The sequence below is a fragment of the Aestuariirhabdus litorea genome, from assembly GCF_003864255.1.
Classification (GTDB): domain Bacteria; phylum Pseudomonadota; class Gammaproteobacteria; order Pseudomonadales; family Aestuariirhabdaceae; genus Aestuariirhabdus; species Aestuariirhabdus litorea.
Window position 1 is genome coordinate 1,075,772 of sequence record NZ_QWEZ01000002.1, and the last position, 114,036, is coordinate 1,189,807.

A 114,036-nucleotide genomic window follows, 5' to 3' on the forward strand; every position below is an offset into this window, starting at 1 on the left:
GGCTACACCGCTTACGCCTATATGTGGGCGCTCATGGCGACCAAGGCCCAGCAGAAGCTGGATGAAGGCACCCAGGAGCCGGACTTCTATCAGGCCAAGCTGGTGACGGCGCGCTACTTCTACCAGCGCCTGTTGCCCCGCAACCTGAGCCTGGAAGCGAGTATCCAGTCGGGTGCGGCACCGCTGTACGCACTGGCGGACGAGCTGTTCTAAGTCTGTCTCGGTGCGTGGGCTTGGCCTGCGCCAGCAAAAAGGGGATGCCCGCTCTGCGGGCATCCCCTTTTTTATGTCTCTAGAGGAGTGGGTAGCCGGTTAGAATTTATAACCGATACCGACCATATACACCCAGGGGTTGATATCCACATCCTTGGCTTTGACCCGTGTACCGGTGGTTTTGCCCTTGAACTCGGCTTCGGTCTGGATATTGAGCTTCCAGACGGAAGCGTTAACCGCGAGGTTGTCGGTGATAAAGTAATCGGCCCCGGCATGGAAGGCCATACCCCAGGAGTCATCCAGGTCCAGGTCATACTTTTCATTGACCGTCGTGACGGCTGCTAAGCCGTTTTCCAGCTGGCTGCTGGCTTCTTCGTCAAAGAAGGTGGTGTAGTTGATGCCCGCCCCCAGATAGGGCTGGAACTTGGAGTCGGTGCCGCCCAAAGGGTGGTAGAGCGCGGTTAGGGTCGGTGGAAGGTGCTTGGTGCTACCCGCTTTGTTAATCCCCAAAGCCGCCATCGTGGGCCCTTCAACCTTAATGTCATGCTCAAAGGGGGTGGCGGCCAGCAGGCCCAGTCCCACCTGATCGGTCACCATCCAGGTGAGGGTCAGTCCCAGCTGGGTATTGCTATCGATGCTGCTAACCTGGTTTCCTGCTAGAGGGCTACCGTTGAGCAAAAGGTCATCGCTGTCCTCACCGCTTGGGTTTACGCTGGCGGCGCCGGCACGAACAATAATATCCCCCGCCTCCAGAGCCATCGCCTGTCCCGACAGGGTCGCGCTGGCCGCAAGAATCGCCGTAAGAAGAGTCAGTTTTTTCATAGTTCAGATCCCTGTGTTGATTTCAGTGTGTCCAAAAACAGTCCTGTGGTGGATTCTATACTCCCCTAAAAAACGCTCGTATTGATATAACTCAACAAACGCTCTTTGTTGCGGGTGGCTATGGGGGGGTACTTGAATGGATTCGGTGATATATCTCATGCAGTGTTCGGCAAAGGCCATAAATGAATTTCATGATAGACCATTTTTATGCGGATCCAAGGGATCAAGCCTCTTTTGCTGATACACTTTCGAACCCATTCTCGCCGTTGACACAGGAGTCCCCGTGATTACCGACGCGTTTAGCCGTCTGCCTGTTGCGGCGCTGCTGCCAGAGGTGTTGCAGGAGTTAGAGCAGCGCCACAACCTTGTGTTACAGGCCCCCCCCGGCGCGGGTAAAACCACGGCCGTCCCCCTGGCGCTTTTGGATGCGCCCTGGTTGCAGGGGCGTAAAATCCTCCTGCTCGAGCCCCGGCGCCTTGCCGCTCGTGCCGCAGCGCAGCGGATGGCGTCCCTGCTGGGCGAGCAGGTGGGGGAGCGGGTTGGCTACCGGGTCTCGCTGGAGCGCCGGGTGGGACCCACTACCCGTATCGAGGTGGTGACCGAAGGGGTCTTGATTCGCCAGCTACAGAGCGATGCGGAGCTGGCGGACTATGGTGTCGTCCTCTTTGATGAATTTCATGAGCGCTCCCTGAATGCCGACCTCGGTTTGGCGCTGTGCCGACAGGTCCAGCAGTTCTACCGGGACCAGGACCCGCTCAAGTTGGTGGTGATGTCCGCCACCCTCGATGGTGCTCGGATCAGCCAGAGCCTGGACGACGCCCGCTTGCTGACCAGCAGTGGAAGGGCGTTTCCGGTGGCGGTGCACTATCGGGATATTGGCTCACTGGCGCGGGAGGCGGCGCAGTGGTACCCGGCCCTGGTCAACCTGTTACGCCAGCTGCTGAATGAGGAACGGGGGGATATTTTGCTGTTCCTGCCCGGTAGTGGTGAGATCCAGCGCCTGTCAAAGCTGCTGCAGGAAAATCCCGATTTTTCCGGCCTCTCACTCTGCCCCCTCTACGGGGAGCTGACCCCTGAGGAACAGCAGCGGGCCATCGCCCCCTCGGTGCCGGGCCAGCGCAAACTGGTGTTGGCCACGCCGATCGCAGAGACCAGCCTGACCATCGAAGGGGTGCGTATTGTGGTCGACAGCGGCCTGGTGCGACGCCCCTGCTTCGATCCGGTGTCGGGTATGACCCGCCTCGATACCCAGCGAATCTCTGCGGCCTCTGCCAGCCAGCGTGCGGGCAGGGCAGGTCGGGTGGAGGACGGCCTCTGCTACCGCTTATGGAGCGAGGGGGTGCGGCTGGAGAACCACTCCAAGCCGGAGATGCTGGAGGCCGATCTGGCCTCACTGGCCCTCGAACTGGCAACCTGGGGCGAGTTGGAGCCCGATGATTACCTGTGGTTGGATAGCCCGCCACCGGTCCACTACCGGGCTGCCTGTGAACTGCTGGAGGGGCTGCAGGCCCTCCAGCGGGATGCGCGAGGACAGTGGCAGGTCAGTGCCCACGGGAGGGCGATGGCGGAGCTGGGTATGCATCCGCGACTGGCGCATATGGTGATCCGTGCCAAGCGAGAGGGAATAGGTTACGCAGCCTGCCAACTGGCGGGCTTATTGAGTGAGCGGGACCTGCTGATCGCTCACTCCGGCTACCCCGATGCCGACATTATGCTTCGACTTTCCGTGATGGAGGGGGAGGCGGCACCTATGAAAATGAGTGTTCGTCATGGTGCGTTGCAGCGAGCGAGGCAGCTTTCCCGGCAGTGGCAACGCCAGTTCAGGGTTAAGTCTTCCCGTTATGATCGTTCACAGGTTGCCTGCCTGCTGGGGTGGGCCTATCCCGACCGGATCGCGCAGCGCCGTGGTGCCGAACCGGGTCGCTACCGGCTAGCTAATGGTAAAGGTGCCTCGCTGCCGGTCGATGATGCCATGGCCCATCACTCCTGGCTTGTCGTGGCCGAGCTGGGAGGAATGAAAAACAGGATTGATGCTCGTATTTTTCTGGCCTGCGAGCTGGACCCCGCGTTGTTACGTGAGCAGTTTGTTGACCAGATTATCAGCGTCAGGGAGGTGTGCTGGGACCCGCGCCAGCAACAGGTAGTCGCTCAGAAGCGAGAAACCCTGGGTGCTTTGACGGTTCAGCAGCGCCGCTTGCAGGAGCCCTCGGCAGCAGAGATACAAAGGGCGTTGTTGCAGGGGGTGAGGGAGCGGGGTATCGAGGCGCTGCCCTGGAGCGATGAAAGCCTTGCCCTGCGCCAGCGTTTTGCCTTTGCCGCCCGTTTTGACACGTCGATTCCCATCCTTGACGATAACTGGTTGCAGGCGAACCTGGAGCAGTGGTTGCTCCCTTACCTGGAGCGGCAGACCCGACTGGAGCAGCTAAAGGGGCTCGATTTCAGTCGCATGCTAATGGCTCTGCTGGATTGGGAGGGCCAACAGCGGCTGCAACAGCTGGCCCCCGAGCGCTGGACCGTTGCCTCGGGGTCTCGCCTGCGGATCGATTACAGTGACCCTGAGGCACCGGTGCTTAATGTCCGCCTGCAGGAGCTGTTCGGTTGCGCTACACACCCCTCTCTAGCCGGGGGGCAGCAGCCTTTGACCCTCAGTTTGCTTTCGCCTGCCCAGCGCCCCGTCCAGGTCACCCAGGATCTTGAGAGGTTCTGGCGTGGCAGCTATGCCGAGATAAAGAAGGAGATGAAGGGGCGTTACCCCAAGCATTACTGGCCCGATGACCCCCTGCAGGCAGAGCCCACCACGCGCACCAAGAAGCATATCAAGGGCGCCGGAGGGAACGCCGGCGCAGATTAAGCTTGCCCCGGCAGGAGCAGTGCTGGAAAGCAATCGCCGGCTGGGTAATACTTGATCGCAGGTCACCTCTATTGATGACGTAGAACGGAGCTCCATGAAAACGCGTTTCAGGAACAGGGTAGTGGTTGTAACCGGTGCAGCCGCGGGCATCGGTCGCCAGCTGTGCCTGCGCTTCGCCCAGGCCGGCGCCTGGATTGTGATGCTCGACCTGAAGCAGGAGCCCCTCGACGCGCTGGGTAACCAGCTGATGGTCAAACACAACACCAAAGCCCTGGGGCTGGTGTGCGATATCAGCGATCCCGACGCCGTGGCCCAGGCCTTTGATCGAATTCTCGACCAGTTTGGCGGTATCGACCTGCTGATCAATAACGCCGGTATTGTTCACCGCAGTGCCTTTGTGGACACCGAGCTTGAGGTGTTTCGACGGGTCATGGAGGTGAACTACTTCGGCTCTCTCTACTGCACCAAGTCGGCACTGCCGTCGCTGCTGGAGCGTAAGGGGATGATCATCGCCATGAGCAGTATGTCCGGGTTTGCCCCCCTCTGGCATCGCAGTGGCTACAGTGCCAGCAAGCATGCCCTGCACGGTCTGTTCGATTGCCTGCGTGTGGAGCTGGCGGAATCGGGTGTTCAGGTGATGATGGTTTGCCCCGGTTTCACCGCCACCGATATTCGCAAGAACGCCCTGCGCGCGGATGGCTCCATCCGTGGTGAGCCCTTCCCCTGGATCGGCGATGTGGCTTCGGCGGTGGATGTCGCCGAGGACGTTTTCCAGGGGGCCTTGAAAGGCAAGCGACTGCTGGTGCTCTCCAATGTGGGGCGCGGTTCGCGTTTACTCTATCGCTTCTTTCCCCAGCTGTTTGAGCGCCTGGTCTCAGCCCGTCTCAGCGGTGTGGGGGATCAAAAATCCTGAAGAGCCTGCTCAAAAGCTTTCGCTAACAATTCCCCGTCAGCCCCCTATAGTGTAAACACGGAATGACAGAGGAGGTTGGATTGTGGGATTACTGGTAGATGGCAAGTGGCAGGATCAGTGGTACGACACCGGTGAAAGCAATGGCGCCTTTGTGCGAGAGGGCGCCCAGTTTCGTAACTGGATCACAGCCGATGGCGCTCCCGGCCCCTCCGGAGAGGGGGGGTTCAAGGCGGAGGAGGGACGTTATCACCTCTATGTTTCCCTGGCCTGCCCCTGGGCCCACCGCACCTTGATCTTTCGTCAGCTGAAGGGGCTGGAATCACTCATTAGTATCAGCGTTGTGCATCCCGACATGCTTGAAAACGGCTGGGCGTTTGGCCGTGATATGGCAGGCACGACCGGCGATACCCTGTTTGGTCACGATTACCTGCATCAGCTCTATACCCGGGATACCCCGCAGTACAGTGGTCGTGTAACCGTCCCGCTACTCTGGGACAAGGAGCGCGAACGCATCGTCAGCAACGAGTCCTCGGAGATCATCCGTATGCTCAACAGTGCGTTTGACGATCTCACTGGCAATCGACTCGACCTCTACCCGACCGACCTGCGAGAGACCATCGACCGCCTTAACCGGCGCATCTATGAAGAGGTCAACAACGGTGTCTACCGGGCGGGGTTTGCGACCACCCAGCGGGCCTATGAGGAGGCGGTGGTTGCCCTGTTTGGTGCGCTGGACTGGCTGGAGCTGCATCTGGCCGATCACCGCTATCTGGCGGGGGAGCGGATCACCGAAGCGGATTGGCGTCTATTTACCACCCTGGTGCGGTTTGATGCGGTCTATGTCGGTCACTTCAAGTGCAACCTGCGGCGTATTGCCGACTATACTCACCTGAGTCACTACCTGAGGGAGCTTTACCAGTGGCCCGGGGTCTCCGTTACGGTGGATATGCAACATATAAAAAGGCACTACTACTACAGTCACGGCCAGATCAACCCCACCCGAGTGATACCGGTCGGTCCTTTGTTTGACCTGAGTGCCCCTCATGATCGCGGTCGGCTTGAGAGCCTGTAGCTAAAGAAAAACGCACTGTTGCCGATCTTGTAGCATGGCGCGCCGTTTCCTGCTGGCCAGGGTGATGGCGGCTTATTCACGTCTTTGTTATGAGGAAGGTGCTATGGGCTCCTGGTCAATTCAATGGAAGATAACGATTGCCACCGGGCTTTGCCTGCTGGTGACCACCGCAGCGGTGATGGGGTACTCCATTCATGCGGCGAACCAGTCCCGCGAGTTTGTCTATCAGGAGTCCAGGGCTGTCAGCGATGAGATGGTGCAGTCCCAGTTACGCGCCACCCTCAGCAACCAGGCCCGGGCGGTCAAGGAGAGCTTCGAAGAGGCCTATTACCGCGCCGATATGCTGGCCTCGAACCTCCTCTCCTTCCGCAAGACCGCCGAAGATACCTTCATGGACAGCACCGACCTGCGCGAAGGGATCAACCTGGTGTTGCAAAGGGCCCTCACCCAGTACACCAACTTCCTGGGCATCTACCTGGTGTTTGAGAAGGATGCCCTCGATGGACAGGACAGCAGTTTTATCGAAGATGCTGAGCGGGGGGCCAACGAAACAGGGCGGATCTCGGTCTACTGGGCTCGGGATCCGGAAAAAGGGGTTATCTCCGAGGCGATGGACGAGGAGATGCTGGCGGATAACTCCATTGATGACCAGGGCAATGCCCAGAATGAGTGGTACGAATGCTCCCGTCGCACCCAGACGGTTTGTGTGATGGAGCCTTATGAGGACGAGGTGGACGGCAAATCGCTCTTTATGACCTCCCTCTCCGTTCCCCTTCTGCAGGATGGGAAACTGTTGGGGGTGCTGGGTATCGATATTGCGTTGACCGAGGTGGCGCAGCTGGTCAAGGCGCTGGACCAGGAGCTGTTTGATGGCCAGGGTCGCATCATTATTGTGGGCAGTCGCGGCATTCTGGCGGGTTATGATGAGCAACCGGAGTTGGCAGGGATAAAGATCGAAAACGCCCTCGAGCCCGCCCTCGCTGCGCGAATCTCCGGCTTGCAGTCTGCCGGCAGGGTGGAGATCCGCCTGTCGGAGGATGGTACTTCGGTGGAGGCCTTCAGCCCGGTTTCGGTGGGGCATACCGACAAGAATTGGGGGGTCTTTATTGAGGTGCCCCAGACGGCGGTCTATGCCAGTGCCAATGCCCTGGAGACCAAACTGGTGGAGCGGGGCAAGAACAGCACTTTGGTGGGCGTGCTGGTGGCGTTGGTGATCGCAGCACTGGCTCTGCTGCTGATCTGGCTGGCCGCCCGTCAGCTGGTTCGCCCCCTGCAGGGGGTCGCGCGGCGACTGCAAGATATCGCCAGTGGGGAGGGGGATCTCACCCGCCGCCTCGACGTGGCCAGCCAGGACGAGGTGGGGGAGCTGTCGCGCAACTTCAACCTCTTTATGGATAAGCTCCAGGGTATCATTGGTGATGTGGTGACGTCGGTGGAGCAGGTTCGCGGGACCGCGGACCGGGCGGCGAGGGTGTCGGATCACACCAGCCAGGGGGTTATGGGGCAACTTGGAGAGGTGGACCTGGTCGCCACCGCCTCGGAGGAGATGACCGCCACCGCCCATGATGTGGCGGAAAACGCGGCCCGTGGAGCAGAATCGGCGCGCGAAGCGGATGAAGCCGCGGCCGAGGGTAAGCACGTGGTGGCCCAGACCACCGAGACCATCGAGAAGCTGGCGCAGGAGCTGGAACAGTCGATGGCGGTGGTCGAGCGACTCGCCGCGGATAGCGACAATATCAACAAGATTTTGGGGGTGATCCAGGGGATTGCTGAACAGACCAACCTGTTGGCCCTCAACGCGGCCATCGAAGCGGCCCGGGCGGGCGAACAGGGGCGAGGTTTTGCGGTGGTGGCCGATGAGGTTCGCAGCCTCGCCCGGCGCACCCATGACTCCACAGAAGAGATTCAGGCGTTGATCAGCCAGCTGCAGGCCGGCACCCGCGAGGTGGTGGAGGCCATCACTGCGGGTAACGCCAGTGCCGGCGTCAGCGTCAAGCAGGTTCAGCAGGCGGTTTCATCGCTGGAACGGATCACCCAGTCGGTCTCCATCATCAACGACATGAACCTGCAGATTGCCAGCGCCGCCGAGCAGCAGAGTGCGGTCGCGGAGGAGATCAATCGCAACATGGCCTCGATTCGCATGGCTTCCCAGGATGTGAGTGAGCAGGCGAGCGAGTCGGCGCGCATCAGCGGTGAACTCACCGGGCTGGCGGACCAGCAGCAGGCCCTGGTGGGGCAGTTTCGTATCTAGTGGCGTTTAGCCCTCTGGGTTTCCGCTTATAAAGCCACGGATGGCGTTGTCTTTGCGTAGAGCACGAATAAACCATTTGAGGGCGCGGCCTTCGCTGCCGCTGCGCCAGGCGGCGACGGTTTCTATCTGGCTGGGACGTTGGGCATCCCGGGTGTTGAGTTCGACCAGTGCTCCACTGGCCAGCTCCTTGCGGATCGCGGCCCGGGGCAGGTAGCCCACCCCCAGCCCCTCCTTCTGGGCCAGTATCTTGCTGCGGATATCGGGAACTGTCAGTCGCTGTTGGCGGTCGAGGATGCCGTGGGTGCGCGGTGGCAGGTGTCGGGAGCTGTCGCGAACCACCACCGATGTGTACTCCCGGATGGTCTCCGGTGCCAGGGGTTGCGAGGCCTCGGTCAGGGGGTGGTCGGGATGGGTCACAAAGATAAACTCATGGGTGCCCAGTGGAAGGGTGTTGAAGCTCTTGCCGGGACGCGCGCTGGCGCTGGCTCCGATCGCCAGGTCGGCACGCTTGCAGGTGAGCGCATCCCAGCACCCCATCAGCACTTCGTGGTGCAGCTGTATCTCGACCCCGCTCTGGTGCTGGTTAAAGGCTTGAATTAAAGGGAATACCCGATCAAGGGGAATAATGGAGTCTACCGCGATGGAGAGCCGGGTTTCCCAGCCAGTGGCGGCCTGGCGAGTGGCATCTGCCAGCTCGGCGGTGGCCTCCAGAATCTGCCGGCCACGCTCCAGCAGCAGCTCGCCGGCCGGCGTCAGGACGGCACGGTGACCCGCTCGGTTGAAGAGGGTGACATCCAGATCCTGCTCCAGCTTCTGTACGGTGTAGGAGATGGCGGAGGGAACCTTGAACAACTCGTCGGCCGCGGCGGCGAAAGAACCACGACGATTAATGGCGTCGATCACCTGCAAGGCTTCAATGGTAATGGGGTTGGCCATGACCGGCTCCTAGCGGGGTGAGGTCTGGTTAGCCTGGATTCTGAGGGGTAGCCAGCGCCGCAGCAGGGGCTCAAGCTCGCCGTTGCCCTGAATCTGCTCGAGAAAGCCGTTGAGCTTTGCCAGCAGCGGCCGGGATGCGGGGGAGACTGCCCAGGCGATCGCCTCCTTGGTCAGTGGCTGGTTGAGGCTGATCAGTTCATTGAAGGCGCTGTCCTGGGTAATCATCCAACTGGTCTGGGCATCGTGGATCACATAATCAATCTCGCCGGCGGCCAGCACCGCCAGCGCCTGATCAATGGTATCGAAGGAGAGCATAATGGCCGATGGGTATTCGTTGGTGACCAGCTGCTCGCCGGTGGTTCCGCGCTTGACGCCAATCCGGCGCCCGCTGCGGGTCAGCTGCCAAGGCTCCCCCAGCAGCGCGATATTGCGCTGGTGGATAATGGCCATCTGTCCCGTGTGGGTGACCGGAGCGCTGAAGAGAACGCGCGCAGAGCGTTCGGGGGTAATGCTGATACCGGACATGGCCAGGTCGATGCTGCCACTTTCCAGTGCGGGTATCAGGTCGGGGAAGGGCATCACCCGGAACTCAACCGGCTGTCCGAGGAAGTGACCCAGTTGGTGGGCCAGGTCGATCTCGAGTCCGCTCAGCTTCCCCTCCTGCTGGAGACTGAAGGGGGGGTATTGGCCCGAGGTGCCCACCCTCAAGCCGGCCGCCTGAAGGGTGATCGGAAGCAGGAAAGTCAGCAGCAGCAGGTAACGGAGGTAGGGGCGTCTCAAAAGGGGGACTCCATGGGATGATCATTGATTAGATAATACCTATCCTTCAACCAGTTACCAGCGCCTGGCGTGGAATTCGGCGGATGTGAGTCGTACAATGGCGCCCCTGTATCCGGGTGGTGTTCGGTCGACTGAGCGGGAAGGGCCTATACTTGACGAGCCCTCTGCGGTAGTTATGTGGGTCCCCGAAACGACCGGTGCCCGGATGCGCCGCAGCTTGCTGCGGTAGCCATCCATGGGGGAGGTGCGAGCAGCGGCCGCCAGAGCCGCCCCGTGCACACATGCCTAGAGCGGAGAGATTGATGAGCCAGCAGCTGAATGAATTGCTTGAACTTCTCAAGCTGGAAAAGATAGAGGAAAACCTGTTTCGGGGACAAAGCCAGGATCTTGGGTTCCCCAATGTGTTTGGCGGGCAGGTAATGGGGCAGGCCTTGTCGGCTGCCAAGCAGACGGTGGACGAAAGCCGTTCGGTCCACTCCTTCCACAGTTATTTTCTGCGCCCGGGTAATACCCATAAGCCGATTGTGTATGAGGTGGACTGCATCCGCGATGGTAAGAGCTTTACGACCCGGCGGGTGGTGGCGATCCAGAACGGGAACCCCATCTTTTTCATGTCGGCTTCCTTTCAGGTGGATGAGCCGGGCTTCGACCACCAGGCGGCGATGCCCGATGTGGAGGGTCCCGACAACCTGCAGACCAAAACCGACCTGTACCGGCAGTATGAGCACCTGATTCCGGAACCGGTGCGTGAAAAGCTGGTGTGCGAGCGGCCCATTGAGGCTCGCCCCCTGAACCCGCAAAATATGGTGGACCCCAAGGTAATGGAGGCCAAGAGCTTTATCTGGTGTCGAGCCGTGGGGGCGATGCCCGATGACCTGCGTATTCACAAATACCTGCTGGCCTACGCCTCGGATTTCGATTTTCTCCCGGTTGCGCTCAACCCCCACGGTGAGAGCTTCTGGCGACCCCATATGCAGGTGGCCACCATCGACCATGCCATGTGGTTCCATCGCCCTTTCCGCTTCGACGACTGGCTGCTCTACGTGGTCGATAGTCCCAGCGCCTGTGGTGCCCGAGGGTTGGTGCGTGGCCAGTATTTCAACCAGCAGGGAGAGCTGGTCGCCTCGACCATCCAGGAGGGGCTGATTCGGAACCGAAAGGGGTAGCCATGTCCCCAGACCACCTCTCCCGCAAGCGCCTGTGGGTGTTTGACCTCGACGGTACCCTGACTCGCCCTGTCCATGATTTTGCGGCGATCCGACGGGTATTGGGGGTGCCCCCCCAGGAGGATATCATCGCTTACCTCGACCAGCTGCCGGCGGAGGAGTCCCGCCGGCGCCACCGCCAGCTGCAGCAGATTGAGTACGAGCTGGCCTGTCAGAGCGAGGCTGCGCCCGGTGTTGTGGAGTGCCTTCGGTGGCTGGCGCGTAACGCCGAGCTGGGGGTCCTGACCCGCAACACCCGCGACCATGCCCTTCTCTCACTTGAGGCGATCGGTGTGGGTGAGCTGTTTGCCGCAGACGCGGTACTGGGTCGGGAGTGTGCTCCCCCCAAGCCCGCTCCCGATGGAATCTGTCAACTGATGGCGCGGGTGGGAGCGACCCCGGTGCAGTCGGTCATGGTGGGGGATTTTGTGCATGACCTGAGGGCCGGGCGCTCAGCGGGGGTCACCACTGTACACGTCGATTTCAGGGGGCTGTTTGAGTGGGCGGAGCTGGCGGACCACCGCTTTGATGACTTCTCGCAGCTGCATGCATTCCTGCTGGGTGGGGTCCCTGAGCCCTGAGGCGCGTGCCTATCAAATTATTTGAATAAGTTGCTCGTTTCTTTCCGCTATCGCTTTTTCTGTGTGCTCTTAGAATAGCGCCATGATCCATTCCACCGGATAACAGAGAGGGTGATATGTCCAACCTATTGGTAATCAACAGCAGCCTGCGCAGTCAGGGTGCCAACTCAACCGCACTGACCGAAAACTTCCTGCAGCAGTGGCGCCTGCAACATCCCCGGGACCAGATTGTCCAGCGCGATATGGCCACCGACCCCATCCCCCATCTGGATGAGGCGATGGTGGGTGCCTTCTTCACTCCCGCCGACCAGCGCACCGATGCCCAGCAGGCACTGGTCAAGCGCTCCGACGACCTGGTGCGGGAGCTGCAGGAGGCGGATGTGCTGGTGTTGGGGGTACCGATGTACAACTTCGGGATTCCCTCCACCCTCAAGGCCTGGATCGACCACGTGGCCCGCGCCGGTTTGACATTTACCTACACCGAACAGGGTCCCAAAGGGTTGCTGGAAGGTAAAACCGCCTACATCCTGGCGGCCCGCGGTGGACGCTACCAGGGCACCCCTATGGATACCCAGAGCGCTTATCTGCGGGATGTGTTGGGCTTTATCGGCATAACCGATGTGCACTTTGTCTACGCCGAAGGACTCAATATGGGGGAGGAGAGCTTCTCGGAGGGGGTCTCTGGAGCCGATTCCCAGATCAACGCGCTGCTGGCCTGATTCAAGCGGTGCCCGCCGTTAAAAGGCCACCTCCGGGTGGCCTTTTTTTGTGATGGATTACTGGCTGGCTGTGTTTGGCTAGCCAGCCGCGGGAGGACCCCTTTCAGGGTTGCGTAGGCTCCTTGCCGTGCAGGATTTTGGGCCAGTAGGTGGAGAAGTTAAACTCCGGGCTGTGGGAGGCGTTGTGGCACTGGCGGCAGGTGGACTCATCCGGTTTGGGGGTGGCCAGCGCCACTTTGCCGGCGGATTCGGCGTGCTCGCGCCCGGCACCGTGGCAGTTCTCGCACTGCACATTGGCCAGCTGCGGGGTAGTGAACTGGTCGAGGTAGCCCCCCTCAACCCCCAACCCGACCGTATGGCACTGCAGGCACTCCGGGTCGTAGGATTTTCCCACCGCCTGCAGGTCGGCGATTGCCTTGGCGTGTTCGCTGCCCTGCCAGGTCTTGCCGCTTTGGGGGTGACAGAGAGCGCACTGCTGATTGCCAACGAAGGGGCTGGTGCCCTCCATGCGCGCTTTCCGCTGTTCGACCCGCTGCTGGTAGAACTGCTTGATCTCTTCGTTGTAGTCGCTGTACCACTGGGCCAGCTCGGGGGCGTCGGGGACGCTGGGCGGCAGGGTGATCACCTGGTGCTGCCACTGCTGAATGCGCCCCTCGGGGCTGATCTCCAGACTCAGCCTGCCGAGGCGCATACCTCGCGAGCCCGGTTGGACCACCAGGGTCTGCCCCAGCTGCTGGGGCTCACCCACCTGTTCGTAGAGGGGTTCGATCAGCAGCAGGTCGATCAGCGCCAGGGGAAGGGTCTGCTGCGCTTGCTGCCTGCTCAGGGTGGTGCCCACCACTGTGGTTTCGCCCCGCTCGCGGGCCGCCTTCAGTGCCTCGGCCAGTGCAGTGGGGACGGTCTCGACCTTGCGGTTGGTTTCGCCCATCTGGCGGTAGGGAGAGGTGAGGGGGTCGAGCCACTGGAAATAGCGAAAGCGGGCCTGGGATCGCTGGATGAGCACTGAGGGGGCAAACTCATCCCCTTCCCAGTTACTGGCCACCCAGGGGAGTTGGGCACTTTTGAGGGCATCGAAGCCATAGGCCAGGTCGGTCCACTGTAACCCCACTGCATCGTACTTGAGCTGTTCGATGGCGGCGAGAATATAGCGGTTCTTGATCTTGTTGCTGGTCATCTGTGCCGACAGCAGGCCGCCGGCCGTAATAGCGACCAGCTCGCTGTCCTGTTGGCGCAGTTCGCCCAGGGCGGTGGCCCGGCGTTTTAATCCACCCATATCGCCCGCCTCGGAACAGCCGCAGGGCTCCAGCTCGCCGTCCATATTGCCGGAGTAAACCAGCGTGATCGATGCTGCCAGGCTGCTGCTTGCGATCAAGGTGAGGAGCAGGGTAAGGGCAAGGCGAAGTGTCTGCGTCATGGGGGGATCGATCCGTCATCTGTATTGCGCGCAGTGTAGTCCTGGCCTTAGGGGTTGTCATCCGTTGATAGGGGCATCAGCCGGGAGGCTGTGGTAGATTTAGGTGACAATGATCGAATCAGAGGTGATAAATGGAGTGGATCACCCGCTGGGCCATGACAGTGGTGGTGGGGCTGGTGGCGTCGGCTGTTGCGGCCGCACAGGAGCCCGTGCACGGGGTGGTGCTGCAGTATCACCACGTCGACGACAACACCCCCTATGTGACCTCGACGCGACTCAAGGATTTCCGCGCACAACTCGATTACATCGACCGGCACGGTTTTAGTGTCTGGTCGTTGCCACGGCTGGTGGCGGCCCTGCAGCAAGGGGACGCTGTTCCCGACCGGGTGGTGGCGATCACCTTTGATGATGCTTACCTGTCGATCTACGAGAATGCTTTTCCGCTGCTGAAGCAGCGTAATTGGCCCTTCACGGTGTTCGTCAGCACCGATTTTGTCGATGCCGGAGCGCGTCTCAGCCTCTCCTGGCCACAGCTGCGCGAGATGGTGGCGGCGGGCGCCACGGTGGGCAACCATACCCGCACTCATCTCCACATTCCCAGGCTGGAGGCGGGGGAGAGCGACCCGCAAAGACTGCAGCGGGTGCGTGACGAGGTGGTGGGTGCCCAGCAGCGTATCGATCAGGAGTTGGGGGAGCAGCCCAGGCTGCTGGCTTACCCCTACGGAGAGGTCGATAGCGCGGCCAGAGAACTGGTTGAGGCGTTGGGCTACGTCGCTTTTGGCCAGCAGTCGGGTGCCATGGGGACGCAGTCGGATTTTGCCTTCCTGCCACGCTTTCCCGCCTCGGGTGCCTACGCCGGGGTGGATGACCTGGCGGTCAAACTCTGGTCTCTGCCTCTGCCTGTGGTGGCGGAAACCCCGGCCTCCATGGTGTTGCCGGAGGCGGAACTGCGCCCCCGGCTGGAACTGCAGCTGGCCCCGGGCGCCTACCGTGACCACCAGCTTGCCTGTTTTGCCAGTGGCCAGGGGCGCATGCCGGTTCAGGTGGATCGGATCAGTGTCGGGGGCGAGGAACGTATACGGGTCACTGTGCGGGCAGAGCAAGGCCTGGAGCCCGGGCGCAGTCGCTATAACTGTACCGCCCCGGATCTGCGCGGCCAGCGCTACTACTGGTACTCCAAGCCCTGGCTGCGTACCGGGTACTGGGATTAGGCCGGATCTCTCCTCCACTTTCGGCTAAGGGAGGGTTGCTCGTGTTCCGTGGTTGTGTGAGTCTGTTTCTTTTCTAATCGGATTCGGCTGGGTTTCTCCTATGGTTTTTGAGCGTGTACTGCTAACGGTTGCGCCGCTGGTCATTATTGTCGCGGCGGGCTATCTCTACGGGCGTTTCCAGAAGCCCGATATCAGTGCTGCCAACAAAATGAACATGGATCTCTTTTGCCCGGCGCTGATCCTGTCGGTGATGTCGGCCAAAAGCTTTGAGCCGGCGGCCTATGGCAACCTGATGCTCGGTTGTGTGATTGTGGTGCTGGGGTCCGGTTTGCTGTTGTGGCCGATTGCTCGTCTGGCCGGCTTCAACCCCCGCGCCTTTCTCCCCCCCATGATGTTCAACAACTCAGGCAACATGGGAATCCCACTGATTGTGCTGGCCTTTGGCGAAGAGGCGATGGCAGTAGGGGTGGTGCTGTTTATCGTGGAGATGGTGCTGCACTTTACGGTCGGGCTCTATGTGATCGATCACCGTACCCGGCTGATCAATATTCTGCGCATTCCCATGATTCTGGCGACCATTGCGGGCCTGGCCCTCAGCCTGTTGGATCTCAGTATCCCTCAGTGGTTCTCGGTGCCGGTCGATATGCTGGGGCAGATCTGTATCCCCCTGATGATGTTTTCCCTGGGGGTGCGACTGTGCTCGGTGGACCTCACCGATTGGCGGATTGGTCTGGCCGGAGCCATCGCTTGCCCCCTGAGTGGCGTCATCTGCGCGGCCTTCGCGCTGGTCTGGTTGCCCCTGAGCCCGCTGGAAAGTGCCGCCTTGATGGTGTTCGGGGCGCTGCCGCCGGCGGTGCTCAACTACATGGTGGCTGAGCAGTACAAGCTGGAGCCGGCGCGGGTGGCCTCAATCGTCATGCTGGGTAACCTGGCCAGCCTGGTCACCATTCCATTGGTGCTGACCTACGTGCTGAGTTGACGCCCCCCATGGGCTGGACGCTGGAGCGAATATTGATCTGTATCGATCTTTTATGCTCTATTGGCTGCTATGCTCAGTGACTGGTGAGTCATACCCGCTGTCAGTTCAGGACACTAAGCGCCCCAGCCCCACATCGCAGGGGCCGAGGCCGTAACAGGAGAATGGAATATGTTGCCCGAAGTCAAAACCATCATCTACGCCACCTCGCTGGGTAAGCACACTCGTCCGGTGTTTCGCCAGGCGATCAAAATGGCGCAGGCCTATAACGCCCGTATCATCATGATCCATGCCCTGGAGCCGGTGAGTGACTTTGTGCACGCCATGGTGAGCTCCTACCTGCCGGAAGGTAAGGCCGCTGAGCTGCGCAAAGAGGGTGAGGAGCGCATTCTCCAGCAGATGAAGCAGCGGGTTGAGAAGTTTTATGAGGAGGAGATGAGTGACCTGCCCGACGTCGGTAACCTGGTCTCCCACCGGGTGGTGGCGGAAAGTAACCTGGTGGACCTCGTGATGCGTACCATCGAGAAGTTTGATGGCGATATGGTGGTGTTGGGTTGCCAGAACAGTTTTGGCCACCACAGCCAGACGGCAGCCCAGCTGGTTCGCCACAGCCCGGTGCCGGTATTGGTGGTGCCCAATAACCCCACCTGATCACTGTCGCTACAATAGACAGTGAATAACACGCCAGCGTCCTCCGGGTCGCTGGCGTTCTGTTTTAAGCGCCGGCGAACAGAATGCCGGGCGGCTCCCTCCCCTTGGCTGGCTTGGCGCTGATCGCCTTGAATCGAGCCCATAAATCAGGCTATATAGGCTCAGGTTATAGATGCGCCGCCTACCCTTTTTAAAATCTATTAAAAAGATGGGGCAGCGGACTGCTATTGGGTGCTAAATCCCTTACTATACAGTCCGTTATGCATTGACCTCGAACAAAACCAATTAGATCGATAACGAGAACGAAGACAATGATCAAAACACTAAGCAAAACTCTGTTAGGAGTGGCTGTTAGCGCGGCCGTTATGGGGGCCTCTGTCGCACAGGCGGAAATCAAGGTGGCTCTGGCGGGTCCTGTTACCGGACCCGTTGCCCAGTACGGTGACATGCAGTTCACCGGAGCCAAGATGGCGATCGAGATGATCAACAAGGCCGGCGGCGTGAACGGCGAGATGCTTGAAGCGGTTGTCTATGATGACGCCTGCGACCCCAAGCAAGCGGTGGCGGTAGCCAACAAGATCGTCAATGACGGTGTCCAGTTTGTAGTGGGCCACCTCTGCTCCAGCTCCACCCAGCCGGCTTCCGATATCTACGAGGATGAAGGCATCCTGATGATCACCGCTGCCTCCACCAACCCCGATATCACCACCCGTGGTTACCAGCTGGTGTTCCGCACCATCGGTCTGGACAGTGACCAGGGCCCGACTGCGGCCAAGTACATCGCCGGTCAGGTGAAGCCCTCCCGCGTTGCCGTTATCCATGACAAGCAGCAGTACGGTGAAGGTATCGCAACCAGCGTCAAGAACGGCCTGGAGCAAGCGGGCGTTGCCGTTGTCGCCTTCGAGGGTGTGACTCCCGGTGACAAGGACTTCTCCGCCCTGATCGCCAAGCTGAAGAAAGAGAACGTCGATTTCGTCTACTACGGTGGTTACCACCCCGAGCTGGGCCTGATTCTGCGCCAGTCTGCCGAGAAGGGCCTGAACGCCAAGTTCATGGGGCCTGAGGGCGTGGGCAACAAGGACATCAGCGCCATCGCCGGTGCGGCCTCTGAAGGCCTGCTGGTGACCCTGCCCAAGAAGTACGACCTGGATCCGGCCAACAAGCCGATCGTGGATGCGATCAACGCCAAGGGTGAAGATCCCACCGGTCCCTTCGTATGGACGGCCTATGCTGCGGTTCAGGCAATGGTCCAGGGTATGGGCAGCGCCTCTGATGCTACTGGCGTAGCCGACTACCTGCGTAGCAACAAGGTTGATACGGTAATGGGTCCCCTGGAGTGGGACACCAAGGGTGATTTGAAAGGATTCGACTTTGGTGTCTTCGAGTGGCATGCCGATGGCACTTCCAGCTCGCTCTAAGCCTTAGCAAGTAAGGAAAGCGCCCTTTACCAACCGGTGGGGCGCTTTTTTGATATTCGAGAGTATATATGTCTGAGTCCTTTCTCTATTTTGTGCAGCAGCTGCTTAATGGCCTCACCATTGGCAGTACCTATGCACTGATCGCCATCGGCTACACCATGGTCTATGGCATCATCGGTATGATCAACTTCGCCCACGGCGAGGTGTATATGATCGGCAGTTACGTCGCTTTCATTGTCTTGGCTGCCCTGGCCATGTTGGGTATCGAAAGCCTGCCCCTGTTGCTCTGTGCTGCGTTCCTGATCAGCATGATCGTGACCAGTAGCTATGGCTACAGTATCGAGCGTATCGCCTACCGTCCCCTGCGCGGCGGTAATCGCTTGATCCCCCTGATTTCGGCCATCGGTATGTCGATCTTCCTGCAGAACCTGGTGCGTATGGCGCAGGGCTCCCGCGATGTGGCCATGCCCAGCCTGATCACCGGCGGCTGGGAGATTGGTTCTGCGGAGGGCTTCCAGGCCACCCTCTCCTATATGCAGGTGGTTATTTTTGCCGTTACCTTCGTCAGTATGACGGCCCTCACCCTGTTTATCTCCCGCTCCCGCATGGGGCGTGCCTGTCGGGCCTGTGCCGAAGATCTCGGCATGGCCAACCTGCTGGGTATCGACACCAACCGCATCATCGCCCTCACCTTCGTGATCGGCGCCGCGCTGGCCGCTGTCGCCGGTGTATTGCTGGGCACCTACTACGGCGTGATTAACCCCTATCTGGGCTTCATGGCGGGGCTGAAGGCCTTTACCGCCGCGGTACTCGGTGGCATCGGCAGCATCCCGGGTGCGGTGCTGGGTGGGCTCCTGCTGGGTCTCTCTGAGGCCTTTACTGCGGGCTATTTCAGCACCGAGTACAAGGATGTGGTCTCCTTCCTGTTGCTGGTCTTTGTGCTGTTGTTCCTCCCCTCGGGCATTCTCGGTAAGCCGGAGGTAGAAAAGGTATGATCCAGAAACATAACCTCTTTAATGCCGTTGTCGCGACGGTTGTCCTGCTGATCCTCTCCGGCTTCCTGATGGGGCTGAACCTGGTCAACGAAGGCACCGGCCTGGTGGTCAAGGTTGCTAACCCTGACACCCTGTGGGCGGTGGTCAGCGCGGCCATCATCGTGTTCCTGTTCCAGCTGTTCCGCCAGCCCATCATGGCGGGTGCCAAGGTCGCCACCGGCTCTCTGCCGAGCCTGCCCGCGATGCCGGACCTGCGTTCCAACCCCAAGCTGAAGAACCTGCTGATGGCCTTTGGCCTGGCAGCGCTGATGATCTGGCCCTTCTACGCCAGCCGGGGCTCCATCGACCTGGCCACCCTGACCCTCATCTACGTGATGCTGGGGCTGGGGTTGAATATCGTTGTGGGGCTGGCAGGGCTGCTCGACCTGGGCTATGTCGGCTTCTACGCGGTCGGTGCCTACACCTACGCACTGCTCTCCACCTATTTCGGCCTCTCCTTTTGGGTTTGCCTGCCGATCGCGGGGCTGATGGCCGCCTTTTTCGGCTTTATTCTCGGCTTCCCGGTGCTGCGTTTGCGGGGTGACTATCTGGCGATCGTGACATTGGGCTTCGGCGAGATCATCCGTATCCTGCTCAACAACATGACCGACCTGACCGGTGGCCCTAACGGCATCAGCCAGATTCCCAAACCCACCCTGTTCGGGCTCGAGTTCAACCGCACCCTCAAAGATGGCGGTAGCGGTCTCTTTCATGACTTCTTCGGGCTCAGCTACAACGGCAGCTACAAGGTAATCTTCCTCTACCTGCTGGCGGTGGTGTTGGTATTGATCACCCTGTTTGTGATCAACCGCCTGTTGCGGATGCCGATCGGTCGTGCCTGGGAGGCGCTGCGCGAAGATGAGATCGCCTGTCGTTCGCTGGGGCTTAACCCCACCGTGATCAAGCTGACCGCCTTTACCATTGGTGCGGCCTTTGCCGGGTTTGCAGGCTCCTTCTTTGCCGCACGCCAGGGCTTTATCAGCCCCGAGTCCTTTATCTTTATCGAGTCAGCGATCATTCTCGCCATCGTTGTACTGGGTGGAATGGGCTCCCAGATGGGGGTGATTCTGGCGGCGATTGTAATGACCGTGTTGCCCGAGCTGGCGCGCGAGTTCCAGGAGTACCGGATGCTGATGTTCGGTCTCATGATGGTGTTTATGATGGTGTGGCGTCCCCAGGGGCTGCTGCCGATGAAACGACCCCACTTGGAGCTGCGTAGCCGATGAGTAATGTATTGTTGAAAGCCACCGGCCTGAGTATGCGCTTCGGTGGCCTGCTGGCGGTTGATGGTGTTGGCTTGACCGTCAATGAACGTGAGATAGTGTCGGTGATTGGCCCCAACGGGGCTGGTAAGACCACCGTTTTCAACTGCCTGACCGGGTTTTACAAGCCAACCGCTGGAGAGATCCTCTACAAGGGCAACCCGATTCAGGGATTGCCTGGCCACAAGATCTCCCAGCTGGGGGTGATTCGAACCTTCCAGCATGTACGCCTGTTCAAGGAGATGACGGTGATCGAAAACCTGCTGGTCGCCCAGCATCGTCACCTGAAAACGGGGTTGCTCGCCGGACTCTTCAAGACCCCGGCTTTCCGGCGTTCCGAATCGGAAGCGATGGATCGTGCGGCCCATTGGCTGGATCGGGTCAAACTCACCGAGTTTGCTAACCGTGAAGCGGGTAACCTGGCGTACGGACAGCAGCGTCGGCTGGAGATTGCTCGTTGCATGGTGGCCTCTCCTGATTTGCTCATGCTGGATGAGCCGGCCGCTGGCCTCAACCCCAATGAAACCAAGGAACTGGATGAGCTGATCGTTAGCCTGCGTGATGACGATGGCATCTCCATTTTGCTGATTGAACACGATATGAAGCTGGTGATGGGTATCTCCGACAATATCGTGGTGGTCAACCAGGGACGCCCCCTGGCGACTGGCACTCCGCAGGAGATCCTGCAGAATCCTGATGTGATCAAAGCGTACCTGGGCGAGGAGTAAGCTGATGTTGACGCTAAAGAATGTATCGACCCATTACGGCAAGATTCAGGCGCTGCACGATGTCTCGGTTCAGGTTAATGAAGGTGAGATCGTTTCTCTTATCGGTGCAAACGGCGCTGGCAAGAGCACGCTTTTGATGACGGTATGCGGTGATCCGCGCCTTAGCTCTGGTTCTGTGGAGTTTATGGGGCAGGATATTTCGCAGAAAAAAACCTCCGATATTATGCGCAGCGGGATTGCTGTTGTGCCCGAAGGGCGTCGGGTGTTTTCCCGCCTGACGGTGGAAGAGAACCTGCACATGGGAGGTTTTTTTACCGACAAGGGTGAGTTCGACAGCACACTAGAGCATGTCTATCAGCTCTTTCCCCGCCTCAAGGAGCGCCAGAACCAGCGTAGCGGCACCATGTCCGGTGGTGAGCAGCAGATGCTGGCGATAGGCCGCGCCATGATGAGCCGTCCCAAACTACTGTTTCTCGATGAGCCCTCCCTCGGGCTGGCGCCGCTGATTATTCAGCAGATTTTCGACATCATCGAGCAGCTGCGCAGCGAGGGAATGACCATCTTCCTGGTGGAGCAGAACGCGAACCAGGCCCTGCGCCTGGCCGATCGGGGCTACGTGCTGGAGAACGGTCGTATCGTGCTGGAAGACAGTGGCGATGCCCTGTTGACTAACGAGGAGGTTCGTAAGGCCTATCTGGGGGGCTGATCCGGCTCCCCTGTCAGTCCGCCTCCCCAAGGGGGCGGATGACCGGCCCTTTTTCCTCCCCCGGCCCTGTGCACGCGAGGCTTTGACCCGCTGGACTTCTTACTGGTAGATGTTTCTATACTGCTCTAGGATCAATCCATGACTCCCGGTAGCTTTTTCTCGACCCTTTCGCTGCGCACCCGCCTGTTGCTGATCATCAGCCTTGCGCTCGCTATCCTGCTGCCTCTCTCCTATATACTGGCCTACCAGCTTATCTTTCCCCGCTTTGTCGACCTGGAGACGCAGCGCCTGGATTCCGACCGCAGTGCGCTGGAAACAGCGCTGATGCTGCGGGTCAAGAGCGTCAGGTCGGTGGCCCGGGACTGGGCACAGTGGGATGACAGCTATGAGTTCGTTGCCGGCAATAACAGTGAGTACGTCGCTGATAACCTGGACATTGAGTCGATCGTTAACCTGGATGTTAATCTGCTGGTTTTTTTCGACCTCAGCGGGCGAGTAGTGCGCAGTGTTAATGTCGACCTGGACCGCTTGACCCGGCGGCCGATACCGGCAGGCCTGACCCAGCTCCTGCTGCAGCCTGAGCGCATTTTGGATCAAGCCCCCCCCCGCCCCCGCAGTGGCTTGCTGGCCGTTGACGGGCTTTTGGTGGCACTGGCGATCGAACCGATCACCGACTCCAACCGCGAGCAGGCGAGTAACGGGTGGTTGATGGCGGTGCGATACCTGGATGGCTCGCTGGAACAGGATACTGAGCACCTGGTGGGAACCTCGTTCGACCTGCGTTGGGCCACTCACCCGGCATTCAATGATGCTGATCGGGCGGTACTGGCAAGCCTGGCCGCAGGCGAGCAGACACTGAGCCTGGATGGAGAGCAGCAGGGTACGCTGGAGTATCGAGTAGACGATATCCTCGGCCAGCCGATTCTGGTACGGATCCAAAGTGCGCTCTCCATTATGGAGGAGGGGAGGGTGGCGCTGGCCCGCTACCAGTGGATCTTGCTGCTGGTGCTTTCGGTGGTGATGCTGATGCTGACCTGGGCCATCAATTGGGGCGTACTGTCGCGCCTGCGTCGGTTGCAGGAGAGTGTCCATAATGTCGGGATAGACGCCGCTGCTGAAGTGGTGGAGTTGTCGGGACGAGATGAGCTGGCGCAGCTTTCCAGTGATATTGCATGGACCCTAGAGCGTTTGCGTACCGGAAAAGAGCGCCAGAAACTGCTGATGGACCAGCTGCTTGATGGCTTTATCGAGTTTGACCTGCTTGGCTATGTGAGGGTGGCTAACCTTTCGATGGCGCGTATGCTGGGGGTAGAGCGTAACGATCTTCTTAATAGCCATTACAACCGCCTGGTTCCGCCCGAAGCGGCGGCGTCGATCGGTGAATTTTTACAGTGGGTGACCCAAGAGCCGGCCACCACCAGCCGGGAGGTTCTGGAGGTCACTCGCCCGAGTGGTGAATCTCTGTTTGTGGAGGTCAGTGCCTCGGCGATCCTCTCAATCAAAGGGGAGGTCAAGGGGGTTCGCAGCCTGGTGCGGGATGTCACCCACCGTCAGCAGGAGCACCTCGAGCTCTCCCACCGGGCTTATCACGACCCCCTGACCGGGCTCTATAACCGGGCAGCGCTAACCAACGAAATTGATGAGCTGCTGCGCCAGCGTCACTACCGGAAACTCACCATGGGGGTGCTCTATCTCGATATCGACCATTTCAAGCGGGTCAACGATACGCTGGGGCACCAGTGTGGCGACCTGTTGCTGAAGCAGATTGCCAGCCGCCTGCGGGACTGTTTGCGAGAGAGCGATATTGTGGCCCGCATTGGAGGGGACGAGTTCGTGGTGCTGTTGCAGCACGGAGACAGTCAACACTTCGAAGTGGTCGCCGACAAGTTGATCCGCTCCATCCGTGAGCCTTTTATGGTACAGGGACATCGAATCGATTATCTCGGGGTCAGCGTGGGGATCAGCCTGTGCCCCCAACACAGCGAGCTGCCCGATGAGCTGATCCACCTGGCTGATCGAGCCATGTACATGGCCAAACAGCGTGGTTCCAGCTACGCCTTCTATCGTCATAGCCTGGGCTAGCGGCAAAGGGAGCGCTGGTGCGTGGGGCAGGCACCCTTGCAGATAAAAGCGTATTTGGTTTTCATCTTACCCGTCATCAGTTTACAGGAGTCCGTCAAAATGAGCCCAGCGTTACAAGCCGCCTTCTACGATAATCCCATGGCGAAAAGCCTTGAGTCCCGCGTCCTGGCTGTGGAAGGAGACCGGGTGATGCTTGAACGCACCCTGTTTTATCCGGAAGGGGGCGGCCAGCCCGGTGACCAGGGTAGCTGGCTTACGGCCACGGGCACCTCGCTTAAGGTGACTGATACTCGCAAGGGAGAACTGCCGGGGGAGATCTGGCACCAGCTTGAAACCGATGCCCACGGGCTGGCGGTGGGAGACCTGCTGCAGCAGACGCTGGACTGGGAGCGGCGCTATCGCCTGATGCGGATGCACAGCGCGTTGCACCTGCTCTGTTCGTTGGTTCCACGGGGGGTAACCGGCGGCTCGGTGGGGCTCGAGCGCAGCCGCCTGGACTTTGACCTGGGGGATGCCGCAGTGGATAAACTGGAGCTGACCGAACGTCTTAATCGACTGGTCGAGGCGGGGCTGGAGGTTACCAGCGAATGGATTAGCGACACCGAGCTCGATGCCAATCCGGAGCTGGTGCGGACCATGTCGGTGCAACCGCCGCGGGGATCTGGAAGCGTCCGCATGGTGCGCATGGGCGGAGTGGATTACCAGCCCTGTGGCGGAACCCACGTACTCAACACGTCAGAGATCGGAGCGGTCACCATCAGCAAGATCGAAAATAAGGGTAAGCTCAACCGCCGCATACACCTGCAACTCAACGACTGAAGACTCAGGCCTCAGCCGTCTCCAGCTGCCCGGCTACTTGTTGCAGGGTGGTGCGCAGCCACTGCTGTGCCGGGTGATGTTCCATGCGCGCGGTCCACACCAGGTGCACGCGCACCGGGTCGGCGATAAAGGGCAGCGGCAGGACCTGTAACCCGAAGCTCTCCTGATACTGCCTGGCCATGGCCACGGAGGTGACGCCGATGGCGTTGCTGCGCCCTACGGTCGCCAGCATGCCAATCAGGGAACCGTGTTCGCAGTAGATGCGGCGGGGTCTTAACCGTTCGCGGATAAGCAGGTCGGCCAGGGTGATGTTCTGGCGCCTGAGGTTAAAGATCACATGCTCCTCCCGGTAGTACCCCTCGCGGTCCAGTGTGCCCTCTATGCGCGGGTGGCCACGCCGGGCGATACAGCAGATCGGTTGCTGTTGCAGGGCAAGGCTGCGCAACGAGGCCTGCTGGGGCTCGATGAAGTCGATCAGCAGGTCCACCTTGCCGCCAATCAGGTGGTCGTAGATCAGTGACTCCTGACTGGGCATGTCGCGGAAGACGATGCGGGAGGCTGCCCCCTTGAGCCGCTGGTCCAGCAGTGGCTGCAGCTGGTGAATCGCCGGCTCCATGGCATAGACCTGAAAGGTGCGTGCACTCTGGAGGGGGTCAAAGCGCTCAAAGCTGTGCAACGCACTCTCGATCTGCAACAACGGTGACTCCAGCTGCTCATGCAGCTGATGGGCGGCGCTGGTGGGTTGGATGCCGCGCCCGGAACGCACAAACAGCTCCTCACCGATCGCCTGCCTGAGGCGGGCAATGGCGTTGCTGACCGACGACTGGGTCAGGTCGAGCTCGGCGGCGGCCTGGGTAAAGGAGCCGGTGCGGTAGACCACGCTGAAACAGCGCAGCAGGTTGAGGTCGAAGTGGCGCTGCTGAGGCATAATCTATTTATATTATGAATAATTAAAATAAATATAGCCTAGGTTATCTTTGGGTGACAGCCCCTTACCCTGCGGTGAGATCCATAACAACATCACCCACCAGAATGGGTGCAGGAGACCACCATGAACCTTAGCAGGACACTGTGCGCTGCCGCGCTGGCGGCGCTGGTCAGCGGCCCCACCGGCGCCCATACCGATATCGCCCTGGATTACCGCGGCAAGCCGGCCTCCCAGGCCACCCGCGCCGCTAACCAGTCGTTGGCAGAGCGCCTCAACTGGAACGATACCCAGGCCTTTGCCGATGCCCAACGAGGGCTGGTGGCCCCCTTTGATGCGGCCACCGAAGCGGTGTTGCGCAAGCAGTTTGAGTTTATCGGCGATGCCATTCCCGCTACGGTGAATCCCTCCCTCTACCGCCAGGCTCAGCTCAACCAGACAGCGGGCGGACTTTACCGCGTCAGCGAGGGGATCTACCAGGTGCGGGGAACGGACCTGGCCAATATGACCCTGATCCGTGGCGAGAGCGGCTGGATTCTCTATGATGTGCTGCTGACCCGGGAGGCGGCGGACCAGTCCCTGCAGTTTGCCCTGGCTAACCTGCCCGAGGGGGGAGAATTGCCGGTGGTGGCTCTGATCATCTCCCACTCCCACGCCGACCATTTCGGTGGGGCGGGGGCGATTGTCGACCGTTATCCCGGGATTCCGGTCTATGGCCCCAACCAGATCACCCGCGAGGTGCTGGATGAGAATGTGCTGGCGGGCAATGCCATGTCGCGCCGGGCCGCCTACCAGTACGGTGCCACCCTCGGGGCGAGCGAGCGCGGAATCGTGGATGCGGCCCTCGGCAAGGGGCTGTCCAAAGGGGAGATCAGCTACGTTGCCCCTACCTACGAGCTCAACCGGGCCGGACGCCTGGAACGGCTGATGCTCGACGGCGTGGAGATGCTGTTTCTCGATGTGCCTGGCGCCGAGGCGCCCGCGGAGGTGGTGACCTACCTGCCGGCGCAGAAGGTGCTGTGGGGGGCGGAGCTGGTCTACCACGGCATGCACAATATCTACACCCTGCGCGGGGCCAAGGTGCGCGATGCCCTGGCCTGGTCAAAGTACATCAACGAGATGCTGGTGTATTGGGGGGATGAGGTGGAGGTGCTGCTGGCGGCCCACTCGGCGCCGGTGTGGGGCAACGAATCGATCAGGGCGTTCCTGCGTTTGCAGCGGGACAACTACGGTTTGGTCCACAACCAGACCCTGCGCCTGGCCAACAACGGGGTGCCCCTGCAGGATATTGGCGAAGCGCTGGAGGCGGCGATTCCGGAGTCGGTCTCCAGGGCCTGGCACACCAAGGGGTACCACGGTACCTACAGTCACAACGCCAAGGCGGTCTATAACCGCTACCTAGGTTACTTCGATATGAACCCCGCCAACCTCAACCCGCTGCCGGTGGTGGCCGAAGCGAAAAAATACCTGCTCTACCTGGGGGGCGCCGACCGGGTGGTGGAGCGGGCCCGTGGCGACTTCGAGCGCGGTGAGTACCGCTTCGTGGCGACGGTACTGAACAAGGTGGTGACCGCCGAGCCGGGGCACCGGGGGGCGCGCGAGCTGTTGGCGGATACCTACGAGCAGCTGGGCTACCAGGCGGAGGGGGCCGGCTGGCGTAATATCTACCTGACCGGTGCGCAGGAGTTGCGGGTGGGTATCTTGCCCGGCGCGCCCAAGGCCGCCTCCCAGGATGTGGTCAGGCAGATGAGCCTGGCGCAACTGTTCGATTACCTGGCGGTGCGGGTGGACAGCCTCAAGGCCGATTCGCTGGGCTCCCTTAGTCTTAATGTGGTGAATGCCGACACCCGGGAGGTGCTGTTCGTGGAGCTCGACCATGGCAACCTCAATAATCTTGCGGTGGAGAGCCCGCGCCCGGCCGATACCAGCCTCACCATTGCGCCCGGCGACCTGATGGGCGTGCTCATGGGGCAGGTCCAGCTGGGGGCACTGCTGAAAGCAGGGCGCGCACAGCTGGAGGGTGATGCCGGCACCCTGGGGAAACTCTTCTCCACCCTGGTCAGTTTCGATCCCGGCTTCGAGATCGTGCCCCTGCCGCCGACCCCCTAGGCGACAGCCGGGGCCTGGCTGGGGTAGGCTGTGATCCCGGAGTGATCCACACAGGAGCGTTACGAATGAAGCGGTTAGGCATCATTGGCGGCATGAGCTGGGAGTCAACCCAGAGCTATTACCGGCTACTCAACGAGGGAGTCAAGGCCCGCCTCGGGGGGCTGCATTCGGCGGACCTTCTACTCCACAGCCTCGACTTTGCCCCCATCGCCGCGCTCCAGGCCGAAGGCGACTGGGACCGGCTCGGTGACCAGCTGGTGGACAGTGCTCGCAGGCTGGAGGGGGCCGGCGCCGAGGCGGTGCTGATCGCCACTAACACCATGCACCGGGTGGCGGAGGCGGTGGAGCAGGCGCTTGCGGTGCCCCTGCTGCACATCGCCGACGCCACCGGTGAGGCGCTGGCTGGGGCCGGGATCGAACGGGCCGGCCTGTTGGGGACCGCCTTTACCATGGAGCAGTCTTTCTATCGGGGACGCCTCGAGGAGCGCTTCGGGCTCGAGGTGGTGACCCCCGTTCCCGAGGATCGGGCGCGGGTACACCGCATCATCTACGAGGAGCTGTGCCGGGGTCAGGTGCTGGAGCCGTCGCGGGATCTGTTCGCGCAGATCAGCGAGCGCTTGCGGGCACAGGGCGCTGAAGCAGTGATTCTGGGCTGTACCGAGATCGGCCTGCTGCTGACGCCGGGGTCGGTAACGCTGCCGCTCTACGATACCACCGCCCTGCATTGTGAGCAGGCCCTGGCCTATATGCTGGACGATTGAGCGCGTTAAAAACAACAGAGGCCGGCAATGGCCGGCCTCTGTTGTCGGGCGTTGCAGGTATCAGATACCGGCCACGATATCCTTGCTGAAACTTTTCTCGCAGTACTTGCACTTCATCTGCACGTCGTTGGCTTTCTGCTTGACGGTGAAGTAGCTGTTCACCGGCTCGGTGTGGGAGATGCAGTTGGAGTTGGGGCAGTCGAACACCGCCTCTACCACCTCGGGGATCGACATGTTGAATTTGCTCTTCACCACGTAGTTCTCGATCACGTTGATGGTGGCGCTGGGGGCGAACAGCGACAACTGGTTGGCTTCCGCCTCGGTGAACAGGCGATTTTCCACCTTGATCAGGTCCTTTAGCTCAAGGTCCTTGCTGGGCAGGTTAAAGCCCACGGTGATCTTCTCCTTCAGGTCCACGAGGTGCAGCTGCTTGAGAATCTTGATGCCCTGGCCGGCGGGAATGTGGTCGATTACGGTGCCGGTCTTGATCGCTTCTACCTGTAATTTATTTGCCATGATGCCTTTCCCCTAGATCTCTTCGTTCAGTACCAGTGCCAGCAGTGCTTCGCGGGCATAAACCCCATTTTCCGCCTGTTCGAAATAGTAGGCGTAGGGGGTGCGATCCACCTCCACGGCGATCTCATCGACACGGGGCAGGGGGTGAAGGATCTTGAGGTTATCCTTGGCGCCCTTGAGCGTGTCGAGGGTGAGGATGTACTTGGCCGCCATGTGCTTGAATTCGGTCTCGTCGAATCGCTCTTTTTGCACGCGGGTCATGTAGATAATATCGGCGCTGTCCACCACCTCTTCAATGCTGTCGCAACAACGATAACTGATCCCCTTTTCGTCCAGCTCGTCGGTCAGGTACTCGGGCATGCCGAGGGCCTCGGGGGAGATGAAGGAGAAGGTGGAGCCAAACTCTGACAGCGCCTGGGTAAGGGAGTGTACGGTGCGGCCATATTTGAGGTCACCGACAAAAGCGATGTGCAGGTTATCCAGGGTCCCCTGGCACTCGTAGATACTGAACAGGTCGAGCAGGGTCTGGGTCGGGTGCTGGTTGGAGCCGTCACCGCCGTTGATCACCGGTACCGACGAGAACTCGGACGCCAGGCGGGCGGCTCCCTCCTGCGGGTGGCGCATCACCAGGGCGTCGGCGTAGGAGGTGATCACCTTGACGGAGTCGGCCAGGGTTTCCCCTTTTTTGGCCAGGGAGGTGTTACCGCCGTTATCGAAGCCGATAAAGGAGCCTCCCAGGCGCTGGATCGCGGTCTCGAAAGAGAGCCTTGTGCGGGTGGAGGCTTCGAAGAAGCAGCTGGCAATAACGCGATTGCGCAGCAGGCTGGTATCGGGTTCGCGCTTCAGTTTGGAGGCGGTCTCGACAATCAGCTCCATCTCCCCACGGCTGAGATCGGGGATGGAGATGATGTGTTTCTGGTAGAGGGGGTTGGCCATGGTTCTAACTCACTCTCGCGGGTGGTGACTAAAAAGCAAAAAAAAGCCCCTGGGTAAGGGGCTTTACAGAATAGGCTTACTACGGAAAACAGTGACAGTGTGCGCGAGGGTGTCGCGTTGACGGCATCGGGTGTTGTGATGTCGAGTCATTGAGTTCCTGTTTACTTAGGGGTGTGCGCTGGGGTAAGTACACAAAATTTGGCGCATTGTACCCAGCTACCGGCAAACTTCAAGTCAAATTGTGAACCAGCATAGTGCATGGCGGGGGTATCAGCCAGCGATTCCCCCGCCGTCACTCAGGAAACCAGTACGTAGATTCCCATGGCGGCAAAGAGGCTGGCGGCGACCACACGAATCAGCCCCAGGGGCAGGCGATCGGCGGCGAAATGGCCCAGTACCACCACCGGCACGTTGGCCAGCAGCATGCCGATGGTGGTGCCGATCACTACCATCAGGGTGTCGCTGTACTGGGCAGCCAGGGCCACCGTGGCGACCTGGGTCTTGTCGCCGATCTCGGCCAGGAAAAACAGCACCAGGGTGGCACCGAAGGCACCGTAGCGGTAGAAGCCCGACTCCTCCTCATCCATCTTGTCGGGCACCAGGGTCCAGGCAGCAATGGCCAGGAAGGAGAGACCGAGGATCCAGCGCATCAGATCCGGAGAGATCTGGGCGCTGACCCAGGCACCGACGGCGGCCGCCAGAGCGTGGTTGGCGACGGTGGCGATCAGGATACCGGCGATAATCGGCCAGGGTTGGCGAAAGCGGGCGGCCAGTAGCAGGGCAAGCAGCTGGGTTTTATCGCCGATCTCGGCCAGCGCCACGATCAGGGTGGAGAGGGATAGAGCTTCCATAGGGTGTCCTGTAGGCGGGAGTCTTAACCATGTGACACCACAACCCTCCCGCCGGTGGGTTGCAGTATCACAGGTCTCGTCAAATGCGTAGGATCGCAACGACCATGGTGCATTGAGGCACCAACTGTGTTGACCGTTACCTCGGCGTTGCCGAGCGACTACTCCCCTGAGATGGCGGCGATTCTAACAGCCCTTTAAAGGAATGTCCCCTGTCGGTTGGCATTTGTAGCGGTGGGTGGGGCGCTGCCCTGGGACATCAGGGTTGGGCGTCGGCCAGGGTATAGACGCGTACGGGCTGTTGCTTGCCCCGTATGGCAATCTCACCGATTTCACGGAAGCGTTCACCGGGCAGCAGCTCCACCGTGCTGGCGGAGAGCAGCAGGCGGGTGCCGTACTCCTTGTTGAGAGTTTCAAGGCGTGACGCCAGGTTAACCGCATCTCCGTGCACCGTGTAGTTCTGGCGCTTGGGGGCTCCCACATTACCGGCGATCACCTCGCCGCTATTGAGGCCGATACGGCACGACAGGTGCTGGTGGTTGAACTGCTCTGACCGGGTCCTGAGCAGGATGCGACGGCTGGCGTTGAGTGCGCGCCGGGCATGGTCCGGCTGGGGATTGGGGATATTGAAGATCGCCAGCACCGCATCCCCCTGGAATTGGGTGATGATCCCCCCCTGGGCCTCCAACTCTTCGGCCACCATGGAAAAAAAGGCGTTGAGGGTGGTGAGCAACTGCTCCGGTGAAAGCCGTTCGGAGAGACTGGTGAAACCTTCGAGGTCGATGAAAAAAATGGTGGCATAGGCGTGCTGGGGGGCCAGTTGTCCTCCGTCACGCAGCAGCTGAAGGGCGATATCCTTGGGCACATACTGGCCGAACAGGTCGCGCATCTGCTGGTTTTGTTTCAGCCCCTCGGTCATGCGGTTGTAGGCCTGGGAGACCTGGTCAAACTCGATGATGCGGCTCGGGGGCATGGGGGTTAACTGTCCCAGGTTGGATTCGCGGATCGCCTCGAAGCCCTGGGCGATGCGGCTGAAGCGGCTGCCGAGGCGGCGGCTGAAGAGCCAGCAGAGGGCGACGAACAGCAGCAGCATCAGGACACTGAACAGTACCTGCAGGTAAAGGGCATTGCGCTCCTCGCTCAACTGTTCGCCGGAGACCACCATGCCCAACAGGATCGGTACCTCGGAGTAGTTGCGGGTTTCGGTGTAGATGTAGATCCAGCTCTGCTCACCCTGGTGGACGGTATGGCTGAGCATCCCCTCCGGCATCTGCATGTCGTTGTCCTGTGCCTGCTCTGACCAGATCAGGCGCAGGGGGTTGCCAGCAAGGGATTCGATATCCGCCAGCGGCTGGTCCCCCAGTGGTTCGCTGAGGGGCAGGCTGAAGGAGGAGGCGAGCAGCTTCTGGCGGCCCAGCAGCATGAAGGTATTGCTGTGCTTTCCGGATAGTTGTGAAATATGCTCATTAAGTAAAGCGACATCAATGGCTGTCAGCAGCATCCCCTTGCGCCCATCCGGCAGATAGACCATGCGAGTAACCGGAATCACGCGGGCCCCACCGGGAAGGGCTTCAGGGTCACCCCAAATGGCCTTTTCGATGCGGCTCGGAGAGGAGAAATAGGGCTCTATTCTGTGGGGCTTATTCATGTTTCGAGTAAAGCGGACAGCGTCATCGCGGTGCAGTGCCTGCATCTCATACTGATCGTTGATGTAGGCCATGCCGTAGACCTGGGGCAGGGCGGAAAGCGATCCGGAGAGGGTGGCTTTCAGCGCCTCAGGTGCCTGTGGAGACACCTGCCCTTTTTGCATCAGCGTGGCGATGTAGTCGAGCTGGCTGTTGACCGGCTGCATATAGTCATGCATCTGGGCCTGCAGGCTGGTGAGTGCAAGGGTGCCCAGCTGGCTCATCATGTTGACCATGTTCTTGCGGGTCGAACTGACCCCGATCAGGGAGACGGTGATCACTGCGATCATCATCAGCAGGCCGAAGCCGACACTGAGCAGGGTGGTTATGGAGAGTCTGGAGGACATGCTCACCTGTGATCTCTACTGGGTTCTGCGCCCAGTATAGGCGCAGAACCCGTTTGAATCACCGGCTGGGTTCGGCGGCAAGGGGGCGGCTGACCCGGTCCAGCAGGTAGACCACCGAGTGGTAAGGAATGCCGCTGTGGTGGGAGAGGCCGATTTCACAGGTGCGGCTGGTAGAGACCCCCTCTCGGCAGTCGCCCGGCAGCTGCTGTCTGAGCGATCCCAGTGCGGCCGCGTTCAGCTCCGGCAACGAGAACCCCTTGTCGCCGGCAAAGCCGCAGCAGGTGATCTCTTCCGGCACAAATACGCGCCTGGCACAGCGTTTTACCAGCCCGGTAAGCAGGGCGCTGTGGCCCAATCGCTGGGTGCTGCAGGTGATGTGTACGGCAATGGTTTCATCGACCGGGTCGATCTGCAGCCTGGGCAGCAGGTACTGGTCGATGAAAGCCAGTGGTTCGAACAGCTGGAGTCGTGGATCGAGGGCTCCATTTTTTGCCCGCAGCACACAGGGGCTGGTATCACAGTAGATGGGGTACGCGCCGTTATCGCTGGCCTTGAGCATTGCCTGCTGCCACTCATCCAGCTTCTGGTTGGCCTGCGCGGGCATCCCCTTGCTGGCGAAGGGCTGGCCGCAGCACAGGGATGAGAGTTGCTCGGGTATAACGACATAAAATCCCGCCTTGTTGAGCAGGGCGATGGTTTTCTGGGTCAGGGGGGTGCTGTCACTTTCACCCCGAGCCGGCCCCATCACCTGGCTGGCGCAGCTGGGCAGGTAGACCACCCGGGGGGCATCATTCCCCAGCCCCCGGTTGTACTCGGGCTGCCTGGAGAGAGCGGGGGCAGCGGTGGGCATGCTGGGGGTCCATTGCTGCACCGCACCGCCACTGAGCTTGCGGGCGGCGCCGGTTATCTTGCCCATCAGCTGACTGCCCAGCAATCCATGGGTGGTGTCGGCCACCTTAAGGGTGGTGCGTGTCACCCTGCTGGCACCGGCAAAGTGATCGGCCAGCCACTGCGCTTTGCCTTCATGCTTTTGGTTGCGCTGCTGGCGCAGCTGCAGGGTCAGCTCGCCGGTGTTGATACCGACCGGGCAGCGCAGCGAGCAGAGTCCGTCCACGGCGCAACTGTCGATACCAAAATACTGGTAATCCTTCTGTAATTGAGCGAGTCGCTGGGGGTCGCTGCCCTCGCGCTGCAAATGCTGGATCTCGCGCCACAGCACGATGCGCTGGCGCGGGGTGATGCTGAGCTGGGCGGAGGGGCAGACCGCCTCACAGAAACCGCATTCGATACACTTGTCGATCAGCTCGTTAGCGGCGGGCAGCTGTTTCAGGTCTTCAAGGTGGGCGTGGGGATTGTCGTTGATGATCACCCCGGGGTTGAGCAGTCCGGCGGGGTCCAGCAGCTGCTTGAGGCGCTGCATCAGCCGGTAGGCGTCACTGCCCCACTCCAGCTCGACGTAGGGCGCCATGTTGCGACCGGTGCCATGCTCCGCCTTGAGGGAACCGCCGTACTCCACGGCCACCAGCTGAGCCACCTCGTCCATAAACCCGCTATAACGAGAGACTTCCTCGCTTGTCGAAAAGTCCTGGGTAAAGACGAAGTGGAGGTTGCCCTCCAGGGCATGGCCAAAGATGATCGCTTCGTTGTAGTGGTATTTGACAAACAGGGCTTCCAGTTTGCGAACCCCCTCGGCCAGGTGCTCCACCGGGAAAGCCACGTCCTCGATGATTACGGTGGTACCGGTTTCGCGTACCGCCCCCACCGCCGGGAAAAGCCCCTTGCGGATTGCCCACAGCTGGGCGTACTGCTCGGGGTCACTGGTGAAGGCGATCGATGGCAGCTGCTCAAAGGGAGAGAGCGCCTGGGTAATGGCCTCAATCTGCTCCTGCAGTAGCGCCGCTGTCTCGGCACCGGCCTCGATCAGCAGGGCGGCCGCCTCGGCGCCGAGCTGGGCAATAAAGGGGGGCATGCCGGGCTTGTCCTCAACGCTGGCCAGGGCACGCCGGTCCATCAGCTCCACCGCCGACACCGGCGTTGCCTTCACCGCCGCTACCGCCTGGCAGGCGACCTCGACAGTGGGGAAGAGCACCAAAGAGGAGGCCTTATGGGCCGGTTCCGGCACCGTATGGTAGCTGACCTCGGTAATGCAGCCGAGGGTTCCCTCCGAGCCGATCATCAGGTGCTGCAGGATATCGATCGGGTCGTCGAAATCGAGCAGCGCGTTGAGGCTGTAACCGGTGGTGTTCTTGAGCCGGTATTTGTGGCGAATGCGCTCGGCCAGCTCTGGTTGGGCGGCGGTCTCCCGTGCCAGTTGTGCCAGCGCTGCCAGCAGGGGCCCCTGCTGCTGGCGGAAGGCATCACGCCCCAGCTCGCTACGGCTATCGAGCAGGGTACCGTCCGCCAGGATCAGGCGCATCCCGGCGAGGGTGTGGTAGCTGTTGTGGGCGGTACCGCAGCACATGCCACTGGCGTTGTTGGCGGCGATGCCGCCGATCTTGCAGCTGTTGATGGAGGCCGGGTCGGGGCCGATCTTGCGACCAAAGGGGGCCAGCCAGGCGTTGGCCTGGGCGCCGATCACCCCGGGTTGCAGGTGGATCAGGTGACCCTCCTGCTCGATGCGGTGGTTCTGCCAGCCGCGGCCGAGACGGATCAGGATCGAATCGCTGATCGCCTGTCCGGAGAGGCTGGTGCCGGCGGCGCGGAAGGTGACCGGCAGCTGGTAACGGTGGGCCTGCTCCAGTAGCAGCTGGATCTCCGCCTCGCTCTCGGCCTCCACCACGATGCGGGGAATCAGGCGATAGAAGCTGGCGTCGGTGCCGAAGGCCAGGGTGCGCAACGGATCGGTGATCAGGCGTGCAGGCTCAATGGTCTGGCTGACGTCGTGATAAAAGCCCTGGTAGGCCGCAGGCAAGGAATCGTGCATGGCTTATGGGGTATCCAGATCGTTGATCAGCAGCACCACCAGCTCCTTGGGTCCGTGGGCTCCATAGGCAAGGGTCTGTTGTATATCGGCGGTCTTGGAGGGACCGGAGATGAGCAGCGCATTGGTGGGCAGTGCCGTTTTCCACTGCTCCTGCTCCATCACCTCGGCAAAGCTGTTGTGGATGGTGGAGGCGCGCAGCAGCACAAAGTGAACCGGCGGCACCAGCGAGATCAGGCGCGGCTCCTCGGGGGTGGGCCAGACAATGATCGAGCCGGTGGCGGCGATGCCGCCGCGAGAGCCAGTCAGGGCCGCGTCGGTACGATGGAACAGGGCCTCCTTGAGCGCCTCGATCGGGCGTTGGGCATCCTCCAGCTGCGGCGTCGAGTCGTTGCCCTGCCAGGCGCTACTGAGCTGCTGGCCGTGGGGCGTCGCCAGTCCCAGCAGCAGGTTGGTGAGCCCTTTCTCCTGCATCAACTCCAGTAGCCGTTGCGGCCAGCTGTGTTCGTCGGTGGAATGGACCTCGGTGTGCACCGCCTGCATCATCTCGGTGAGGCGCCTTACCCGCTCCTGGGGGTCGTACTGGTAACGCTGGGTAACCACCCGGCGGTCCTCATGTTCGCGGTGCAGGGGTTCGGCGCCGCTGGCGGCCAGCTCGGAGCTGAGTCGGTTTAGGATACGGTCACGATGGCTCATGATGCCTGGCGCTCCTTGACGCGCTGGTGGAGGGATTTGGGCGCCGGTTGCGGCAGGGTGCGGGCCTTGCCCCAGGGGGTAATACGGCGGGGCAGCAGGCGGCCGAAGGTGGTCGCCAGCCGAGAGAAAACACGATAGAGGCCGGGACGGCTGTAGATCATGGCCCAACCACTCCAGAGGGAACGCTCAAAGCGGCTGAACTTGGCCCCCTGGCCCCGCAGGCCGGGGTGGTCCGCGGTCGGTGGGTGGACCGATTCCTGGCGCAACCTGAGCAGGATATCGGGGATCGGAATCTTGACCGGGCACACCTCGCCGCAGGCCCCGCACAGCGAGGAGGCGCTGGGCAGGTCGCGGGTCTCTTCCAGACCCAGCAGGTGAGGGGAGATGATTTTGCCAATCGGGCCGGGGTAAACGGTACCGTAGGCGTGGCCGCCGACACGGGTGTAGACCGGGCAGTGGTTGATGCAGGCGCCGCAGCGGATGCAGTTGAGGGTATCGCGCAGCGAGCTGTCGGCGTAGGCCTGGGAGCGGCCGTTATCCAGCAGTACCAGGTGCACCTCGCGGGGGCCATCCATCTCACCGGCCTTGCGGGGCGAGCTGATCATATTGAAGTAGGTGGTGATCGCCTGGCCGGTGGCGGAGCGGGTCAGCAGGCTCAACAGGGGCGGGACATCCTCCAGCAGTTCGACCACCTTCTCGATGCCGGTGATGGCAATGTGCACATCGGGCACCGTGGTGCTCATGCGCCCGTTGCCCTCATTCTCAACCAGGCACAGGGTGCCGGTTTCGGCCACCGCGAAGTTGACCCCGGAGACCCCCACATCGGCCTCGTAAAAGACCTGGCGCAGCGCCTTACGGCCGGTCTGGATGAGGAAGTCCACATCCTCGTTGTACTCGGTGCCGGGAATGTGCTGCTCGAACAGTTTGGCGACATCCTGCGCGCTCTTGTGGATGGCGGGCATGATGATGTGTGATGGTTTTTCATTATCGAGCTGGATGATGTACTCGCCCATGTCCGACTCGATGCAGTCGATACCGCGATCGGCGAGGTAGTGGTTCATCTCCACCTCTTCGCTCACCATCGACTTGCCCTTCACCACCTTGCGGGCGCTGTGGGCGGCCATCAACTCGTGAATGACGCGGTTAGCCTCCTCGGCGGTCTCCGCCCAGTGCACCTGAATGCCGTTGGCGGTGAGGTTGGTCTCCAGCTGTGCCAGCAGGCTGGGGAGCTTGGAGAGCGCACGAGTGCGGATGCGGTTGCCGAGGCGGCGAAGCTGCTGCAGTTCCTCCTCGTCGTCGAACACGCTTTTGCGCTTGTCGATCAGAAAATCCATGGCGCCGCGGAAGTTTTTGCGCAGCACAGGGTCATTGACCGCCGCCTCAGTGCGTTCACGGAAACTGCTGGTGGCGATGATCTCGCTCATGACAGACCTCCACAGCGTTGCTTCAGGTAGCTGGCCAGGTGGATGCCCCTCAAGGAGCTCTGCTTGGCCTCCAGCTTGCCGTTGATGTTCATCAGGCAACCAAAGTCGGCACTCACCAGCCGGGTGGCGCCTGTATTTTCGAGGGATTGTGCCTTGTCCTCCACCATGGCACCGGAGATCTGCGGGTGGCGTATGGAAAAGGTACCACCGAAGCCACAGCACTCGGCTTCGTGATCCTGCTCGGCGATCTCCACCCCGGTCAGCTGCTCCAGCAGCGCACGGCCGCTGAGGTGGGTGTTCATTTCACGCCGGGCCGTGCAGGAGGTGTGCAGCACCACCCGTTCCGGGGCTCCCTGGTCGTTGAGTTGCAGCTTGAGCACGTGCAGAAGGAACTCACTGAACTCGAAGGTTCGCTCTGCCAGTGCCAGCGCTTCGGCGGCCTCGGGCTGGTCGGCGAACAGGCTGGGGTAGTGGTGGCGAATCATGCCGCCGCAGGAGCCCGACAGCACCACCAGGGGCCAGGGTTCGTTGAACAGTTGCAGCTGGCTGCGGGCCACCTCGCGCGCCTGCTCGGTATAACCCGAGGTGTAGGCCGGCTGGCCGCAGCAGCTCTGCTGCTCGTGAAAGATCACCTCGATACCCTGGGACTCGATCAACTCAATGGCGTCGATCCCCGCCTGGGGAGCCAGCAGGTCCACCAGGCAGGTGCCATAGAGGTAGATCTTCTCGGGTTTGGCCGGGTAGGTCCGCTCCGGGGGGGTGGCGGGAGAGTTTCCCATGGCGTTATGGAACTGGGGGGCAGGGCTCATGGTGTAACGGCCTCAAATTATTGTGATCGGGGCAGGGTGCCTGTGTTGCCAAAGGCTAATGGTAATACCAGTTGACCCTGCTTGTTGGTCCACTCTACGCCTGAGTCCAAAAAACTGTCAATAAGACCTCGGTCTTCTGCCGCATCGGAGATGCCGCCCCGACATGGCTCGCAACTGGCGCGTGCGGGTGAAACTCAGACTATCGTTGCGCTGCAGCAGGGGGCGGCGGGGGGGAGGTCTGTGAGTGGAGGGACCCTAACCGCCCCCGGATGCCGGTCCTGTGGGCGAGGCGGGTGGTTTTGGTCAGACCAGACCCGCCGGGGATGGGGCAGCGATGACGCAGTAATCCATGATCAGGGGGTATGGCGCACTGCGGCAGGGAGGCGTTGCGGTGCCCTTTTCGCCTTTAGGGGAGGGTGGTATTACCAATGGAGTGGGGCACTTTGTCGGTAAATTGCTATAACTGATTCTATTTTAAAAGATAAATTAGATTTTGCGGTATATTGATCTGAAGGGATACTCTGCTTTAAGGTATGACCAATTGTACCCCTGTTCCGGAGTCCCCCATGGAATCGTCCATCAAACGCCCCAAACTGTCCGACAAGATCGTCGAGAAGCTGGAAACCCTGATCCTGCAGGGCTCGATCAAGGCGGGGGAGCGCCTGCCGCCGGAGCGGGAGCTGGCCAGGGAGTTCGGTGTGTCGCGCCCCTCCCTGCGTGAGGCGATCCAGAAGCTGGGCGCGCGGGGCCTGGTGCGCAGTCGCCAGGGGGGAGGCACCTACGTGGTGGACAACATCGGTACCTCCTTCAGTGACCCGCTGCTGGCGCTGCTCGACTCTCACCCCGAGGTGCACTTCGATCTGGTGGAGTACCGCCACACCATCGAGGGGGACTGCGCCTACTACGCCGCCATGCGCGCCACCGATGAGGACAAGGCGCGTATCCGCGAAGCCTACGAGGAGCTGCAACGCTCCTACGAGGAGCAGGCGCTGGAGCGGGAGGCCGCCGCCGATGCCCGTTTCCACCTCAGCATCGCTGAGGCCAGTCACAACATGGTGCTGTTCCACACCGTCAAGGGGTTGTTCGACCTGCTCAAACACAATGTGATCACCAACATCGGCGGCATGTACGGGCGGCGCGAGACCCGCTACAACCTCAAGAAGCAACACGATGCGATCTTTGAGGCGGTGATGGCCAGTGACCCGGACCGCGCGCGGGAGGCGATCCAGATCCACCTCAGTTACGTCGAGCGCACCCTCGCTGACCTCAAACGGGAGGAGGCGCGTCTTAATCGGGGCGGGGCGGCGCTGGCGCTCTAGGGAGCCAGCGAACAAGTCTCTGCGGCTTCTGCAAACGCCTGAAAAGGCCAGATACCAGGCGCAGACGGCAGCTAATGGCCGTAGCCCTTAGCAAAGGATGCAACCACGAAACTGGCCTTTCCAGGCTTTGCCCTACAGGGCTTTCAGCTTGATCCGCACTCTTCGCTGTGACTTTTTGCAAGGACCGGACATTGCTGTGACCACCATGGAGGGTGGGAATGCCGTTTTTGCAGGAGCAAAAAACGGCCAAATAACGCCTTGATTGCGAACCAAGCGGAAAGCCAAAAGTTCGCAAGGACTTATGCGTAGGCTTCTTAATCCGGCTGGCTCTGGGGGCGGCGATTGATTAGAATTTGCAGCCCTCCCACTTCCCTATGATCCCGCCATGCTCGATAAAAGCGCCCTGCAACAGCTGCAGCAGCTAAAAAACCAGATTCACTCCAGCAAGGAGACCTTCGACGGCACCGTGCTCGGTAGCCACGGGCGCTTCGGCTTTGTGGCCCTCGACAATGGCGAACGCCTGTTTCTCTCACCGGAGGAGATGGCGCGGGTATTCCCCGGCGACCGGGTGCGGGTCAGCCGCGAACCCTCCGCGAAAAAGCAGGACAACGCCCTGCTGGAGGAGCTGCTGGGCTCCGAGCTCAAGGAGTTCTGCGGACTTTATGTGATCAAGGGGGATACCCACTTTGTGCAGCCCGACCTGGCCCACTTCAGCAATCGGCTGCTCTTTATCCCCCCCAAGGAGCGGGGAGAGCTGAAGGCCGGTGACCTGGTGCGCTGTCGCATCTCCCGCCACCCCTTCAAGAACGGCAAGGCCCAGGCCGCAGTGGTACGGCGCATCGGTGCGCCCGGCGACATCGGGGTGGAGGAGCGCTTTATCCTCGACAAGTATAACTACCAGCCCGAGTGGCCCGCGGCGGTGCAGGCGCAGATGGAATCGATCAGCGCCGAGCGCATCGGCGAGCTGGCGGCGACCCGCCTGGACCTGAGCGCCACCCCCTTCGTCACCATCGACTCCGCTTTTACCCAGGATATGGACGATGCCCTCTGGGCCGAGGCCAGCGAGGAGGGGTGGAACCTGTGGGTGGCGATCGCCGACCCCGATGCATTGATCGAGCCCGGCTCGCCCATCGATAAAGAGGCCTGCCAGCGGGCCACCTCGGTCTACCTGCCGGGGTTTGGTATCCCCATGTTGCCGCCCTTGCTGTCGCGGGAGCTGTGCTCCCTGCGTGAAGGGGTGGACCGCCTCGCGCTGCTGTGCCAGATGCAGGTGGGCCGCGACGGTGCGATCCGGGGTCACCGCTTCGAATCGGTGCGGGTACGCTCCCACGCCAAACTCAGCTATGAGCGGGTCAGCGAGCTGTTCAGCGAGGGCAACGAGTCGGGGCTGGCTGAGGAGGTAGTGGCCTCCCTGAACGCCTTGCGCGAGGTGACCGGGGCACTTAACCAGCACCGGCGGCAGCACGCGGTGCTGTTTGAGGATAAGCCCGACTACCACCTGCAGCTCGATGAGGAGAAGCGTTGCATCGCCATTCGCCGGGTCGAGCGCAGCCTCGCCCACCAGCTGGTGGAGGAGGCGATGGTGGCCGCCAACCGCTGTGCGGCGGCTTTTATCGCCGAAGCCGGGGTCGATGGTATCTTTGTGGCCCATCCCGGTTTTCGCGCCGACCGTCACGAGGTGTTGCAGCAGCTGCTGGCCCAGGCCCTGCCAGAGCCGGGGGCGATCGACCTCGGTGCGCCCGACGCCTTCAAGACCCTGGTGGCCGCCGTGCCGCTCAACGGCACACCGTTGCGCGCGCTGGTGACCCGCATGCTCGAACGCTCGGTTCTGGTGCGGCGCGAGGCGCCCCACGCCGGCATGGGGCTCGAGCGTTACACCACCTTCACCTCACCGATCCGTAAGTACAACGACCTGGTGGTACACCGCCAGATCAAGGCGTTACTGGCCGGCGAGCAGGCCGCGGAGCTGAGCGACGAGCGCCTGCAGGCCTGGCAGCAGCAGCACCTGCGGGCTCGCAACGCCAGCAATGAGCTGGAGCACTGGTACATGTGCCTGTTCATGAGCCAGCAGGCGGCGGACAGCGAGTATGAGGCGACGGTGGTGCAGGCCCACTCCGGCGGCCTCAACCTGCGACTGGAAGCGTTCGGCGTCGAGGGGCAGGTGGACCTGCGCAAGGCCAAGCAGAAGTACAGTTTTGACCCGGTGCTGCAGGTGCTGAGGGGCGGCCAGCAGCGCTATCAGGCCGGTGACCGGCTGCGGGTGCGGGTCAAGCGCTGTGCGCTGGAGGAGTGCAAGCTCTATTTCGAGCCGGTGGCGGGGGCGGTAGCCCCGTCAGTAGGCCAGTAGGACTGGGAGGAGAGGGCGGCGGGTGAACTACCGCCCTCTCTCATGTCGGGCTGCTGGCCTAGGCTACCCGGTAGAGGGCGCAGAGCTTGTTACCGGCCGGATCGCGCAGGTAGGCGAGGTAGAGCTGGCCGTTGGCCCCTTCGCGGATACCGGGGGCGTCTTCGCAGGCGCTACCGCCGTTGGCGACTCCGGCGGCGTGCCAGGCGTCGGCGGCCTCGGGACTGGCGGCGGCAAAGCCGATGGTGCTGCCGTTGCCGTGGCTGGCGGGCTCACCGTTGAGGGGTTTGGTGATCGCAAAGATACCGCTGTCGGTAAAGTAGAAGCAGCGCCCCTTATCGTCCATGACTCCGGGCTTGCAGCCCAGCGCTCCCAGGGTGGCGTCGTAAAAAGCCTTGGAGGCTTCGATGTCGTTAGCCCCCACCATAATGTGACTGAACATTGTTTTTCTCCTTGAATACGCGCGTGCAGAGTGCAGCGAGACACTGTTATCGCAAAATTAGCGGTCGACGGCCACCCCTATTTTCGCTGCTGGCTCAGGGCTGGAACCGGCTCGGTGCCTGCCCGCTCCAGCGCTTGAAGGCGTGGGTAAAGTTGCCCGGCTCGCTGTAACCGAGCAGTTCTGCAATCTTCTCCACCGGCAGGCTGGTGGCCAGGTACTGGCGCGCCAGCTCGTAACGGATCTCGCCGATGATCTCCTGGTAACTGCTGCCCTCTGCCGATAATCGCCGGCGCAGGGTGCGGGGCGAGATCGCCAGCAGGTCGGCCATCTGCTCGGCGTCGGGGAAATAACCGGGGGTCGCCAGCACCCGCTGGCGGATCTCGTCGACGAGGCGGCTCTGGCTGCTGAGGCGGTCCAGCAGCAGCTGGCACTGGCGGGCGAAGTACTGGGAGTTCTGGCGGTCGGCCAGGGGCAGCGGTCGCGCCATGAGGGTGGGATCGAAGCCGTACGCATTGAACTTCTGGGAAAAACGCACCGGGCAACCGAAGTAGTCGCGGTAGAGCGTCTCATCGCCGCCGCCGTTGTGCATCAGGTAAACCTCCCGTGCCGGTACCCGCTGGCCGAGAATCTCTTCCACGGCCAGGGCGGCAGCGGAGACATCGCGGTCGCTGTAGAGCCGCAGCAGGTCCGGGTCCAGGCCGATGCTGTCCCGCATCTCCATGGCGGCCAGCTGGTCCCGCTGCACAATGGAGATATCAAAGTGGGAGAAGGTGAGTATCCCAAACTTGTCCACCAGCTCCATGGCATCGCCGAAGGTGACGGCGCTGAGCATGGCGTAGCCGAACAGGCCGTACCGCTGGGGCGGGTAGGCCTCCCCCAGTAGCAGGCCGATCCGCGGGTCACCGCTGAGATCGATCAGGTTGCGATAGAAACGAAACTCCTGCTGCCGCGAGATCTGCAGGTCCGGCTCCTCCAGCTGGGCGGGCTCAATGCCGCAGCCCGCCAGGCACCGGTTGGGGTCATAGCCGCGCTGCACCATCACCTGCAGTGAAGGCTTAAGGCCGAGGATGCTGATGCGGGTGCGCTGAACAGAACTCATGTTTTTTTTGTTAGGGGTTGTGGCTGGGTGCGAGTCGCGGGATCAGTGTAGAGGGTGTGACCGGGATTCACAAGTTTCAGTCCGGGCGTCACATTATCGGCCCGCGCCAAAGGGGGTACCTTGTGCTCAGTACCGGGATCGATACCGCACCCTTCGGGAACCTGCGGTGGTACGCGAGACCACAACCGACACCAATAATAACGGAGGCACTATGTCCCAGACCCCACGCATCCTGATCTACGGCGCCAGCGGCTACACCGGCAAGCTGGTGGCTGAATCCCTCGCCGAGCGCAATATCCCCTTCTTCTTTGTCGGCCGTAACCGGGAGCGCCTCGAGGCCGCCCTGGCGGTGGTCAACCAGCGCCTCGGCCGCGAAGCACAGGCGCAGATCGCCGTGGCCAGCAACACCGCAGAAGAGCTGATGCCGCTGTTTACACAGGTGGATGTGGTGATCAACGTTGCCGGCCCCTTTATGCAGCTGGCCTGGCCCGTGGTGGAGTGCTGCCTGGAAGCGGGCTGCCACTACCTGGACACCACCGGCGAGCAGGACTGGGTGCTGGCGATCAAGCAGCAGTACGGCGAGGCCTTCGCCGCCAAGCAGTTGCTGCTGAGCCCGGCCAACGCCTATATGTGGGCGGCGGGTGCGCTGGCGGCGGAGGTGGTGCTCGAGAATGAGGGGGTCGATACCCTGGATCTGATCTACCAGATCGACAACGGCCTGCCCTCCGAAGCCAGCACCAAGTCCTTCCTGCGCATGCAGTGCAACGAGACCTCCCAGTACTACCTGGAGCAGAACGAGTTCAAGGCCTGGCCCAACGACCAGGCCTACCAGGTGGTGGTCCCCTACCGGGCGCAACCCTACCGGGCCCTGCCCTGGGGCGGTGCCTGCGAGCCGGTCTGGTACGCTGACCACCCGCGGGTGCGCAACTGCAGCGTCCTGACCGCCATCGGTGAGCACATCGTTGACGGCGTACTGGAGGCGATCGGCCAGTTCAATGCGCTGAGCCAGGGCATGACCCAGGAGCAGAAGGAGCAGCTCACCAACCAGATCGGCGACCAGATCAACACCGGCGAGCCTCCCAAGGATGACGTCGATGTCCAGCGCTCGCTGGTGGTCTGCTATGGCCGCGGCCGCACCCTTACCACCCAGTTTGTCCTCAACCTCTCCGCCCCCTATAGCTGGACCGGCGAGGTCTGCGCCGAAGCGGCCCAGCGTCTGCTCGAGGGGCGGGTTGAGCGGGTCGGCTTCCAGTCGGTGGCAACCGCCTTTGATTACCGTGACCTGCTGCGCTGCTTCCACGCCAAGGGCTACTGCAACCTGCCTCCCGTGGGAGTGTCCGCATGAAGATGAACGCCTACGTGGCCGGGGTGGGGATGACCCCCTTCGGCAAGCACCTGGAGACCAGCCTCAAGGGGTTGGCGGGGATGGCGATCCGTGACGCCCTGCGGGATGCCGGCATCGAACCCTCGCAGGTTGAGGCGGCCTACATGGGCAACGGCGCCGGCGGCGTGGTGCAGGGGCAGGAGATGATCAGCGGCCAGGTGGCGCTGCGGGAGCTGGGGATCGGCAAGATCCCGGTGGTCAACGTCGAGAACGCCTGCGCCACCTCCTCCACCGCCTTTCAGCAGGCCTGCGCCATGGTGTCGGCGGGGCTATACGACCGGGTGCTGGTGTGCGGCTTCGAAAAGCTGTTCCATGAGGACAAGGCGCGCACCTTCGCCGCCTTCGACGGGGCGGTGGATACCGAAAAGGCCGGCGGGCTGCTCGGCGCCCTGCAGGCGCTGGCGGACCAGGCCGGTGAAACGGTGGATGTGGAAAACGCCGGCAAGAGCCGTTCGGTGTTTATGGATATCTACTCGCTCATGGCCAAGGCGCACATGAAGCGCTACGGCACCACCCGCGAGCAGATCGCCGGGGTCACCGCCAAGAACGCCTTCCACGGCAGCCTTAACCCCCGTGCCCAGTTCCAGCAGCCGATGAGTGTCGAGGCGGTGCTGGCGGCGCGGGAGATCGTCGATCCCCTGACCCTGCCGATGTGTTCCCCCATCGGCGACGGCGCCGCCGCCATTGTGGTGGTCAGCGAGCGGGTGGCGCGGACGCTGCCCCGGGGACAGGCGGTGCGGGTGCGCGCCTCGGCGCTGGTGAGCGGTTGGGACCAGGCCGAGGGGGATCTCTCGGTGGGGGCCCTGGCCGCCACCCAGGCCTATGAGTGCGCCGGTATCGGCCCTGACGATCTCTCCCTGATCGAACTGCACGATGCCTCGGCCCCCTCCGAGCTGATCGCCTACGAGTACCTGGGGATCTGCGACCGGGGAATGGGGGGGCGACTGATCGATGAGGGGGTGACCCGTCTCGGTGGACGCCTGCCAGTGAACGTTTCCGGTGGCCTGCTGCGCAAGGGGCACCCGATCGGCGCCTCGGGCGCAGCACAGATCGTCGAGCTGACCGAACAGCTGCGGGGCGCCAGCGGTCGCCGCCAGGTAGCGAACGTCCGCATCGGCCTGGCCCACAACGGCGGGGGCATGATCGGGCTGGATGCGGCGGCCACCGTCGTCAGCATTCTCGCGAGGGAGGATTAACCATGGCCGAGCGTGATGAGCTGATACTGGCGAACCTGATCGCCAACCGGGTGGAGCGCTGCCCGGAGCTTGAGGTACTCACCTTCGTGAGCCTTGCCGCCGATGGGTCGCTGGAGGAGGAGCGCCGCAGCTACCGACAGCTGTGGGACAACGCCCAGCGGATCGCCTACCACCTGCGGGAGCAGGGGCTGGCGGCCGGCGACCGCTTCGGCCTGTTGATGCAGAACCACCCGGATTTTGTCGAGGCGATGATCGCCGCCTCGATCACCAACACGGTATTTGTACCCATAGACCCGCGCACCCGCGGCGCCAAGCTTACCTATATGCTCGATTTTGCCGAGTGCAAGGGGGTGATTCTCGCCGACTACGCGCTGGACAACCTGGCCGCCGTTGAAGCCAGCCTGCCCGGGCTCGAATGGGCCTGGGTGATGGATAGCGGTGTCCCGGCTGAGAACAACCGCTCCCGCCTCGTCGGAATCGATAGCGCCAGCCTAGACGATATTCTAAAAACCGAGATTTCCTCATTTGAAGCGCTTGAGGTGGCGGCCTGTAATGCCGACGACCCCATGCAGATGCTCTACACCTCTGGCACCACCGGCGACCCCAAGGCGATTATTGCCCCCCACCGGCGCTTTGGTGAAGCGGCCTGCCTGGGTCCACTGCTTGGCCTGACCCCGGAGGATCGTCCCTACACAGGTCTCTCCCTGACCCACGCCAACGCCCAGCTGGTGACCCTCGGCTCCTCGCTGAAGATGGGGCTCAGGGGGGTGATCAGCCGCAAGTTCACCAAGTCGCGCCTGTGGGATATTGCCCGCCACTACGGCTGCACGGTGTTCAACCTGCTCGGCGGCATGACCACCGCCATCTTCAGCGAGCCGCGGCGCGACAACGACGCCGACAACCCGGTGCGCTACGTGATCAGCGCCGGTATGCCGGCGGTGATCTGGAACGAGTTCCGCGAGCGTTTCGGGGTGGAGATCTTCGAATTCTACGGCGCCGCCGAGGGGGGGCTGACCCTCAACCCCTGCGGGCAGGGGCCGGTGGGGAGCGTTGGCAAGGCACCACCGACCCTGGAGTTGCAGCTGTTTAACGAGCGCGGCGAACCCTGCGCGCCCTTTGAGTCGGGCGAAATCTGCTTCCGCGGTGCCGACGGCAGCGCCCCCCGGGTGAGCTACTACAAAAACGCCGCGGCCTCGGCGGACAAGACCGAGGGGGGCTGGTTGCGGATGGGTGATATCGGCCACCTCGACGAACAGGGCTGGCTCTATTTCGAGTATCGCAAGGGGGGCGGCATTCGCCGCAACGGCGACTTCGTCAACTCCGCCTTTGTGGAGAAGGCGCTGGCCAGCCACCACAGCGTCGACGATGTGTACGTTTACGGGGTCAGCCTCGAAGGCTGTGCCCCCGGCGAAAAGGAGGTGGTGGCAGCCATTGTGGTCAGCGAGGCGGTGGACTTTGATCCGAAATCCCTGTTCGCCCATTGCCGTCGTGAGCTGGAGGCGAGCTTTGTACCCGCTTACCTGCAACGGGTGGAGGAGATCCCCAAGACCGCGTCGGAAAAGCCCCAGGAGCGTTTCCTGCTGGAGCAGTTTCACGCCCCCGGCGCGCAGTTGTTCACCCAAGCTGAGTAATATGAGGGGGTATCACCTATGAAATCTGTGTTTATCACCGGTGCCGGCTCCGGCATAGGGCGCGCCACCGCGCTGCTGTTTGCCGATCGAGGCTGGTTCGTCGGCGCCTACGACCTTAAGGTCGAGGCGCTGGAAACCCTGGCCGGTGAACTGGGTGAGCGGTGCTGTTTCCAGCACTGCGACGTCGCCGACCGCGACTCCATCGCCAGGGCCTTCGAACAGTTCGCCCGCCACAGCGGCGGCACTCTGGAGGTGCTGGTCAACTGCGCCGGGGTGCTGACCGGGGGGCGCTTCGCGGAGATGGACCCGGCTGCCCTGGGCGCGATGATCGCCATCAACGTGCAGGGGCTTACCGATGTGGCGCAGCTGGGTTACCCGCTGCTTAAGCAGACCCCGGGGGCGACCCTGGTCAACCTCTGCTCCGCCTCCAGCGTGCACGGGGTGCCCGACCTCGCGGTCTACAGCGCCACCAAGTTCTACGTCAACGGCCTCAGTGAGGCGCTGGCGATCGAATGGGCTGCCGATGACATCCGCGTACGGGCGATCAAGCCACCACTGGTGCAGACCGCCATGGGCGCCGCCGCGCCCCAGCGCTACCGCAAACGCATGCCCGCCACTATGAGCGCCGAGTGTGTTGCCGAGGCGATCTACGCCTGCCCCGGGAGCGCCCGCACCAGCCACCTGCTGGGGGGCAAGGCCCGTCTCTGGGGACTGGTGAGCCGCTGCCTGCCGGAGCCCGGCCGCCGCCAGCTGACCCGCTGGCTGGCCAACTACTGAGGCCGGTGTTGCCGGCCATAGCCAATAACGTGCTACCCAATAACTCGCTACCGAATAACAACAGGAGAACCTCCATGACCAACCGCATCGAACTGCCGATGACCGGCCTCGAATCCCCCCTCTCCGAGATGGAGCAGGCGATTCAGGATGCCACCCACCGTTTTGCCGCCGAGGTGTTGCGCCCGGCCGGTGCCCTGATCGATAAGCTCGATGCCGAGCACGCGATCGCCGCCGACTCCCCCCTCTGGTCTGTGCTCCAGCAGGCCCAGGCGCTGGGGCTGAGCGTGGCCGCGCTGGCGGAGCTGGAGCCGCTGGAGCGGACCCGTGTGCTGGCGATCGCCAGCGAGGAGCTGGCCTGGGGCGATGGCGGCTTGGCGGGGATGATCCTGGTCAGCCAGATGCCCGGGCTCTACTCGCTGATCGCCGGCAACCAGGCGATGGTCGAGTACTGCGAAGGCAAGATGGGCTGCTGGGGCATTACCGAGCCCGACCACGGCAGCGACATGCTCGACCCCGAGGGTACCCTGCAGGCCTCCGGGGGACGCTATGGCCGACCCAACTGCGTGGCGCGCATCGAGGGCGACCGGGTGGTGATCAACGGCCAGAAATCGGCCTGGGTCTCCGGTGCCCTCACCGCCGAGGTGTGCGCCCTCTACTGCCACCTGGAGGAGAACGGCACCACCCGTCCCGGTATCAGCCTGATCGTGCCGCTGGACCTGCCCGGGGTCAGCCGTGGCAAGCCGCTGGACAAGTTGGGTTTTCGCGGCCTGAACCAGGGCGAGCTCTACTTCGATAACGTGGAGGTGCCGATCTCCCATCTGCTCGCCGGTCCCGACCGTTACGCCTCCCTGGTCTACCACACCCTCGCCGAGGCCAATGCCCATGTCGGCAACCTCAGCGTCGGTATGGCCCGCGCCGCTTACGAGCACGCACTGGCCTACGCCCAGGAGCGCAAGCAGGGCGGGGTGCCGATCTTCCACCACCAGAGCGTGCGCCAGCGACTGTTCCACATGTTCCGCAAGGTGGAGATGGCCCGCGCCCTGGTGCGCCGCGCCATGGAGTTCAACGCCAACGCGCCGGCGCCGGCCCTGCAGGGGTCGATCGCCGCCAAGATCACCGGCACCCAGACCGCCTTCGAGGTGGCCAGCGAGGCGCTGCAGCTGTTCGGCGGCAACGGCCTGACCCGCGAGTACCCGCTGGAGAAACTGCTGCGCGATGCCCGCGCCGGGCTGATCGCCGACGGCTGCAACGAGATTCTCGCCCTCAAGGGTGGTTCGCTGCTGGTGGCCGACTGACCCCCCTACCCTAAAACTCAGGAGAGAGCAGCATGAGTCAACGACTGGACAACCGGGTGGCCTGGGTCACCGGGGGCGGCAGCGGTATCGGGCAGGCGCTCTGCCTGCGCTTTGCCGAGGAGGGGGCCAGGGTGGTGGTGACCGACATCGACCTGCTCGCCGCCGAGGCGGTGGCGGCCCAGATCGATGCCCTGGGCGGGCAGGCGATCGCGTGCCAGCAGGACGTGACCTCGGAAGCGCGTTGGGCCGAGTTGGCCGCGGAACTGGAGGAGCGGCTGGGGCCGATCGAGGTGCTGGTGAACAACGCCGGCATCGCCATCCCCGGCAGCGTCGAGAGTGCCACCTTGGAGCAGTGGCAGCAGACCCAGCGGGTCAACCTGGAGTCGGTGTTTCTGGGCACCCGCACCGCCATCGGGGCCATGAAGGAGCGCGGCGGCTCGATCATCAATATCTCCTCGATCGAGGGGATCATTGGCGAGCCGAGCGTGGCGGCCTACAACGCCAGCAAGGGCGGGGTGCGCATCTTCAGCAAGTCCGCCGCATTGCACTGCGCTGCCCAGGGCTATCCGGTGCGGGTCAACTCGGTACACCCCGGTTACGTGGAGACGCCCATGATCAGCAAGGCGGTGGGGCAGATGGAGGACACTGAAGCCCAGGCGCTGCTGGCGCGGGTGATGGCCTCCATCCCCATGGGCCGTATGGCGCAGGGGCGCGAGATCGCCAACGGCTGCCTGTTCCTGGCCAGTGATGAATCCTCCTACATGACCGGCTCCGAGCTGGTGATCGATGGCGGCTACACCGCGCGATAAAAACGACAAGGGAGAGAATAAAAATGAGCACGACTCTTGTAAGTAAAAAGTCGGCACCCGCCTGGGCGCGCGCCCTGTTCGAGATCACCCGCTATATCAGCGAGGATTTTCTCGGTGGGCCCAAACAGCTGAAACTGGCCTGGGTCATCAACTTTCACAAAATCATCACCCTGTTTCTGATCCTGGGGATGATGGCCATCTACGACAACTGGAGCCACGCTGCCTGGGTTTATCTGGGGCTGCACGGCATTTACGGTTATTGCTGGCTGGTGAAGGATTTCGGTTTTCGCGACGGCAGCTTCAATACCCGGGTCACCTACGGCGGTGCTGTTGCCCTCTACTTCACGCTGGTGGGTTGGTACTGGCTGCTGCCATGGCTGATTATCTCCCGCCAGATGGACCCCTCAGGGCCGGTGCTGTTCGCCGCCATCGCTATGCACACGGTGGGCATCACCCTGATGATCGCCGCTGATTGCCAGAAGCACTTTGCCTTGAAGTACCGGCGGGGGCTAATTAATGACGGGGTGTTTCGCTACACCCGCAACCCGAACTTCCTGGGGGAGATCCTGATCTACGCCAGCTACGCTCTGCTGGCGGCTCACTGGGTCGGTTATCTGGTGCTGGCCTACGCCTGCCTGGTGTTCCTGTCGCGGATGCTGGTGAAGGATGCCTCTATCTCCCGTTACCCAGAATGGGATGAGTACCAAAAAGCCTCCAGTTTACTGATCCCCTGGAAGCTGGTGTCCTGTCGGCTGGGGCTCGCCCCCTCCTGTCGGGAAAAGCCGGCAGGCAACGAGTCATGAAGCGACTCCTGCTATCGGCGGCCTGCTTCAACTGGAGTGTGGCGCTGCTGTTTGTGGTGGATATCCAGTGGACCTTCACTCTGCTTGGGATCAAGCCGGTGCCGAGCGAGCCCCTGTTTGTGGAGCTGTTCGCGACCCTGGTGTTCTGCTTTGGCATCGGCTACTTCTGGGCCAGCCGCGATCCCCGTGCCGGGGCACCGCTGATCCGGCTCGGGGCCTGGAGCAAACTCATACTGGTGCTGGTCGGGGGGCTAGAGGTGGTGCGGGGGCTGGTGAGCTGGCCTTTGCTGCTGCCGTTGGCGGTGGACCTGTTCTACGCACTGGTTTTTTTCGGCCTGCTGCAGAGGCTCGGCGCTGACCAAAGACTATAGGCGGAGCGGGGGGGGACAGGGTCCGCCGCGCCGCTCTGTTCAGGCCTTGCCCTACGAGGCTTTCAGCTTGGTCTGCACTCTGCGTGGTGACTTTTTACAAGGTCTGGACATTGCTTCAAAGCCACGCCTTGATTGCGAACCAAGCTGAAAGCCAGACGTTCGCAAGGACTTATTCGCAGGCTCCCTAGGCCTAGGCTACCCGGTAGAGGGCGCAGAGCTTGTTACCGGCCGGATCGCGCAGGTAGGCGAGGTAGAGCTGGCCGTTGGCCCCTTCGCGGATACCGGGGGCGTCTTCGCAGGCGCTACCGCCGTTGGCGACTCCGGCGGCGTGCCAGGCGTCGGCGGCCTCGGGACTGGCGGCGGCAAAGCCGATGGTGCTGCCGTTGCCGTGGCTGGCGGGCTCACCGTTGAGGGGTTTGGTGATCGCAAAGATACCGCTGTCGGTAAAGTAGAAGCAGCGCCCCTTATCGTCCATGACTCCGGGCTTGCAGCCCAGCGCTCCCAGGGTGGCGTCGTAAAAAGCCTTGGAGGCTTCGATGTCGTTAGCCCCCACCATAATGTGACTGAACATTGTTTTTCTCCTTGAATACGCGCGTGCAGAGTGCAGCGAGACACTGTTATCGCAAAATTAGCGGTCGACGGCCACCCCTATTTTCGCTGCCGGCTCAGGGCTGGAACTGGCTCGGTGCCTGTCCGCTCCAGCGCTTGAAGGCGTGGGTAAAGTTGGCCGTTTCGCTGTAGCCCAGCAGGGCGGCGACCTCCGCCACCCTGAGCCCCTCCCCCAGGTAGTCCCGGGCCAGTTGGAAGCGGATCTCGTCCAGCAGGCGGCGGAAGCTGGTCTGCTCGTCGGCCAGGCGCCGGCGCAGGGTTCGCACCGAGGTGTTGAGCTGCAGGGCCACGGCGTCGATATCGGGGAACTGGCCGGGTTGCTGCATCAGTTGCTGGCGTACCCGGTCGACGAAGGGGCTCTGGCGGCTCAGCTGGGCGATCATGCGCTGGCACTGCTCGCGGAAATAGACCGAGGTCTCCGGGTCCGGGCAGGGCAGGGGGGTATCGAGCAGGGCGCTGTCGAAGCAGAGTTCCGACCACCCCAGCCGGAACTGCAGCGGGCAGTTGAACTGCTGGCGGTAGGCCGCCTGGTGAGCCCGCTGATCATGCATAAAACCGACCCGCTCCAGGGGCAGGTCAATCCCCAGCGCCTGACGGCTTCCCTCCCACACCGCCATCAGGTCGCGGTCGCAGTAGAAGGCGAGCAGGTCATCGGCGATCGGGTGGTGGGGGTGGAACTGGATACGCGCAAGGTTCCCCTCCTGCACAAACTGAATGCGGAACAGGCTGAAAGCCAGCGGGCTGAAACGGCCTGCCAGCTCAACACACTCACCCAGGTTGCGGGCGCTGAGCAGGGCGTAGCCGAACATGCCGTAGTGCTCCAGCCGGTAGGCGCGCCCCAGCTCGAGCCCCAGTAGCGGCATGGCGCTGATCGCCAGCAGGTGGCGGTAGAAGGCCTGCTGCCCGGCCAGGCTCAGCTGGGCCGCGGGGCTGTCGAGCAGGGCCGGGTCCAGTCCGCTCCCCGCCAGGCACTGGCGGAGGGAAAAACCCAGCCGCTGCATGGCCTCCAGCGCGGGGCGAATGGCGCGGATATGGTGGGCGGTGGGATCGCGGAACATGGCTGGGAGGGCGCTCCTCAAGGTGGCCGGGCCGGGCGGGTGCTGATGGCAGAGCGCCAGCATAGGCTGCCTGGCCGAAAATAACAAATGATTGGCCGCTGACCCCATTGGGCGGCAAGGTTCCCTGGCGTAGAGTTGATAATTATCAAATAACAACAGGGCGCCGGTCAGTGATTGACTCCGGCACGGGGCCCGCGGAGCGAAGGATGCGAGCCATTGTGATTACCGGCGCGGCCTCCGGCATCGGTCGTGCCAGCGCCCGGCGGCTGGCGAAGTCGGGCTGGCGGGTGGGGTTGCTGGACCGTGACGGCGAGGCGCTGCAGGGGTTGCAGCAGGAGCTGGGGGAGCAGAGCCTGGGGCTGGCGCTGGACGTCACCGATGCCGATGCCTTCGCTCGCGCGCTGGAGCGCTTTGTGGCCTTTGCCGGCCGCCTCGATGCCATCGTCAATGGCGCCGGGGTGTTGACCGTCGGCGACTTCGAATCGATCTCCCTGGAGCGCCAGCGTGCGCTGGTGGAGATCAACAGCCTGGGGGTGCTGAACGGCTGCTACCTGGCCTTTCCCTACCTCAAGGGGCAGCCCGGGGCGCGGGTGATCAACCTCAGCTCCGCCTCGGCAATCTACGGTGTGCCCGGCTTCGCCGCCTACTCGGCCAGCAAGTTCTTTGTGCGTGGCCTGACCGAAGCGCTGCAGGTGGAGTGGCGCCGCCATGGTATCCACGTCTGCGATATCATGCCCCCCTTCGTAAGGACCCCGATGGTGGAGCAGCTGCCCCCCACCCCGATCATCGAGCGCATGGGGGTAACCCTCGGCGCCGAGGATGTTGCGCGAGCCATCGAAGGGGCCCTCAGCGATCACCGCATTCACCACCCACTGACCCTGAAATTTCGTCTCCTGCGGTTGCTCTCCCTGCTGGTGCCCGGCGCCCTGCAGTCGCGACTCTATGGAGCCCTGGCGGAGTACCCCTGATGGCGCTGTTGGATCTGTTACGTTTGCTCTTTACCTCTTTGCTGGGGATGCTGCTCAGGCCGCAGCGCCCGGCCGAACGCAGCTGGCGCAGCGAGTGGTTGTGCCGTCTTTCGCGCCAGCTGCTGCACGAATCGATCGATAAACCGGTGGACTGGCTGCGCACCCGGCAGGATCTGCTGCGCCATTACCACCCGGCGCTCAGGCAGGTGCGGATCGAGGCCGACACCATTGCCGGGGTACCCTGCCAGTGGTGCATACCCCGAGGGTTGGATGAGGGTTCGCCGCTGGTGCTCTACTTCCACGGCGGGGGGTTCGTGATCGGTAATGTGAGGGGTTATCGCCCTATGATCGCGGCGCTGGCGGTGGCGGGGGAGTGCACAGTGCTGGGGGTCGATTATCGGCTGGCGCCCGAGCACCCCCTGCCTGCGGCGCAGGAGGATTGCCTGGCGGTGTGTCGGGCGATGCGGCAGCGCTACCCCGACCGGCCACTGCTGCTGGCAGGGGATTCCGCCGGTGGCTCCCTCTGCCTGTCGACCCTGGTGGCCCTGAGGCAACAGGGGTTGAGGGCAAGCGGGGCGCTGCTGATCTCTCCCCTTTGTGAAGTGGGGGCCACAGACCCCTCGATGACGGACAACGCCGCCACCGATATGCTCAGCCTGTCCCTCGCTCGCCATTGGGGCCAGCTGGCCCAGGGGGGGACTCCCCGTCCCGAGCTGCTCAAGCCACTCAACTTCACTGCGGCTGAGCTGGGCGGGCTGCCCCCGCTCTGCGTGCAGGCGTCGGGTCGGGAGATCCTGCTCGACCCGATCGAGCGCTTTGTGGCCCATGCACGGAGCCAGGGGGTTGAGGTGGACTATCAGTGCTGGCCCGGCCAGTTCCACGTATTCCAGATTTTTGCCCCCTTGATGCCTGAAGCAGCGGTGGCCATCGCCCGGCTGGGTGATGCCATCAAAACCATGACCAGGGAGAAAAGATAAAGATGTTTCATTTTTTTATTCGGTTTAGCCAGCTTGCGGTGCTGGGGCTGTGGGCACTGTTCGCGTTGGGCTTTGTGGTTCCGTATCCGGCCCCCTGGGATGCGGTTGCCCACTGGGGCGGCATCGCCCTGTTCGCGGCCCACCTGCTGGAGTACCTGGCCCTGCGCGCGCGGCTACTGAAGGCGGCGGGCGAGGGGAGCCCGGTCCTGCTCGGTACCCTGGTGTTTGGTTACGGTTACTGGCTGCCGCTGCTGGTTAAGTCGGCGTCGCAGCCGGGTGGACAGGCCTGAGGAGGGATAGCATGACCCGGAATCAACGAAGAGATCCACGGGTGGTGATCATCGGCGCCGGGATGAGCGGCATCCTGATGACCATCAAACTGCGCGAAGCGGGCATCACCGATATCTGCGTGCTGGAGAAGGGCGAATCGGTGGGAGGCACCTGGCGTGAAAACCGCTACCCGGGGCTGGCCTGCGATATTCCGGCCCATATGTACACCTACGCGTTCGAGCCCAACCCGGAGTGGGAACACCGCTTTGCCCGCGGCCCGGAGATACGCCGTTACTTCGAGCAGGTGGCCGACAAGTACGATGTGGTGCGGGATGTGCGCTTCAACGAGGCGGTCGAGCGATGCGTTTACGAGGGTGGGGTGTGGCACCTGACCACCAGCAAGGGGGCCGAGCTGGAAGCCGATCTGGTGATCTCGGCCACCGGTATACTGCACCACCCCGCCTACCCCGATATTGAGGGGCTGGAGCAGTTCGAAGGTGAGTGTTTCCACACCGCGCGCTGGCCGGACAAACTGAGCCTCAAGGGCAAGCGGGTGGGTATCATCGGTACCGGTTCCACCGCCGCCCAGGTGATCCCCGAACTGGTGAAGGAGGCCGGGCAGGTGGTGGTGTTCCAGCGTACCCCGCAGTGGATCTACCCGGCGCCGGATCGCGAATACGATGCGTCGCTGCGGGCAAAGGTACGCAAAAACCCTCGTCTCGCACGCCGCGCCTACCGCTGGTATACCCGCGCCATCGAGCTGTTCTTCTCCCGCGCCGTGATAGGGCAGAGGATCCCTCACTTTTTGATGAGCTGGGCCTGCCGCCAGCATCTCAAACGCAAGGTCAAGGACCCCGAGCTGCGCCGGCGACTGACCCCCGACTACACCGTGGGCTGCAAGCGGGTGATCGTATCGACCAAATTCTACGATGCCATCCAGGCCCCCAACTGCCGGTTGGTGACCGAGGGGATCGAACGGGTGGACGCCAACGGGGTGGTCACCGCCGATGGCCAGCACCACGGGCTCGACCTGCTGGTGCTGGCCACCGGCTTTCACCCCTTCAACTTTATGCGTCCCATGGAGCTGGTGGGGCGCGATGGCCTGCACATCAACAAGGCCTGGGTGAAGCGGGTACAGGCTTACCGCTCGCTGCTGATTCCCGGCTTCCCCAACTTCTTCCTCATGCTGGGGCCCAACACCCCCATCGGCAACTTCTCGGTGATCGCCATGAGCGAGGTGCAGAGCCACTACCTGCTGCAGCTGATTGAGCGCTGGCGCCGCGGCGAGGTGCAGGAGATCGAGGCCACGACCGAGGCTACCGAGCGCTTCAACCAGTACCTGCGCGGTGGCATGGCGCACACCGTCTGGGTGGGGGGCTGCAACAGCTGGTACCTCGACAACGAAGGGGTACCGGCGATGTGGCCCTACACCTGGGGGCAGTGGGTGAAGGAGATGTCGGCGCCCCAGTGGTCGGACTTTACCCAGGGCGCCGGGCTTTCCCGGGAGGCGCGGGGGTGAGCGGAACTAAAGGCCCTGGTCGGCGACGCTGAACTTTTTTGCGGCCGGGGCGGTCAGAACCCTTGTTAAGCCGATGATCCTTTGCCGGGATGGCGACGAAGTTCAGGCCGGCCAGGCTACCATGTGGCTCGGGTTGGGTTGTACCAGCCGGGGCTGATGTTAGTCGTGGCGGCGATCAAAACCTTACAGGGAGATCCATGCCTATGGCGGATTTTAACAAGCTGGTAGGGCAGTTGATGGGCAGTGGAGCGGCCGGCGGATTTGCCGGTGGCCTGGCGGGCGGGCTCGCCAGTTCGCTGTTGACCACCAAGTCGGGCCGCAAGCTGGGTATGAGTGCCCTCAAGCTGGGCGGTGTGGCCGCGGTCGGCGCGCTCGCTTATACCGCCTACCAGCGCTACAGCAATCAACCCGCTGCACAAGCGGCGGCCTCCGCTGCCCCCCCTGCCGACCTGCAGCCCGCCCCGGCCGGTTCTGCTTTTCTGCCAGCGACCGATAACGCACCCGCCCATGAGGCGCTGGGGCTGACCCTGGTGCGGGCCATGATCGCCGCGGCCCGTTGCGATGGGCGACTCGATGCCCAGGAGAGTCAGGCGATCTTTCAACGTATAGAGTCCCTGGGGCTGGATGCCGGCACCCAGCGCCTGTTGGTACAGGAGATGGGGCATCCTGCCGATGTCGACGCCATTGTCAGCAGCGCGATCTGTCCCGAAATGGCGGCAGAGATCTATGTGGCGTCGCTGCTGGCCATCGATGTCGACTCCGCCGCCGAGCGCGCCTACCTGGCCATGCTGGCCGCGCGGCTGCAGCTGCCGGAGGGGCTGGTCCGCGAACTGGAAGCCCAGGTGGCTGCGCAAAAAGCAGAAGCATAGCTCCCCCACACCGGTTCGCCAGCCGGGCCGGTGTGGCCTTTACCTCCCTTGTCCTCTGGGAGCGTCTTGGGCTCGGCATAAGCAATATTGTGCCGAGCCATTTTTTGCCCATCAGCAAGATCTTGCCGATAGCGTCGGGATAAGGGCGTTGCAGATCTTAAAAAACCCCTTCCTTATCAGCATCTTATTGATAAGTGCACTGTTTGGCACCGGGTTTGCTATAACTGATAGGGTTGCGCACCCTGCTTCGGCAGCGTGGAGGGAAAAGCCTCCACGGCGTTCAGAGAACCACCCCATCGATCACCATACATCGACAACAATAAAGGGAACCAAGAACGATGAAATTCAGCAAACGTACGCTTATCAAGGGCATCGGCCTCACTCTGGCCATGACCTCCGCCGCTTCACTGGGGCTCTCCGCCCAGGCTGAGGAGAAGCGCTCCTACATCCTGGCCACCGCCTCCACCGGTGGTACCTACTACCCGGTGGGCGTAGCGATCGCCACCCTCACCAAAGTAAAGCTGGAGCCCACCCAAAAGATCTCCATGTCGGCCATCAACTCCGCCGGTTCCGGTGAAAACATCAAGCTGCTGCGTGAAAACGAAGCCCAGTTTGCGATCCTGCAGGGACTCTACGGCGCCTGGGCCTGGGCCGGAGAGGGCAAGTTGCAGGCTGACGGCCCGCAGAAGAACCTGCGCTCTGTCTCCATGCTGTGGCAGAACGTTGAGCAGTTTGTGGTGGACAAGTCACTGGCCAAGAGCGGCACCATCGAAGACCTCAAGGACTTCGCCGGTAAAAAGTTCTCCATCGGTAAGAAAAACTCCGGCACCGAAGGCTCCGGCCGCCAGATCCTGGCGGGCGTGGGAGTGGACACCGATGCCATGGACCTGGCCTACATGGGCTATGGCCCCAGCGCCGATGCGATGCAGAACGGCACCGTGGTGGGGATGAACACCCCCTCCGGCGTACCCACCAGTGCGGTGACCCGCGCCTTCGCCTCACTGGGCGACAAGATCACGGTACTGGACTTCACCGATGAGCAGGTGAAGAAGGCCAACGGCAACTACCAGCTGTGGACCCGCTACGTGATTCCGGCCAACACCTACCCCGGCCAGACCAAGGCGGTGAACACCGTAGCCCAGCCCAACTTCCTTGCGGTGCGTGACGATATCGCCGAAGAGGATGTCTACCTGATCACCAAGACCATCTACGAGAACCTCCCCTTCCTTAACGGCATCCACAAGGCCACCAAGGCGATGGCGATCGAGAAGGCGATAGCCGGTCTGCCCTTCCCCCTGCACCCCGGTGCGGCCCGCTACTACAAAGAGGTGGGCATCCAGGTTCCCGCCCACCTGATGGCGAACTAGCGATCCGCCCTGCCGTTCCGTAGCGGGGGCTGCGGAACGGCGTTTTACCTGAACGATTTTTTTGGGGCGGGCCCTGTGCCGGCCCCCGTTGTTGCGCGGCCGCCGGCCGCCAAAACCAAGGCAGGCCCACGGCCGCCCACCGTGCCCGCCCGGAGAATAATAATGAGCAAAGATGCCATCGACCTCGATCCTGAACTGTCGGACAAGCTGCGCAGCCTGGAGCTGACCAAGCGCGCCGATGACTCGCTGGCCGGCAAACTGGTCTACTGGATCGGTGTGCTATTGGCGGTGGCCCATATCTATTTCAACACCCTCGGCACCCTGTCGGAGCTGTGGGTGTCGGCGATCCACTTTGGGGGGTTCGCCCTGGTCTGTGCGCTGATGGTGCCGGCCTTCACTACCCACTCGGCAAACGCCGGTCGCTGGACCCTGCTGCTCGACAGCCTGCTGGGGTTGGCGGCCCTGGCCTGTGCGGCCTACCTGATCGGCTTCGAGGATGCCCTTTACGATCGCGGGGTACGCTTTGTGACGAGCGACTGGATCGCCTCGGCCGCGGCGATCTTTATCGCCCTGGAGATGGTGCGCCGCAGCACCGGCTGGTTTATCCCGGTGATGACCGTTCTGGCGCTCACCTACGTATTCTGGTGGGGCCCCTACATCGATGGGGTGTTCGGATTCGCGGGGCTGAGCCTGGAGACGGTGATGTTCCGCAGCTTCTTCTCCCCTGAAGGGATGTTTGGCTCCATCGCCCGCATCTCCTGGACCTATGTCTTTATGTTCATCCTGTTCGGCGCCTTTCTGGTCAAGTCGGGGGCCGGCGACTTTATCATCGAACTTTCCCGCTGCGCCGCCGGTCGTTTCGTTGGCGGCCCCGGCTTCGTGGCGGTGCTGGGCTCCGGCCTGATGGGGTCGGTGTCTGGTTCGGCGGTGGCCAATACCGTCTCCACCGGGGTGATCACCATTCCGCTGATGCGCCGCGCCGGCTTCCCGGCCCGCTTCTCGGCGGGGGTGGAGGCGGCCGCCTCCACCGGGGGACAGCTGATGCCGCCGGTGATGGGGGCGGGGGCCTTTATCATGGCCTCCTACACCCAGATCCCCTACGTGCAGATCATCGCCATCGCAGCGCTGCCGGCGCTGCTCTACTTTATGTCGGTGGGCTTTTTCGTGCGCGTTGAGGCGCAGCGCAGCCACGCCGACTCCGTCGAGATCGAGACCCGTCCGCTCAGGGAGGTGATGAAGGAGGGGTGGCACTTCGCGCTGCCGCTGGTGGTTCTGGTGGGGATGCTGATCAAGGGGTTCACCCCCACCTACGCTGCCGGGGTGGCGATCCTGTCGGTGATCGCCAGCTCCTGGCTCTCCAAACAGCCGATGGGACCCCGGGATGTGCTCGACTCCCTCGCCCAGGGCTCGAAAAACATGGCCACCACCGCCATGCTGCTGGTCACCGTTGGCCTGGTGGTGAATGTGGTGGCGATGACCGGCGTTGGTAACACCTTCTCGCTGATGGTGACCGACTGGGCCGGGGGCAGCCTGCTGATCACCATCGTGCTGGTGGCCCTGGCCTCCCTGATCCTTGGGATGGGGCTGCCGGTCACCGCCTCCTACATCGTGTTGGCTACCCTCTCGGCCCCGGCCCTCTACAACCTGATGGCCGAGCAGCAGCTGCTGCAGCTGATCGCCGACGGCCAGCTGCCGGAGATGGCGCGCAGCATCTTTATGCTGGTGGATATGGAGAAGGCCGCGCTGCTGGCCCAGCCGATGCCGATGGCGGAGGCGCAGGCCCTGCTGGCGCTGGTGCCCCCCGACTTCAAGGGGCAGTTGCTGGAGATGGCGGTGGACCCGGCGCTGCTGTCGATGCTGCTGCTGTCGGCCCACATGATCATTTTCTGGCTCTCACAGGACAGTAACGTCACCCCGCCGGTCTGCCTCACCGCCTTTGCCGCGGCGGCCATCGCCCGTACCCCGGCCATGGCCACCGGTCTCACCGCCTGGAAGGTCGCCAAGGGGCTCTACGTGGTGCCCCTGCTGTTTGCCTATACCCCCCTGATCGGCGGCAGCTGGGAAGAAGTGATCACCGTCTTTATCTTCTCCCTGTTCGGTCTGTACGCCTTCGTTGGCCTGATGGAGGGCTACCTGGAGGGGCCCATCAACCTGGCACTCAGGGGGCTGTGCGGGGTCGCGGCGCTGGCCCTGATGTGGCCCCACGGCCTATTGCTGCTCAACCTGGGCGGGCTGGCACTGTTTGTAGCGCTGTTCTGGTGGAGTCGTCGCCGGCGCGCCGCCTTGGTGGCCAGCGCGGGCTGATGGCCGGCGCACCAGCAGCTCCCAGGAGCCGATCACCGCACTGGCGATGATCATCAGCATGGCGATCAGGGTGGTGGAACGCACCGGGCTGTCGGTAAAGAGGATCAGCAGACCGGTTGATCCCATCGGGGCCAGGTAGGCGAGGGCCCCCACCACCCGGGTGTCCCCGTTCTTGAGGGCGATATCCCAGGTGAAAAAGGCCGCCCCCAGGGGGCCGGCGCCGATGGCGATCATCAGCAGCCAGTCGTTGAGGCTCAGCACCACCGCTTTGGGGGCCAGCCACTGCTCGGTGGCGTACAGGCTCAGGGCCAGCAATCCCGACCACAGGCAGAAGCCGCCGATGGCCGCGCTTGGGAAGGCGCGCAGCTTGCTGCAGGCCAGCGAATAGTTGCTCCAGGCGAAGGCGGCGCCTATCGCCAGCAGGTAACCCGCGAGGTACTGGCTGTTCAGCTCGAGCTTGCCGCCGCTGATGATCAGCACTGCACCGCTGATCCCCAGCAGGGCGCCAATCAGGTGGTAGCTGCGCAGGGGCTTTTCGCGGAAGTAGAGGGGGGTGAGGACTACGATCAGCAGCGGCCACAGGTAGTTGATCAGGGTGGCCTCGATCATGGGGGCGTGGCGGTAGGCCATGAACAGCAGGTAGTGGTAGCCGAAGATGCCGCCGATCCCCACCGCCAGGGTGCGCAGGGGGACCCGCCAGTGGCGCCAGGTGAACAGGCTGACCAGTCCACAGCTGGTGAGTGCAACTCCCAGCTGCAGGAACGCGGGGATGTGGACCAGGAAGCTGGCCAGCACCGCCAGCGAGCTCCACAGCACAATGGTGATCAGGGCAAACAGCACCGAGCGGGTTTGAGGGGACATGGGCGCCTATCCGCAAAAGCGCCAGTGTAGTGGATCGTCCAAACCCGAGGAAGAGGGCAATGATGACTTTTTATCACCTTGGCTGTGGACCCGGCTGTTGCCCGTGGGGCGCATCTGCTAAGCTGCCCGCCAACCCTGTTGGCTGCTGGAAGACGCATCCATGACCACCGCCCTGCTGCCGGTTTTCGGCCTGATCCTGCTGGGGATGCTGCTTTCGAGAATGCAGTTTCCCGGCGACAGCTTCTGGCCCCAGGCCGAGAAGCTTACCTACTACCTGCTGTTCCCCGCCCTGCTGGTGGGCAAACTGGCCACCGCCGAAACCGGCGCGGTGGATATCGGCCGGGTGGCGACCCTGGTGGTGGGCTTCCTGCTGGCGGGCAGCCTGCTGCTGTGGCTACTGCAGCGCCTGGTGGGATGGAACGGCCCCCGCTTTACCTCCATCTACCAGGGGGGGATCCGCTTCAACACCTACGTGGGGCTGGCCACCGTCAGCCAGCTGCTGGGGGATGGAGCCATGGCGGTGGCGGCGGTGGCCATCGCCCTTATGATTCCCCTGATCAACCTGTTGTGCATCGCCGCCTTTGCCCTCTACGCCGGTGCCGAGCGCCCCAGCCCCCTGCGGGTGGCGAGGCAGATACTCAGCAACCCGCTGATCATGGCTTGCGTCACCGGCATCGCCTGGAACCTGCTGGGGTTGCCCTGGCCCGATGCCCTGGGGCTGTTTATGGAACTGCTGGGGCAGACGGCGCTGCCCATGGGGCTGCTGGCGGTGGGGGCCGGGCTTCAGCTGTCGGCCCTGAGGGGCGCCTCGGCGGCGCTGGTCTGGTCCAGCGCGGTCAAACTGCTGGGGCTGCCGCTGCTGGTACTGCTGCTCTGCCAGCTGACCGGCACCGTCGGGGTCACGCGCGAGGTGCTGTTGATCCTGGCGGTGCTGCCGACCGCCTCCTCTGCCTACATACTGGCCCGCCAGCTGGGGGGAGATGCGCCCCTGATGGCGGCGCTGATCAGTGCCCAGACCCTGCTGGCAATGCTGTCGATGCCGCTCCTGCTGGGGCTGCTGCTCTAGGGAGCCTGCGAACAGCTCTTTGCGGCTTCTGCAAGCTGCCTGCGCCCGCGATCACGCCGCCGGTCCGTTATACTTCAGGCAAGGGCAGTGGCATGGCACGGCGCCACCGGGAGGTCGGGGATGGAACAGCACCGTATTGACCAGCACAGCAGCGACCAGCAGGGTATTGGGGAGAGCGGCGCTCAGGACAGCATCGACCGGGTGTGGCTGAAAAAGGCCCGCAACCAGTTTGATACCCTCTATACCGCGATCCGCGACATGGTCTACTACCGTGAGCTGAGGCGGTTGGCCAGCGACGACCGGGTCACCCAGGTGATGCTGGACCACCTGCGGATCGCGCTGCTGGGCTCCATTGTCATCAACTGGAACAAGCTGTTTGCCCTCGAAAAGAGCGAGGAGGCCTGGAAGCGCCTTACCGCCGAGAGCGCCGGCTTTCGCACCCGCGTCTACAGCGCCACCGGCTTCGACTACCAGCAGTGGAGCGATTACCGCAAATCGGTGCGCGAGTTCAGCGCCCGCCTGCACGCCCACTTCGACTCCTCCCACCACCTCGAAAACCAGCTCGAACTGGAGCCGATGTTCCGGGTGCTGGAGGTGGCCCACCGCTGGATGCACCAGCTCTACCAGGGGCAGGAGGCGCTGGCCTGCGACGACCTGCTGAAGGCGGACTACATCGAGCAGCTGGCGAGCGCGGTGCGCGAACGGCTACGGGAGTGGCCCCGCCTGCGCCAGGGCTGAGAGAACCACCTGTCGAACGATCACCCCGGGGCGGGCTCGCTGAAATGGTGCACCTGGTAGCGGTAGGCATTCATCGGCTCGGGCCAGCGGGCGGGGTTGAGTCCCGCCTTGCGCAGCAGATGGTCGAGAAAACGATCCCCCTCCGGCAGCTGCTCCCACACCTGCGGCAGGAAGGTGGCCTGGTTACCGCCGCTTTCGATCAGCAGTCCATCCACCCCCGGCCGCAACTGGGCCAGCAGGGCCTCGCGGCACTCGGCCGCCACCGCCTCAAGGGGGCTGAGCAGGGAGATCTCGATGCGGGTGCGCGGCAGCTCCTCCCCGGTCAGGGGGGGGAAGCGGGGGTCACGGAAAGCGGCGCTGCAGGCGTCCTCGACAATCTCTTCGGCCAGCGGCCGGCGCGCCTCCAGGCTGCCCATGCAGCCCCGCAGCTGCCCCTGTTGGGTAAGGGTGACAAAGCCGGCGGTGGGTACCCGCAGGGGAGGTTCCAGGGCATCGGTGGGCGGCGGCCTGAGTGTCTCCTGCTGGCACCCCTGGCTGATCGCCCGCCGCGCGAGTTGCAGCAGCTGCTGCTGCAGCGCCGGAGTGAGAGGGGACTCAGTGGAGGAGATAGGCGCCATAGCCCACCACCCGATCGCGGGAGCCGGCGGTATCGCCGGAGTTACGCAGGTCCAGCTGCTCGATCGACAGCCCCTGCCGGCGCGCCAGGGTCAGCAGGCCGTTGAGGCCGCGGCAGCCACAGGCCTGCTGCCCCACCAGCCCGGGGCGGAGGGCAAGAATGCGCTGGCTGGTGTCAGCGTCGATGCGCTGCGCCTCCTCGTAGGGGTGGTAGTGGCTGAGGTCGGTGCTGATCAGCAGCAGGCAGCCGGGGGGCGGCGGCAGGCGGGCCAGCACCTCGGCGATGGCGTCGCTGGAGGCCTCCCCCACCAGCAGGGGGAGAAGGCGAAACCGCTTCAGCAGCCGTTGCAGGAAGGGCAGCTGCACCTCAAGACAGTGCTCCAGGCGGTGGGCGGCCTCGTTGGGGGCCAGTGCGATAACGTCCTGCTGCTGCAGCGAGGCCGCCAGCGCCTGGTCGATCTCGATCCGCCCCAGCGGAGTCTCGAAGGCCTCGCAGTCGGGCAGCGCGAGTCCCTGGAAAGCCAGGTGGTGGGAGGGGCCCAGAATCACCACCGAATGGATCTGCTCGGCCCAGGGGCGCAACAGGCGGTAGGCGCTGGCGGCCACCGGGCCGGAGTAGGGGACACCGGCGTGGGGGACAATAAGGGCGCAGGGCGGCACACTGGCCGGCGCCGGGGCGGGCGCCTGGTCGAGATAGCGGTCGATCTCGGCAGCCAGTTGCCCGGGATCATCGGGGTAGAAGAGACCGGCTACCGCCGCCGGGCGTGTGCGCAGCATAGTTACCTCGCGCTTCAGTGGCGCCGGGACTGCAGCCGGCCGCCACTGGACTATGGTTAATGGAGAGGGATAGCCCTCTGATTATAGACGCCCCGTTGCGGGGAGGCTGCGATGACCTACTCCAACCCTAGCGATCCTTCTACTCCCACCGGCTCCCCTGGCGCCGGTGACCCCCACCGCATCGCGGTCGATTACTGGCACCCGCTGGACGATGGCCGCCTGCAGTGCGACCTCTGTCCGCGCCTGTGCAAACTGCACGAGGGGCAGCGCGGGCTCTGCTTTGTGCGCGAACGCCAGGGCGACCGCCTCTGGCTCACCAGCTACGGGCGCAGCAGCGGCTTTTGCATCGACCCGATCGAGAAGAAGCCCCTCAACCACTTTTTGCCCGGCACTCCGGTGCTCTCCTTCGGCACCGCCGGTTGCAACCTGGCCTGCAAGTTCTGCCAGAACTGGGACATGAGCAAATCCCGCGAGCAGGACACCCTGGCCGAACGCGCGATGCCGGCCGAGCTGGCCGATGCCGCGCTGCGACTGGGTTGCCGCTCCGTCGCCTTCACCTACAACGACCCGGTCAGCTTCCTGGAGTACGCAGTGGATACTGCCGCCGCCTGCCGCGAGCAGGGGGTGCGTTCGGTGGCGGTGACCGCCGGTTATATCTGCGACCGGCCCCGCGAGCGTCTGTTCGGCGCCCTCGATGCCGCCAATGTCGATCTCAAGGCGTTCGATGAACGCTTCTACTACAAACTCTGCGGTGGCCACCTCAAGCCGGTGCTGGAGACCCTCCAGTACATCGTGCGGGAAACCCGGGTGTGGCTGGAGATCACCTGCCTGCTGATCCCCGGCGAAAACGACAGCGACGCCGAACTCGACGCCCTCTGCCACTGGGTGGCCAGCGAGCTGGGGGCCGATATCCCCCTGCACTTCACCGCCTACCACCCCGACTGGAAATTCCACTCCGCGCCACCCACCCCGGGCAGCACCCTGCAGCGGGCGCGGGCCATCGCCCGGCAGGCGGGGCTGCACTATGTCTACACCGGTAATGTGCACGACCCCGAGGGGGGCAGCACCTGGTGTCAGGGTTGCGGGGCGCTGTTGATCGAGCGCGACTGGTACCGGCTGGGCCACTGGGGGCTGGATGCCCGGGGCGCCTGCAGCCGTTGCGGCCAGCGCCTGCCCGGGGTGTTCGAGGCCCGTCCCGGCGACTGGGGAGCCCGCCGCCAGCCGGTGAGGCTGGTGACGCAAGCCTAGAAAGCCCTTTGGGTTTGCGCCGGGAGCCCCCCCTGTGTTTTGATGGTTCAAAATAATGAACAGGGGGCTGAACAGTGGGATTCTGGTATCTGTTGCTGGCCGTTGTCAGCGAGGTGATCGCGACCAGCGCGCTCAAGGCATCGGCGGAGTTTAGCCGCTTCTGGCCCAGCGTGGTGGTGGTGGTGGGTTATACGCTATCGTTCTACTTGCTGACCCTGGTGTTTCGCACCGTCCCGGTGGGCGTTACCTACGCCGTCTGGTCGGGGTTGGGCATTGTGCTGATCACCCTGGCGGGGATCGTGCTGTTCAAGGAGATCCCCGACCTGCCGGCCATCATCGGCATGACCCTGATCATCGGCGGGGTGGGGGTGATCAACCTGTTTTCAAAAACCGGCGTCCACTAGGGAGCCTGCGAATAAGTCCTTGCGAACTTCTGGCTTTCAGCTTGGTTCGCAATCAAGGCGTGGCTTTGCAGCAATGTCCAGACCTTGCAAAAAGTCACAACGCAGAGTGCGGATCAAGCTGAAAGCCCCGTAGGGCAAAGCCAGAAACGGCCAGCTTCTGTGTTGCAGACTTTGCTAAGGGCTACGGCCATTAGCTGCAGCCTGCGCCTTGAATCTGGCCGTTTCTGGCGCTTGCAGAAGCCGCAGAGACTTGTTCGCAGGCTCCCCAGGTACGCCCCCAAGGGATAAGCGCCATGCTGGCGCACACAGGGAGATAGAAACATGTTAACCCTCAAACGTCTGATGGTTGTGGTGCTCGCCGCCGTGCTACTGGCGGGCTGTGCGGGTGTGAAAATGACCCCGATGGCGGAGCAGGCGCTGCGTCCGCTGGCGGCGGATCAAAGCCGGGTGCAGTTTTTCCGCTCCTCCTTCGTGGGCAGCGCGATCGCCGCCTCGGTGTACGATGTGACCGGCGAAGAGGTGGAGTTTCTCGGTATATTGAACAACGACACCCGCATCATCGTCGATCGCCCGCCGGGCAAACGCACCTTTATGGTGGTCTCCGAGGCGGCCGACTATATGCACGCGGAGCTGGATCCGGGTCTCACCTACTACAGCATCATCACCCCCAGAATGGGGATGTGGAAGGCGCGTTTTTCCATGTGGCCGGTGCGCAATGGCGCCGCCGGTGAGTACCAGATCGATTCCAGCGAGTTTGCCGAGTGGATGCGCGAAACCCAGGTGATGGGGCTCTCCTCCAAGGCCCGGGGATGGTTCGAGCTCAACAAGGAGGATGTGCTGGAAAAGCACGCCAAGTACTGGCCGGTGTGGCTGAAAAAATCCCCCCAGGACCTGGATGAGCGAACCCTGCACGGCGCCGATGGCGTCAAACGCTAGGGGCTGACCCGGAGGCTTTCACTCCAGGCGCACCAGGTCGCGGTACTCGGCCACCGATACCGCCCATCCCAGCGCCTCGCGGACATGCACCCGCATGGCGTCGGCGGCCGCCGGCTCGCCGTGGGTGATCCAGGTGTGGCGCGGGGCGGCCTTGAACTGGCGCAGCCACTCGATGATCTCCCGATGGTCGCCGTGGGCGCTGAGGTTGTCGAGGCTGTGGATCTGGGCTTTGACCGGGAACTGCTCGCCGTGGATCTTCACCTGTTCGGCGCCATTGAGTAGGGCATCGCCGCGGGTGCCGGGGGCCTGGAAGCCGGCAAAGACCACGCTGTTGCGGTGGTTGGAGATCAGCGCCTTGAGGTGGTGCAGTACCCGCCCTCCACTGGCCATGCCGCTGGCGGAGATGATGATGGCGGGCATCTTGCGGCTGTTGAGCTCGATCGATTCCTCCACGCTGCGCACGTAGTGGGTGCAGGCGTCGATCTGTTCGCACTGCTCATGGCTGAGACGGTGCAGCTTATGAAAGCGCTTGTGCAGCTCGGTGGCGGAGATCGCCATGGGGCTGTTGAGGTAGAGGGGCAGCTCGAGGATACGCTCCTCCCGCTTCAACTCGCAGATCAGGTGCAGCAGCAGCTGGGCGCGCCCCACCGCGAAGCTGGGGATCAACACAATACCGCCGCGGCCGGCGGTCTCGTTGATGATGGTCTCCAGCGTCTCCTTGGGGTCCTGGGTGCCGTGGCGGCGGTTGCCGTAGGTGGATTCCACCACCAGGTAGTCGGCGCCGCTGACCGCCTGTGGCGGGTACATCACCGGGTCATCCTGGCGGCCGACGTCGCCGCTGAACAGCACCGAGGCGCGGGCGTCCCTGAAGTGGATGCAGCTGGCGCCGATGATATGGCCCACCGGCGAGAAGCGGGCGTTGAGCCCTTTGCCCAACTCAAGGGGCTCGTCAAAATCCACCGGTCGAAACAGCTTAAGGGCTCGCTCGGCGTCCTCCACGGTAAACAGCGGCTCGGCCGGGGAGTGGCGGGAGAACTTGCGCTTGTTGGCGTAGCGGGCATCCTCCTCCTGCAGGTAACCGGCGTCGGGCAGCAGGATCTTGCACAGCTCGAAGGTGGCCTTGCTGCTGTAGACCGGTCCCATGTAGCCGCGCCGCACCAGCGCCGGCAGGTAGCCGCTGTGGTCAATATGGGCGTGGGTGAGCAGTACCGCGTCCAGCTTGCCGCTCGCCAGCGGCAGGGGTTGCCAGTTGCGCTGGCGCAGGTTCTTGACCCCCTGGTAGAGGCCGCAGTCGATCAGGTACTGGCGGCCCTGGTGCTGGAGCAGGTATTTGGAGCCGGTAACGGTTCCGGCGGCACCGAGAAAGGTAAGGTCCATGGTGATCGCTCCCAGGCTGCGCGGGTCCAGTCCGCATTTCAGGTATAGCACAGGGGGCGGGTGGGGGTATTGATGTGGGGATGGGTATTGGCGTGACTCGCGACAGGGTGGTGGTGAGTCGCTCACCGAGGGCTTTCTTTGTACGAGCGCCTGCGGCTGGACACGATTGTAGGTCGGGCTTTAGCCCGACAGTCGAACGCTATCGTTTGAAGGCTAACTTACGCCTCAACCACCTTGTCGGGACGCCCCCTTGAGGCACCCGTCGGGGTGCGTCCAGACAAGGTCCTTGCCGCAAGGCAAAAGCGAGCGCGCCGAAGGCGCTCCTACTGGACTATTCGTTGTCGCCCTGAAGGGCGACCTACAGGGCTAGCCATAGGTAAATAGGTGAATAGGGGGGCTGGGGTCACGACCCCGCCCCTCAACTATCCAGGCACACCACCCGATTGCGCCCCGCCTGCTTGGCGCTGTAGAGCGCCCGATCGGCGGCGATCAGCAGTTGGGAGAAATCGCTGCGCGATTCACCAATGCAGGAGACACCGATGCTGAGGGTGCTGGGGATTGGCGGCTGGTCGGAAATCCTGATGGGGTGCGATGCCACCAGCTCGCGCAGTGTTTCGGCCATCCGCTGCGCCTGCTCACGTCCTGTGCCGGGCAGCAGGATGGCAAACTCCTCGCCGCCGTAGCGCGCCACCAGGTCGGTACTGCGGCGGGATCTCTCCATCAGGCCGGAGAGCCCTACCAGTACCTGGTCCCCCACCGAGTGCCCGTAGCGGTCGTTGATCTGCTTGAAGAGATCGACATCAATCATCATCAGCGACAGTGGCTGCTGATCACGCACGGCGAGTTTGCACAGCAACTCGCCCTGTTGCATCAGGGTCCGCCGGTTGGCGAGGCCGGTCAGGGCGTCGGTGCTGGCCTGGTGGGCCAGCAGGGTTTCCCGCTTTTCGATCTCGTGGGTGAAGATGCGCATCACAATGTAGACCTCGATCAGGCAAACCAGCACGGTGGAGCGGAACAGCCAGCGCGCCTGCTCGTCACTGAGGGGGACCAGGGGTTGATGGTCGCCGTAACTTTCGCAGAACAGGAACAGGATCACCGCTGCCAGGCTCAGCAGCAGGCTCTCGCGCTTTTCATGGTTTTCGAAGAACAGGAATACCCCCGCGGGCACCAGGAAGTAGTAGAGGTGCAGGCCGGTGTCCCGGTTCATGGTGAGGGTGGTGAGCACCAGCAGGTGCAGCATAAGCACAATAAAAAAGCAGCTTTTGGCCCCCCGTATAAACCCCTGTTTCATCAGCAGCAGGGCGGTCAGGTAGGCAAAGAAAAAAGCCAGGTTGATCAGGCTGAGGGAGAGCGACCCGAGGCCGATCCAGTAATAGAGCATATAGGCCAGGGAGAGGCCACAGGTCATCAGGCAAACCTGGTTGGTGACCCGCACCTTGTAGGCGGACTGCCCCGGCTGCAGATGGGCGACGCCGAGGTTGATGATGGCGGAGATAAAGGACATTCGCCCCGGCCTCAGCGCTGGCTGCTGTCGTCGGTGGCGTCGGTGGCGTCGGTGCGCCGGTGGCTGCAGGCGCTGATCTCCTGCAGGCGGCCGATCGCGAGGGCGTTGATGCTGCCCTCCGGGTAGGGCTGGTCGCCGCTGGCGCTGCCGGCCGCGATCCCGGTCAGCAGCTCCATCGCCTGGTCCACCTCGGCCACCGCGAAGATATGGAAGCGGTTGGCGGCCACCGCCTCGATCACCTCCTGGCGCAGCATCAGGTTGATGCGGTTGGCGCGGGGGATGATCACCCCCTGCTTGCCGGTGAGGCCGCGCACCTTGCAGAGGTCGAAGAAGCCCTCGATCTTCTCGTTGACGCCACCGATCGCCTGCACCTCGCCGTACTGGTTAACCGATCCGGTGATCGCCAGCGACTGCTGGATCGGCACCTCGGTGATGGCCGAGAGCAGGCAGCAGAGCTCCGCCAGCGAGGCGCTGTCGCCGTCGATCAGGCCGTAGGACTGCTCCATCGCCAGGTTGGCGGAGATCGCCAGCGGGAAGTGGCGCGCGTAACGCTGTCCCAGGTAGCCGCTGAGGATCATCACCCCCTTGGAGTGCAGCGCCTGCCCGAGGCTCACCTCGCGCTCGATATCCACCACCCCCCGGGAGCCGGGGAATACGGTGGCGGTGATGCGCGCCGGGGTGCCGAACTGGTTGTCGCCGAGCTGGTAGACCGTCAGCGCGTTGATCTTGCCGATGCTCGCCCCCTCGGTGTTGATCAGCACGGTGCCGTCGTTGAGCTGCTCCAGCTGCAGTTCGCTGACCCGGTTGGAGCGCTCCTGCTGGGCCTTGAGGGCGCGCTCGATGTGCTGCGCGTGGGTTACCTTGTCGTTGGCCAGGCGGCGCACAAAATCCGCCTCCCCCAAGAGGTTGAAGATGCGATTGAACTGCGCGCTCAGGTACTGCTGGTGCTCGGCCAGCCGGCAGCTGTACTCCACCAGGCGGGCCACCGCGTCGGCACTGAGCAGGGCAAACTGCTCGCGGGCCGAGAAGGTCTGCATCAGGCGGGCGAAGGCGGCGAGCGATTCGTCATCGCGATGGATGCGGTCATCGAAGTCGGCCAGCACCCGGAACAGGGCGCTGAAGTCGCTGTCGAGCTGTTGCAGCAGGTAGTAGGTGGAGCGGTTACCGATCAGTACGATCTTGGTGTGCAGCGGTATTGGCTCGGGGTCGAGGGTGATGCTGTTGACGATCCCCATCTCGCTGTAGGGGGACTCCATCTGCAGGCGCCGCTCCTTGATGGCGCGTTTGAGGGCGTCCCAGGCGAAGGGCTCCTGCAGCAGCTTCTCCGCCTCGATCACCAGGAAGCCGCCGTTGGCACGGTGCAGGCTGCCGCCGCACAGCTGGCGGTAGCTGCTGTTGATGGCGCTCATGTCGCCGGTGAACTCGACGCGGCCAAACAGGTTCTTGTAGCTGGGGTGCGGCTCGTGCACCACCGGCGCCCCCGAGGAGGGCTCGCGCGACACCATGATGTTGGGGCTCAGCTCCTCCTCCAGTAGCAGCCGGCTCTCATAGGCTTCGCGCATCTCCTGGCTTTTCTCGTCGATCAGCTTCTCCGGGATCATGCGGTGCAGCTGCTTGCGCATGCGCTTGAGGTAAGCCAGCAGGCAGGGGATGCCGCGGTAGCGCTTCTCCAGCGGGTCGAGCAGGGGGGCGATGGCGCGGGCGATGGTCTGCTGGGTCAGTTTGCGAAACTGCTCGGAGGACTCGCGCTTCCACTGCGGCAGCGGTAGCAGGGCGGTATTGAGCATCTCCTCCAGCTCGTTGATGTGCTGGTGGAAGAGCTCACGGGCCTCCTCCGGCAGCTGGGAGAACTCGGTCTCCTCCATGGCGCGCCCCTCCAGCATGGGGGTGAAGCTGACGGTGCTGGCGTCGCGGTAGAGGGCAACGTTGCGGGTGATCGCCTCCTTCTCCACGCCATCGATCACCTGGTCGTACTGGCGGTTGAAGGCGCGCTCAATGGCCGCCTTCTGCTGCTGGTAGCTGGGGTGTTCGAAGGCCGCCGGGAAGGTGTCCAGCAGGCTGCTGATGAGCTGGTCGATATCGCTCTTCAGGCGTGCAGCGGTACCTGCCGGCAGCTCCAGCATCAGCGGGCGGCGCGGGTTGTCGAAGTTGTTGACGAAGAGAAAATCGGAGGGGGTGGGCTGGCGCTTGCCCTCGCTGAGCAGGAACTCATTGATAAAGGAGGCACGGCCGCTGCCCTCGTCCCCCATCACGAAGATGTTGTAACCGGTCTGCTGCATCGCCACCCCGAACTGGATGGCGGTCACGGCGCGCTCCTGCCCCAGGATGCCGAGGTAGGGCTTGAGCTTCTCGGTGGTGGCAAAGGGAAACTGGCTGGCGGTGACGGGAGCGCTCAGCTGCTGGGGGGCCAGACGGGTAGGGTGCGACATCATGTGAGCAGATTTCACCTCAGAAATGTGGGGCAGGCGGTGACGGTCTTAGTGTTGGTATAGGTGATGCTAACAGAAAACACCACCGCGACACCTCCCATATCGAGGGGCGGGGGGCGAGGCGTGCAGGGGCGCGGTAAGCGCCCCGGAGCGGCTCAGCGCCGGGTCAGGAGGACGCCGGCTTCGCGGTGGTGCGAGTAGGGGAACTGGTCGAAGAGCGCGAAACGCTCGATAGCATGGCTCTGGCAGAGGGTATCGAGGTTGTGGCGCAAGGTGTCGGGGTTGCAGGAGATGTAGACCACCCGTTCGAAGCGCTGCACCAGCTGTTCCGTGGCCGGATCGAGGCCGGCCCGTGGCGGGTCGACGAAGATGGTGCCGAAGCGGTAGCTGTCGAGGTCGATGTGGCTGAGGCGGCGGAAGGGGCGCTCGCGGTTCATCGCCTGGGTGAACTCCTCGCTCGACATACGCACGATCTCGACGTTGTCGACGCCGTTGCGCGCCAGGTTGAGCTGCGCCGACTGCACCGAGGTCTTGGAGATCTCGGTGGCCAGTACCCGCTCGAAGTTCTGCGCCAGCACGGTGGTGAAGTTGGCATTGCCGCAGTAGAGCTCCAGCAGGTCGCCGCTGGACCCCCGGGTGGCCTCCAGCGCCCACGCCAGCATCTTCTCGCTGACCCCGGCGTTGGGCTGGGTGAAGCTGTTCTCCACCTGCTGGTAGTGGTACGCCCGCCCGTCCACGCACAGGGTCTCGTTGACGAAGTCGCGGTCGAGACAGATCTTCTGCTTGCGGGCGCGGCCGATGAGGTCGACCCCCAGCTGCTGGCGCAGGCCCGTGGCGGCCGCGACCCAGGCCTCATCGAGGCGCTTGTGGTAGATCAGGGTGATCAGCAGCTCGCCGCTTTGGGTGCTGAGAAACTCCACCTGGAACAGGCGCCGGCGCAGGATTTCCTCGGCGCAGATCGCCGTCATCAACGGCTGCATATGGCGATTGATCAGCTCGCTGGCGATGGGGAAGTCGCGGATCTCAACGGTGCCGTGGGGCGGGTTGGGGTCGTGCATGGCGTAGAAGCTGCGCTCCGCCTCGTGCCAGATGCGGAACTCGGCGCGCATGCGAAAGTGCTCGGGAGCGGAGGCAAACACCTCCAGGGCCGGCGGCGCGAGGTCGGCAAACTGTGCCTCCAGCTGCTGCGCTTTCTCGTCCAGCTGCTGCTGATACTGTTCGGGGTAGGTTCTGCCCAGGGTCATCGGTCTAGTCCAGCCATGCCATTTTAATGATAAACAGAAGCGAGATGATCACCAGCGCCGGGTTGAGGTCGCGCCAGCGTCCCGCCAGCAGCTTGATGCCGGTGTAGGAGATAAAGCCGAGGGCGATACCGGTGCTGATGGAGAAGGTCAGCGGCATGCTGAGGGCGGCGATCACCACCGGTGCGGCCTCGGTCAGGTCCTCCCAGTCGATGGTGGCGAGCCCGCTGCTCATCAGCACGGCGACAAAAAACAGAGCCGGGGCGGTGGCGTAGGGGGGGATCATGCCCGCCAGCGGTGACAGGAACAGGCTGGCGAGGAACAGGCAGCCGACGGTGACGGCGGTGAGCCCGGTGCGCCCGCCGGCGGCGATACCGGCGCCGCTCTCGATGTAGCTGGTGGTGGTGGAGGTGCCCAGTATCGAGCCGCCCATGGTGGCCATGCTGTCGGCCATCAGGGCACGACCGAGGCGCGGCAGCTTGCCATCCTTGCCCACCAGTCCGCCCTTCTGGGCGACGGCGATAAGGGTGCCGGAGGTGTCAAACAGGTCCACGAAGAGGAAGGCGAAGATGATACTGATGAGGCCAACCTGCATCGCCCCCTCGATATCCAGCGCCGCGAAGGTGGGGGCGAGGCTGGGGGGGGCGGCGAAGAAGCCGTTGGCCTCCACTTTGCCCAGCGCCAGGCTGGCCAGGGTAACGGCGAGGATGCCGATCATCACCGCGCCGGTCATGCCGCGCTGCGCAAGGGCCACGATCAGGAAGAAACCGAGGGTGGCCATGATCGGCGGGTAGAGGCTGAGGTCGCCGAGGGAGACGTAGGTGGCGGGGCTGTCCACGACGAAGCCGGCGTTCTTGAGGGCAATAAAGCCGAGGAAGAGGCCGATACCCGCGGCAATCCCCATGCGCAGGGACATGGGGATGCTGTTGATGATCCATTCGCGGATGCGGAAGACGCTGAGCAGGAAGAAGCAGAAACCGGAGAGGAATACCGCCCCCAGGGCCACCTCCCAGCTGTACCCCATCTCCCCCACCACGGTGTAGGTAAAAAAGGCGTTGAGCCCCATCCCCGGTGCCAGCGCGATCGGGTAGTTGGCGTACAGTCCCATGATAAAGCAGCCGATGGCGGCCGCCAGGCAGGTAGCGACAAAGACCGCACCGCCGTCCATTCCGGCGCTGGCCAGCATGCTGGGGTTAACGAAGATGATGTAGCCCATCGTCAGGAAGGTGGTGAAGCCCGCCAGCAGCTCGGTTTTGATGGAAGTGTGGTGTTCCCTGAGTTTAAACAGCGTCTCAAACATGGAGATACCCGTGGGTGCGAACCAGAAAAGGCGCGCAGTGTACACGAATTGTGCTGTTTTAACAGGCCAATCCGCGCCAGATTCCCCGCCGCAGGCTATTGGCGACGGGCGCTCAGCACCACGAATTTGGGGTTGCTGTCCAGTGGCCGGCAGTTGCCGAACAGGCGCTTGAGCTGTTGGTGGTAGCCGAGGTGGCGGTTGCCGACGATGCGCAGCTCGCCCCCCACCCGCAGGCTGCGGTGGGCCTGGCGGAACATGCGCTGGGCGATCTGGTCGCCGACCGCGTGCTGCTGGTGGAAGGGGGGGTTGCAGAGGATCAGGTCAAGGCTGGCGGGCTCGACCCCCTGCAGGCAGTCCCCCTGCTCGAAGCGGGCGCGGGGGTCGTCGCCCCGGTTGTGGCGCCAGTTGTGTTCGGCGCAGGCCACCGCCAGCGCCGACTCATCGCGAAACAGCAGGCGGGCGGCCGGGTTACGGCGCGCCGCCACCAGCCCCAGCAGGCCGTTGCCGCACCCCAGGTCGGCGATCTGCAGGGGGTGCTCGCCGGCGGGGATATGGGGCAGGAAGAAGCGGCTGCCGATATCGAGCTGGTCGAGGGAGAAGAGGTTGGCGAAGTTGGTGATCACCAACTTCTCCTCCGGCAGCCGGTAGCCGGGGGGCGGGGGCGCCTCCGGCAAGGGGCGCTCGGCGGGCTCGGCGAACACCAGGCGCGCCTTCTTGCGGGCCAGGGAGCTGCGGGTCGGGCCCACCAGCTGCTCGAACAGTTGCAGGGTCGAACGGTGGATATTGCGCGCCATGCCCGCCCCTATGATGCGGCTGTCGGCGTTCAGGTGGGGGCGCAGGCGCCGCAGCTGGTACTCCAGTAATGAAAGGGTCTTGGGGATCTTGACCAGCACCGTGGCGTAGGTGCCCTGCAGGGGACTGAGGGGGGTGGCCAGGCTCCAGCGGTCGGCGTCGATGCCGTTGAGCTCGCCGTTGCGTTGGGCACCGCGGGCGCTGAGCCAGGAGTCGGTCTCAAGTTGCGGCTTGAGCCCCAGCGTCGCCAGGTTGAGGGTGAGGGCGCCGAAGCTGTCGTTGAGCACCAACACAGGCGCCTCGGCCGGGGCCTCGGCCAGCTCCTCCAGCAGCAGCTCGTCGGCGGCATCCCAGGCCCTGAGTGACCCCTGGCGGCTGTGGGGCAGGCGCTGCAGCTCAAGCTGGGCAAAGGGGCTCGGGTAGTGGGTTTCCATGGCGGGGCATCGGGCGGCTGAATAAAGTTTGCTATCGTACTAAAGTACGGTACTGAAGTCGCTAGGGGGCTGCTAGCGTTGTCCGCACCAGGCCACCCGTCCCGGCCCCCGAGCCCCTACAAGGAGAGAGTCATTGATGAAAGGCCGTATGATGCAGGTGCCCCTGCTGACCAGCGATATCCTCAAGAACGCCATGCAGCGTTACCCCGATCAGCAGGTGGTCAGCCGCACCAACGAGGGCAGCATCCACCGCTACACCTACGCCGACGCCTACCGTCGCAGCTGCCAGCTGGCCAATGCCCTGGCGCGGCTCGGGGTCGAGCGCGGAGAGCGGGTAGCCACCCTGGCCTGGAACAACTTCCGCCACCTGGAGCTCTACTACGGCATCTCCGGCTACGGTGCCGTAGTGCACACCCTCAACGCGCGTCTGTTTGCCGAGCAGTTGCAGTACATCATCAATCACGCCGAAGACCGCTTAATCTTTGTGGACGCCCCCTTCCTGCCGATGCTGGAGGAGGTGCGTGAGCAGATCCCCGGCGTGCGGGGCTTTATCGTCAACTGCGACCCCGAGCAGATGCCCGAGACCACGCTGGCGCCGCTCTACTGCTACGAAACCCTGCTGGCCGCCGAGAGCGTGGTCTTCGACTGGCCGCGCCTGCAGGCCACCGACGCCTCCGGTCTCTGTTACACCTCGGGTACCACGGGTAACCCCAAGGGGGTGCTCTACGACCACCACTCCAGCGTGCTGCACGCGATGATGAGCGGCAGCTCCCAATACCTCGACTTCAGCGAGCGCAGCTCGGTGATGCCGGTGGTGCCCATGTACCACGTGTGCGCCTGGGGGGTCCCCTTCTCGGCCCCGCTGTATGGGGCCAAGCTGGTGCTGCCCGGCCCCAGCATGGATGGCGTCTCGCTGCAGGCGCTGATCGAGCAGGAGGCGGTGGACAAGGCCTACGCGGTCCCCACCGTCTGGCTGGGGCTGCATAACTACCTTGAGGCCTCCGGCAAGCGCATCGACTCCCTCAAACTGGTGGGGGTGGGGGGCGCCGCCTCGCCGCGGGCGCTGGTGAAGCTCTATGCCGAGCGCTACAACGTCTACTGGATGGGGATCTGGGGGATGACCGAGACCAGCCCCCTGGCCACCGCCGCGATCCCCACCCCGGCACTGGAGGCGATGGAGGCGGAGGCGCGCTACGACCTGCAGGCCACCGCCGGGCGGGCGATGTTCGGGGTGGAGATCGAAATCTTCGATGCCAACGGCGAGCCGGCTCCCCACGACGGCGAGAGCCGTGGCAACCTGCGGGTGCGGGGTCCCTGGGTGTTGGCCAGCTACTTCAAGGGGGAGGGCAGCGGCAGCTTTGTGGACGGCTGGTTTGATACCGGCGATGTGGCGGTGATCAACCCGGACGGCTACCTCAAGATCGTCGACCGCAGCAAGGATGTGATCAAGTCCGGCGGCGAGTGGATCAGCTCGGTGGACCTGGAGAACGCGGCCCTCAACTACGACGCCGTCAATGAGGCCTGCGTGATCGGTGCCCGCCATGAGAAGTGGGACGAACGGCCGATTATGCTGGTGACGCTCAAGCCCGGTAAACACTATGATGAAGCCGGGCTGCGGGCGGAGCTGGAGCAGCGGGTGGCCAAGTGGTGGATGCCCGATGCGATCATTGTGGTTGATGAGCTACCCCACACCGGCACCGGCAAGTTGCGCAAGGTGGAGCTGCGTCAGGACTACGCCGGGTTTTTGATCAACCGGCAGCCGTAAGGGGCCGCCGCGGCCCGCTCCCTATTGCGACGGGTGCTGCAGAACCTGATCTCCAACGCTATAGGCTACACGCGCAGCGGGTGGGGCTGCCGTGTGATCAGGGCACTTTATTGCTACTATGCACTCCATTTAACGGGCCCCCTGAGGGGACATCTGTCATCGAGAGGCGCGAGGAATCTATGTCTGAATTTGATTTTGACCTGTTTGTTATTGGCGCCGGTTCCGGCGGCGTTCGGGCCAGCCGTATCGCGGCGGGGCTGGGGGCGCGGGTGGCGGTGGCCGAAGACCGTTACATGGGCGGCACCTGCGTGAACGTTGGTTGTGTGCCCAAGAAGCTGTTTGTCTACGGCGCCCACTACGCCGAGGATTTCGAGGATGCGCGGGGCTATGGCTGGAGTGTCGGCGAAACCGCCTTTGACTGGCCTACCCTCCGCGACAACAAGAGCCGCGAGATCGAGCGCCTCAACGGGGTTTACCGCAACCTCCTCAAGGGGGCCCGGGTTACCCTGCTGGAAGGGCGTGCGCGGCTGGTGGATGCCCACACCGTGGAGGTGGACGGGCAGCGCTATAGCACCGAGCGGGTGCTGATCGCCACTGGCGGCTGGCCCTTTGTGCCCGAATTCCCCGGCAATGAGCATGTGATCAGCTCCAACGAGATCTTCTATCTCGATCAGTTCCCCCGCGAGGTGCTGGTGGTGGGCGGCGGCTATATCGCGGTCGAGTTTGCCGGCATCCTCTCCGGGCTCGGCGCCAACACCCGCCTGCTCTACCGCGGCGAGCTGTTCCTGCGCGGTTTCGACCAGGAGGTGCGCGAGGTGCTACGGGACGAGATGAGCCAGCGCCACAACCTGGAGCTCTGTTTCAACACCGATGTGGTATCGATCGACCAGCAGGCCGACGGTCGCCTGCGGGTTGAGCTCAACAACGGCCAGTCGCTGTTGGTAGACCAGGTGCTTTACGCCACCGGGCGGGTACCCCACACCCAGGACCTGGGGCTGGAGAATGTGTCGGTGGCGCTGGATGAGAAGGGGGCGATCCGGGTCAATGAGCAGTTCCAGACCAGCGAACCCTCGATCTATGCGGTGGGGGATGTGATCGACCGTATGCAGCTGACCCCGGTGGCGCTGGCCGAGGGGATGGCGCTGGCGCGCCACCTGTTTGGTGGCCAGCCGATCGCCCTCGATTACGATAACATCGCCACCGCGGTATTCAGCCAGCCCAACATCGGTACTGTCGGCCTCAGTGAGGAGCAGGCGCTGGAGCGCTTCGGCAAGCTGCGCATCTACACCACCCGTTTCCGCCACATGAAGCACACCCTCAGCGGGCGTCAGGAGAAAACCTTTATGAAACTGGTGGTGGACGATGCCAGTGACCGTGTGGTGGGTTGCCATATGGTGGGTAGCGAGGCGGGCGAGATCATTCAGGGGATCGCCATCGCCATCAAGGCGGGGGCCACCAAGGCCACCTTCGACAGCACCATCGGCATCCATCCCACCGCCGCCGAGGAGTTTGTCACCCTGCGGGAGGTGACCCGCACCGTCGGCGGCTGAGGCCCTGGCCGGGGGCCGGACTACCGAGCGGCCCCCGCAGCTGGTATGCTGCCCCCTTTTTGCCCCACGGAGAAGTCGAATGTCAGACACCAATCAGCCCGCCATCACCACCGACGAGGGTCGGGTAAGCTACGGAATCGGTCGCCAGATGGGCGATCAACTGCGCGAGAACAGCTTTGAGGGGGTCGACATCGAGCTGGTCAAGCGTGGCCTGGGCGATGCCTTCAATGGCCTTGCCAGTGCGGTCTCCGCCCAGGAGCTGCAGGGCGCCTTCCAGGTGATCAGTGAGCGGGTCCGCGCCGCCCAGGCCGAGCAGCACAAGGCGCTGGCCGCCGAGGGCGAGCAGTTCCTGGCCCAGAACGCCGAGCGCGAGGGGGTGGTGGTGCTGGAGTCCGGCCTGCAGTACGAAATCCTGGAAGAGGGCGATGGCGATAAGCCGGGCCTCAACTCCACCGTGCGCACCCATTACCACGGTTCTCTGGTCAACGGCACTGTGTTTGACAGCTCCGTTGAGCGTGGACAGCCCGCCGAGTTCCCCGTCAGCGGTGTGATCCGCGGTTGGACCGAGGCGCTGCAGCTAATGCCCACCGGTTCCAAGTGGCGCCTCTATATTCCCTACCAGCTGGCCTACGGTGAGCAGGGTTCCCACGGTGCCATCCCTCCCTTCGCGGCGCTGATCTTTGAGGTGCAGCTGCTCGATATCCTCTAGGGCTTCGCTAGTACCGCAGGCGTCCCCCCGGGCGCCCCATAAAAAAACGGGATACTCCCTGGGAGATCCCGTTTTTTTATGGGCTTGTTTTATCTTTCAGCCTCAAGCCTCAAGCCTCAAGCCTCAAGCCTCAAGCCTCCACTCGAGTCTTTCTGTCGCTGTGGTCAGGGGCGGAAGGTGCCGCGATCGAAGAGGTCGAACAGGTCTTCACCGCTCATCTCGTCGAAGCTGTCCGGGTCGAGCTTAGGCTTTTTGCCCCGCGCCTTGGGTTCGGTCGCAGCCGGCTTGGGCGCGGGCTGGGCCGGCTTTTTGGCGGCGGCGCTGGGCTTGCGGTCGTCCGGGCGGGGCTTGGCGCTGGGCTTGGTGGCAGGTTTCGGGCCAGAGCCACCGGCGGAGCCGGTGCCGCCAGTGGCGGTCTGGCCCTGGCTCTCCAGGTGCTTATCGTAGACTGACTTCTGGCGCGGCTTTTCGCGCCGCGTCTGCTTCTTGGTTTTGCTGCTTTCGATCGCCTTGCGGGTGGTCTTGCTGATCTTGCGCAGCTCTTCGGAGATCGATTTGGTCTTCTTGCGTCGAGTCATGATGCCCGTGGGCTCCTGGTTGAATGGCCTTAGCTTAGTCAGGCGGCGCTGCCCAGTCGACCCATCTTTTGCAGGGCGAGCTGCTCCAGCGCCTCAATCCGCTCCACCTGCTGGCGGGTGAACTGCTTTTTCTGGCGCTGGGAGCGCTCGCTGGCGCGCTGCCGTTCGATCGCCTCGCGCAGGCGTCGCAGGTGTTGCTCCTGCTCGCGCTCCTGCGGGCGGTGGAGAGGAGTGGCCGGGTCCGCTGGCGGGGTGGAGTGGCTTGCCTCCGGGGCCGCCTGCAGGCGCTTGAGGGTGGCCATCGCTTCGGCGATCACCGACTCGCTGCTGGGTCGGGGGGATTCATCCTCCGGGGGTGGGGGCTCGATGGTGCTCGTCAGGGGGGCCGCCTCGGGCTCCGGCCGGGAGGCGGGCTGAGGTGCCGCGAGGGGGGCTTCGCTCTCCTCCCCGACGCGCTCCAGAGCCCGAACTTCGGGGGCGGTCATGGCGGGGCGGCCGGCGCGGCTGCGAGCCAGGGGATCGACCACGGTGAATTCGGGTACCCGATTGCCGATGCCGGCGATCGCATCCTCCACGCTGGTGCGTTTGCCATCGAATCGCACCACGGCCTCACCTGCCGCATTGATATGGGTCAGGGGCCCCGATGCCTCCGGGCTCGCCCCGGCGGCCGGTTCGGCATTGGCCTTGGGGGCGGAGCGCTTGGCTGTGGTTCGGGTGCGGGGCTTCTTGGCGGCGGGCTCACGCGCGGCCACAGCGGTCTTGTAGCCCTTGAGCGACTCGGCGCCGAGGGCCTCCAGCGCCTCGCGCTCCAGCTCCTGCAGTTCGCTGCGGTCGTCGGTGTAGTCCCACTCCTCGAGCTGGAAGTTGTCCGCCCCCTGGGCGCGAATCTCACGGTAGAGGGGGTAGTCCAGCCCCGACTCGGCCGCCTCCACAATCTTCTCCCACTGCAGCAGCAGCGGGTTGCGGGTGGTGCCGACGTAGGTCTTGCCGGTGGAACGGTTGGATACGGTAAATACGATCAAAGCTAACCCCTGTCACGGATTATGCGGATGGATACGGTGGCGGAAAAAAGGGCGCAATTATACCGATCGAAATCTCCCTTACCAGACTTGACAAGGGTACCCTGGGGTAAATATTTTCAGGGCTACCGAGGGCAAAAATCGCTGTCTCCCGATGGCGTGGACTAGACTAGCCTGATACCGGGTTGTTGGGATGGGCTGGGGTTAGGTTCGCTGCTCCCGGGGCGACCGGCGCCTACCCCCGTTACCTGAAACCGCACAAAGGGAGGAAAGATGGATCGGTCAGAGCACAGTATGTACACCCTCTTCGAACAGCTGGGGTTGGCGGGAAGCGATCAGGAGATCGTTGATTTCGTGGCCCAGTATGGCCCTCTGCCCAGGGAGGTAGCCCTGGCGGACGCCCCCTTCTGGAACAGGGCACAGGCCCAGTTTCTGCGCGAGGAGATCGCCAAGGACGGGGATTGGGCCGAGCTGGTGGATGAGCTGGACGCCCTGCTGCGCAAGTAGTCTGCCCCGCCAAGGGGTGAGCCTCGGGCTGACGCGGCTAGAAGGTACGGGATACCGAAAAATTGGCCAGCAGCTCCATGGCGTCACGGGCATCGCTGGCGGGTAGCACCTGCAGGGCTTCGATCGCCTCGCGGGCGTAGCGCTGGGCGAGGCTGGCGGTGTACTCCAGCGCACCGCTGCTGCGCACTGCTTCGGTAATCGCCTCGATCTGCTCCAGCCCGCCTTTCTGGATCGCCTGCCTGACCAGCTGCGCCTGGGCCTCTGTGCCCTCGCGCATGGTGTAGATCAGGGGCAGGGTGGGTTTGCCTTCGGCCAGGTCGTCACCCACGTTCTTGCCCATCGCCTCGGCGTCACCCTGGTAGTCGAGCAGGTCATCCACCAGCTGGAAGGCGATCCCCAGCTTGTCACCGTAGCGCCTGAGCGCCTCCCGCTGCGGGGTATCAACGCCACTGAGGACGGCCGCCGCGTGGGTGGAGGCTTCAAACAGCATGGCGGTCTTGGCGCGGATCACCTCCATGTAGATCGCTTCGGTGGTGTTGGCGTCACGCACCTTCATCAGCTGTAGCACCTCACCCTGGGCGATCACCGTGGTGGCGTTGGACAGTATGCGCATCACCTCGAGGTCGGCGATATTCACCATCATTTCGAAGGCACGGGAATAGAGGAAATCCCCCACCAGTACGCTGGGGGCATTGCCCCACTTGGCATTGGCGGTATCGCGCCCGCGCCGCAGGTTGGACATATCGACAACGTCATCGTGCAGCAGGGTGGCGGTGTGCAGGAACTCGATCACGGCCGCCAGGGCGATACGGGCGTCACCGCTATAGCCGCAGGCGCGGGCACTGAGCAGTACCAGCAGCGGGCGCAGGCGTTTGCCCCCCGCATTGACAATGTATTGGCCAATGGTCTGTACCAGTGGCACATCGGAGCTCAGCTGCTGCTGGATATGCCGGTCAACGGTGGCGAAATCGTCGCTCACAACGGCTTGGATCTGGTCGATGGGGCTGTGGTTGGCCATTGGCATAGAACTACTTAATGAGTGCAGGATGGGGTCGCATCCTATGGGGTGCTCCTGAAAGAGTCAAGAAGTCACGGAATTCAGGCGCTGTAGGGGTTGTGTGTGGTTCTGGCATGCCGTAGAATCTGCGCCCCTGATTTTGAAAATCCTGGGGCGCTGTTCCACTTGTTACCGCAACCATTGGTTGTGGATGGAGAACGGTAGCCCGCATGCACGGGTCTGAGAGGCGGTCGCCCACCTAAGTGCAGGAGTTTCAGAGAAAAACTCTGGCCGGTTCGCCGGTTGGATGCCTTTAACAACAAGGCTCGCCTGGTTCAGGCTAATCTTGGATTTTCGGAGAAATGTATGTACGCAGTTATTGTAAGCGGTGGCAAGCAGTACCGTGTCGCAGAAGGCGAGACGCTGAAGCTGGAAAAGCTGGAAGTTGCTACCGGTAACACCATTGAATTTGATCGTGTGCTGCTGGTTGCAGCCGGTGATGACGTCAAGATCGGTGCTCCCGTCGTTGAGGGTGCCAAGGTGAGTGCAGAGGTGGTGAGCCACGGTCGTGCCAAGAAGGTCACGATTGTTAAGTTCAATCGTCGTAAGCATCACCGCAAGCAGATGGGCCACCGTCAGTGGTTCACTGAAGTCAAAATCACTGGTATCAACGCCGGTTAAACGAACGAAGGAGTAAACTCATGGCTCACAAAAAAGCTGGTGGTAGTACACGTAACGGCCGCGACTCGGAAAGTAAACGACTTGGTGTCAAGCGTTTCGGTGGTCAGCAGGTCATTGCAGGTAACATCCTGGTTCGTCAGCGCGGTACCCGTTTCCACGCTGGTGAAAACGTAGGTATTGGTAAGGATCACACCCTGTTCGCGAAAGCGGATGGTCGCGTGGTGTTCGAGGTCAAGGGGCCTGCCAAGCGCAAGTACGTTCGTATCGACGCCGCCTGATCGGCTGCCTGATGCGGAAAAGAAGCCCCGTCCAGTGCGGGGCTTTTTTGTGTCTGCCGGCAAGGCAGCAATTGGTATACTCTGAGAATCGCAGTGGCGCGCTTCTCTGTTACGGAGTCTCTACATGAAATTTGTTGATGAAGCCCTGGTGCACGTAGCGGCTGGTGACGGGGGCAACGGCTGTCTCAGTTTTCGACGTGAAAAATTTGTTGCCAAGGGTGGCCCCGACGGTGGCGACGGTGGCGATGGCGGTAGTGTCTATGTGGTGGCCGATAACGCCATCAACACCCTGGTCGATTACCGTTTTCAGCGCAGTTACCGCGCCGAGCGCGGGCAGAACGGCATGAGTCGTAACTGCACCGGCAAGAAGGGTGAGGATATCTACCTCAAGGTGCCGGTGGGTACCACTGTGATCGACGATGCGACCACCGAGGTGATTGGCGACCTGACCGAAGAGGGTCAGGTGTTGCTGGTGGCCCAGGGCGGCTTTCACGGTCTTGGTAATACCCGTTTCAAGTCCAGTGTGAACCGTGCGCCGCGGCAGACCACCCAGGGTACGCCGGGCGAACTGCGCGACCTCAAGCTGGAGCTGAAGGTGATCGCCGATGTGGGCCTGCTGGGGCTGCCCAATGCCGGTAAGTCGACCTTTATTCGCGCGGTCTCGGCGGCCAAACCCAAGGTGGCCGATTACCCCTTTACCACCCTGGTGCCAAACCTGGGGGTGGTGAGTGTGCAGAGTCATCGCAGCTTTGTGGTGGCCGACATCCCCGGATTGATCGAAGGGGCTTCCGATGGCGCCGGGCTGGGGGTTCGTTTCCTCAAGCACCTGGCGCGCTGCCGTATCCTGCTGCACCTGGTGGATGTGGCCCCGATTGATGGCAGCGACCCGGTGGCGGCCGCGCAGTCGATCATCAAGGAGTTGGAACAGTTCAGCCCGGCGCTGGCGGCACGCGAGCGCTGGCTGGTGCTGAACAAGGTGGACCTGCTGCCGGAAGAGGAGCGGGAGGCGATCTGTCGTGATGTTGTCGAGCGCCTCGGCTGGGAGGGCGAGGTTCGCTACATCTCCGCCATTGGCGGGCTGGGCACCAACGAACTGTGCCAGCAGTTGCTGACCCGCATCGAAGAGCGCAATGCCGAAGAGGCGGAAGATGAGGCGATCGCCGAGGCGGAGCGCGAGTTCAAGGCGCAGATGGAGGCCGAGGCGCGGGAGCAGATGCGCCTGATCGGTGAGCAGCGCCGTGCTGCCCGCCTGGCGCGCAAGCGCGGTGGCAGCGATGACGACGATGATGACGACGATCACGATGTAGAGATCATCTATCAACCATAGTCTGGAGAGACAAAAACCGATGGAGCGGCGTACCAAGGTACCGGGCTTTCAGCGCTGGGTGGTGAAGATTGGCAGTGCCCTGTTGACCAATGATGGCAAGGGGCTTGATCTGGCAGCGATCGGCGAGTGGGTGGACCAGATGGCCCGCCTGCGGGGCCACGGCATAGAGCTGCTGCTGGTCTCCTCGGGCTCTGTGGCGGCGGGTATGACCCGCCTTGGTTGGGTTGACCGGCCGGGCTCCATGCATGAGCTGCAGGCCGCCGCTGCGGTGGGGCAGATGGGGCTGGTGCAGACCTATGAAAGCCATTTCAAGCGTCACGATACCCTCACCGCCCAGGTGCTTCTCACCCACGACGATCTGTCGGACCGGCGCCGTTACCTTAATGCCCGCAGTACCCTCACTACCCTGCTACGGCTGGGGGTGGTGCCGGTCATCAACGAAAACGACACCGTGGTGACCGACGAGATCCGTTTTGGCGATAACGATACCCTGGGGGCCCTGGTGGCCAACCTGGTGGAGGCCGACCTGCTGGTGATCCTCACCGACCAGAAGGGGCTCTTTACCGCCAACCCCTCCACCGACCCCGATGCGGTGTTGATCAGCGAGTCGGCCGCCAACAACCCGGAGTTGCCGGCGATGGCCGCCGGTGGTATGGGGCGCCTGGGGCGCGGTGGCATGAGTACCAAGGTGAAGGCCGCGGTGCTGGCGGCCCGTTCCGGTGCCCATACCCTTATTGTGGGGGGGCGTGAGCCCGATGTATTGCCGCGCCTGCTGGCGGGGGAGCCGTTGGGGACCCTGTTGTGGCCGGAGCAGGGGCGCTGGGTGGCCCGCAAGCAGTGGTTGGCCGGGCATCTGCAGACCCGTGGGGTGTTGCACCTGGATGCGGGTGCGGTGCGGGTGCTCAGGGAGTCGGGCAAGAGTCTGCTGTCGGTCGGCGTGACCCGGGTCGAGGGGCGCTTTGTGCGGGGTGAAATGGTGCGCTGCGTGGATGAGCAGGGTAACGATGTGGCGCGTGGGCTGGTGAACTACGGTGCCGATGAGGCGGCCAGGATTGCCGGGCGCCCCTCGCGTGAGATCGAATCCATTCTCGGCTACGTGGATGAGCCGGAGCTGGTCAACCGGGATAACCTGGTACTGGTATAAAGGGGAGGGTGCTCAAGGTCGTCCACCACCCTGCGGCATAGGGCTGGCAACCTGGCAGGTCAGGCATGCCCTGTTTGCAGGAGTACAGCTACGATCCGCTGGTTTCTGGGCGTGGTCGCTTCTGCTCGTCCATGACCTCGCGACCTACCGCCCATCCCTGGGCATAAAAAAACCGGCTTGCGCCGGTTTTTTTATGCGTCGTCAGGGCTTACGCCTGAGCCATCGCCTTCACTTTGGTGTTCAGGCGGCTCTTGTGACGAGCGGCTTTATTCTTGTGAATAATGCCTTTGTCAGCCATGCGGTCAATAACCGGTACAGCGGCCGCGTATGCGGCTTGGGCCTGCTCCTGGTCGTTGGCGTTTACAGCAGCCAGAACCTTTTTGATCGTGGTGCGAACATAAGAGCGCAAGCTAGCGTTGTGCTGGCGACGGTTCTCAGCTTGACGCGCGCGTTTTTTAGCAGAGGGGGAATTTGCCACCGTCTTGCTCCTTGAAATTAGGGTCGATGAATTTAAGACGCGCAACTATGCCGACTTGGTCGACCGTTGTCAACAGCCGCGCGCTGAAAGTTTTGGAATGGGGTCCGCCGACGGAGTGACCGACGGCGGGTCCAAATGTGGCGCTATAATAGCGCGAACTGTAATATCCGCAACGGGTGATATTCGGCACCCGGTTGTTTCTTTATATAAGGATCTTTTCATTGGTGGCTCAGAGCGAGGCAAAACCCGAAGCGGGACTCCTGCGCTCCAGCGCGGTGGTGGGAGTAATGACCACGCTCTCCCGGGTGCTGGGGCTGGTGCGCGATGTGGTCATCGCGGGCTACTTCGGCTCCAAGAGCGAGGCCGACGCCTTTTTTGTGGCCTTCAAGATCCCCAACTTCCTGCGCCGACTGTTTGCTGAGGGGGCTTTTTCCCAGGCGTTTGTGCCGGTGCTGAGCCAGTACAAAAGCCAGTCGGGGCGGGAGCAGGTTCGACAGCTGGTGGACTCCGTGGCCGGCACCCTGGGGGGGGTACTGCTTTCGGTGACCGCCTTCGGGGTGGTGGCCGCCCCCCTGTTGGTGATGCTGTTTGCGCCGGGCTTCCATGACCTGCCCGTCAAGCTGGCTCTGGCCGGCGACATGCTGCGCATCACCTTTCCCTACCTGCTGCTGATCTCAATGACCGCCTTTTGCGGTTCGATCCTCAATAGCTACGGGCGCTTTGCGGTGCCCGCCTTTACCCCGGTGCTGCTCAACCTCTGCCTGATCGGGGCCACGCTGTTTTTTACCTCGATGTTCGAGCAACCGGTGATGGCGCTGGCCTGGGGGGTGCTGGTGGCGGGGATCGTACAGTTGCTGTTCCAGGTGCCTTTCCTGTGGCGACTCGGGTTGTTGCCGCGGCCGCGCTGGCAGCCTCGCCACGAGGGGGTCAAGCGCATCATGACGTTGATGCTGCCGGCGCTGTTCGGGGTGTCGGTGAGCCAGATCAACCTGCTGCTGGATACGGTGCTGGCCTCCTTCCTGCAAACCGGCTCCATCTCCTGGCTCTACTACTCAGACCGTTTGTCGGAGTTGCCCCTGGGTATCTTCGGTATCGCCATCGGTACCGTCATCCTGCCCAGTTTGTCGCGGCGGCAGGCGGAAAACCGGCCCGAAGCCTTCTCCCGTACCCTCGACTGGGCGATCCGCCTGGTGCTGCTGATCGGGCTGCCCTCGGCGTTGGCGCTGTTTGTGCTGGCCGAACCCCTGATCGCCACCATTTTTCATTACGGTGCGATGCAGGATCGCGATGTGATGATGGCGGCGATGAGCCTGCGCGCCTACGCCAGCGGACTGCTCGCCTTTATGCTGATCAAGGTGCTTGCGCCGGGCTATTTTGCCCGCCAGGACACCAAAACTCCGGTGCGTATTGCGATCAAGGCGATGGTGGCCAACATGGTGCTCAACCTGATACTGGTGTGGCCCCTGCAGCACGCCGGGCTGGCACTGGCCACCTCGCTGTCGGCGGTGCTCAATGCCGGTTTGCTCTATTGGGGGCTACGGCAGGCGGGGGTGTTTGAGTTGCAGCCCGGCTGGGTGCCCTACCTTGTGCGGCTGCTGCTGGCCAACCTGGCGATGGTGGCCGTGTTGCTGTGGCTGGTAGCGGGTGTAGATGCCTGGCTGCAGTGGGATTGGCTACGCCGCTCCACCGAGATGGCGCTGCTGGTTGGTGCCGGCCTGGTGACCTACGGCGCGGTTTTATTACTCAGTGGCGCCCGTCCTCGCCAGTTTCGCCACTAATCGCGCGCCAATGCGCTGCCACGGTGTTCTCGTTAGCGCCACTACTATATAATTTCCGCTTTTGTCGCAGTATGGTCAGGCCTTGGGGGCACTCCCCCTGGCGCCGGGCTCTTGTCGGGAGACCCCTGGTTTACCTCTATGCAGTTGATCCGCGGATTACATAATCTGGGCAGGCTTAGTCCCGGCTGCGTGGCGACCATCGGCAATTTTGACGGGGTGCACCGGGGTCACCAGGATATCCTGAACCAGCTGCACGAAAAATCCGGGCAGCTGCAGTTGCCATCGGCGGTGGTGCTGTTTGAGCCGCAACCGCGGGAGTTCTTTTCACCGGAGCAGGCACCGGCCCGCCTCAGTAGCCTGCGTGAGAAGTTGGCGCTGCTGGATCACCATGGTGTCGACCGGGTGATCTGTATCTGCTTTAACCAGCGACTCAGGGCCCTTTCGGCCGACCAGTTTATCGAGCAGGTGCTGGTGCGGGGGATGGGGGTGCGCTACCTGGTGGTGGGCGATGACTTCCGCTTTGGCTGTGACCGCAGTGGTGATTTTCACCGCCTGCAGCGCGCCGGACTGGAGCAGGGGTTTGCGGTGACCCACACCCGTACCATCCTCGATGAGGGGGAGCGGATCAGCAGTACCCGTATCCGCGCCGCCCTGGCCGGGAACCGGCTGGCGGAGGCGGAGCGACTGCTGGGTGCCCCCTACTCGATCCGTGGGCGTATTGCCCACGGACAGAAGCTGGGCCGTGAGCTGGGGGTGCCAACCGCCAATGTCCAGCTGAAACGGTTGCAGGCGCCCCTGCGCGGGGTGTTTGCCGTCCACGCGACGGTGGCAGGTAATCGCTATCGGGGGGTGGCCAATATCGGCATGCGCCCCACCGTAGACGGTCGCAAGGCGGTGTTGGAGGTTCATCTGCTGGACTACAGCGGCGACCTCTACGGCCAGGAGCTGGTGGTGGAGTTTGTTCACCCGCTCCGTGATGAGAAAAAATTTGAGTCCCTCGAGGCGTTGCAGGCGGCGATCCACCAGGATCTTGACGACGCGCGCGGGTACTTTGCATCCATAGAACCATAACGGACAGATACCACGACCATGACTGACTACAAGTCCACTCTGAATCTTCCCCAAACCAGCTTTCCGATGAAGGCGAACCTGGCCCAGCGCGAGCCGCAGATGCTCAAGCAGTGGTATGAGATGGGGCTTTACGAAAAGATTCGTGAGGTGAGCCGTGGCCGCGACAAGCAGTTTATCCTGCACGATGGCCCTCCTTACGCCAACGGCAACATCCATATCGGTCATGCGGTCAACAAGATCCTCAAGGATATCATCGTCAAATCCCGTACCCTGGCAGGCTTTGATGCCCCCTATGTGCCGGGCTGGGATTGTCACGGCCTGCCGATCGAGCACCAGGTGGAGAAGAAGATCGGCAAGGCGGGTAGCAAGGTCTCCTACGCCGACTTTCGGGCCAAGTGTCGCGAGTTTGCGGCCAAGCAGGTGGCTGGCCAGCGCGAGGACTTCAAGCGCCTGGGGGTGCTGGGAGACTGGGATAACCCCTACCTGACCATGAACTTCGAGACCGAGGCCAACATCATTCGTGCCCTCGGCAAGATCGCCGAGAACGGTCACCTGACCAAGGGCTACAAGCCGGTTTACTGGAGTGTGGTGGGTGCCTCCGCCCTGGCCGAGGCCGAGGTGGAGTACCAGGATAAAACTTCCACCCAGGTGGACGTGCGTTATGCGCCCCTGGACGAGGAAGATTTCCTGTCGGCCTTCGAACTGCTCAACGGCGGTGGCGAGGGGCCGGTATCGGTGGTGATCTGGACCACCACCCCCTGGACCCTGCCCGCCAGCCAGGCGGTTTCCCTCAGCCCGGAGCTGGACTACGTGCTGGTACAGCTGGATGCCGGCCTTGGGGTAGAGCGTATCCTGCTGGCCGAGGCGATGGTGGAGCAGGTGATGCAGCGCTACGGCATCGAGTCCTGGTCGGTGGTGGCCCGTGCCAGCGGCAGGGCGCTGGAGCGTAAAGTGCTTCACCACCCCTTCTACGAGCGCCAGGTGCAGGTGATCCTTGGCGATCACGTGACCACCGACGCCGGTACCGGAGCCGTGCATACCGCTCCCGACCATGGGGTCGACGACTTTGTGGTGGGTCGTGCCTACCAGATCGGTACCCTTAACCTGGTGGATGACCACGGGGTCTACATCGAAGCCGCCGGTGAGTTTGCCGGCCAGCATGTCTACAAGGTGGATCCCCAGATCGTGGAAGCCCTGCAGCTCAAGGGGCGCCTGGTGCGTCAGGACAAGCTGCTGCACAGCTATCCCCACTGCTGGCGGACCAAGACCCCGCTGATCTACCGGGCGACGCCGCAGTGGTTTGTCAGCATGAGTGCCAATAACCTCAAGCGCGATGCGCTGGAGGCGGTCAAAGGGGTGCAGTGGTTCCCCGGCTGGGGGCAGGCGCGCATTGAGTCGATGCTGGAGGCCAGCCCCGATTGGTGTATCTCCCGCCAGCGTACCTGGGGGGTACCGATCGCCCTCTTTGTGAACAAGGAGACCCAGCAGTTGCATCCGCGCACCGCCGAGCTGATCGAAGCGGTGGCCCAGCGGGTGGAGCAGAAGGGGATCGATGCCTGGTTCGAGCTGGAGCCCCGCGAGCTGCTGGGCGATGAAGCCGACCAGTATGAGAAGGTGACCGACACCCTGGATGTCTGGTTTGACTCCGGCGTGACCCACTACTCGGTGCTTGACCGCCGCGAAGGGCTGCGGGCGCCGGCCGATATCTACCTGGAGGGCTCCGACCAGCACCGTGGCTGGTTCCAGTCGTCGCTCAAAACCTCCATCGCGATTCGCGGTACCGCTCCCTACAGGCAGGTGCTGACTCACGGTTTCACCGTCGACCAGGATGGCCGCAAGATGTCCAAGTCGGTGGGCAACGTGGTGGCACCCCAGGATGTGATGAACAAGTACGGTGCCGATATCCTGCGCCTGTGGGTCGCCTCCACCGATTTCAGCTCCGAGATGGCGGTCTCCGACGAGATCCTCACCCGCACTGCCGATGCCTACCGCCGGATTCGCAACACCGCGCGCTTCCTGCTGGGTAGCCTGCACGATTTTGACCCGGCGCAGCATCAGGTGGCGCCAGAGCAGATGGTGGCACTGGATCGCTGGGCGCTGGATCGGGCCCTGCAGCTGCAGACCGAGGTGGAGCACCACTACGAGCAGTATAACTTTGTCGGCCTGTGCCAGAAGATCAGCAGCTTCTGCTCCCAGGATCTGGGGGGCTTCTACCTGGATATCCTCAAGGACCGACTCTACACCACGCCCCCCAGCAGCCTCGCTTACCGCAGTGCTCAGACCGCGATCTACCACCTGGCCGAGGCGCTGGTGCGCTGGATCGCCCCCATCCTCAGCTTTACCGCCGAGGAGATCTGGCAGGCGATGCCGGGCGAGCGCAACGAATCGGTGCTGCTGAATGTGTGGCACGATGGCCTGGTGGCCCTGTCCGCTGAGGCAACCCTGGATCGTGACTACTGGAGCCGGGTGATGACCCTTAAGGGGGCGATCAACAAGGAGATCGAGAACGCCCGGAAGCAGAAGCAGGTGGGGGGATCGCTGGAAGCGGAGCTGACCCTCTTTTGCGACGATCAGCTGCAATCCCTGCTGGGGGCGCTGGGGGATGAACTGCGCTTTGTGCTGATCACCTCCAGGGCGGAGATCAAGCCCCTGGCCGAGGCCGGTGCCGATGCGGTCGAGACCGAGCTGGATGGGTTGAAGCTGGCGCTGAAGGCCTCCACCCATACCAAGTGTGTGCGTTGCTGGCATCGTCTGGAGGAGGTGGGGAGCATCGAGGCCCATCCCGAGCTTTGCCCGCGTTGCGTGACCAACGTTGAAGGTGATGGCGAACATCGCCAGTTCGCCTGAGTCTGATGGGTATGGGGCAGGGGGTAGGCATGTTGCGCTGGCTGTGGCTGACGCTGGTGGTGGTGGCGCTGGACCAGCTCAGCAAGCACTATGTGGTGGGCGTGTTTGAGCTGTACGAGCGGGTGCCGGTATTGCCGATGTTCGACTTTACCCTGGCGTACAACACCGGCGCCGCCTTCAGCTTCCTGAGTGATGCCAGCGGCTGGCAACGCTGGTTTTTTGCGGCGGTTGCCCTCGGGGTGAGTGTGATGCTGGTGCTCTGGCTGCGCTCGCTCAAGTCAGGCGAACGCTGGCTGGCGATCGCCCTGGCGCTGGTGCTGGGCGGTGCGCTGGGTAATCTTTATGACCGCATCGTGCTGGGTCATGTGGTCGACTTTATCCTGGTCTATTACCAGCAGTACCATTTCCCGGCGTTTAATATCGCCGATAGCGCCATTACGGTGGGCGCCTTTATGTTGATTATCGATGCCCTGCGCAACCGGGAATCAAAAAACGAATCGGAAACCTGACAGGCACCTGGGTGCCGGGATAGCAAAATGAGTGATCTGTGTGTAGGTCCTGACCGGGCCGTTACCCTCCATTTTTCCCTGAAGCTCGAGGATGGGTCAGAGGTGGATTCCACCTTCGATAAGGCGCCGGCCACCCTGACCATGGGCGATGGCAGCCTGCCGGAGGGGTTTGAGTCCCTGCTTCACGGCCTGGCCATCGGTGCCCGCGAGCAGTTCAGCGTCGCGCCTGAAGCGGCCTTTGGGGAGCGCAATCCAGCCAACGTCCAGCGCATGCCGCGCACCCGCTTCGGTTCCGACATTGAACTCTCGGAGGGGGTGATGCTCTCCTTCGCCGACCAGGGCGGGGCAGAGCTGCCCGGTGTGGTGACCTGGCTGAGCGAAACCGTTGTTGAGGTCGATTTTAACCACCCCCTGGCCGGACATAGACTGCTGTTCGAGGTCGAAATCATAGACGTCCAGCCCGCTGCCTGAGGTGATGCCATGAAGATCAAGCTTGCCAACCCTCGTGGCTTTTGTGCCGGCGTTGACCGCGCCATCGAGATCGTCAACCGCGCACTGGACCAGTTCGAGCCGCCGATCTATGTGCGCCACGAGGTGGTACATAACAAATTCGTGGTGGAAAACCTCAAGCAGCGGGGAGCCGTGTTTGTCGATGAGCTCGACGAGGTCCCCGATGACTCCATCGTCATCTTCAGTGCCCACGGGGTCTCCCGGGCGGTGCAGGAGGAGGCCGAAGTACGGGGGCTCAAGGTGTTTGATGCCACCTGCCCGCTGGTGACCAAGGTGCACCTGCAGGTGGCCCGTCACAGTAACGATGAGATGGAGTGTGTGTTGATCGGCCATCAGGGGCATCCCGAGGTGGAGGGCACCATGGGGCGTTACGAGCAGCGCAAGGGGCGAGGCATCTACCTGGTGGAGAATGTGGAGGATGTCGAGCGCCTTGAGGTGCTGGATCCCGCCCATCTCACCTACGTTACCCAGACCACCCTGTCGATGGACGATACGGCGCGGGTGATCGAGGCCCTCAAGGCCCGTTTTCCCGAGATCCAGGGGCCCCGCAAGGACGACATCTGCTACGCCACCCAGAACCGCCAGGATGCGGTCAAACAGCTGGCCACCGAGTGTGACCTGTTGCTGGTGGTGGGTTCGCCCAACAGCTCCAACTCCAACCGCCTGCGAGAGCTGGCCGAGCGCATGGGAACCACCGCCTACCTGATCGATAACGCCGACGAGATCCAGCTGCAGTGGCTGGAGGGGTGTGATCAGGTGGGGGTAACCGCGGGAGCTTCGGCCCCCGATGTGCTGGTTAACCAGGTGATCGATCGCCTGCAGCAACTGGGCGGGGGTGAAGTGGAAGAGCTCAAGGGGCGCGAAGAGAATATTGTCTTCTCCATGCCCCGGGAACTGCGCGACGCTGACTGATCCCGGTCAGCAGGCACTCCATCCCGGCGGCCGGCAGGGCGGGGTGAACAGGCCAAAAGGTTAAGGGTTGCAGGTCGCCGGAAACGCGGTGGCGATCTGGGCGCGGCCTACGGTGTTTATGGTGACCGACCTCCCGCTGATGGCGCCGCGGTTGTCACAGACCACAAACTGGGCCGTAGCGCCCCCCTCATTGAGCGTGCCGTCAGGGCTGAAACTGAGCCAGCCGTTGGCGGTGGCGTCTGCTCGCAGGGTGATGCTGTCGGGCTGGGCATTGACCGTCCGCAGCAGGGTGTCTCCCGCCGCAATGGGGGTATTACCCGCGCGATCGGCGTCGGTGTAGATGGTCCACCCCTCCTCCCAGAGCCTCGCGGTTGAGCTGCTGCGGGCCAGATTCACCACCGTATTGCGGGAGACCGCTTCGCTTCGGGCATATTGAATATTGCGCACGATCTCACGGGTGGCGGCTTTGATGCGCTGGTCGGCGATAAAGGTGGCTAAGGAGGGGCCGGCCAGGGCGACAAGAATGCCGAGTATCGCCACGGCTACCGTCACCTCAACCAGGTTAAAGCCCCACTGGCGGGAACGAACGCTGGACTGATAGCTGCTTCTCATAGGGCGCCTTCACGGGTTTGATCCTCTTAACCCAGTATATCGGCATCTGCTTGCAGGGGTAGGGTGGGTGCCGATAGATGGCCGCGATTGCTCGATAACCCGTATCCCCCCGCTGGCCGATTGGACGTCGCTTCCAACCGCTGTCGTGAGCGGTACCGGGGGGCGGTGATGGGGATCACAGCCTATTTAGAGTTCACCCCTGCTCGCCTCAGTGACCGTTTATTTAGGGCCTAAGGCCACTTGTCGCTCCACCCCTCAGTGTCGGGTTTCCGCTTCTATACTGCAACCATTAAAGCTTGGCCAGAGAAGCGAGTTTGATATGAAGCTGGGATCAGGGCAGTCAGGGCGGTGGTTGTTGGGCTACCACCCGATGGGGTATCAACGGGGTGTTGGCCTGCTGGAGGTGCTGGTTGCCCTGGTGATTATCAGTGTTGGCCTGCTGGGGATGGCCGGACTGCAGGCCCGTGCGGTCAAGTCCGAGCGCGACTCCTTTAACCAGACCATGGCTATGGTGTATGGCGATTACATTATGGAGCGGGTGCGCGCCAACGCCGAAGACCCCCTCGCCGCCACCCTGCCTTACCGGATTGGTAACGCGGTGATCGGCAACCCCGGCACTGACTGTGACCTGCTGGCGGCCGATTGCACCCTGGCCCAGCGAGCGACCCAGGATATCTTTGAGTGGCAGCAGCAGGTTCGCCTCAACCTGCCCAACGCCGATGCCATTATCTGCCTGGACGACACCCCGTTCGATGGTACCTCACGGGTCAACGCGGCGGGGGTTACTACCCTGGTGGACGGTTGCAGCGGTGCGGGAACCAACTACGCCATCAAGCTGTTCTGGCTGAATAACCGTTTTGATGATGCGACCGGGGCGGTCGATAAAAGCCGCCTGATAATGGAGTTTGTGCCATGAAAGGGACTGCAATGAGGCGCTGCAAGAGTGCGGGCTTTTCGCTGGTCGAGCTGATGGTGTCGATGGCGCTTGGGGTTTTCCTGGTACTGGGTGTGGCGCAGATCTTCGTCAATACCAGCAACACCAACCGTGGCCAGAATGCCCTGGCCGAGATCCATGAGTCGGCCCGCTATGCTATCCGTTTCCTGCGTGATGACCTGCAGGTCGCCGGTGATAAGGGGTGCGTGCTGGGTAACGTGGGTCTGGTGAACAAGTTTAATGCGGTCGCCAACGATTTCTGGTGGGCCTTCAGCGATGACGATAATACCTGGGTACTGGGCCGGGGTATTGAAGGTTTTGAAGCGGTTGGCGCGGGTTGGGATCGGGCAGTGGATGCCGCCATCACCAACCCGGTAGCCGGCAGCGATATCCTGGTGGTCAGGGGGACGCTTGGCCCTGCCGTGCCGGTGGCTGACTCGGTCGGGGTCAACGCCGACCTGACCCTCCACGACACTGACCATACCCTGGCCAAGGGCGACCTGATCGTTGCCTCCTATGATTGTCGCAACGCTGCCTTCTGGGAGATCAGCAACAACCCCTCGGGCGGCACTACGGTTCAGTATGCCACCAACTGCGGTGCCACCAATGGCCCCTGCAACAGCGCTAAGAATACCGACATGTGGCTGCGTCCCGATCCGGCGAGCGACATCTATCCCGAGCTGCGTAAAATTTCCACCCGTGCCTATTGGGTACGTAACAACCCAAACGGCATCCCCTCACTCTACACAACCAATGGAATCAACGGCGTTCAGGAGCTGGTGGAGGGGGTCGAGCAGCTGCAGATCACCTACGGTATCAACAGCAACAATAACCAGTGGGAGGCCGTGCAGGAGTATTTGACGGCCGACGCCGTTGATGACTGGGGTCAGGTAAGCAGTGCTCGCATTACCATGCTGGTGCGCAGCCCAACCCTGAATTCCAGCACTGGGCGGCAGGATATAGTACTCGAGGGGGCAGCGGCCCCGCTTTCGTTCACCGATGGCTTCCTGCGCAGGGCTTTCTCTTTCACTGTTAACCTGAGGGGGCGCTAAAGATGACGAGCAAGCGAACTCAAACGCCTGCGGTTTTTAATCGGCGCAAAGAGCGCGGCAGTGTGCTGGTTGTGAGCCTGCTGCTGCTACTCGCGATCACCATTCTGGCGGTCAGCGGGATCCAGGATTCGGTGCTGCAGGAGAAGATGGTACGTAATCAGCGTCTCGCCGCAGAGAGCTTCCAGGCTGCTGAGTGGGGGGTGCGGCAGGGGGAGCTTTTCCTCTGGAACATCAACCCCGACCAGCCTCCCCAGGTGTTCAATACCGCCCAGCCCGGGGTGACCATCTGGCGACTCAATGATGACGATATCGCCACCAAGGATGCCGGTAACGATCTTACCCAGACGGCCGCCTGGTGGTTTGACCCTGCGAGGGGGGGAACCGAGACCTGGTGGACCGTTAACGCGGAAACCCCGGCGGCGGCCTATCACTCTCCCTTTTATGGGCCCCAGTTTGTGGTGGAGCAGCAGACCTGTAACCAGATCAGTGGTTCCGGAGGCGGGTTGGGATCGGGGCAAACCCAGCAGTGGCGTTGTCTTTACCGGGTGACCGCAAACAGTAAATCGGTAGACGCCGAAGCCTACGGCCCGTCGGTCAAGGTGCAGTCCACCTTTGTAAAAAATTATGCCACCAAGTAATCGAAGCAGGAGCGAAAGCTTCTCCGAACAGTCCGTGCAGGCGGAGGGTATTTACATGAAAAAGTTCACCACCGGGGTTAGGCAGTTACTGGTAACGGCGACCACGGCCACGGCTGTTACCCTGGCGGGCAATGCCTCTGCCGCCCCCTTGGGGATTGCCCAGACGCCCCTCTTCCTGGGCGTTGCCCCCGATCCCAACGTGCTCTTTGTGGTGGATGACTCCGGTTCAATGGACTGGAGCGTCACCACCACCGCGCACTACCCCCAATGCGCCTATTACGTGGCAAGTGGCAACAGCAATGGCAGTACCACCAACCGTCGTAACCCCAAGGTGGGGCAGTTTTATCGTCGCGATGATGGCGGAACCAGCTGCTCAGGGATCGATGCGCACTACTACAGCTTTCGTAACAGCATGAACAAGTACGCCCGCCTTGCCTGTAACAGCGGCACTAACGACAGCCCCAATGTTACCCAGCGCCTCTGTACCGGTGAGCGCTGGGGTTATGGCCCCACCGACACTCGCCACGACTGGCGAGTCTTGAGCTCCGACCTTAATACCACCTATTTCGACTCCCGCCGCCAGTACCTGCCCTGGCCGGGTAAATCCAGCATGAGCATCACCGCTGCCAGGGTGGATGCCAACCCCAATGAGAACAATAACGGTGATCGGGACCTGACCGGGCTCAACTGGGCCGTATGGATGGATGACAAGGGGTGGGATGAGAGCGTGGCCGACTGGCCTGGCCACGATATCGCCACCAACACCCCCAACGGCTGGGTGGATTTGTGGGACAGCTATGTTCGCTATGCCATCATCAATGACAGTGGTACCTGGAAGATCACCCGTACTCCCTACCGTTATGACATCAGTGGTACAGGCCCCTACAGCGCTACCGCCGGTACAACGGTAGAGTTGGTGGAGGGTAGCGATATCTCCGGCGACGATAACCTGGCCGGTGCCCGCCGCGCTGACGGTAGCCTCGATATGGAGCGGGCCAAGACCAACGTGGCGAACTGGTTTACCTACCACCGCAAGCGCCAGCACGTCACCAAGTACGCGGTGGCTGATGTCATCAGCAAACAGCCCGACCTGCGCTACGGCTTTCACACCATCAATAACCGGCGCACGGTGGATCTGCCCATCGCCTCCTACAAGTACGACAACAGCGGCAGCTATGCGGGCCATAACGCCAACATCGTCAGCCGCTACTACGACTATGTGCAGCCAGCGCTGGGTACCCCGCTGAAGCAGGCCCTGGATCGTGCCGGTAAATACTACCAGTACGACAGTGGCGGTATGGGCGGGACCCGCAAGGAGGACCGGATCACCAGCTCTTGCCAGGCCAACTACACTCTGCTTTTTACCGACGGCTTTTACAGCAACGCCTCCATGGGTTACCCCGACGCAGGGCCGACGGATATCGCCAATATGGGTACCACCACCGGGGGAGGGGATAACGATGGCACGGCCGATACCCTGGCGGATATTGCCCGTTACTTCTATGTGAAGGATCTGCGCCCCGACCTGGACAACAACGTCAAGCCGGTCTCCGTGGATCCCGCCTCCTGGCAGCATATGAACACCTTCACCATCGCTTTCGGGGTGACCGGTGTGCTCGAGGATACCGATCAGCCTAATGACGGCATTCCCAACGACCCCTCACCCCCTGCTGAAAACCTGCCAATCAACTCGCGCCTGTGGGGCGCCTCCAGCCTTAGCTCCAGCCAGGATATTCCGCAGAAGATCGATGACCTCTGGCACGCAGCCGTGAACAGTCATGGGCAGTTTATCTCGGCCAAAAACCCCCAGGAGGTGGTGGATGGAGTCAACAAGGCGCTCTCCGAGATCGTCGACCGGACCGGCTCTGCCGCCGCGGTAGCAGCCAGTACCGGCTCGCTGAACACCGATACCCATGTCTACCAGGCCAAGTTTGACTCACGGCGCTGGAGCGGCTCGTTGCAGTCACTGCCCTTCTCCGATGGCAGCAATATCGATACCGTCGGGCACCTCTGCTACGGACGGGATCCTTTGACCAACCAGCCGCTCTATCCCCGCGGAACCCTTTGCCCCACCGAGTGGGACTCGGCGACGGTGATGCTGGGGCAGAACTTCTCCAGTGGTCGCGCGATCATTACCAACGTGGCCGGTGCGGGCCGTGCCTACCGCTGGCCTAACCTCAACAGCACCCAGCAGGGGTTGCTGCAGACCGATATGCCCAGCGGCCTGACCACCGCGCAGCAGACCGCCTACGGCACGGCGATCACCAACTACCTGCGAGGAGACAGCTCCAATGAGTTTGGTAACGGGGGAGCCTTCAGCTTCCGCCTGCGCAGCGGTCCGCTGGGTGATATTGTTCACTCCTCTCCCCAATACGTGAAGGTGCCCAATATCCCCTATCCTGACGCCATTGGCAGTTCCAGCAAGCTTTACAGCAGCTTCCGCACCGCCAACCTGAGCCGCCAGGCGATGGTCTATGTGGGTGCCAACGATGGCATGATGCACGCCTTTAATGCCGATACCGGTGAAGAGAAGCTGGCGTTTGTCCCCAACAGCGCCTATAGCAAGCTCAGAAAGCTGGCCAGGCAGGACTACTCCCATGAATATATTGTCGACGGTACCCCTACGATTGTGGATATGTACTTTGCCTCCGCCAGCCGCTGGAAAACGGTGCTGGCGGCCGGCATGGGGGGCGGTGGACGCGCCATCTTTGCCCTGGATGTAACCGACCCCGCCGCGTTCAGTGAGGCCAATGCGGCCAGCCTGTTCCTGTGGGAGTTCACCGATAACGACCTCGGTCTCACCTACAGCCAGCCCCAGCTGGTGAAACTGAATAACGGCAAATGGGCGGCCATTTTTGGTAATGGCTACAACGCCACCGGTACCGATACCGCGATGCTCTTTATTGTGGATGTGGAGACCGGTGCCCTGATCAAGAAGATCGATACCGGTGTCGGTAACAGTACCGACACCAACGGCTTGTCCACACCCAACGTGGTGGACGATAACGGTGATTTTGTCGCCGATTACGTCTACGCCGGTGATCTGCAGGGCAACCTGTGGAAGTTCGACCTCACCGGCAGCAATGCGGCCAACTGGGATGTGGCGATCAAGGTGGGTGGGGTGTCCACCCCGCTTTATCGTGCCATCAATGTTAACAGCGAGAAGCGTCCCATCATGGCGCAACCCGTGGTGAATATTCATCCGCTGGGTAAGCAGTTTGGCTATATGGTCTATTTCGGGACCGGCAAGTTTATCGAAACCAGCGATGCCACCAACACTACCCAACCGATCGAGGGCTTTTATGCCATCGCCGACCGTAAGGCGGCCGGCAGCTTTGTCCATGAGCCTATCGCTCGCAACAACCTGCTGCAGCAGTTTATCACCGAGGAGGACGAAAATGACTTCTACAACGTAGTGGTGGAGCGGGACAGCAACAATAACGTGATTGAAACCAATGGCACCGATGCCAATGGTAATGCAGCGGTCTATGTGTCTGTGTTTAACAAGGGAACCCAGCAGTTTGAGAACAGGACCAAGAGCGAGCTGGCGCTGAACGGGCAGATGTACACCGAGGATTTCCGCCTCAGTACCCGGAATCAGATCACCTACTACAACGCCAATGGTACCGCCAATCACAAGGGGTGGTTTATCGACCTCTGTGTGGATTGTTATGACGTTAATACAGGCAACCTTAAGGCCAGCTACGATAACCAGGCCGAAAAGCAGACGGTAACCGCCTCCTATTTCGACGGCGTCATTACCTTCAACACCACGGTCCCCTCAACGGTTGAGTGTGCCGGTGGGGGCAGTGGGTGGATCATGAAGCTGAACGCCACCAGCGGTGCGCGCCTGAACACCTCACCCTTCGACTTCAACAAGGATGGGTTGTTCGATAACAAGGACCTGATCGGCTTGATTGCGGCGTCGGGCGCTAAGATCGATGGCGTGCCCACCTCCTCGACCCGGGTGGGAGACTACGAACTGACGGTCAGCTCCGACAGCGAAATAGAAGCGAACAAGACACTGGATACCTCCACCCCGTTGGGCCGCTACAAGTGGCGCCGGCTGATCGAAGAGTAAGGGTGGATAAGGAGTATTGTGATGAAATCTCAAATTATGGTTGGACTGGTTGCCCTGCTTCTACCCCTGATGGGGCAGGCGCAGGGGGATTTTTACGGCACCCTCTATCTTGATAACGAGCTGCCCGAACTGGTGATTGAGGATCGTCGCCATAATATGGCACCGATTCGGGTAAAAACGGCGAATGTCCAAGCCTACAGCCTGGATAACCGCGCCATACCCGTTGAGTGGCTGGAGAACGGCGACCCGGTCAGCTACAAGTACAACAGCTATACCCAACGCCTGAAGCTCTGGGTAGACTTGGTGGCACTTGAGCGTATTGAGGATTAACCTGTGAACTCCATAAAGCCGCTTGGATTTACCCTGATTGAGCTGATCATTGTGGTGGCGATAACCGCTATTCTTGCAGTGATTGCTATACCCGCCTACCAGAACACTGTTTACAAGGGACACAGGGCGGAGGCCAAGGCGGCACTGACCGAGATCGCTTCAATTCAGGAACGAATCTTTACCGAGACCCGCACCTACGTGAATAACGCCGGGCGGGGCCGCTTTAACCTCGACGCCAACTTCGATACCGAAAATGGCTATTACCGCATTACGGTCGCCAATGCGGGTTGCACCGTCAATGTGGCTGGCGCCTTTGTCGACTACGATGGCAACGGTACCGACGATTCCGATGACCTCTTTACCTGCTTCACCGCGACGGCTACGGCCAGGGGCGCCCAAGCCAACGACACCGCCTGTACCAGCTTATCCATCGACCAGAACGGCACCAAAACAGCAACCGGTACCGATGCAGCTAACTGCTGGTAGCCGTCGGTTCAATCAAGTCAGGGCGGCAATAAGGTAACTCCTCATTGAAAGGGGGTTAAGGGGTGGTGCAGCCAAAGGAGGCGGCCAGCTGGGATGGGCTTATTCCATTGCGCGGCCGGTCATGCCGAACGCGCCCTAGCCGCGATACCACCAGCTTGCGAAACCGCTGCGTTTGTTGGCGGTCGGAGGGGCAGTAACGCAAGCTGCCGTTGGTGCCGAGGCTGAAACCCTCCCGGGAAAACTGCAGGTAGGGCTTTAGGGAGCGCCACTCCACTACGGCATTGCCCGGTTCAAGGGTTACCCAGCGCTCGATCTTTTCGTCGGCATCCACCTGCTCGTTACGGTTGGGGTCGGCAAACAGGATCAGGGGTTGCCTCCAGTCATCACTGCAGTGCACAAAGTCGGCGCTTGGGCAGAGGGTTACTGTGGTGGTGTTCATAATCGCCAGTTGACGTGCGCTTTTGACCACCAGCCTCAGGGTGCTGAGGGTGGCTCTCATTCGTTGCCCCTCAATGACCTCTCCCAGGGTCGGCACTGCCAGTGTGGCGACCACCCCCACAACAGCGCAGACGCAGGCAAGCTCCACCAGTGTCGCCCCCCGTTGTTTCCAATTCATGATAATCTCCCTCTGTTTTCGGGCGGCCCACCTCCCTGTGGGGCGCTTGTTTCACCCTCTTCCATTAACAGGAGTCCCGAGTGAGCGACACACTGATCGTGGGTGCCGGGGTCATCGGCTTGATGCTGGCGCGTTCGCTGGCCCAACAGGGACAGCGGGTTACCCTGTTGGACCGCCAGGCATTGGGCCGCGGCGCCAGTTGGGCGGGGGGAGGGATCGTCTCTCCCCTCTACCCCTGGCGCTATCCGGACGCGGTTACCCGGTTAGCCAGCTGGTCGCAGGGCTTTTACCCCCAGCTGAGCGCAGAGCTTAACCACCAAACCCACATCGACCCCCAGTACCGCCAGCAGGGGCTGCTGATGCTGGAGATTGATGATGAGGCCCAGGCGCTGGCGTGGTCTGCCCGCTATGGGCGTGAGCTGGAGCGGGTCGATGGCCACCGTGTTCGTGAGCTGGAGCCGGCACTGGGTGGCGATCGGCCTACGGGGCTATGGATGCCGACCGTGGGCAGTATCCGCAACCCCCGCCTGTTGCAGGCGCTGACTCGCTGGGTGCGGCAATCGCCGCGGATAGAGGTGTTTGAGTCCTGCGGTTTGGTAAGCCTCATTACCGAAGGGGGAGCGGTGAGCGGCGCGTTTTCCCAGCGCTTCGGTCGCCATGAGGCGGATGCGGTGGTGGTAGCGGCGGGGGCCTGGAGTGCACCCCTGTTAAGCCCCTTTGGGATCAGCTTGCCGGTTTTTCCAGTGCGGGGTCAGATGTTACTCTACCGGGCGACTCCGGGGCTGGTCCGGCGGGTGAGCCTGATCGGGAATCGTTATGTGATACCCCGTCGGGATGGGCGGGTGCTGGTCGGCAGTTCGCTGGAGTATGAGGGCTATCACTGCCACCCGACGATTGAACAACGGCGTAGCCTGGAACAGTCCGCGGAGGGGATTATTCCCGCCCTGGCGGGGTTTCCGGTAGAGCGCCACTGGGCCGGGCTGCGACCGGGCTCACCCGGAGGTATCCCCTTTATCGGCAAAGCGCCTGGGGTCGATCGCCTGTATGTGAGCGCGGGTCATTTTCGTAACGGGCTGGTGCTGGCTCCCGCCTCAACCGCGTTGATGACTTCAATGTTAACGGGGCAAGCCTGTGGTATTGATGGGGCTCCCTATGCCCTGCCACGGGACTGACCCTGACGCCAGGGTCAGCCTTATCGGCGTTTACTCCATCTCCAGTTTTTTCAGGCGATAACGGAGGGCGCGAAAACTGATGCCCAGTTGTTTGGCAGCGGCGGTCTTGTTGCCCCGGGTCTTTTCAAGGGCCTGGGTGATGGCGCTGCGCTCGATCGTTTCCATATAGGCTTCGAGGGAATCCACCCCTAAGGTGGGGAGAGGGGCGTTCTCGCTTTCAAGGGGCTGGGCGGGTTCGAGCTGGAGGTCTTCGGCGCCGATCTGTTCCTCTTCGCAGAGGGTAAAGGCCCGCTCGAGAATGTTTTCCAGCTCACGCACATTGCCGGGGAAGGGGTAACGCATCAATGCATCCAGCGCCTCCTGGTCCAGCTGGGGCGGAGTGGTGTCGCACTCCTCGGCCAGCTTGCGCAAAATGCTTTGGGCCAGCAGGGGGATATCTTCGCTGCGCTCGCGCAGGCTGGGAACCTTGAGCTCAATCACGTTGATGCGGTAGAAGAGGTCCTGACGAAACTGCTGCTCCTTGACCAGCTGCGCGAGATCCTTATGGGTGGCGCTGAGGATACGAACGTCTACCGCTATCTCCTGTTCGCTTCCCACGGGGCGCACGGACTTCTCCTGAATGGCGCGCAGCAGTTTTACCTGCATATGAAGCGGCAGGTCCGCCACCTCATCGAGGAACAGGGTGCCCCCGGTGGCGGCCTGGAAAAGCCCCGCCTTGGCAGCCGTGGCGCCGGTAAAGCTGCCTTTTGTGTGGCCAAAAAATTCGCTCTCCATCAACTCAGAGGGAATCGCGCCGCAGTTGACCGGGATAAAGGGAGCTTCTGCCCGGGGACCCTGCTCGTGGATCTTGCGGGCCACCAGCTCCTTGCCGCTGCCCGACTCGCCGCTGATATAGACCGGTGCCTGGCTGCGGGCCAGTTTACGGATCTGGGCCTGCAGTTTTGCGATGCGCGGGGACTCCCCCAGCATTGGCGTGCTCTGTTCGGGAGAGGGCTCCGTGTGACGGTTCAGCTTGAGGGCGGTGTTGACCAGGTCTCTCAGTCGATTCAGCTCTACGGGTTTGGAGACAAAATCGAAGGCGCCCGCTTTAAGGGCATCCACTGCGGTATCCATACTGCCAAAGGCGGTGATCATGGCGACCGGGGTGTCACTGCAGTATTTCTGGATGTGTTTGACCAGCTCAATGCCGTTACCATCGGGCAGCTGCATATCCGTCAGGCACAGGTCGAAGCGATTTTTTTGCAGCAAAAGACGGGCATCCTGAAGGTTTGCAGCCGAGTGGGTTTTCAGCCCCATACGACTGAGAGTGATCTCCAGCAGCTCGCGAATATCGGGCTCATCATCGACAATCAGGGCGGTGGTGTGGCTCATGGTGCTTCGATTCAATGGATGCGTTTTTCCGGGTGGGGGAAGGTGATGCGAAAACGGCAGCCTGCCTCACTTTCCAGTAGTTCCAGACTAGCATGGTTGGCTTCGCATAGCTCCCTGGAGAGATAGAGCCCGAGCCCGGTCCCGTTGGTTTCGGTGGTGTAGAACGGCTCGAACAGGTGTTCGCGAATCGCCTCGGGAACCCCGGGGCCCTGGTCAATCACATCCAGATAGGGGTGACCGGTATCGGCTTTGACGCCGGTGTGCAGGCGAAGAGTGGGATGGCCGTTTTTCATTACGCTGTAACGTAAGCCGTTTTGACACAGGTTGCTCAGGACCTGGGTGAACTGGTCCCGATCCATGCGCACCTCGATCTCTTCGCTGGCGTCGAGGTCGATGCGGGTGTCGGGCGGTCCCCCAAGGCGGTACTCCTCAATGTACTGGCGCAGCCATTGGTTCAGGGAAAACTGTTCTGTCAGGCTGGCCCGGCGGCGCGACAGCTGTAATACGTTTTCGATAATGCGATTCATGCGCCTTGAGTGGTTCTGGATGATCTCCAAAAGCCGCAGGTCGCCTTCGGGCAGGTCCGGTGACTCCTGCATCAGTTGCGCCGCGTGGCTGATGGCGCCCAGCGGGTTACGAATCTCGTGGGCAATACTGGCGGTCAGGCGGCCGAGGGAGGCGAGTTTGAGTTGCTGGGCCTGCTGCGCCAGCATCAGGGTATCGTCCAGGAACACCAGTCGGTGCCGCTGCCCTGCCATTGGCTCCAGTTCGGTAAAGTTGGCCTGGATGGTCGGAGTATTGGGGCGTACCTTAAAGGGTTCCCCGCGCAGCGTCGGGTTTTCAATCCAGTTTTGCAGCCGCTGGTTGAGTTCGGGCGAGACCAGGTTCAACGGGGCTGACTTTTGCGGGCAGTCGAGCATCTGCGCCGCCGCCTCGTTCATCAGCACGATCTGGCGGTGATCATCGACGACCAGAATGCCGGTGCGCATGCGCTGGATGATGCTGTGGTTAAGCTGCTGCAGTTGCCGGTATTGGTCCTGCTGCTCCAATCGCTGCTGTTCGCTGCGTCGCAGGCGTTCAGCCAGGCTCTGCATCACGAAGGCGCTGGCAAAAAACAGCAGCCCCAGTACACCCGCGTTGATGTGGCCCTGCATGGGGGTGTCACGCAGTACGGTGTAGTAAAGGCTGGTCCCCAGCATACCCAGGGTGGCGATGGCCGCCAGCAGGGTTCCGGCGCGGCCGGTAATGAGGACGTTTCCGGCCGCCACCGCGATAATGATCAGGTTACCCAGCACCGCGCTCTTGTTGCCGCTGAGGAAGATCAGGGTGGTCAGCAGCAGGATATCAAGGCAGCAGACGGCGAAGTAGTGGGCCCGGGTGCGCACCCGGTTGCTGACCAGCGCAACAAGGATGTTGATCAGCGCGTAGCTGACGCTGAAGACCTGGAACCGCTCCAGATGAGAAAAAGTGACCAGCTGTTGGCCGATGTCGGTGAAGGTGGCGGCCAGGAACAATATCGCCAGCAGGATGCGGTAGCCATTGTAGATGCCCAGTAGCTGCTGGTTTCGCTGTTGATTGCTGATGATCAATGGAGGCCGCTCCTCGGGCGTCGACGGGAAATAAGGGACTTGGGTGCCGACGTGTAAGCGCTATTTTACACTGCCGGTGCTTTAGCGGAAAATACACCCCCTCAAAGCCCGGCTGCCATCACAGTTGGGGCACCAATTGCCTATATTCGAGTGCACTATTTTTCATGAGTCGTCCCATTCGCATCGCTATGGCCCAGCTGAACACTTTGGTGGGCGATATACCCGGTAATACCCAACGCCTGATCGCAGCCGCTGAAGAGGCCCGTGATCGGCTCAAGGCTGACCTGATCCTGTTTCCGGAACTGGCCCTGTGCGGTTATCCCCCGGAGGATCTGCTGTTGCGCAGCAGCATGCTGGGGCGGGTGGCCCAGGGGCTCGAGCAGCTAAAGGCGGTATCGGGTATCCATATGGTGATCGGCTTGCCGGGAGAGCAGGAGGGCCGTCTCTATAACCAGGCGGTTGTGCTGCGTGACGGCGAGGTGCTGGGGCGTTACAGCAAACAGCACCTGCCCAACTACCAGGTGTTCGATGAAAAACGCTACTTTGTCGAAGGCCGTGAGACGCTGGTCGTGGATTGCCTGGGGACGCCCATGGCCATTACGGTGTGCGAGGATGTCTGGCATCCGCAACCGGTGGCCCAGGCCAGAGAGCTGGGGGCGAAGTTGATCCTCACCATCAACGCCTCCCCCTTCCACCTCGACAAGCTGCAGCAGCGCCATCAGGTGGTGGCCCAGCGCTGCGCCGAAAGTGAACTGCCGCTGGTCTATATCAACCAGGTGGGAGGGCAGGATGAGCTGGTGTTCGATGGCGCCTCCTTCGCGATGAATGCCGACGGGGTGCTGGCGGCCAGCGCGCCGGCCTACGAGGAGGGGATCTTCCTGGTGGAGTTTGACCCGGCCGCCGGTCGCCTGCTGCCGGGGGACTGTGCCGCGCCTCTGGATCGCAACGCCTCGGCCTACCAGGCGCTGGTGTGTGGGGTGCGCGATTACGTCACCAAAAATGGTTTTCGCGGCGTTGTGCTGGGGCTGTCCGGCGGTATCGACTCGGCGTTGACCCTGGCGGTGGCGGTGGATGCGCTGGGTGCCGAGCGGGTCGAAGCGGTGATGATGCCGTTCCGCTACACCTCGCAGATGAGTCTGGAGGATGCGGAGGAGGAGGCCAACACCCTCGGCGTCCGCTATTCGGTGCTGCCCATTGAACCGATGTTTGATGCCTTTATGGCCACCCTGGCACCCCAGTTTGAGGGCACTGGCCGCGACACCACCGAGGAGAATCTGCAGGCGCGCTGTCGCGGCGTGCTGCTGATGGCACTGTCGAATAAAAAGGGTTACCTGGTGCTCACCACCGGTAACAAGAGCGAGATGGCGGTCGGCTACGCCACCCTCTACGGCGATATGGCCGGCGGCTTTGATGTGCTCAAGGATGTGCCCAAGTCGATGGTGTTTGCCCTCTCCAACTACCGTAACAGCCTCTCACCGGCGATCCCCCAACGGGTGATTGATCGCCCCCCCTCCGCCGAGCTGGCCCCTGACCAGGTCGATGAGGACAGCCTGCCACCCTACGATGTGCTCGACCCCATGCTGGAGCTCTATATCGAGCAGGACCAGAGCGCGGAGGCGATCATCGCCCAGGGCTTTGAACGCGAGTCGGTTTACCGGGTGCTACGTATGGTCGATATCAATGAGTACAAACGCCGCCAGGCCGCCATCGGGGTACGGATCACCTCGCGGGGGTTTGGGCGTGACCGTCGCTATCCCGTGACCTCCGGCTGGAAGCAGGGGGATTGAGCCGGCTTACGCGCAGGCGGTGGGTGGCGGTACGCTAGCCGATGCGCCGCTATACGATGCCGATCGGCCTGCTGCTGGCCTTTACCTGTGCCCTGCTGTTTCCGCTCCCCGGACAGTGGCTCGAGCAGCTGGGGCTGGTGCAGTGGATGGTGGCCCTCATCTTCCTGATCAACGGTTACCAGACCCGGTTGCAGGCAAATTCCGCCGCGGCGGGTAGCCTGCGCCTGCTGCTGATCGGTTTCCTGGTCAATCTGCTGCTGGCCCCCTGGGTGGGCTGGTGGGTGGTGAAACTCCTGCCCCTCAGTGCCGAGGTCGCTATCGGTGTGCTGGTGATGGCGGCGGTCCCTCCCACCCTGGCGACCGGGATCGTGATGACGCGCCTCGCGCGGGGTGACGCCGGGGGGGCGATGCTGTTAACCATCAGCCTCAACCTGTTGGGCGTGTTCACCATTCCCCTGCTGCTGAGCCTGACCCTGGGCAGTGCGGAGCTGGTGGAGCTCTCCCCCTGGCCGTTGCTCTACAAACTGGCGCTGTTGGTGTTACTGCCCTTTGCCCTGGGGTTGCTGCTGCGCCGCGGCTGGGAGTCTCCGGCGCTGGCCGCCGCACTGCTCCCGCTTCTCCCCTGGGGGGTTATTCTGTCCGCGTGGATGCTGATGTCCCGCTCCCAGCACACCCTGCTGACCGTGAAGCCGCTGGAGATGGTGTGGGCGGCGGCAGCGGGGTTGCTGGTGCATCTGGTGCTGCTCGGGTGCTGCCATCGGGCGGGTAGGGCCTGGTTGGCCAGTGAGGGGCAGCGGCGGGCACTGTTGTTTACCGCTTCCCAGAAAACCCTGCCGGTCGCGATCAGCGTAATGGCCGCGCTGGCGGTTGGGCAGGGCGGAGGGGTAGCGCTTCTTAGCTGCATTCTCTACCACTTTCTGCAGCTGCTGGTGGACTCTTATCTGGCGGGTCGATTGGCCCGTTAGGCGAAACGCTGTTGCAGGTAGTGGATGATCTCCGAGGATTCGTACATCCAGCGCACCTCGCCCAGCTCGGTTTCGATGCGCAGGCAGGGGACCTTGACCTGCCCCCCCTCGGACTCCAGTTCCGCCCGGTGCAGGGGGTTGTTCCTGGCGTCCCGGGTTTCAATGTTCAGCCCCTGGCGCTTGATGGCGCGGCGCACCTTTACGCAGAAGGGGCAGGCCTGGAACTGGTAGAGCGCCAGCTTGGCGGTCTGCTGGTCCAGCACCTGCTGCTGGTCCTCGGGGCGGCGAGGGGAGCGCGGGGTAAAAATAAAATCGAGGGTCAGGATTATCCGCCCGAGAATAAAGCGTATCAGAAACATGGAAAAACTCGTGTCAGGTTAGGGTTCGTTCAGTCACTGCTGGCCGGCGGTTGTGGTGTTTCGGCCTCTCCACCACCAATCAGGTCAAAGCTGATGATGGTCCAGACCGAGGGATCAACATCGTCAAAGCGCTTGTAACCGATGAAGTTGCCCGCTTCATCCAGCGAGGGATGTTTGGGGTAGTTAAGGCGCATTACCTCGAGGGTGCTTTGTGCCTCCTCGTCCAGGCCGAGCTGGAGGTACCCCTCCACCATCACGGCCAGTGCGGCGGGTACAGCGGGGGTGCGCTGCATGTTTTCCACAACGTACTGGCCACGGTTCACAGCGGCGACATAGGCTTTACGCTTCAGGTAGTAATCCGCCACATGGATCTCGTAGAGCGACAACTGGTTGCGCAGGAAGATCATGCGCTGGCGGGCGTCGGTGGCGTATGGGCTTTCGGGAAAGCGGTTGAGCAGTTCGGCAAATTCGGTGAAGGAGTCCCGTGCCTGTCCCGGGTCCCGACGGCTCATATCGATCTCGACGTAGCGCTCCATTAAGCCCACGTCGGCGGTGTAGGAGGCTAGGCCTTTCATGTAGTAGGCGTAATCGACATTGGGGTGCTGGGGGTGCAGGCGGATAAAACGCTCGGCGGTGGCCTTGGCCGATTCGGGTTCCTGGCGCATATAGTAGGCGTAGATCAGCTCCAGCTGCGCGTGCTCTGCGTAGGAGCCGAAGGGGTAGCGCGACTCCAGTGCTCGCAGGTTATCCACGGCCTCACCGAAGTTTCTCAACTCCAGGGCCGACTGGGCCTTGCGGTAGAGTTCGGTTTCCGAGAGGTCTTCGGGGATCAGGTTTTTATCGTCCGCGGCGCAGGCGACGAGCAACAGGGCCACCAGCGGAGTTATCAGGTTGCGGAATGAGCGCATGATCTATGCTGTTCCTTGGTAAATCATCTTAGTGACAACCGCTGCAGACGATCGCCAGGAATTGGGTTGGCTTGTGTTATTATGCGCCCGGCGGTGCAGGCGGTGCGTCCTTCAGGGTGGCGCACGGGTCGGCCAGTCGGCGGACATTTAAACACAGCCGTCAATGTAAACCAAAGCTCCGGCAAACAAAAGTGGGGGCAAATAGAAGGGTTCTATGGCTGAACAGATCGAAATCAGTGCGGTGGTTCCTATGGAGATGGGCGGTCAGCGCCTCGATCGCATTGCGGCCCACTGCTTTCCCGATTATTCACGGTCTCGATTGCAGGAGTGGATTCGCGATGGCCTGCTGACCGTGGATGGACAGTCCCGCAAAACCCGCGACAAGCTGGTGGGGGGAGAGTCCCTCAAGGTTCGGGTCGAGGTGGAGGATGAGGAGCGCTGGGAGGCCCAGCCTATGGAGCTGGATATCCTCTACGAGGATGAGAGCATCCTGGTGATTAACAAACCCGCGGGACTGGTGGTTCACCCCGGCGCCGGCAACGCCGAAGGTACCTTGCTGAACGGCCTGCTGCACCACTGCCCGGATAACGCCAGCGTGCCCCGCGCCGGCATTGTGCACCGTCTCGACAAGGACACCACCGGGTTGATGGTGGTGGCCAAGACACTGGCGGCCCATACCGATCTGGTTGAGCAGTTGCAGGCCCGCAGTGTGAGTCGCGAATA

The 114,036-nt window shown here is 62.5% G+C and carries 102 protein-coding genes (2 of these 102 only partly in view); 66 read left to right on the forward strand and 36 right to left on the reverse strand.

Annotated elements, in window-relative coordinates; translation table 11 throughout:
* Window positions 1-213: the 3' end of an acyl-CoA dehydrogenase C-terminal domain-containing protein gene (locus tag D0544_RS15145; protein ID WP_125017605.1), read on the forward strand. It extends 1,569 nt beyond the left edge of the window; 213 of the gene's 1,782 nt are visible here — the last part of the coding sequence; its start codon lies off the left edge, out of view; the stop codon is at window positions 211-213.
* A gap of 99 nt (window positions 214-312) precedes the next feature.
* Here the strand turns inward: D0544_RS15145 and D0544_RS15150 are convergent, their stop codons facing one another.
* Window positions 313-1,035 (reverse strand): OmpW/AlkL family protein, encoded by a 723-nt coding sequence (locus D0544_RS15150; RefSeq protein ID WP_125017607.1) that lies wholly within the window; start codon window positions 1,033-1,035, stop codon window positions 313-315.
* Between the two features lie 283 nt (window positions 1,036-1,318).
* Between D0544_RS15150 and hrpB the strand changes: the two genes are divergently transcribed.
* From hrpB to D0544_RS15170, 4 genes are all read left to right on the forward strand, one after another.
* On the forward strand, window positions 1,319-3,886 hold the full coding sequence (gene hrpB / locus D0544_RS15155; RefSeq protein ID WP_125017609.1) for an ATP-dependent helicase HrpB: 2,568 nt from the start codon (window positions 1,319-1,321) through the stop codon (window positions 3,884-3,886).
* 94 nt (window positions 3,887-3,980) lie between these two features.
* Entirely contained in the window at window positions 3,981-4,799 is an 819-nt protein-coding gene (locus D0544_RS15160) for an SDR family oxidoreductase (RefSeq protein WP_125017611.1), read from the forward strand.
* An 82-nt stretch (window positions 4,800-4,881) separates the two neighbouring features.
* Window positions 4,882-5,871 (forward strand): glutathione S-transferase family protein, encoded by a 990-nt coding sequence (locus tag D0544_RS15165; RefSeq protein ID WP_125017613.1) that lies wholly within the window; start codon window positions 4,882-4,884, stop codon window positions 5,869-5,871.
* Window positions 5,872-5,974: 103 nt separating this feature from the next.
* Complete coding sequence (locus D0544_RS15170) at window positions 5,975-8,122, forward strand: methyl-accepting chemotaxis protein (protein WP_164880945.1); 2,148 nt, start codon at window positions 5,975-5,977, stop codon at window positions 8,120-8,122.
* A 6-nt stretch (window positions 8,123-8,128) separates the two neighbouring features.
* Here the strand turns inward: D0544_RS15170 and D0544_RS15175 are convergent, their stop codons facing one another.
* Together D0544_RS15175 and D0544_RS15180 are read right to left on the reverse strand one after the other, a co-directional pair.
* The gene (locus D0544_RS15175) at window positions 8,129-9,058 is read right to left on the reverse strand and encodes a LysR substrate-binding domain-containing protein (protein ID WP_125017617.1); all 930 of its coding nucleotides are present in this window, start codon (window positions 9,056-9,058) and stop codon (window positions 8,129-8,131) included.
* Between the two features lie 9 nt (window positions 9,059-9,067).
* Window positions 9,068-9,838: a transporter substrate-binding domain-containing protein gene (locus tag D0544_RS15180; protein ID WP_125017619.1), complete on the reverse strand. Its 771-nt coding sequence runs from the start codon at window positions 9,836-9,838 to the stop codon at window positions 9,068-9,070.
* Between the two features lie 302 nt (window positions 9,839-10,140).
* Between D0544_RS15180 and tesB the strand changes: the two genes are divergently transcribed.
* From tesB to D0544_RS15195, 3 genes are all read left to right on the forward strand, one after another.
* Window positions 10,141-11,004, forward strand: coding sequence for an acyl-CoA thioesterase II (gene tesB / locus D0544_RS15185; RefSeq protein WP_125017621.1), 864 nt, complete (start codon window positions 10,141-10,143; stop codon window positions 11,002-11,004).
* A 2-nt stretch (window positions 11,005-11,006) separates the two neighbouring features.
* A complete protein-coding gene (locus D0544_RS15190) occupies window positions 11,007-11,624 on the forward strand; it encodes an HAD family hydrolase (RefSeq protein ID WP_125017623.1) in 618 nt (205 codons plus the stop codon).
* 116 nt (window positions 11,625-11,740) lie between these two features.
* The gene (locus D0544_RS15195) at window positions 11,741-12,343 is read left to right on the forward strand and encodes an FMN-dependent NADH-azoreductase (RefSeq protein ID WP_125017625.1); all 603 of its coding nucleotides are present in this window, start codon (window positions 11,741-11,743) and stop codon (window positions 12,341-12,343) included.
* Window positions 12,344-12,446: 103 nt separating this feature from the next.
* Here D0544_RS15195 and D0544_RS15200 read toward each other — a convergent pair whose 3' ends face one another.
* Complete coding sequence (locus D0544_RS15200) at window positions 12,447-13,757, reverse strand: multiheme c-type cytochrome (protein ID WP_125017627.1); 1,311 nt, start codon at window positions 13,755-13,757, stop codon at window positions 12,447-12,449.
* A gap of 131 nt (window positions 13,758-13,888) precedes the next feature.
* Between D0544_RS15200 and D0544_RS15205 the strand changes: the two genes are divergently transcribed.
* The 10 genes from D0544_RS15205 (at window position 13,889) to D0544_RS15250 (ending at window position 24,644) form a co-directional block, all read left to right on the forward strand.
* A complete protein-coding gene (locus D0544_RS15205) occupies window positions 13,889-14,968 on the forward strand; it encodes a polysaccharide deacetylase family protein (protein ID WP_125017629.1) in 1,080 nt (359 codons plus the stop codon).
* A 100-nt stretch (window positions 14,969-15,068) separates the two neighbouring features.
* On the forward strand, window positions 15,069-15,947 hold the full coding sequence (locus D0544_RS15210; protein WP_125017631.1) for an AEC family transporter: 879 nt from the start codon (window positions 15,069-15,071) through the stop codon (window positions 15,945-15,947).
* Window positions 15,948-16,115: 168 nt separating this feature from the next.
* Window positions 16,116-16,595, forward strand: a complete 480-nt coding sequence (locus D0544_RS15215; protein ID WP_125017633.1) for a universal stress protein — start codon at window positions 16,116-16,118, stop codon at window positions 16,593-16,595.
* Window positions 16,596-16,906: 311 nt separating this feature from the next.
* A complete protein-coding gene (locus tag D0544_RS15220; RefSeq protein ID WP_207905901.1) occupies window positions 16,907-18,013 on the forward strand; it encodes a branched-chain amino acid ABC transporter substrate-binding protein in 1,107 nt (368 codons plus the stop codon).
* A gap of 68 nt (window positions 18,014-18,081) precedes the next feature.
* Window positions 18,082-19,008, forward strand: a complete 927-nt coding sequence (gene livH, locus D0544_RS15225) for a high-affinity branched-chain amino acid ABC transporter permease LivH (protein WP_125017635.1) — start codon at window positions 18,082-18,084, stop codon at window positions 19,006-19,008.
* Complete coding sequence (locus D0544_RS15230; RefSeq protein ID WP_125017637.1) at window positions 19,005-20,273, forward strand: high-affinity branched-chain amino acid ABC transporter permease LivM; 1,269 nt, start codon at window positions 19,005-19,007, stop codon at window positions 20,271-20,273. Before livH ends, D0544_RS15230 begins: the two co-directional genes overlap by 4 nt.
* The gene (livG, locus tag D0544_RS15235) at window positions 20,270-21,037 is read left to right on the forward strand and encodes a high-affinity branched-chain amino acid ABC transporter ATP-binding protein LivG (RefSeq protein ID WP_125017639.1); all 768 of its coding nucleotides are present in this window, start codon (window positions 20,270-20,272) and stop codon (window positions 21,035-21,037) included. Before D0544_RS15230 ends, livG begins: the two co-directional genes overlap by 4 nt.
* A gap of 4 nt (window positions 21,038-21,041) precedes the next feature.
* On the forward strand, window positions 21,042-21,743 hold the full coding sequence (locus D0544_RS15240) for an ABC transporter ATP-binding protein (protein WP_125017641.1): 702 nt from the start codon (window positions 21,042-21,044) through the stop codon (window positions 21,741-21,743).
* Window positions 21,744-21,881: 138 nt separating this feature from the next.
* Entirely contained in the window at window positions 21,882-23,825 is a 1,944-nt protein-coding gene (locus tag D0544_RS15245) for a sensor domain-containing diguanylate cyclase (RefSeq protein WP_125017643.1), read from the forward strand.
* Window positions 23,826-23,924: 99 nt separating this feature from the next.
* The gene (locus D0544_RS15250; protein WP_125017645.1) at window positions 23,925-24,644 is read left to right on the forward strand and encodes an alanyl-tRNA editing protein; all 720 of its coding nucleotides are present in this window, start codon (window positions 23,925-23,927) and stop codon (window positions 24,642-24,644) included.
* Window positions 24,645-24,648: 4 nt separating this feature from the next.
* Here D0544_RS15250 and D0544_RS15255 read toward each other — a convergent pair whose 3' ends face one another.
* Window positions 24,649-25,572, reverse strand: coding sequence for a LysR family transcriptional regulator (locus tag D0544_RS15255; protein ID WP_125017647.1), 924 nt, complete (start codon window positions 25,570-25,572; stop codon window positions 24,649-24,651).
* A 123-nt stretch (window positions 25,573-25,695) separates the two neighbouring features.
* Here D0544_RS15255 and D0544_RS15260 point away from each other — a divergent pair, with 123 nt between their 5' ends.
* Both D0544_RS15260 and D0544_RS15265 read left to right on the forward strand, forming a co-directional pair.
* On the forward strand, window positions 25,696-27,678 hold the full coding sequence (locus D0544_RS15260; RefSeq protein WP_125017648.1) for an alkyl/aryl-sulfatase: 1,983 nt from the start codon (window positions 25,696-25,698) through the stop codon (window positions 27,676-27,678).
* Between the two features lie 65 nt (window positions 27,679-27,743).
* Window positions 27,744-28,439: an aspartate/glutamate racemase family protein gene (locus D0544_RS15265; protein ID WP_125017651.1), complete on the forward strand. Its 696-nt coding sequence runs from the start codon at window positions 27,744-27,746 to the stop codon at window positions 28,437-28,439.
* 60 nt (window positions 28,440-28,499) lie between these two features.
* On the opposite strand, the gene pyrI is transcribed toward D0544_RS15265, so the two are convergent.
* From pyrI to D0544_RS15305, 8 genes are all read right to left on the reverse strand, one after another.
* On the reverse strand, window positions 28,500-28,955 hold the full coding sequence (gene pyrI, locus D0544_RS15270) for an aspartate carbamoyltransferase regulatory subunit (RefSeq protein WP_125017653.1): 456 nt from the start codon (window positions 28,953-28,955) through the stop codon (window positions 28,500-28,502).
* Between the two features lie 12 nt (window positions 28,956-28,967).
* Entirely contained in the window at window positions 28,968-29,891 is a 924-nt protein-coding gene (gene pyrB / locus D0544_RS15275; RefSeq protein WP_125017655.1) for an aspartate carbamoyltransferase, read from the reverse strand.
* 296 nt (window positions 29,892-30,187) lie between these two features.
* On the reverse strand, window positions 30,188-30,742 hold the full coding sequence (locus tag D0544_RS15280) for a TMEM165/GDT1 family protein (RefSeq protein WP_125017657.1): 555 nt from the start codon (window positions 30,740-30,742) through the stop codon (window positions 30,188-30,190).
* 256 nt (window positions 30,743-30,998) lie between these two features.
* Window positions 30,999-32,771: an adenylate/guanylate cyclase domain-containing protein gene (locus tag D0544_RS15285; protein ID WP_125017659.1), complete on the reverse strand. Its 1,773-nt coding sequence runs from the start codon at window positions 32,769-32,771 to the stop codon at window positions 30,999-31,001.
* A 58-nt stretch (window positions 32,772-32,829) separates the two neighbouring features.
* Window positions 32,830-35,694, reverse strand: coding sequence for an FAD-binding and (Fe-S)-binding domain-containing protein (locus D0544_RS15290; protein WP_125017661.1), 2,865 nt, complete (start codon window positions 35,692-35,694; stop codon window positions 32,830-32,832).
* A 3-nt stretch (window positions 35,695-35,697) separates the two neighbouring features.
* Entirely contained in the window at window positions 35,698-36,387 is a 690-nt protein-coding gene (locus tag D0544_RS15295; RefSeq protein ID WP_125017663.1) for a LutC/YkgG family protein, read from the reverse strand.
* Window positions 36,384-37,811 (reverse strand): LutB/LldF family L-lactate oxidation iron-sulfur protein, encoded by a 1,428-nt coding sequence (locus D0544_RS15300; protein WP_125017665.1) that lies wholly within the window; start codon window positions 37,809-37,811, stop codon window positions 36,384-36,386. The genes D0544_RS15295 and D0544_RS15300 overlap by 4 nt, the downstream gene beginning before the upstream one ends.
* A complete protein-coding gene (locus tag D0544_RS15305; protein WP_125017667.1) occupies window positions 37,808-38,620 on the reverse strand; it encodes a (Fe-S)-binding protein in 813 nt (270 codons plus the stop codon). Before D0544_RS15305 ends, D0544_RS15300 begins: the two co-directional genes overlap by 4 nt.
* Window positions 38,621-39,186: 566 nt before the next feature.
* Between D0544_RS15305 and D0544_RS15310 the strand changes: the two genes are divergently transcribed.
* Together D0544_RS15310 and D0544_RS15315 are read left to right on the forward strand one after the other, a co-directional pair.
* Complete coding sequence (locus D0544_RS15310) at window positions 39,187-39,939, forward strand: FCD domain-containing protein (RefSeq protein WP_125017669.1); 753 nt, start codon at window positions 39,187-39,189, stop codon at window positions 39,937-39,939.
* A gap of 385 nt (window positions 39,940-40,324) precedes the next feature.
* Window positions 40,325-42,286 (forward strand): VacB/RNase II family 3'-5' exoribonuclease, encoded by a 1,962-nt coding sequence (locus D0544_RS15315; protein WP_125017671.1) that lies wholly within the window; start codon window positions 40,325-40,327, stop codon window positions 42,284-42,286.
* Window positions 42,287-42,344: 58 nt separating this feature from the next.
* Here the strand turns inward: D0544_RS15315 and D0544_RS15320 are convergent, their stop codons facing one another.
* Both D0544_RS15320 and D0544_RS15325 read right to left on the reverse strand, forming a co-directional pair.
* Window positions 42,345-42,725: a VOC family protein gene (locus D0544_RS15320; protein ID WP_125017673.1), complete on the reverse strand. Its 381-nt coding sequence runs from the start codon at window positions 42,723-42,725 to the stop codon at window positions 42,345-42,347.
* Window positions 42,726-42,819: 94 nt separating this feature from the next.
* The gene (locus tag D0544_RS15325; RefSeq protein ID WP_125017675.1) at window positions 42,820-43,824 is read right to left on the reverse strand and encodes an AraC family transcriptional regulator; all 1,005 of its coding nucleotides are present in this window, start codon (window positions 43,822-43,824) and stop codon (window positions 42,820-42,822) included.
* A gap of 211 nt (window positions 43,825-44,035) precedes the next feature.
* Here D0544_RS15325 and D0544_RS15330 point away from each other — a divergent pair, with 211 nt between their 5' ends.
* From D0544_RS15330 to D0544_RS15365, 8 genes are all read left to right on the forward strand, one after another.
* Window positions 44,036-45,169, forward strand: coding sequence for a saccharopine dehydrogenase family protein (locus D0544_RS15330; RefSeq protein WP_125017677.1), 1,134 nt, complete (start codon window positions 44,036-44,038; stop codon window positions 45,167-45,169).
* Complete coding sequence (locus D0544_RS15335) at window positions 45,166-46,404, forward strand: thiolase family protein (protein ID WP_125017679.1); 1,239 nt, start codon at window positions 45,166-45,168, stop codon at window positions 46,402-46,404. The genes D0544_RS15330 and D0544_RS15335 overlap by 4 nt, the downstream gene beginning before the upstream one ends.
* 2 nt (window positions 46,405-46,406) lie before the next feature.
* Window positions 46,407-48,035 (forward strand): class I adenylate-forming enzyme family protein, encoded by a 1,629-nt coding sequence (locus D0544_RS15340; protein WP_125017681.1) that lies wholly within the window; start codon window positions 46,407-46,409, stop codon window positions 48,033-48,035.
* A gap of 18 nt (window positions 48,036-48,053) precedes the next feature.
* A complete protein-coding gene (locus tag D0544_RS15345) occupies window positions 48,054-48,812 on the forward strand; it encodes an SDR family oxidoreductase (protein WP_125017683.1) in 759 nt (252 codons plus the stop codon).
* 74 nt (window positions 48,813-48,886) lie between these two features.
* Window positions 48,887-50,107 (forward strand): acyl-CoA dehydrogenase family protein, encoded by a 1,221-nt coding sequence (locus tag D0544_RS15350; protein ID WP_125017685.1) that lies wholly within the window; start codon window positions 48,887-48,889, stop codon window positions 50,105-50,107.
* Between the two features lie 32 nt (window positions 50,108-50,139).
* A complete protein-coding gene (locus D0544_RS15355) occupies window positions 50,140-50,916 on the forward strand; it encodes a glucose 1-dehydrogenase (protein ID WP_125017687.1) in 777 nt (258 codons plus the stop codon).
* A 23-nt stretch (window positions 50,917-50,939) separates the two neighbouring features.
* On the forward strand, window positions 50,940-51,719 hold the full coding sequence (locus D0544_RS15360) for a DUF1295 domain-containing protein (RefSeq protein ID WP_125017689.1): 780 nt from the start codon (window positions 50,940-50,942) through the stop codon (window positions 51,717-51,719).
* A complete protein-coding gene (locus D0544_RS15365) occupies window positions 51,716-52,090 on the forward strand; it encodes a hypothetical protein (RefSeq protein ID WP_125017691.1) in 375 nt (124 codons plus the stop codon). Before D0544_RS15360 ends, D0544_RS15365 begins: the two co-directional genes overlap by 4 nt.
* A 190-nt stretch (window positions 52,091-52,280) precedes the next feature.
* Here the strand turns inward: D0544_RS15365 and D0544_RS15370 are convergent, their stop codons facing one another.
* Together D0544_RS15370 and D0544_RS15375 are read right to left on the reverse strand one after the other, a co-directional pair.
* A complete protein-coding gene (locus D0544_RS15370; protein ID WP_125017673.1) occupies window positions 52,281-52,661 on the reverse strand; it encodes a VOC family protein in 381 nt (126 codons plus the stop codon).
* 94 nt (window positions 52,662-52,755) lie between these two features.
* Window positions 52,756-53,757, reverse strand: a complete 1,002-nt coding sequence (locus D0544_RS15375) for an AraC family transcriptional regulator (protein ID WP_164880946.1) — start codon at window positions 53,755-53,757, stop codon at window positions 52,756-52,758.
* A gap of 206 nt (window positions 53,758-53,963) precedes the next feature.
* Between D0544_RS15375 and D0544_RS15380 the strand changes: the two genes are divergently transcribed.
* The 7 genes from D0544_RS15380 to D0544_RS15410 all read left to right on the forward strand — a co-directional run bounded on the left by D0544_RS15380 (window position 53,964) and on the right by D0544_RS15410 (window position 62,031).
* Window positions 53,964-54,725, forward strand: coding sequence for an SDR family oxidoreductase (locus D0544_RS15380; RefSeq protein WP_207905902.1), 762 nt, complete (start codon window positions 53,964-53,966; stop codon window positions 54,723-54,725).
* Window positions 54,725-55,702, forward strand: coding sequence for an alpha/beta hydrolase (locus D0544_RS15385; protein WP_125017695.1), 978 nt, complete (start codon window positions 54,725-54,727; stop codon window positions 55,700-55,702). The genes D0544_RS15380 and D0544_RS15385 overlap by 1 nt, the downstream gene beginning before the upstream one ends.
* A gap of 2 nt (window positions 55,703-55,704) precedes the next feature.
* Window positions 55,705-55,992 (forward strand): DUF1145 domain-containing protein, encoded by a 288-nt coding sequence (locus D0544_RS15390; protein ID WP_125017697.1) that lies wholly within the window; start codon window positions 55,705-55,707, stop codon window positions 55,990-55,992.
* 11 nt (window positions 55,993-56,003) lie between these two features.
* Window positions 56,004-57,491, forward strand: a complete 1,488-nt coding sequence (locus D0544_RS15395) for a flavin-containing monooxygenase (RefSeq protein ID WP_125017699.1) — start codon at window positions 56,004-56,006, stop codon at window positions 57,489-57,491.
* Window positions 57,492-57,694: 203 nt separating this feature from the next.
* Window positions 57,695-58,360: a tellurite resistance TerB family protein gene (locus D0544_RS15400; RefSeq protein WP_125017701.1), complete on the forward strand. Its 666-nt coding sequence runs from the start codon at window positions 57,695-57,697 to the stop codon at window positions 58,358-58,360.
* A gap of 338 nt (window positions 58,361-58,698) precedes the next feature.
* On the forward strand, window positions 58,699-59,727 hold the full coding sequence (locus D0544_RS15405; protein ID WP_125017703.1) for a TAXI family TRAP transporter solute-binding subunit: 1,029 nt from the start codon (window positions 58,699-58,701) through the stop codon (window positions 59,725-59,727).
* 162 nt (window positions 59,728-59,889) lie between these two features.
* Window positions 59,890-62,031: a TRAP transporter permease gene (locus D0544_RS15410; protein ID WP_125017705.1), complete on the forward strand. Its 2,142-nt coding sequence runs from the start codon at window positions 59,890-59,892 to the stop codon at window positions 62,029-62,031.
* Here the strand turns inward: D0544_RS15410 and D0544_RS15415 are convergent.
* Window positions 61,936-62,892 (reverse strand): DMT family transporter, encoded by a 957-nt coding sequence (locus D0544_RS15415; RefSeq protein ID WP_125017707.1) that lies wholly within the window; start codon window positions 62,890-62,892, stop codon window positions 61,936-61,938. The genes D0544_RS15410 and D0544_RS15415 overlap by 96 nt on opposite strands.
* 160 nt (window positions 62,893-63,052) lie before the next feature.
* On the opposite strand from D0544_RS15415, the gene D0544_RS15420 reads away from it, so the two are divergent.
* Together D0544_RS15420 and D0544_RS15425 are read left to right on the forward strand one after the other, a co-directional pair.
* Window positions 63,053-63,958 carry an AEC family transporter gene (locus D0544_RS15420; protein WP_125017709.1) on the forward strand — a complete coding sequence of 302 codons (906 nt, stop codon included), beginning with the start codon at window positions 63,053-63,055 and terminating at the stop codon, window positions 63,956-63,958.
* Window positions 63,959-64,078: 120 nt separating this feature from the next.
* Window positions 64,079-64,696: a hypothetical protein gene (locus D0544_RS15425; protein ID WP_125017711.1), complete on the forward strand. Its 618-nt coding sequence runs from the start codon at window positions 64,079-64,081 to the stop codon at window positions 64,694-64,696.
* Window positions 64,697-64,716: 20 nt separating this feature from the next.
* Here the strand turns inward: D0544_RS15425 and amrA are convergent, their stop codons facing one another.
* Together amrA and amrB are read right to left on the reverse strand one after the other, a co-directional pair.
* Window positions 64,717-65,313 (reverse strand): AmmeMemoRadiSam system protein A, encoded by a 597-nt coding sequence (amrA, locus tag D0544_RS15430; protein ID WP_125017713.1) that lies wholly within the window; start codon window positions 65,311-65,313, stop codon window positions 64,717-64,719.
* Window positions 65,291-66,088, reverse strand: a complete 798-nt coding sequence (gene amrB / locus D0544_RS15435) for an AmmeMemoRadiSam system protein B (RefSeq protein ID WP_125017715.1) — start codon at window positions 66,086-66,088, stop codon at window positions 65,291-65,293. The genes amrA and amrB overlap by 23 nt, the downstream gene beginning before the upstream one ends.
* 111 nt (window positions 66,089-66,199) lie before the next feature.
* Between amrB and amrS the strand changes: the two genes are divergently transcribed.
* From amrS to D0544_RS15450, 3 genes are all read left to right on the forward strand, one after another.
* On the forward strand, window positions 66,200-67,336 hold the full coding sequence (amrS, locus tag D0544_RS15440) for an AmmeMemoRadiSam system radical SAM enzyme (protein WP_125017718.1): 1,137 nt from the start codon (window positions 66,200-66,202) through the stop codon (window positions 67,334-67,336).
* 74 nt (window positions 67,337-67,410) lie between these two features.
* Complete coding sequence (locus D0544_RS15445; RefSeq protein WP_125017720.1) at window positions 67,411-67,740, forward strand: DMT family transporter; 330 nt, start codon at window positions 67,411-67,413, stop codon at window positions 67,738-67,740.
* 321 nt (window positions 67,741-68,061) lie between these two features.
* Window positions 68,062-68,676 (forward strand): hypothetical protein, encoded by a 615-nt coding sequence (locus tag D0544_RS15450; RefSeq protein ID WP_125017722.1) that lies wholly within the window; start codon window positions 68,062-68,064, stop codon window positions 68,674-68,676.
* An 18-nt stretch (window positions 68,677-68,694) separates the two neighbouring features.
* On the opposite strand, the gene D0544_RS15455 is transcribed toward D0544_RS15450, so the two are convergent.
* The 6 genes from D0544_RS15455 to D0544_RS15480 form a co-directional block, all read right to left on the reverse strand.
* Window positions 68,695-70,053, reverse strand: a complete 1,359-nt coding sequence (locus D0544_RS15455; RefSeq protein WP_125017724.1) for an MBL fold metallo-hydrolase RNA specificity domain-containing protein — start codon at window positions 70,051-70,053, stop codon at window positions 68,695-68,697.
* Between the two features lie 418 nt (window positions 70,054-70,471).
* Window positions 70,472-71,557, reverse strand: a complete 1,086-nt coding sequence (locus tag D0544_RS15460) for a GGDEF domain-containing protein (RefSeq protein ID WP_125017726.1) — start codon at window positions 71,555-71,557, stop codon at window positions 70,472-70,474.
* Between the two features lie 11 nt (window positions 71,558-71,568).
* Entirely contained in the window at window positions 71,569-73,989 is a 2,421-nt protein-coding gene (locus D0544_RS15465; protein ID WP_125017728.1) for a Lon protease family protein, read from the reverse strand.
* A gap of 152 nt (window positions 73,990-74,141) precedes the next feature.
* A complete protein-coding gene (trmA, locus tag D0544_RS15470) occupies window positions 74,142-75,230 on the reverse strand; it encodes a tRNA (uridine(54)-C5)-methyltransferase TrmA (RefSeq protein WP_125017730.1) in 1,089 nt (362 codons plus the stop codon).
* A gap of 4 nt (window positions 75,231-75,234) precedes the next feature.
* Window positions 75,235-76,533: an NCS2 family permease gene (locus tag D0544_RS15475; protein ID WP_424220791.1), complete on the reverse strand. Its 1,299-nt coding sequence runs from the start codon at window positions 76,531-76,533 to the stop codon at window positions 75,235-75,237.
* 89 nt (window positions 76,534-76,622) lie between these two features.
* Complete coding sequence (locus tag D0544_RS15480; protein WP_125017734.1) at window positions 76,623-77,753, reverse strand: methyltransferase; 1,131 nt, start codon at window positions 77,751-77,753, stop codon at window positions 76,623-76,625.
* A gap of 136 nt (window positions 77,754-77,889) precedes the next feature.
* On the opposite strand from D0544_RS15480, the gene D0544_RS15485 reads away from it, so the two are divergent.
* The 3 genes from D0544_RS15485 to bamJ all read left to right on the forward strand — a co-directional run bounded on the left by D0544_RS15485 (window position 77,890) and on the right by bamJ (window position 81,777).
* Window positions 77,890-79,518, forward strand: coding sequence for a long-chain fatty acid--CoA ligase (locus D0544_RS15485; RefSeq protein ID WP_125017736.1), 1,629 nt, complete (start codon window positions 77,890-77,892; stop codon window positions 79,516-79,518).
* Window positions 79,519-79,697: 179 nt separating this feature from the next.
* The gene (gene gorA, locus D0544_RS15490) at window positions 79,698-81,068 is read left to right on the forward strand and encodes a glutathione-disulfide reductase (RefSeq protein ID WP_125017738.1); all 1,371 of its coding nucleotides are present in this window, start codon (window positions 79,698-79,700) and stop codon (window positions 81,066-81,068) included.
* A gap of 79 nt (window positions 81,069-81,147) precedes the next feature.
* Complete coding sequence (bamJ, locus tag D0544_RS15495) at window positions 81,148-81,777, forward strand: BamJ family beta-barrel-assembly machinery protein (RefSeq protein ID WP_125017740.1); 630 nt, start codon at window positions 81,148-81,150, stop codon at window positions 81,775-81,777.
* A gap of 164 nt (window positions 81,778-81,941) precedes the next feature.
* Here the strand turns inward: bamJ and D0544_RS17260 are convergent, their stop codons facing one another.
* Both D0544_RS17260 and D0544_RS15505 read right to left on the reverse strand, forming a co-directional pair.
* Window positions 81,942-82,355 carry a hypothetical protein gene (locus tag D0544_RS17260; RefSeq protein ID WP_207905903.1) on the reverse strand — a complete coding sequence of 138 codons (414 nt, stop codon included), beginning with the start codon at window positions 82,353-82,355 and terminating at the stop codon, window positions 81,942-81,944.
* Between the two features lie 38 nt (window positions 82,356-82,393).
* A complete protein-coding gene (locus tag D0544_RS15505; protein ID WP_125017742.1) occupies window positions 82,394-83,377 on the reverse strand; it encodes a GIY-YIG nuclease family protein in 984 nt (327 codons plus the stop codon).
* 270 nt (window positions 83,378-83,647) lie between these two features.
* Between D0544_RS15505 and D0544_RS15510 the strand changes: the two genes are divergently transcribed.
* The gene (locus tag D0544_RS15510; RefSeq protein WP_125017744.1) at window positions 83,648-83,881 is read left to right on the forward strand and encodes a DUF2789 domain-containing protein; all 234 of its coding nucleotides are present in this window, start codon (window positions 83,648-83,650) and stop codon (window positions 83,879-83,881) included.
* A 37-nt stretch (window positions 83,882-83,918) separates the two neighbouring features.
* Here D0544_RS15510 and D0544_RS15515 read toward each other — a convergent pair whose 3' ends face one another.
* Window positions 83,919-84,905 carry a polyprenyl synthetase family protein gene (locus tag D0544_RS15515; RefSeq protein ID WP_481147843.1) on the reverse strand — a complete coding sequence of 329 codons (987 nt, stop codon included), beginning with the start codon at window positions 84,903-84,905 and terminating at the stop codon, window positions 83,919-83,921.
* A gap of 339 nt (window positions 84,906-85,244) precedes the next feature.
* On the opposite strand from D0544_RS15515, the gene rplU reads away from it, so the two are divergent.
* The 4 genes from rplU (at window position 85,245) to proB (ending at window position 88,308) form a co-directional block, all read left to right on the forward strand.
* A complete protein-coding gene (rplU, locus tag D0544_RS15520; RefSeq protein ID WP_125017746.1) occupies window positions 85,245-85,559 on the forward strand; it encodes a 50S ribosomal protein L21 in 315 nt (104 codons plus the stop codon).
* 20 nt (window positions 85,560-85,579) lie between these two features.
* Complete coding sequence (gene rpmA / locus D0544_RS15525) at window positions 85,580-85,837, forward strand: 50S ribosomal protein L27 (RefSeq protein ID WP_125017748.1); 258 nt, start codon at window positions 85,580-85,582, stop codon at window positions 85,835-85,837.
* A gap of 124 nt (window positions 85,838-85,961) precedes the next feature.
* A complete protein-coding gene (gene cgtA / locus D0544_RS15530) occupies window positions 85,962-87,164 on the forward strand; it encodes an Obg family GTPase CgtA (RefSeq protein WP_125017750.1) in 1,203 nt (400 codons plus the stop codon).
* Between the two features lie 19 nt (window positions 87,165-87,183).
* Entirely contained in the window at window positions 87,184-88,308 is a 1,125-nt protein-coding gene (gene proB, locus D0544_RS15535) for a glutamate 5-kinase (protein WP_125017752.1), read from the forward strand.
* Between the two features lie 208 nt (window positions 88,309-88,516).
* Here the strand turns inward: proB and rpsT are convergent, their stop codons facing one another.
* Window positions 88,517-88,786 carry a 30S ribosomal protein S20 gene (gene rpsT, locus D0544_RS15540; protein WP_125017754.1) on the reverse strand — a complete coding sequence of 90 codons (270 nt, stop codon included), beginning with the start codon at window positions 88,784-88,786 and terminating at the stop codon, window positions 88,517-88,519.
* A 224-nt stretch (window positions 88,787-89,010) separates the two neighbouring features.
* Between rpsT and murJ the strand changes: the two genes are divergently transcribed.
* The 6 genes from murJ to ispH all read left to right on the forward strand — a co-directional run bounded on the left by murJ (window position 89,011) and on the right by ispH (window position 96,413).
* Window positions 89,011-90,564, forward strand: coding sequence for a murein biosynthesis integral membrane protein MurJ (gene murJ / locus D0544_RS15545; protein ID WP_279387278.1), 1,554 nt, complete (start codon window positions 89,011-89,013; stop codon window positions 90,562-90,564).
* Window positions 90,565-90,702: 138 nt separating this feature from the next.
* A complete protein-coding gene (gene ribF, locus D0544_RS15550) occupies window positions 90,703-91,635 on the forward strand; it encodes a bifunctional riboflavin kinase/FAD synthetase (RefSeq protein WP_125017756.1) in 933 nt (310 codons plus the stop codon).
* Between the two features lie 18 nt (window positions 91,636-91,653).
* Complete coding sequence (ileS, locus tag D0544_RS15555; protein ID WP_125017759.1) at window positions 91,654-94,482, forward strand: isoleucine--tRNA ligase; 2,829 nt, start codon at window positions 91,654-91,656, stop codon at window positions 94,480-94,482.
* Between the two features lie 29 nt (window positions 94,483-94,511).
* The gene (lspA, locus tag D0544_RS15560) at window positions 94,512-94,991 is read left to right on the forward strand and encodes a signal peptidase II (protein WP_341538857.1); all 480 of its coding nucleotides are present in this window, start codon (window positions 94,512-94,514) and stop codon (window positions 94,989-94,991) included.
* 27 nt (window positions 94,992-95,018) lie between these two features.
* Window positions 95,019-95,462 (forward strand): FKBP-type peptidyl-prolyl cis-trans isomerase, encoded by a 444-nt coding sequence (locus D0544_RS15565; protein ID WP_125017763.1) that lies wholly within the window; start codon window positions 95,019-95,021, stop codon window positions 95,460-95,462.
* Window positions 95,463-95,471: 9 nt separating this feature from the next.
* Window positions 95,472-96,413 carry a 4-hydroxy-3-methylbut-2-enyl diphosphate reductase gene (gene ispH / locus D0544_RS15570; protein ID WP_125017765.1) on the forward strand — a complete coding sequence of 314 codons (942 nt, stop codon included), beginning with the start codon at window positions 95,472-95,474 and terminating at the stop codon, window positions 96,411-96,413.
* 60 nt (window positions 96,414-96,473) lie between these two features.
* Here the strand turns inward: ispH and D0544_RS15575 are convergent, their stop codons facing one another.
* Complete coding sequence (locus D0544_RS15575; RefSeq protein WP_125017767.1) at window positions 96,474-97,025, reverse strand: GspH/FimT family pseudopilin; 552 nt, start codon at window positions 97,023-97,025, stop codon at window positions 96,474-96,476.
* Window positions 97,026-97,344: 319 nt separating this feature from the next.
* Between D0544_RS15575 and pilV the strand changes: the two genes are divergently transcribed.
* The 6 genes from pilV to D0544_RS17380 are packed head-to-tail and all read left to right on the forward strand — an operon-like array spanning window position 97,345 to window position 104,546.
* Entirely contained in the window at window positions 97,345-97,941 is a 597-nt protein-coding gene (gene pilV / locus D0544_RS15580) for a type IV pilus modification protein PilV (protein WP_125017769.1), read from the forward strand.
* Window positions 97,938-99,011: a PilW family protein gene (locus D0544_RS15585; protein ID WP_125018366.1), complete on the forward strand. Its 1,074-nt coding sequence runs from the start codon at window positions 97,938-97,940 to the stop codon at window positions 99,009-99,011. Before pilV ends, D0544_RS15585 begins: the two co-directional genes overlap by 4 nt.
* 2 nt (window positions 99,012-99,013) lie before the next feature.
* Window positions 99,014-99,649 carry a pilus assembly PilX family protein gene (locus tag D0544_RS15590; protein ID WP_125017771.1) on the forward strand — a complete coding sequence of 212 codons (636 nt, stop codon included), beginning with the start codon at window positions 99,014-99,016 and terminating at the stop codon, window positions 99,647-99,649.
* A gap of 55 nt (window positions 99,650-99,704) precedes the next feature.
* On the forward strand, window positions 99,705-103,730 hold the full coding sequence (locus D0544_RS15595; RefSeq protein WP_164880947.1) for a pilus assembly protein: 4,026 nt from the start codon (window positions 99,705-99,707) through the stop codon (window positions 103,728-103,730).
* Between the two features lie 21 nt (window positions 103,731-103,751).
* Window positions 103,752-104,060 (forward strand): hypothetical protein, encoded by a 309-nt coding sequence (locus D0544_RS15600; protein ID WP_125017775.1) that lies wholly within the window; start codon window positions 103,752-103,754, stop codon window positions 104,058-104,060.
* Window positions 104,061-104,063: 3 nt separating this feature from the next.
* Entirely contained in the window at window positions 104,064-104,546 is a 483-nt protein-coding gene (locus D0544_RS17380; RefSeq protein ID WP_125017777.1) for a type IV pilin protein, read from the forward strand.
* A gap of 55 nt (window positions 104,547-104,601) precedes the next feature.
* Here the strand turns inward: D0544_RS17380 and D0544_RS15610 are convergent, their stop codons facing one another.
* Window positions 104,602-105,162: a GspH/FimT family pseudopilin gene (locus D0544_RS15610; RefSeq protein ID WP_125017779.1), complete on the reverse strand. Its 561-nt coding sequence runs from the start codon at window positions 105,160-105,162 to the stop codon at window positions 104,602-104,604.
* Window positions 105,163-105,242: 80 nt separating this feature from the next.
* Here D0544_RS15610 and thiO point away from each other — a divergent pair, with 80 nt between their 5' ends.
* Window positions 105,243-106,334, forward strand: coding sequence for a glycine oxidase ThiO (gene thiO / locus D0544_RS15615; protein WP_125017781.1), 1,092 nt, complete (start codon window positions 105,243-105,245; stop codon window positions 106,332-106,334).
* Window positions 106,335-106,364: 30 nt separating this feature from the next.
* Here thiO and D0544_RS15620 read toward each other — a convergent pair whose 3' ends face one another.
* Together D0544_RS15620 and D0544_RS15625 are read right to left on the reverse strand one after the other, a co-directional pair.
* A complete protein-coding gene (locus D0544_RS15620; protein ID WP_125017783.1) occupies window positions 106,365-107,705 on the reverse strand; it encodes a sigma-54-dependent transcriptional regulator in 1,341 nt (446 codons plus the stop codon).
* Between the two features lie 11 nt (window positions 107,706-107,716).
* Window positions 107,717-109,294 carry a two-component system sensor histidine kinase NtrB gene (locus D0544_RS15625; RefSeq protein ID WP_125017784.1) on the reverse strand — a complete coding sequence of 526 codons (1,578 nt, stop codon included), beginning with the start codon at window positions 109,292-109,294 and terminating at the stop codon, window positions 107,717-107,719.
* 164 nt (window positions 109,295-109,458) lie between these two features.
* Between D0544_RS15625 and D0544_RS15630 the strand changes: the two genes are divergently transcribed.
* Both D0544_RS15630 and D0544_RS15635 read left to right on the forward strand, forming a co-directional pair.
* Window positions 109,459-111,081: an NAD+ synthase gene (locus tag D0544_RS15630; protein ID WP_125017786.1), complete on the forward strand. Its 1,623-nt coding sequence runs from the start codon at window positions 109,459-109,461 to the stop codon at window positions 111,079-111,081.
* A gap of 41 nt (window positions 111,082-111,122) precedes the next feature.
* Window positions 111,123-112,046 carry a bile acid:sodium symporter gene (locus D0544_RS15635; protein ID WP_125017788.1) on the forward strand — a complete coding sequence of 308 codons (924 nt, stop codon included), beginning with the start codon at window positions 111,123-111,125 and terminating at the stop codon, window positions 112,044-112,046.
* On the opposite strand, the gene D0544_RS15640 is transcribed toward D0544_RS15635, so the two are convergent.
* Together D0544_RS15640 and D0544_RS15645 are read right to left on the reverse strand one after the other, a co-directional pair.
* Window positions 112,043-112,405: a glutaredoxin family protein gene (locus D0544_RS15640; RefSeq protein WP_125017790.1), complete on the reverse strand. Its 363-nt coding sequence runs from the start codon at window positions 112,403-112,405 to the stop codon at window positions 112,043-112,045. The genes D0544_RS15635 and D0544_RS15640 overlap by 4 nt on opposite strands.
* 29 nt (window positions 112,406-112,434) lie before the next feature.
* The gene (locus tag D0544_RS15645; RefSeq protein ID WP_125017792.1) at window positions 112,435-113,313 is read right to left on the reverse strand and encodes an outer membrane protein assembly factor BamD; all 879 of its coding nucleotides are present in this window, start codon (window positions 113,311-113,313) and stop codon (window positions 112,435-112,437) included.
* Window positions 113,314-113,527: 214 nt separating this feature from the next.
* Here D0544_RS15645 and rluD point away from each other — a divergent pair, with 214 nt between their 5' ends.
* Window positions 113,528-114,036, forward strand: the 5' portion of a protein-coding gene (rluD, locus tag D0544_RS15650; protein ID WP_125017794.1) for a 23S rRNA pseudouridine(1911/1915/1917) synthase RluD. Its footprint extends 454 nt past the window's final position; the window shows 509 of its 963 coding nt (coding positions 1-509); its start codon is at window positions 113,528-113,530; its stop codon lies beyond the right edge, outside the window.

Coding starts and splice junctions, on each gene's coding strand:
- D0544_RS15150 (WP_125017607.1), bottom strand. CDS start 1,035: ATGAAAAAACTGACTCTTCTTACGGCGATTCTTGCGGCCAGCGCGACC.
- D0544_RS15160 (WP_125017611.1), top strand. CDS start 3,981: ATGAAAACGCGTTTCAGGAACAGGGTAGTGGTTGTAACCGGTGCAGCC.
- D0544_RS15170 (WP_164880945.1), top strand. CDS start 5,975: ATGGGCTCCTGGTCAATTCAATGGAAGATAACGATTGCCACCGGGCTT.
- D0544_RS15175 (WP_125017617.1), bottom strand. CDS start 9,058: ATGGCCAACCCCATTACCATTGAAGCCTTGCAGGTGATCGACGCCATT.
- tesB (WP_125017621.1), top strand. CDS start 10,141: ATGAGCCAGCAGCTGAATGAATTGCTTGAACTTCTCAAGCTGGAAAAG.
- D0544_RS15190 (WP_125017623.1), top strand. CDS start 11,007: ATGTCCCCAGACCACCTCTCCCGCAAGCGCCTGTGGGTGTTTGACCTC.
- D0544_RS15195 (WP_125017625.1), top strand. CDS start 11,741: ATGTCCAACCTATTGGTAATCAACAGCAGCCTGCGCAGTCAGGGTGCC.
- D0544_RS15200 (WP_125017627.1), bottom strand. CDS start 13,757: ATGACGCAGACACTTCGCCTTGCCCTTACCCTGCTCCTCACCTTGATC.
- D0544_RS15205 (WP_125017629.1), top strand. CDS start 13,889: ATGGAGTGGATCACCCGCTGGGCCATGACAGTGGTGGTGGGGCTGGTG.
- D0544_RS15210 (WP_125017631.1), top strand. CDS start 15,069: ATGGTTTTTGAGCGTGTACTGCTAACGGTTGCGCCGCTGGTCATTATT.
- D0544_RS15215 (WP_125017633.1), top strand. CDS start 16,116: ATGTTGCCCGAAGTCAAAACCATCATCTACGCCACCTCGCTGGGTAAG.
- D0544_RS15220 (WP_207905901.1), top strand. CDS start 16,907: ATGATCAAAACACTAAGCAAAACTCTGTTAGGAGTGGCTGTTAGCGCG.
- livH (WP_125017635.1), top strand. CDS start 18,082: ATGTCTGAGTCCTTTCTCTATTTTGTGCAGCAGCTGCTTAATGGCCTC.
- D0544_RS15230 (WP_125017637.1), top strand. CDS start 19,005: ATGATCCAGAAACATAACCTCTTTAATGCCGTTGTCGCGACGGTTGTC.
- livG (WP_125017639.1), top strand. CDS start 20,270: ATGAGTAATGTATTGTTGAAAGCCACCGGCCTGAGTATGCGCTTCGGT.
- D0544_RS15240 (WP_125017641.1), top strand. CDS start 21,042: ATGTTGACGCTAAAGAATGTATCGACCCATTACGGCAAGATTCAGGCG.
- D0544_RS15245 (WP_125017643.1), top strand. CDS start 21,882: ATGACTCCCGGTAGCTTTTTCTCGACCCTTTCGCTGCGCACCCGCCTG.
- D0544_RS15250 (WP_125017645.1), top strand. CDS start 23,925: ATGAGCCCAGCGTTACAAGCCGCCTTCTACGATAATCCCATGGCGAAA.
- D0544_RS15255 (WP_125017647.1), bottom strand. CDS start 25,572: ATGCCTCAGCAGCGCCACTTCGACCTCAACCTGCTGCGCTGTTTCAGC.
- D0544_RS15260 (WP_125017648.1), top strand. CDS start 25,696: ATGAACCTTAGCAGGACACTGTGCGCTGCCGCGCTGGCGGCGCTGGTC.
- D0544_RS15265 (WP_125017651.1), top strand. CDS start 27,744: ATGAAGCGGTTAGGCATCATTGGCGGCATGAGCTGGGAGTCAACCCAG.
- pyrI (WP_125017653.1), bottom strand. CDS start 28,955: ATGGCAAATAAATTACAGGTAGAAGCGATCAAGACCGGCACCGTAATC.
- pyrB (WP_125017655.1), bottom strand. CDS start 29,891: ATGGCCAACCCCCTCTACCAGAAACACATCATCTCCATCCCCGATCTC.
- D0544_RS15280 (WP_125017657.1), bottom strand. CDS start 30,742: ATGGAAGCTCTATCCCTCTCCACCCTGATCGTGGCGCTGGCCGAGATC.
- D0544_RS15285 (WP_125017659.1), bottom strand. CDS start 32,771: ATGTCCTCCAGACTCTCCATAACCACCCTGCTCAGTGTCGGCTTCGGC.
- D0544_RS15290 (WP_125017661.1), bottom strand. CDS start 35,694: ATGCACGATTCCTTGCCTGCGGCCTACCAGGGCTTTTATCACGACGTC.
- D0544_RS15295 (WP_125017663.1), bottom strand. CDS start 36,387: ATGAGCCATCGTGACCGTATCCTAAACCGACTCAGCTCCGAGCTGGCC.
- D0544_RS15300 (WP_125017665.1), bottom strand. CDS start 37,811: ATGAGCGAGATCATCGCCACCAGCAGTTTCCGTGAACGCACTGAGGCG.
- D0544_RS15305 (WP_125017667.1), bottom strand. CDS start 38,620: ATGAGCCCTGCCCCCCAGTTCCATAACGCCATGGGAAACTCTCCCGCC.
- D0544_RS15310 (WP_125017669.1), top strand. CDS start 39,187: ATGGAATCGTCCATCAAACGCCCCAAACTGTCCGACAAGATCGTCGAG.
- D0544_RS15315 (WP_125017671.1), top strand. CDS start 40,325: ATGCTCGATAAAAGCGCCCTGCAACAGCTGCAGCAGCTAAAAAACCAG.
- D0544_RS15320 (WP_125017673.1), bottom strand. CDS start 42,725: ATGTTCAGTCACATTATGGTGGGGGCTAACGACATCGAAGCCTCCAAG.
- D0544_RS15325 (WP_125017675.1), bottom strand. CDS start 43,824: ATGAGTTCTGTTCAGCGCACCCGCATCAGCATCCTCGGCCTTAAGCCT.
- D0544_RS15330 (WP_125017677.1), top strand. CDS start 44,036: ATGTCCCAGACCCCACGCATCCTGATCTACGGCGCCAGCGGCTACACC.
- D0544_RS15335 (WP_125017679.1), top strand. CDS start 45,166: ATGAAGATGAACGCCTACGTGGCCGGGGTGGGGATGACCCCCTTCGGC.
- D0544_RS15340 (WP_125017681.1), top strand. CDS start 46,407: ATGGCCGAGCGTGATGAGCTGATACTGGCGAACCTGATCGCCAACCGG.
- D0544_RS15345 (WP_125017683.1), top strand. CDS start 48,054: ATGAAATCTGTGTTTATCACCGGTGCCGGCTCCGGCATAGGGCGCGCC.
- D0544_RS15350 (WP_125017685.1), top strand. CDS start 48,887: ATGACCAACCGCATCGAACTGCCGATGACCGGCCTCGAATCCCCCCTC.
- D0544_RS15355 (WP_125017687.1), top strand. CDS start 50,140: ATGAGTCAACGACTGGACAACCGGGTGGCCTGGGTCACCGGGGGCGGC.
- D0544_RS15360 (WP_125017689.1), top strand. CDS start 50,940: ATGAGCACGACTCTTGTAAGTAAAAAGTCGGCACCCGCCTGGGCGCGC.
- D0544_RS15365 (WP_125017691.1), top strand. CDS start 51,716: ATGAAGCGACTCCTGCTATCGGCGGCCTGCTTCAACTGGAGTGTGGCG.
- D0544_RS15370 (WP_125017673.1), bottom strand. CDS start 52,661: ATGTTCAGTCACATTATGGTGGGGGCTAACGACATCGAAGCCTCCAAG.
- D0544_RS15375 (WP_164880946.1), bottom strand. CDS start 53,757: ATGTTCCGCGATCCCACCGCCCACCATATCCGCGCCATTCGCCCCGCG.
- D0544_RS15380 (WP_207905902.1), top strand. CDS start 53,964: ATGCGAGCCATTGTGATTACCGGCGCGGCCTCCGGCATCGGTCGTGCC.
- D0544_RS15385 (WP_125017695.1), top strand. CDS start 54,725: ATGGCGCTGTTGGATCTGTTACGTTTGCTCTTTACCTCTTTGCTGGGG.
- D0544_RS15390 (WP_125017697.1), top strand. CDS start 55,705: ATGTTTCATTTTTTTATTCGGTTTAGCCAGCTTGCGGTGCTGGGGCTG.
- D0544_RS15395 (WP_125017699.1), top strand. CDS start 56,004: ATGACCCGGAATCAACGAAGAGATCCACGGGTGGTGATCATCGGCGCC.
- D0544_RS15400 (WP_125017701.1), top strand. CDS start 57,695: ATGGCGGATTTTAACAAGCTGGTAGGGCAGTTGATGGGCAGTGGAGCG.
- D0544_RS15405 (WP_125017703.1), top strand. CDS start 58,699: ATGAAATTCAGCAAACGTACGCTTATCAAGGGCATCGGCCTCACTCTG.
- D0544_RS15410 (WP_125017705.1), top strand. CDS start 59,890: ATGAGCAAAGATGCCATCGACCTCGATCCTGAACTGTCGGACAAGCTG.
- D0544_RS15415 (WP_125017707.1), bottom strand. CDS start 62,892: ATGTCCCCTCAAACCCGCTCGGTGCTGTTTGCCCTGATCACCATTGTG.
- D0544_RS15420 (WP_125017709.1), top strand. CDS start 63,053: ATGACCACCGCCCTGCTGCCGGTTTTCGGCCTGATCCTGCTGGGGATG.
- D0544_RS15425 (WP_125017711.1), top strand. CDS start 64,079: ATGGAACAGCACCGTATTGACCAGCACAGCAGCGACCAGCAGGGTATT.
- amrA (WP_125017713.1), bottom strand. CDS start 65,313: ATGGCGCCTATCTCCTCCACTGAGTCCCCTCTCACTCCGGCGCTGCAG.
- amrB (WP_125017715.1), bottom strand. CDS start 66,088: ATGCTGCGCACACGCCCGGCGGCGGTAGCCGGTCTCTTCTACCCCGAT.
- amrS (WP_125017718.1), top strand. CDS start 66,200: ATGACCTACTCCAACCCTAGCGATCCTTCTACTCCCACCGGCTCCCCT.
- D0544_RS15450 (WP_125017722.1), top strand. CDS start 68,062: ATGTTAACCCTCAAACGTCTGATGGTTGTGGTGCTCGCCGCCGTGCTA.
- D0544_RS15455 (WP_125017724.1), bottom strand. CDS start 70,053: ATGGACCTTACCTTTCTCGGTGCCGCCGGAACCGTTACCGGCTCCAAA.
- D0544_RS15460 (WP_125017726.1), bottom strand. CDS start 71,557: ATGTCCTTTATCTCCGCCATCATCAACCTCGGCGTCGCCCATCTGCAG.
- D0544_RS15465 (WP_125017728.1), bottom strand. CDS start 73,989: ATGATGTCGCACCCTACCCGTCTGGCCCCCCAGCAGCTGAGCGCTCCC.
- trmA (WP_125017730.1), bottom strand. CDS start 75,230: ATGACCCTGGGCAGAACCTACCCCGAACAGTATCAGCAGCAGCTGGAC.
- D0544_RS15480 (WP_125017734.1), bottom strand. CDS start 77,753: ATGGAAACCCACTACCCGAGCCCCTTTGCCCAGCTTGAGCTGCAGCGC.
- D0544_RS15485 (WP_125017736.1), top strand. CDS start 77,890: ATGAAAGGCCGTATGATGCAGGTGCCCCTGCTGACCAGCGATATCCTC.
- gorA (WP_125017738.1), top strand. CDS start 79,698: ATGTCTGAATTTGATTTTGACCTGTTTGTTATTGGCGCCGGTTCCGGC.
- bamJ (WP_125017740.1), top strand. CDS start 81,148: ATGTCAGACACCAATCAGCCCGCCATCACCACCGACGAGGGTCGGGTA.
- D0544_RS17260 (WP_207905903.1), bottom strand. CDS start 82,355: ATGACTCGACGCAAGAAGACCAAATCGATCTCCGAAGAGCTGCGCAAG.
- D0544_RS15510 (WP_125017744.1), top strand. CDS start 83,648: ATGGATCGGTCAGAGCACAGTATGTACACCCTCTTCGAACAGCTGGGG.
- D0544_RS15515 (WP_481147843.1), bottom strand. CDS start 84,905: ATGCCAATGGCCAACCACAGCCCCATCGACCAGATCCAAGCCGTTGTG.
- rplU (WP_125017746.1), top strand. CDS start 85,245: ATGTACGCAGTTATTGTAAGCGGTGGCAAGCAGTACCGTGTCGCAGAA.
- rpmA (WP_125017748.1), top strand. CDS start 85,580: ATGGCTCACAAAAAAGCTGGTGGTAGTACACGTAACGGCCGCGACTCG.
- cgtA (WP_125017750.1), top strand. CDS start 85,962: ATGAAATTTGTTGATGAAGCCCTGGTGCACGTAGCGGCTGGTGACGGG.
- proB (WP_125017752.1), top strand. CDS start 87,184: ATGGAGCGGCGTACCAAGGTACCGGGCTTTCAGCGCTGGGTGGTGAAG.
- ribF (WP_125017756.1), top strand. CDS start 90,703: ATGCAGTTGATCCGCGGATTACATAATCTGGGCAGGCTTAGTCCCGGC.
- ileS (WP_125017759.1), top strand. CDS start 91,654: ATGACTGACTACAAGTCCACTCTGAATCTTCCCCAAACCAGCTTTCCG.
- lspA (WP_341538857.1), top strand. CDS start 94,512: ATGTTGCGCTGGCTGTGGCTGACGCTGGTGGTGGTGGCGCTGGACCAG.
- D0544_RS15565 (WP_125017763.1), top strand. CDS start 95,019: ATGAGTGATCTGTGTGTAGGTCCTGACCGGGCCGTTACCCTCCATTTT.
- ispH (WP_125017765.1), top strand. CDS start 95,472: ATGAAGATCAAGCTTGCCAACCCTCGTGGCTTTTGTGCCGGCGTTGAC.
- D0544_RS15575 (WP_125017767.1), bottom strand. CDS start 97,025: ATGAGAAGCAGCTATCAGTCCAGCGTTCGTTCCCGCCAGTGGGGCTTT.
- pilV (WP_125017769.1), top strand. CDS start 97,345: ATGAAGCTGGGATCAGGGCAGTCAGGGCGGTGGTTGTTGGGCTACCAC.
- D0544_RS15585 (WP_125018366.1), top strand. CDS start 97,938: ATGAAAGGGACTGCAATGAGGCGCTGCAAGAGTGCGGGCTTTTCGCTG.
- D0544_RS15590 (WP_125017771.1), top strand. CDS start 99,014: ATGACGAGCAAGCGAACTCAAACGCCTGCGGTTTTTAATCGGCGCAAA.
- D0544_RS15595 (WP_164880947.1), top strand. CDS start 99,705: ATGAAAAAGTTCACCACCGGGGTTAGGCAGTTACTGGTAACGGCGACC.
- D0544_RS15600 (WP_125017775.1), top strand. CDS start 103,752: ATGAAATCTCAAATTATGGTTGGACTGGTTGCCCTGCTTCTACCCCTG.
- D0544_RS15610 (WP_125017779.1), bottom strand. CDS start 105,162: ATGAATTGGAAACAACGGGGGGCGACACTGGTGGAGCTTGCCTGCGTC.
- D0544_RS15620 (WP_125017783.1), bottom strand. CDS start 107,705: ATGAGCCACACCACCGCCCTGATTGTCGATGATGAGCCCGATATTCGC.
- D0544_RS15630 (WP_125017786.1), top strand. CDS start 109,459: ATGAGTCGTCCCATTCGCATCGCTATGGCCCAGCTGAACACTTTGGTG.
- D0544_RS15635 (WP_125017788.1), top strand. CDS start 111,123: ATGCGCCGCTATACGATGCCGATCGGCCTGCTGCTGGCCTTTACCTGT.
- D0544_RS15640 (WP_125017790.1), bottom strand. CDS start 112,405: ATGTTTCTGATACGCTTTATTCTCGGGCGGATAATCCTGACCCTCGAT.
- D0544_RS15645 (WP_125017792.1), bottom strand. CDS start 113,313: ATGCGCTCATTCCGCAACCTGATAACTCCGCTGGTGGCCCTGTTGCTC.